Annotated in this window: 85 protein-coding genes and 1 other RNA gene (1 of these 86 only partly in view); 59 read left to right on the top strand and 27 right to left on the bottom strand. The window is 55.5% G+C overall.

All coding sequences use genetic code 11. The features are described from left to right. Window positions 1-39: 39 nt before the first annotated feature. Both Q0835_RS15015 and Q0835_RS15010 read right to left on the bottom strand, forming a co-directional pair. Entirely contained in the window at window positions 40-594 is a 555-nt protein-coding gene (locus tag Q0835_RS15015; protein ID WP_298962488.1) for an alpha-ketoglutarate-dependent dioxygenase AlkB, read from the bottom strand. 22 nt (window positions 595-616) lie between these two features. Then, window positions 617-1,435: a hypothetical protein gene (locus Q0835_RS15010; RefSeq protein ID WP_298962485.1), complete on the bottom strand. Its 819-nt coding sequence runs from the start codon at window positions 1,433-1,435 to the stop codon at window positions 617-619. 303 nt (window positions 1,436-1,738) lie between these two features. On the opposite strand from Q0835_RS15010, the gene dnaK reads away from it, so the two are divergent. From dnaK to truB, 27 genes are all read left to right on the top strand, one after another. Next, the gene (gene dnaK, locus Q0835_RS15005) at window positions 1,739-3,661 is read left to right on the top strand and encodes a molecular chaperone DnaK (RefSeq protein WP_298818665.1); all 1,923 of its coding nucleotides are present in this window, start codon (window positions 1,739-1,741) and stop codon (window positions 3,659-3,661) included. A gap of 220 nt (window positions 3,662-3,881) precedes the next feature. Then, window positions 3,882-5,009, top strand: a complete 1,128-nt coding sequence (dnaJ, locus tag Q0835_RS15000; protein ID WP_298818667.1) for a molecular chaperone DnaJ — start codon at window positions 3,882-3,884, stop codon at window positions 5,007-5,009. A 112-nt stretch (window positions 5,010-5,121) separates the two neighbouring features. Beyond that, window positions 5,122-5,784 carry a methyltransferase domain-containing protein gene (locus Q0835_RS14995; protein ID WP_298818669.1) on the top strand — a complete coding sequence of 221 codons (663 nt, stop codon included), beginning with the start codon at window positions 5,122-5,124 and terminating at the stop codon, window positions 5,782-5,784. 96 nt (window positions 5,785-5,880) lie between these two features. Next, window positions 5,881-6,456, top strand: a complete 576-nt coding sequence (locus Q0835_RS14990) for an NADPH-dependent FMN reductase (protein WP_298818671.1) — start codon at window positions 5,881-5,883, stop codon at window positions 6,454-6,456. A 102-nt stretch (window positions 6,457-6,558) separates the two neighbouring features. After that, entirely contained in the window at window positions 6,559-7,119 is a 561-nt protein-coding gene (gene hslV, locus Q0835_RS14985) for an ATP-dependent protease subunit HslV (RefSeq protein ID WP_298818673.1), read from the top strand. Between the two features lie 6 nt (window positions 7,120-7,125). Further along, window positions 7,126-7,644 (top strand): GNAT family N-acetyltransferase, encoded by a 519-nt coding sequence (locus tag Q0835_RS14980; RefSeq protein ID WP_298818675.1) that lies wholly within the window; start codon window positions 7,126-7,128, stop codon window positions 7,642-7,644. Between the two features lie 3 nt (window positions 7,645-7,647). Continuing rightward, the gene (gene hslU / locus Q0835_RS14975; RefSeq protein ID WP_298818676.1) at window positions 7,648-8,952 is read left to right on the top strand and encodes an ATP-dependent protease ATPase subunit HslU; all 1,305 of its coding nucleotides are present in this window, start codon (window positions 7,648-7,650) and stop codon (window positions 8,950-8,952) included. 81 nt (window positions 8,953-9,033) lie between these two features. Next, window positions 9,034-9,528, top strand: coding sequence for a universal stress protein (locus Q0835_RS14970; protein ID WP_298818677.1), 495 nt, complete (start codon window positions 9,034-9,036; stop codon window positions 9,526-9,528). Window positions 9,529-9,738: 210 nt separating this feature from the next. Next, entirely contained in the window at window positions 9,739-10,296 is a 558-nt protein-coding gene (locus Q0835_RS14965) for a NifU family protein (protein ID WP_298818679.1), read from the top strand. A gap of 175 nt (window positions 10,297-10,471) precedes the next feature. Further along, complete coding sequence (tsaB, locus tag Q0835_RS14960; protein WP_298818681.1) at window positions 10,472-11,149, top strand: tRNA (adenosine(37)-N6)-threonylcarbamoyltransferase complex dimerization subunit type 1 TsaB; 678 nt, start codon at window positions 10,472-10,474, stop codon at window positions 11,147-11,149. Beyond that, window positions 11,146-11,634, top strand: a complete 489-nt coding sequence (gene rimI / locus Q0835_RS14955) for a ribosomal protein S18-alanine N-acetyltransferase (protein ID WP_298818683.1) — start codon at window positions 11,146-11,148, stop codon at window positions 11,632-11,634. Before tsaB ends, rimI begins: the two co-directional genes overlap by 4 nt. A gap of 43 nt (window positions 11,635-11,677) precedes the next feature. Further along, entirely contained in the window at window positions 11,678-12,127 is a 450-nt protein-coding gene (locus Q0835_RS14950) for a Fur family transcriptional regulator (protein ID WP_298818685.1), read from the top strand. Further along, a complete protein-coding gene (locus tag Q0835_RS14945; RefSeq protein WP_298962482.1) occupies window positions 12,120-12,986 on the top strand; it encodes a lysophospholipid acyltransferase family protein in 867 nt (288 codons plus the stop codon). Before Q0835_RS14950 ends, Q0835_RS14945 begins: the two co-directional genes overlap by 8 nt. A gap of 129 nt (window positions 12,987-13,115) precedes the next feature. Beyond that, window positions 13,116-14,591: a tRNA (N6-isopentenyl adenosine(37)-C2)-methylthiotransferase MiaB gene (miaB, locus tag Q0835_RS14940; RefSeq protein ID WP_298962479.1), complete on the top strand. Its 1,476-nt coding sequence runs from the start codon at window positions 13,116-13,118 to the stop codon at window positions 14,589-14,591. An 88-nt stretch (window positions 14,592-14,679) separates the two neighbouring features. Further along, a complete protein-coding gene (locus Q0835_RS14935) occupies window positions 14,680-15,741 on the top strand; it encodes a PhoH family protein (protein WP_298962508.1) in 1,062 nt (353 codons plus the stop codon). Between the two features lie 15 nt (window positions 15,742-15,756). After that, on the top strand, window positions 15,757-16,272 hold the full coding sequence (gene ybeY / locus Q0835_RS14930) for an rRNA maturation RNase YbeY (RefSeq protein WP_298962476.1): 516 nt from the start codon (window positions 15,757-15,759) through the stop codon (window positions 16,270-16,272). A gap of 39 nt (window positions 16,273-16,311) precedes the next feature. After that, window positions 16,312-17,538, top strand: coding sequence for a hemolysin family protein (locus tag Q0835_RS14925; RefSeq protein ID WP_298962473.1), 1,227 nt, complete (start codon window positions 16,312-16,314; stop codon window positions 17,536-17,538). 95 nt (window positions 17,539-17,633) lie between these two features. Then, on the top strand, window positions 17,634-19,250 hold the full coding sequence (gene lnt / locus Q0835_RS14920) for an apolipoprotein N-acyltransferase (RefSeq protein WP_298962470.1): 1,617 nt from the start codon (window positions 17,634-17,636) through the stop codon (window positions 19,248-19,250). Window positions 19,251-19,442: 192 nt separating this feature from the next. Next, a complete protein-coding gene (locus Q0835_RS14915) occupies window positions 19,443-19,847 on the top strand; it encodes a helix-turn-helix transcriptional regulator (RefSeq protein ID WP_298818700.1) in 405 nt (134 codons plus the stop codon). Window positions 19,848-19,959: 112 nt separating this feature from the next. Continuing rightward, window positions 19,960-21,132, top strand: a complete 1,173-nt coding sequence (gene metK / locus Q0835_RS14910) for a methionine adenosyltransferase (RefSeq protein WP_298962467.1) — start codon at window positions 19,960-19,962, stop codon at window positions 21,130-21,132. 69 nt (window positions 21,133-21,201) lie between these two features. After that, window positions 21,202-21,888 (top strand): tRNA (guanine(46)-N(7))-methyltransferase TrmB, encoded by a 687-nt coding sequence (locus tag Q0835_RS14905; RefSeq protein ID WP_298962465.1) that lies wholly within the window; start codon window positions 21,202-21,204, stop codon window positions 21,886-21,888. A 283-nt stretch (window positions 21,889-22,171) separates the two neighbouring features. After that, a complete protein-coding gene (rimP, locus tag Q0835_RS14900; RefSeq protein WP_298818704.1) occupies window positions 22,172-22,765 on the top strand; it encodes a ribosome maturation factor RimP in 594 nt (197 codons plus the stop codon). A gap of 75 nt (window positions 22,766-22,840) precedes the next feature. Then, window positions 22,841-24,496: a transcription termination factor NusA gene (gene nusA, locus Q0835_RS14895; RefSeq protein WP_298818706.1), complete on the top strand. Its 1,656-nt coding sequence runs from the start codon at window positions 22,841-22,843 to the stop codon at window positions 24,494-24,496. 141 nt (window positions 24,497-24,637) lie between these two features. After that, window positions 24,638-25,273 (top strand): RNA-binding protein, encoded by a 636-nt coding sequence (locus Q0835_RS14890; protein ID WP_298818708.1) that lies wholly within the window; start codon window positions 24,638-24,640, stop codon window positions 25,271-25,273. A gap of 29 nt (window positions 25,274-25,302) precedes the next feature. After that, window positions 25,303-28,032 (top strand): translation initiation factor IF-2, encoded by a 2,730-nt coding sequence (gene infB, locus Q0835_RS14885; RefSeq protein WP_298962462.1) that lies wholly within the window; start codon window positions 25,303-25,305, stop codon window positions 28,030-28,032. Between the two features lie 192 nt (window positions 28,033-28,224). Continuing rightward, on the top strand, window positions 28,225-28,629 hold the full coding sequence (gene rbfA / locus Q0835_RS14880) for a 30S ribosome-binding factor RbfA (RefSeq protein WP_298818712.1): 405 nt from the start codon (window positions 28,225-28,227) through the stop codon (window positions 28,627-28,629). Between the two features lie 105 nt (window positions 28,630-28,734). Next, window positions 28,735-29,679, top strand: a complete 945-nt coding sequence (truB, locus tag Q0835_RS14875) for a tRNA pseudouridine(55) synthase TruB (protein WP_298962459.1) — start codon at window positions 28,735-28,737, stop codon at window positions 29,677-29,679. On the opposite strand, the gene Q0835_RS14870 is transcribed toward truB, so the two are convergent. Beyond that, window positions 29,670-30,143 carry a GNAT family N-acetyltransferase gene (locus tag Q0835_RS14870; protein ID WP_298962457.1) on the bottom strand — a complete coding sequence of 158 codons (474 nt, stop codon included), beginning with the start codon at window positions 30,141-30,143 and terminating at the stop codon, window positions 29,670-29,672. The genes truB and Q0835_RS14870 overlap by 10 nt on opposite strands. Before the next feature lie 299 nt (window positions 30,144-30,442). Between Q0835_RS14870 and rpsO the strand changes: the two genes are divergently transcribed. Next, window positions 30,443-30,712 (top strand): 30S ribosomal protein S15, encoded by a 270-nt coding sequence (gene rpsO / locus Q0835_RS14865; protein WP_298818717.1) that lies wholly within the window; start codon window positions 30,443-30,445, stop codon window positions 30,710-30,712. A 336-nt stretch (window positions 30,713-31,048) separates the two neighbouring features. Then, on the top strand, window positions 31,049-33,178 hold the full coding sequence (gene pnp / locus Q0835_RS14860) for a polyribonucleotide nucleotidyltransferase (RefSeq protein WP_298818719.1): 2,130 nt from the start codon (window positions 31,049-31,051) through the stop codon (window positions 33,176-33,178). Between the two features lie 81 nt (window positions 33,179-33,259). Here the strand turns inward: pnp and Q0835_RS14855 are convergent, their stop codons facing one another. After that, window positions 33,260-35,974 carry an EAL domain-containing protein gene (locus tag Q0835_RS14855; protein WP_298962454.1) on the bottom strand — a complete coding sequence of 905 codons (2,715 nt, stop codon included), beginning with the start codon at window positions 35,972-35,974 and terminating at the stop codon, window positions 33,260-33,262. Window positions 35,975-36,476: 502 nt separating this feature from the next. Here Q0835_RS14855 and dapB point away from each other — a divergent pair. Both dapB and Q0835_RS14845 read left to right on the top strand, forming a co-directional pair. Beyond that, window positions 36,477-37,289 (top strand): 4-hydroxy-tetrahydrodipicolinate reductase, encoded by an 813-nt coding sequence (gene dapB, locus Q0835_RS14850; RefSeq protein ID WP_298962451.1) that lies wholly within the window; start codon window positions 36,477-36,479, stop codon window positions 37,287-37,289. A 29-nt stretch (window positions 37,290-37,318) separates the two neighbouring features. Continuing rightward, window positions 37,319-37,939: a 2,3-bisphosphoglycerate-dependent phosphoglycerate mutase gene (locus Q0835_RS14845; protein ID WP_298818727.1), complete on the top strand. Its 621-nt coding sequence runs from the start codon at window positions 37,319-37,321 to the stop codon at window positions 37,937-37,939. Between the two features lie 68 nt (window positions 37,940-38,007). Here the strand turns inward: Q0835_RS14845 and Q0835_RS14840 are convergent, their stop codons facing one another. From Q0835_RS14840 to Q0835_RS14830, 3 genes are read right to left on the bottom strand one after another with little or no spacing between them, the layout of a single operon-like run. Next, window positions 38,008-39,009: an adenosine kinase gene (locus tag Q0835_RS14840; RefSeq protein WP_298962448.1), complete on the bottom strand. Its 1,002-nt coding sequence runs from the start codon at window positions 39,007-39,009 to the stop codon at window positions 38,008-38,010. Window positions 39,010-39,038: 29 nt separating this feature from the next. After that, entirely contained in the window at window positions 39,039-39,929 is an 891-nt protein-coding gene (locus Q0835_RS14835) for a prephenate dehydratase (protein WP_298962443.1), read from the bottom strand. Window positions 39,930-39,949: 20 nt separating this feature from the next. Continuing rightward, window positions 39,950-40,696, bottom strand: coding sequence for a 3-deoxy-manno-octulosonate cytidylyltransferase (locus Q0835_RS14830; protein ID WP_298962505.1), 747 nt, complete (start codon window positions 40,694-40,696; stop codon window positions 39,950-39,952). Between the two features lie 184 nt (window positions 40,697-40,880). On the opposite strand from Q0835_RS14830, the gene Q0835_RS14825 reads away from it, so the two are divergent. From Q0835_RS14825 to Q0835_RS14795, 7 genes are all read left to right on the top strand, one after another. After that, window positions 40,881-41,432 (top strand): cytochrome c family protein, encoded by a 552-nt coding sequence (locus tag Q0835_RS14825; RefSeq protein ID WP_298818733.1) that lies wholly within the window; start codon window positions 40,881-40,883, stop codon window positions 41,430-41,432. 239 nt (window positions 41,433-41,671) lie between these two features. Beyond that, entirely contained in the window at window positions 41,672-43,012 is a 1,341-nt protein-coding gene (locus Q0835_RS14820; protein WP_298962440.1) for a diguanylate cyclase, read from the top strand. A 171-nt stretch (window positions 43,013-43,183) separates the two neighbouring features. Next, on the top strand, window positions 43,184-45,004 hold the full coding sequence (locus Q0835_RS14815) for an extracellular solute-binding protein (protein ID WP_298962438.1): 1,821 nt from the start codon (window positions 43,184-43,186) through the stop codon (window positions 45,002-45,004). After that, window positions 45,004-46,887: an extracellular solute-binding protein gene (locus Q0835_RS14810; protein ID WP_298962435.1), complete on the top strand. Its 1,884-nt coding sequence runs from the start codon at window positions 45,004-45,006 to the stop codon at window positions 46,885-46,887. The genes Q0835_RS14815 and Q0835_RS14810 overlap by 1 nt, the downstream gene beginning before the upstream one ends. A gap of 66 nt (window positions 46,888-46,953) precedes the next feature. Next, the gene (locus Q0835_RS14805) at window positions 46,954-48,078 is read left to right on the top strand and encodes a microcin C ABC transporter permease YejB (RefSeq protein WP_298962433.1); all 1,125 of its coding nucleotides are present in this window, start codon (window positions 46,954-46,956) and stop codon (window positions 48,076-48,078) included. A gap of 3 nt (window positions 48,079-48,081) precedes the next feature. Beyond that, window positions 48,082-49,341, top strand: a complete 1,260-nt coding sequence (locus Q0835_RS14800) for an ABC transporter permease (protein WP_298962430.1) — start codon at window positions 48,082-48,084, stop codon at window positions 49,339-49,341. 13 nt (window positions 49,342-49,354) lie between these two features. Beyond that, entirely contained in the window at window positions 49,355-50,986 is a 1,632-nt protein-coding gene (locus Q0835_RS14795; RefSeq protein WP_298962427.1) for an ABC transporter ATP-binding protein, read from the top strand. A 23-nt stretch (window positions 50,987-51,009) separates the two neighbouring features. Here Q0835_RS14795 and Q0835_RS14790 read toward each other — a convergent pair whose 3' ends face one another. From Q0835_RS14790 to Q0835_RS14770, 5 genes are all read right to left on the bottom strand, one after another. Then, window positions 51,010-51,624: a hypothetical protein gene (locus Q0835_RS14790; RefSeq protein WP_298962424.1), complete on the bottom strand. Its 615-nt coding sequence runs from the start codon at window positions 51,622-51,624 to the stop codon at window positions 51,010-51,012. Between the two features lie 185 nt (window positions 51,625-51,809). Next, window positions 51,810-53,018 (bottom strand): lytic murein transglycosylase, encoded by a 1,209-nt coding sequence (locus Q0835_RS14785; RefSeq protein ID WP_298962502.1) that lies wholly within the window; start codon window positions 53,016-53,018, stop codon window positions 51,810-51,812. Window positions 53,019-53,088: 70 nt separating this feature from the next. Beyond that, window positions 53,089-53,667 carry a histidine phosphatase family protein gene (locus Q0835_RS14780; protein WP_298962422.1) on the bottom strand — a complete coding sequence of 193 codons (579 nt, stop codon included), beginning with the start codon at window positions 53,665-53,667 and terminating at the stop codon, window positions 53,089-53,091. Beyond that, complete coding sequence (nudC, locus tag Q0835_RS14775) at window positions 53,667-54,611, bottom strand: NAD(+) diphosphatase (protein WP_298962419.1); 945 nt, start codon at window positions 54,609-54,611, stop codon at window positions 53,667-53,669. The genes Q0835_RS14780 and nudC overlap by 1 nt, the downstream gene beginning before the upstream one ends. A 101-nt stretch (window positions 54,612-54,712) precedes the next feature. Next, entirely contained in the window at window positions 54,713-55,132 is a 420-nt protein-coding gene (locus tag Q0835_RS14770) for an HIT family protein (protein WP_298962417.1), read from the bottom strand. 159 nt (window positions 55,133-55,291) lie between these two features. On the opposite strand from Q0835_RS14770, the gene Q0835_RS14765 reads away from it, so the two are divergent. From Q0835_RS14765 to Q0835_RS14725, 9 genes are all read left to right on the top strand, one after another. Continuing rightward, entirely contained in the window at window positions 55,292-55,924 is a 633-nt protein-coding gene (locus Q0835_RS14765) for a LysE family translocator (RefSeq protein WP_298962500.1), read from the top strand. Between the two features lie 86 nt (window positions 55,925-56,010). Next, window positions 56,011-56,108: signal recognition particle sRNA small type (gene ffs / locus Q0835_RS14760), an RNA gene on the top strand. Between the two features lie 159 nt (window positions 56,109-56,267). Further along, window positions 56,268-56,528 carry a hypothetical protein gene (locus Q0835_RS14755; RefSeq protein WP_298962415.1) on the top strand — a complete coding sequence of 87 codons (261 nt, stop codon included), beginning with the start codon at window positions 56,268-56,270 and terminating at the stop codon, window positions 56,526-56,528. Continuing rightward, window positions 56,518-56,913, top strand: a complete 396-nt coding sequence (locus Q0835_RS14750; RefSeq protein ID WP_298962412.1) for a hypothetical protein — start codon at window positions 56,518-56,520, stop codon at window positions 56,911-56,913. The genes Q0835_RS14755 and Q0835_RS14750 overlap by 11 nt, the downstream gene beginning before the upstream one ends. Window positions 56,914-57,014: 101 nt before the next feature. Beyond that, entirely contained in the window at window positions 57,015-58,973 is a 1,959-nt protein-coding gene (locus Q0835_RS14745) for a DNA polymerase III subunit gamma/tau (RefSeq protein WP_298962410.1), read from the top strand. After that, on the top strand, window positions 58,957-59,205 hold the full coding sequence (locus tag Q0835_RS14740) for a hypothetical protein (protein WP_298962407.1): 249 nt from the start codon (window positions 58,957-58,959) through the stop codon (window positions 59,203-59,205). Before Q0835_RS14745 ends, Q0835_RS14740 begins: the two co-directional genes overlap by 17 nt. A 208-nt stretch (window positions 59,206-59,413) precedes the next feature. Continuing rightward, on the top strand, window positions 59,414-59,719 hold the full coding sequence (locus Q0835_RS14735) for a YbaB/EbfC family nucleoid-associated protein (protein WP_298819153.1): 306 nt from the start codon (window positions 59,414-59,416) through the stop codon (window positions 59,717-59,719). A 19-nt stretch (window positions 59,720-59,738) separates the two neighbouring features. Beyond that, the gene (gene recR / locus Q0835_RS14730) at window positions 59,739-60,347 is read left to right on the top strand and encodes a recombination mediator RecR (RefSeq protein ID WP_298962406.1); all 609 of its coding nucleotides are present in this window, start codon (window positions 59,739-59,741) and stop codon (window positions 60,345-60,347) included. 409 nt (window positions 60,348-60,756) lie between these two features. Further along, the gene (locus Q0835_RS14725) at window positions 60,757-61,917 is read left to right on the top strand and encodes a hypothetical protein (RefSeq protein WP_298962405.1); all 1,161 of its coding nucleotides are present in this window, start codon (window positions 60,757-60,759) and stop codon (window positions 61,915-61,917) included. 16 nt (window positions 61,918-61,933) lie between these two features. Here the strand turns inward: Q0835_RS14725 and Q0835_RS14720 are convergent, their stop codons facing one another. From Q0835_RS14720 to Q0835_RS14685, 8 genes are all read right to left on the bottom strand, one after another. After that, a complete protein-coding gene (locus tag Q0835_RS14720) occupies window positions 61,934-62,767 on the bottom strand; it encodes a hypothetical protein (protein ID WP_298962404.1) in 834 nt (277 codons plus the stop codon). 322 nt (window positions 62,768-63,089) lie between these two features. Continuing rightward, entirely contained in the window at window positions 63,090-63,872 is a 783-nt protein-coding gene (locus Q0835_RS14715) for a succinate dehydrogenase iron-sulfur subunit (RefSeq protein ID WP_152503975.1), read from the bottom strand. A 50-nt stretch (window positions 63,873-63,922) separates the two neighbouring features. Beyond that, window positions 63,923-64,774: an FkbM family methyltransferase gene (locus Q0835_RS14710; RefSeq protein ID WP_298962402.1), complete on the bottom strand. Its 852-nt coding sequence runs from the start codon at window positions 64,772-64,774 to the stop codon at window positions 63,923-63,925. A gap of 12 nt (window positions 64,775-64,786) precedes the next feature. Further along, a complete protein-coding gene (gene sdhA, locus Q0835_RS14705) occupies window positions 64,787-66,613 on the bottom strand; it encodes a succinate dehydrogenase flavoprotein subunit (protein WP_298962400.1) in 1,827 nt (608 codons plus the stop codon). 5 nt (window positions 66,614-66,618) lie between these two features. Then, the gene (gene sdhD / locus Q0835_RS14700) at window positions 66,619-67,002 is read right to left on the bottom strand and encodes a succinate dehydrogenase, hydrophobic membrane anchor protein (RefSeq protein WP_298818775.1); all 384 of its coding nucleotides are present in this window, start codon (window positions 67,000-67,002) and stop codon (window positions 66,619-66,621) included. Window positions 67,003-67,013: 11 nt separating this feature from the next. Continuing rightward, window positions 67,014-67,412 (bottom strand): succinate dehydrogenase, cytochrome b556 subunit, encoded by a 399-nt coding sequence (gene sdhC / locus Q0835_RS14695; RefSeq protein WP_298818777.1) that lies wholly within the window; start codon window positions 67,410-67,412, stop codon window positions 67,014-67,016. Between the two features lie 361 nt (window positions 67,413-67,773). Next, entirely contained in the window at window positions 67,774-68,694 is a 921-nt protein-coding gene (locus Q0835_RS14690) for a glutaminase (RefSeq protein ID WP_298962398.1), read from the bottom strand. A gap of 106 nt (window positions 68,695-68,800) precedes the next feature. Next, on the bottom strand, window positions 68,801-69,493 hold the full coding sequence (locus Q0835_RS14685; protein WP_298962396.1) for a sulfate transporter family protein: 693 nt from the start codon (window positions 69,491-69,493) through the stop codon (window positions 68,801-68,803). A 275-nt stretch (window positions 69,494-69,768) separates the two neighbouring features. On the opposite strand from Q0835_RS14685, the gene creD reads away from it, so the two are divergent. The 3 genes from creD (at window position 69,769) to Q0835_RS14670 (ending at window position 72,749) form a co-directional block, all read left to right on the top strand. Further along, a complete protein-coding gene (creD, locus tag Q0835_RS14680; RefSeq protein ID WP_298962394.1) occupies window positions 69,769-71,187 on the top strand; it encodes a cell envelope integrity protein CreD in 1,419 nt (472 codons plus the stop codon). 255 nt (window positions 71,188-71,442) lie between these two features. After that, a complete protein-coding gene (msrA, locus tag Q0835_RS14675; protein WP_298818786.1) occupies window positions 71,443-72,087 on the top strand; it encodes a peptide-methionine (S)-S-oxide reductase MsrA in 645 nt (214 codons plus the stop codon). Window positions 72,088-72,227: 140 nt separating this feature from the next. Next, the gene (locus tag Q0835_RS14670; RefSeq protein WP_298962392.1) at window positions 72,228-72,749 is read left to right on the top strand and encodes a hypothetical protein; all 522 of its coding nucleotides are present in this window, start codon (window positions 72,228-72,230) and stop codon (window positions 72,747-72,749) included. A gap of 22 nt (window positions 72,750-72,771) precedes the next feature. Here the strand turns inward: Q0835_RS14670 and Q0835_RS14665 are convergent, their stop codons facing one another. From Q0835_RS14665 to Q0835_RS14650, 4 genes are all read right to left on the bottom strand, one after another. Continuing rightward, window positions 72,772-73,431 (bottom strand): outer membrane beta-barrel protein, encoded by a 660-nt coding sequence (locus Q0835_RS14665; protein WP_298962390.1) that lies wholly within the window; start codon window positions 73,429-73,431, stop codon window positions 72,772-72,774. 75 nt (window positions 73,432-73,506) lie between these two features. Continuing rightward, window positions 73,507-75,396 (bottom strand): DNA helicase RecQ, encoded by a 1,890-nt coding sequence (gene recQ, locus Q0835_RS14660; RefSeq protein WP_298962388.1) that lies wholly within the window; start codon window positions 75,394-75,396, stop codon window positions 73,507-73,509. 117 nt (window positions 75,397-75,513) lie between these two features. Further along, window positions 75,514-76,407 (bottom strand): 1-acyl-sn-glycerol-3-phosphate acyltransferase, encoded by an 894-nt coding sequence (locus tag Q0835_RS14655; RefSeq protein WP_298818794.1) that lies wholly within the window; start codon window positions 76,405-76,407, stop codon window positions 75,514-75,516. Window positions 76,408-76,524: 117 nt separating this feature from the next. Continuing rightward, window positions 76,525-76,902, bottom strand: coding sequence for an MAPEG family protein (locus tag Q0835_RS14650; protein ID WP_298818796.1), 378 nt, complete (start codon window positions 76,900-76,902; stop codon window positions 76,525-76,527). A 229-nt stretch (window positions 76,903-77,131) separates the two neighbouring features. Between Q0835_RS14650 and Q0835_RS14645 the strand changes: the two genes are divergently transcribed. The 3 genes from Q0835_RS14645 to Q0835_RS14635 all read left to right on the top strand — a co-directional run bounded on the left by Q0835_RS14645 (window position 77,132) and on the right by Q0835_RS14635 (window position 79,105). After that, a complete protein-coding gene (locus tag Q0835_RS14645; RefSeq protein WP_298962386.1) occupies window positions 77,132-77,587 on the top strand; it encodes an ArsR family transcriptional regulator in 456 nt (151 codons plus the stop codon). A gap of 130 nt (window positions 77,588-77,717) precedes the next feature. Beyond that, on the top strand, window positions 77,718-78,245 hold the full coding sequence (locus Q0835_RS14640; RefSeq protein WP_298818800.1) for a protease inhibitor Inh/omp19 family protein: 528 nt from the start codon (window positions 77,718-77,720) through the stop codon (window positions 78,243-78,245). Between the two features lie 74 nt (window positions 78,246-78,319). Further along, entirely contained in the window at window positions 78,320-79,105 is a 786-nt protein-coding gene (locus Q0835_RS14635) for a hypothetical protein (protein ID WP_298818802.1), read from the top strand. Window positions 79,106-79,185: 80 nt separating this feature from the next. On the opposite strand, the gene Q0835_RS14630 is transcribed toward Q0835_RS14635, so the two are convergent. Both Q0835_RS14630 and Q0835_RS14625 read right to left on the bottom strand, forming a co-directional pair. Beyond that, on the bottom strand, window positions 79,186-79,665 hold the full coding sequence (locus tag Q0835_RS14630; protein ID WP_298962384.1) for a RidA family protein: 480 nt from the start codon (window positions 79,663-79,665) through the stop codon (window positions 79,186-79,188). Between the two features lie 22 nt (window positions 79,666-79,687). Continuing rightward, on the bottom strand, window positions 79,688-80,452 hold the full coding sequence (locus tag Q0835_RS14625; RefSeq protein WP_298962382.1) for an alpha/beta hydrolase: 765 nt from the start codon (window positions 80,450-80,452) through the stop codon (window positions 79,688-79,690). Window positions 80,453-80,645: 193 nt separating this feature from the next. Between Q0835_RS14625 and Q0835_RS14620 the strand changes: the two genes are divergently transcribed. After that, window positions 80,646-81,107 (top strand): MarR family transcriptional regulator, encoded by a 462-nt coding sequence (locus tag Q0835_RS14620; protein ID WP_298818808.1) that lies wholly within the window; start codon window positions 80,646-80,648, stop codon window positions 81,105-81,107. A 53-nt stretch (window positions 81,108-81,160) separates the two neighbouring features. Here the strand turns inward: Q0835_RS14620 and Q0835_RS14615 are convergent, their stop codons facing one another. Then, the gene (locus Q0835_RS14615; protein WP_298962380.1) at window positions 81,161-81,781 is read right to left on the bottom strand and encodes a GrpB family protein; all 621 of its coding nucleotides are present in this window, start codon (window positions 81,779-81,781) and stop codon (window positions 81,161-81,163) included. Window positions 81,782-81,868: 87 nt separating this feature from the next. Here Q0835_RS14615 and zapE point away from each other — a divergent pair, with 87 nt between their 5' ends. The 5 genes from zapE to Q0835_RS14590 form a co-directional block, all read left to right on the top strand. Then, window positions 81,869-83,050, top strand: a complete 1,182-nt coding sequence (gene zapE, locus Q0835_RS14610; RefSeq protein ID WP_298962378.1) for a cell division protein ZapE — start codon at window positions 81,869-81,871, stop codon at window positions 83,048-83,050. Between the two features lie 173 nt (window positions 83,051-83,223). Next, window positions 83,224-84,186: a malate dehydrogenase gene (gene mdh, locus Q0835_RS14605; protein ID WP_298962376.1), complete on the top strand. Its 963-nt coding sequence runs from the start codon at window positions 83,224-83,226 to the stop codon at window positions 84,184-84,186. Between the two features lie 79 nt (window positions 84,187-84,265). Further along, window positions 84,266-85,465: an ADP-forming succinate--CoA ligase subunit beta gene (gene sucC / locus Q0835_RS14600; protein ID WP_298818816.1), complete on the top strand. Its 1,200-nt coding sequence runs from the start codon at window positions 84,266-84,268 to the stop codon at window positions 85,463-85,465. Continuing rightward, window positions 85,466-86,371, top strand: coding sequence for a succinate--CoA ligase subunit alpha (gene sucD, locus Q0835_RS14595; protein ID WP_298818818.1), 906 nt, complete (start codon window positions 85,466-85,468; stop codon window positions 86,369-86,371). A gap of 205 nt (window positions 86,372-86,576) precedes the next feature. Continuing rightward, window positions 86,577-87,072, top strand: the beginning of a protein-coding gene (locus Q0835_RS14590) for a 2-oxoglutarate dehydrogenase E1 component (protein WP_298962373.1). Its footprint extends 2,492 nt past the window's final position; only the first 496 of its 2,988 coding nucleotides appear in the window; its start codon is at window positions 86,577-86,579; the stop codon falls past the right edge of the window.

Here is an 87,072-nt window from a genome sequence, read left to right as displayed (position 1 = left end):
TTTGCAAGATATGGACTTCAGAACCTGATCGTTTCAGACTTAATCCGATCCATCAAATGCCGGGACTGAACACCTAGCCTCACCGCCGAGCACAACGACATCGCCGGACTGCAGGCGAAAGGATCTGGTCGGGTCCTTGCGGGACAAACCGCCAACCCGGAAAGTTGCTGTGTCGCCAAGCGAGACCGAAATGACAGGGGCTTCGAAAGTTTGTTCGTCCCGGTCCTGGTGCAGTCCCATTCGGGCGCTCTGCTCATAAAAATTGATCAGGCAGGCCTGTGGCGGCTGAGCACTTGGCGCGAGATCCTTCCAGAGTTTTTGCAAGGCGAGCGGAATGCCGGGCCATGGAGCTCCAGTATCAGGATGTGCTTGCTGATACCGGTATCCGTTGATGTCGGAGACCCAGCCAAGCGGGCCGCAATTGCTCATCTTCACGGAAAAGGCTTTTCCGGTTCGCGGCATCACAGGCTGGAAGAGCGGTGCCTTAGCAACGCATGACCGCACTTCTTTCAGAAGAAATTCCTGGGTGGTGCGGTCAAAGTATCCGGGCAAATACTTAAAGCCCGCCGGGCCGCCAAGAGAGCTATCCTGCATTTTTTTGCTCACGGGTTCTTGTTCAGTCACCGCACCCGCCGCAACCAGAAGAACTGCATCCACTGGAGCCGCCGGCAGTACAGCCCGAACCGCATCCAGACGACTTGCTTCCCGCCGTTTTGTTGAAAAGCAAGAGGAGAACGATCCCGACTATGGCAACACAAAAAACGAAAACGACAGTATGTTCCGTAGCCCAGTGCCAGATCATGTTTCGAACCCGGTCCAGCAGTGTGTCGCCAGCCGGAGAGCCATGAGCTAAAGCAAGACTGCTTCCCAGGAGAAATGCGACAAGCGCAGCACAGGCACCAAGCACGGCGCCAGGAAGCGACGTCAGGGCCTTGAAGAAGGTCCGAACGTGATTGGGCCATTCCGGTTTGGCGATTATCCAGTGATCTTGTGTATTTATGCGACGGAAATGCGGTGCTTTCCCGAATCGCACGGAGGCCGGAGGCCATATGTCAGCAGGCGGTTTGCCGAATTCGGTTCGGTAATGCGCCAATGTTTTGGCGTAGGCATCGTTGAACAGTGCATTCTGATCTGCACCGCCCTTGGTCGGCATATGGTGCAAAGGGCCGCCGAGTGCGTCCTTGAAAGCCCCCCAATAGTGCTTCGTATAGGTCAAATGAAGGTGCCAGGCCTGGTCGACCTCGTCGCTTGGCGTAACCATGCCTGAGCCCAGCCGGCTGAGATAAGCAAAACGCTGATATTCCGTGATGACGCGCAGGGCATATTCGTGAGACCAGCCATTGTCCCGTGCCAGTCGTTTTGAAAATGGAAAATCGGCTTCGACCGCATCTGGATGACAAGCCGTAATGCGGCTCCACAAATCGGCGTCTTTCATGAATGTATTCCTCTGGAGAGATCCCGCGTCTGAATGGTGATTTTCTGAAAAATTGACTTTTACGACAATCCGAAATCCGATCTTGGTAACGATCAGGCAAGAAATATCGGTGATGACTGGCGATTGCCAGCAAACAGATGTCTTGCAGGCAAAGTTTCATCCACCTATATAGCGATCAAGCTTCGCGCCAAATCCAGAGCATGTGCTCCGGCGCGATCTCCGGGCTGGTCCCGGATTACAAGTGAGAGGAGCCGGGCCGACGCCTTCTAGGGTCTGTCTGGTTTGCTAGAAAGAGAGGCAGATATGGCAAAGGTCATTGGTATCGACCTCGGCACGACGAACTCGTGCGTCGCCGTCATGGACGGTAAAGATCCCAAAGTAATCGAAAACGCAGAAGGTGCACGCACCACACCGTCTATGGTGGCATTCTCCGACGATGGCGAGCGCCTTGTCGGTCAGCCGGCCAAGCGCCAGGCAGTCACCAATCCGACGAACACGCTCTTCGCAGTCAAGCGCCTGATCGGGCGCCGGTTTGACGACCCGACTGTCGCCAAGGACCAGAAACTGGTTCCCTTCGAAATCGTCAAAGCCGACAACGGCGACGCATGGGTTGAGGCAAACGGCGAAAAATACTCCGCGTCCCAGGTTTCCGCCTTCATCCTTCAGAAAATGAAGGAAACGGCAGAGAGCTACCTCGGCGAGAGTGTTACTCAAGCGGTCATCACTGTTCCGGCATACTTCAACGATGCTCAGCGTCAGGCAACCAAGGATGCCGGCAAGATCGCTGGCCTGGAAGTCCTGCGCATCATCAACGAGCCGACTGCCGCAGCCCTAGCCTATGGCCTGGACAAGAATGAAGGCAAGACCATTGCTGTTTACGACCTTGGTGGCGGCACGTTCGACGTGTCCATCCTGGAGATCGGCGACGGCGTATTCGAAGTGAAATCCACGAACGGCGACACGTTCCTGGGTGGTGAAGACTTCGACATGGTTCTCGTCGACTATCTGGCAGCTGAGTTCAAGAAAGATCAGGGCATTGACCTGAAGAACGACAAACTTGCCTTGCAGCGTCTGAAAGAAGCCGCGGAAAAAGCCAAGATCGAGTTGTCGTCCTCTTCGCAGACCGAAATCAACCTGCCGTTCATCACGGCTGATGCATCCGGTCCGAAGCACCTGACATTGAAGCTCACCCGCGCCAAGTTTGAATCTCTGGTTGAAGACCTGGTCAAACGCACCATCAACCCCATGAAGGCTGCTCTGAAAGACGCAGGTCTGGCAGCTGGTGAAATTGACGAAGTCGTTCTGGTCGGCGGCATGACCCGCATGCCCAAAATTCAGGAAACCGTGAACACCTTCTTTGGCAAGGAGTCACACAAGGGTGTAAATCCGGACGAAGTCGTGGCCATGGGCGCAGCGATCCAGGCCGGTGTTCTGCAGGGCGACGTCAAGGACGTGCTCCTTCTGGACGTCACTCCGCTGTCGCTCGGTATCGAGACGCTCGGCGGTGTCTTCACTCGCCTGATCGATCGCAACACGACGATCCCGACCAAGAAGAGCCAGGTGTTTTCCACGGCCGAAGACAATCAGACGGCTGTGACCATCCGTGTCTTCCAGGGCGAACGTGAGATGGCTGCCGACAACAAGGTTCTCGGCCAGTTCGACCTGGTCGGACTTCCGCCGGCACCGCGTGGCGTGCCGCAAATCGAAGTCACCTTCGACATCGATGCCAACGGTATTGTCAATGTTTCGGCAAAGGACAAAGGTACCGGCAAGGAACAGCAGATCCGCATCCAGGCCTCTGGTGGTCTTAGTGACAATGACATCGACCAGATGATCAAGGATGCTGAGTCCCATGCCGACGAGGACAAGAAGCGGAAAGAGTTGGTGGAAGCCAAGAACCAGGGCGAGTCGCTGGTACATTCCACTGACAAGTCGCTGAAAGACTACGGTGACAAGGTCTCCGAAGACGACAAGGCTGCGATCGAATCCGCTCTTGAAGAGCTCAAGTCCTCGCTCGAGGGTGAAGACCTTGAAGACATCAAGGCCAAAACCCAGGCCCTGGCCGAAGCATCCATGAAACTTGGCGAAGCCATGTATCAGGCTGCACAAGCCGATGCGGAAGCCGGTGGCGAAGGCGGCGAAGAAGCCGAAGCCAAGGCGGAAGACGATGTTGTCGATGCGGACTTCGAGGAAGTCAAAGACGAAGACGACAAGAAGTCTGCATAACTGAAAGTCGACAGCCAGCCGTGTCTCGGCTGGCTGGTCAAGTCTGGCGCCGGACGCTTGCTTGCCCGATCACAAGGGCACATGAGTCCGGCGCTTTCGCCGTAATAGTCGCGGGTGGGGCTTTGTCTGGATCAATTGAACATGCGACGAGCCCCTCTCGTTCCTGGCGCCGGGCCTGCCCAGGCTGCCGACGGTGCAACAACAAGACCGAGAGATCTTGATGTCCAAACGTGATTTCTACGAGGTTCTGGGCGTTTCACGCGATGCGGATGAAAAGGCGCTGAAAAGCGCTTACCGCAAAATGGCAATGCAATATCACCCGGACCGCAATCCGGGCGATGGTGAATCCGAGGCCATGTTCAAGGAAGTCAACGAAGCGTATGACACCTTGAAAGACGGCCAGAAACGGGCCGCCTATGACCGCTTCGGGCATGCAGCTTTCGAAAATGGCGGTTTCGGTGGCGGTGGTGGCGCAGGCGCGCATGATTTTTCCTCCACCATGTCAGATATCTTCGAAGAGTTCTTCGGTATGGGTGGCGGACGCCGTTCCGGTGGCCGGGAGCGTGGTGCCGACCTGCGCTACAATCTCGACATTACGTTGGAAGACGCTTTTGCCGGCAAGACGGTTGAGATCGAGGTCCCGACCAGTATCACCTGTGACGACTGTTCCGGTTCAGGTGCGAAACCGGGAACCAGCCCGAGTGCCTGCCGTACTTGCGGTGGCGCCGGGCGTGTACGTGCAGCTCAGGGCTTTTTCACGCTTGAGCGCACCTGTCCAACCTGTCAGGGGCGTGGGCAGGTCATCACCGATCCCTGCGAAAGCTGCAGCGGCTCAGGACGAAAGACCCAGGATCGTACGCTGTCTGTCAATATTCCAGCCGGCATCGAAGACGGCACCCGAATTCGGCTTGCCGGAGAAGGGGAAGCCGGTGTGCGCGGTGGTCCTGCGGGCGATCTTTATATCTTCCTGTCAATTCGCCCCCATGAACTGTTTCAGCGCGATGGCGCAGACCTCTACTGCCGGGTACCCATTTCCATGAGTACGGCAACCCTGGGCGGGCAATTCGATGTGCCGACTGTTGCGGGTGCGACAAGCCGGGTGAAGGTACCGGAAGGTACGCAGACAGGAAAGCAGTTCCGCCTGCGCAGCAAGGGCATGCCGATCATGCGCACCAGCCAGCACGGTGACATGTATATTCAGGTCACTGTGGAGACGCCGACGAACCTGACACGCAGGCAAAGGGAACTTCTGGCGGAATTTGAAAAAGAATCGTCCGGCGAGAACCATCCCGAATCTGCGGGGTTCTTTTCCAAAGTGAAGGATTTCATAGACAATCTCGGCGCTTGATTGGCCTGGTGCGTCTAAGCATTATCCGCGAGTTCGTGCAATTTGTACGCCCACCCGTAGCATATTCTGACAAGTCCCCTTATATTCACCTCCTGGGTGGAAGTGAGGTAAGATGTTGAAGCGTAGCGGGATTCGCGGGGAACGCCTTCGGGAAAAGATCGTCAAGGCCAATGCCGTCCGGGCAAAAGTGCTCGACGAAATGAAGTTCATACGATCCTGGGCGCAGAATCCGTTGAGGACCGGGGCTGTAACGCCATCGGGTCCCGATCTCGCTGCAAAGATGGCCTCGTTCCTGACACCGCGTCCTCATTGCCGTGTCGTCGAACTTGGACCTGGCACGGGTGCCGTGACCAAAGCCTTGATCGATCGCGGATTTGCCAACCATCATCTCAATCTTGTCGAATACAGCCCCGAATTCTGTGAAATCCTGAGCCTTAGGTATCCGGGCCTGACCGTCTTGCAAGGGGATGCATATGCTTTGCGCGAAAGTCTGGAAAGTGAAGGCGGATTTTTCGCTGACCGGTCGAACAGGTCGGGCAAGCTTGACGGCATTGTCTCATCCTTGCCGCTGCTGACGAAACCGGAGTCTGTTCGAAAGGCTCTGCTGGCCGAGGCTCTCGAAATGCTCAAGCCTGGAGCGCCTTTCATTCAGTTTTCCTATGGGCTTGTAGCGCCCGTCAAGCCGAACAGTCATGCCGTCTCGGTGTTCAGTTCGGATTGGGTTTGGAAAAACCTGCCTCCGGCGCGGGTTTGGGTTTACCGCAAAGGCCACTAAACCTCCAAAATTCGTGCACAACGCTCTAGTTACCGTGTTCGGGCAAACACCTTTGGCGGTGTTGCCCTATGGTCGACTGTGAACTGGAGATATTTGATGCGAAATCCAAAGATCCTCGTGTGTTCAGGCTCGTCCCGGAGCGCTTCGCTGAACGGCAAACTGGTGGCGCTGGTGGCAAAGAGGCTGGCCATTCTGGATGCGGAGGTCACACACCTGTCGCTGAAGGAGTATCCCTTGCCCGTCTATGACGGTGACCTGGAAGAAAGCGATGGCGTGCCTGAGAATGCCTGTAAGCTCAAACGTTTGTTCCATGGTCAGGATGGTGTGTTCCTGTCTTGTCCAGAATACAATGCCGGCATCACACCGCTTATGAAGAACACTCTGGACTGGATAAGCCGTGTCAAGGAGCCGGGTGAAGCATACAAGAACAAGGTTTTTGCGCTCGGAGCAGCTTCACCGGGCGGGTTCGGTGGCATGCGCGGCCTAATCGGTATGCGCACGATCCTCGAGGTTGGATTGGGTGCAATGGTGTTGCCGCAGATGGTCTCAATTCCCCGCGCATCTGGTGCCTTTGACGAGAAAGGTGACCTTACCGATGACCGGATCAGCGGTCAGCTTGATCGGCTGGTGGATGCCCTCTTGAGAGCAACCAGGATCGAGATGTCGCACTGAGGTTGAAACCCGCGTTATTCTAGCCTGCGCCAATGATTGCTTGGAAATGCCGTGTTAGCCGCCTACATAGGGCGGCAGACAAAAGAGACTTACGAGGACTTGATGAGCGAAACGCGCGAACCTGCCCAGTGGCACGGTACGACGATCATGATGGTGCGCAAGGGCGGCAAGGTCGTCATTGCGGGCGATGGACAGGTGTCTCTCGGCCAGACCGTGATCAAGCACACCGCCCGCAAGGTGCGGCCGCTTGCAAAGGGTGAAGTGATTGCAGGCTTTGCAGGTGCAACCGCAGACGCATTCACGTTGTTTGAGCGCCTGGAAGCAAAGTTGGAGCAATATCCCGGACAGCTCATGCGGGCTTGTGTGGAACTGGCCAAGGATTGGCGCACCGACCGTTACCTGCGCCGGCTTGAAGCGATGATGCTGGTTGCCGACAAGAATGTGTCACTGGTGCTGACCGGAACCGGTGACGTTCTTGAACCTGAAGGCGGCATTATGGGGATCGGTTCGGGTGGCAACTACGCACTGGCTGCCGGCCGTGCACTGGCAGATACGGATATTGACGCAGAAACCATTGCTCGCAAGGCCATGGCGGTCGCGGCAGAAATCTGTGTCTACACAAATGCCAGTGTAACTGTTGAATCGCTGGATACCGCCGAGTGATCGTCGATGGTCTCGTTTCGCCCCGTGACAATGGAAGATCTGCCCTTGCTGTCGGAATGGATGGCAAGGCCGCATTGGCGGGAATGGTGGGGCGATCCGGCTGAAGAGCTTGGATACATCAAGGAAATGCTGACCGGCCAGGACACAACGCGTCCCTATTTTTTCCAGATAGACGGAAAAGAGACGGGTTATATCCAGGTCTGGTTCATCAAGGATCAGAAGAACACCGAATGGGTTGAAGACTATCCCTGGCTGGAGTTGCTGCCTGAAGAAGCGGTTGGCGTGGATTTGTCCATCGCCAGCGCGGCAGATCTGTCAAAAGGCATAGGAACCCGAGTTTTGAGTGCATTTGTTGAGAAGCTGCGCGGGGAAGGGTATGAGCGGATCATCATTGATCCGGACCCTGCAAATCTGAGGGCTGTTAAAGCCTACCGAAAGGCAGGGTTCCGGGAGATCGAGGATCTTCTTGGCCGCACCGACGACAGTTTGCTCATGGAACACAATAATCAAGAAGGCGTGTCGTAAACGATGACCGATTTTTCTCCACGCGAGATCGTATCAGAACTCGACCGATACATTGTCGGTCAAAAAGACGCTAAGCGTGCAGTGGCAATTGCGCTGCGCAACCGCTGGCGCCGTCAGCAACTGGAAGGTCAGATGCGCGAGGAGGTTCTGCCAAAGAACATCCTCATGATCGGACCCACCGGCGTTGGCAAGACCGAAATCTCCCGACGGTTGGCAAAACTGGCCAAAGCTCCATTCACCAAGGTGGAGGCAACGAAGTTCACCGAAGTTGGGTATGTTGGCCGGGATGTCGAGCAGATTGTCCGCGATCTGGTTGAGGCCGGTATCACGCTGATACGCGATCAAAAGCGCGAATCGGTCAAGGCGAAAGCCCATGTACTTGCCGAAGAGCGGGTACTGGACGCACTCGTCGGTGCCAACGCAAGCCCGGCAACGCGCGACAGTTTCCGCACAAAACTGCGCGATGGCGAGATGGATGACAAGGAAATCGAAGTCGAGGTCCGTGCGCAGGCACAGATGCCGAGTTTCGATCTCCCGGGCATGCCTGGCGCAAGCGTCGGCGTCATGAACGTGTCGGATCTTTTGGGCAAGGCCTTTGGTGGTCAGACCAAGAAGAAACGGACCACGGTTCGCGAATCTTACGAGCTTCTGATCAACGAGGAGTCAGACAAGCTCCTCGATGAAGACAAGGTGGTCGAAGAGGCGATCTCGCTGGTGGAGAATTCCGGCATCGTCTTCCTGGACGAGATTGACAAGATTTGCGCACGCGAGGGCCGGGCAGGCGGAGACGTGTCCCGCGAAGGCGTTCAGCGTGATCTGCTGCCGTTGATCGAAGGCACTGTGGTGTCCACCAAACACGGCCCTGTCAAGACCGACCATATCTTGTTCATCGCATCGGGTGCGTTCCATGTGGCCAAACCGTCGGACCTCCTGCCCGAACTGCAGGGGCGTTTGCCGATCCGCGTGGAATTGCGCGCACTTAACAAGGAAGATTTCCGTGCGATTCTGACTGAACCTGAAGCAAGCCTGATCAAACAGTATGTCGCGTTGATGGAAACGGAGAACGTCAAACTCTCCTTCACCGAAGATGCAATCGAGGAAATCGCGTCGGTCGCGGTTGATCTCAATGCCTCGGTCGAAAACATTGGTGCGCGCCGATTGCAGACTGTGATGGAACGAATCCTGGACGAAATCTCCTTCACAGCCCCCGACAAGTCGGGAGAGGAAGTTGAGATCTCCGCAGAGTTCGTGAATGAAAATATCGGTGATCTCGCCAAGAACGTGGATCTGTCGAGGTTCATTCTCTAGGTAGGTCAGCAGAAAAGCCGGTTCAGGCAAGCGGCAATTTCGCCGCTTGCGATGCGTGCAGAGCAATGGCAGCATGCGCGAATGGTAGCTATTCGCAAAAGCAACGAGGAAGGCCACCGCCGGAAGTTTCTGGTCGTGGTCGACGAAACGCCCGAATGTGATCGGGCAATTGTTTATGCAGCCAAACGTGCGGCGCGCACGGGGGGCGTGGTCACTCTCGTCTTCATCATCGCACCGGGTGATTTTCAGCACTGGCTCGGCGTGGAAGACATTATGCGCGCGGAAGCTCAGGAAGAAGCGGAAGCCACCCTTGCCAAAGCCGCCGGTCGCGTCCGGTCGGTCGCACGCACCGAACCTGAAACCGTTGTTCGGGAAGGGGCCAAGGCCGAAGAAATCATGGAGCTGATTGAAGCTGACGCCGATATCGCGATCCTGGTTCTGGCTGCCAGCACCGGGTCGGAAGGTCCTGGACCGCTTGTGTCGTCGATTGCAGGAAAGTCTGCGGGAACGTTCCCCATTCCGGTTACCATCGTGCCGGGGAACCTGGACGACGATTCCATCTCTGCTCTGGCTTAAGGGTCAGGGCACCCGGCAGATTTTGCACCAAAAAACAGCGGCATCTTCAGGGCGGCTGCTTGACCACGCCGGTCGAGTACCTATCTAGTTTTTAACGGTTCCAAACTGCTGCGAGATGGTCTAAAAGGACTTATCGGTGTTTTGCGATAAGGAGAGGCGCAAGACACCCGCTTAATTCGGGCGCGTTCAAGAAACGCAAGGACGATGATCATGTTCATTCAAACGGAAGCTACCCCCAATCCGGCCACGTTGAAATTCCTGCCGGGCAAGGTCGTTTTGCCGGAGGGCACTTACGATTTCCGCTCAAGGGCGGATGCCGGCGCTTCGCCTCTGGCGGAAAAACTTTTCGATGTCCCCGGTGTTGTGGCCGTCTTCTTCGGTCATGACTTCGTCACGGTGACAAAGGACGAAACCGACTGGCAACACATGAAGCCGGCTATCCTCGGCGTGATCATGGAGCAATTCATGTCTGGCCAACCGGTCATGATAGCCGGTCAGGCAGAGGATACCGAAGAAGGCGAATTCTTCGAAGAAGGTGACACGGACACCGTCAAAACAATCAAGGAACTCCTTGAAACGCGGGTTCGTCCGGCCGTCGCGCAGGACGGTGGAGACATCACCTTCAAGGGCTTCAAGGAAGGAATTGTCTATCTTTCCATGCGCGGCGCGTGCGCCGGGTGCCCTTCTTCAACGGCAACTTTGCAGCACGGCATTCAGAATCTGCTGCGCCATTTCGTTCCCGAGGTCGAGGAAGTTCGGCCGATCTGAGCCGAATTCTCTCGATTTTTCAACGGCCTGACCTTGTTGTCGGGCCGTTTTTATTTCCGACTCGCTTTCCTTGTGGAACGCAAGCCCCCCATTGGACTTAGGTCCAAAGCTAGGCTCGACATAAGTGGGGTCACGCGGTAGTGGCATAAGCAACGAGACTTATGGTTGACCCGGTATGCGCGTTCTAGCGATAGACACAGCCCTTGCAAATTGCGCGGCCGCCGTCCTTGATGACGGTGCTGAAACCGCATGCTTTGAGGCATGCGCGGAGGAAATCGGCCGGGGCCATGCAGAAGCATTGATGGACATGATTGGTGAGGTCATGGCCGAAACGTCAACTGCATTTGCGGACCTGGACAGGGTCGTCGTCACCGTGGGTCCCGGCAGTTTTACAGGTCTTCGTGTTGGACTGTCCGTTGCTCGCGGTTTCGGTCTTGTCCTTGGAAAACCTGTTGTCGGCATCACGACACTGGCCGCGATTGCTCGGTCTGCGGCACCTCATGATGGCGGAGCGCCGATCCTGGTTGCGTTGACCGGGAAGGGTGATGAAGTTTATTGCCAGGAATTTGATGCAGATGGATTTCCTGCAAGTCAGGCCGCTGTACGCTCCTTGCAGGATCTTGCAGGTGACTTGCCGGAGCAAATAAGGTTCGCGGGTTCGGCAGCGTATAAAATTGTCGATGGATTGGGACTGCCACGTGAGCGTGTCTTGTCCATCAACGGATTTCCGGGTATCCGGGATGTTGCTGAGCTCGGGTTGACTGCGGATCCGGTTGTTTCGTCTCCTTCGCCGCTGTATCTGCGGCCCCCGGACGCAAAACCGCAGACAAGGGGAAGGATTGAACGGCAATGAGTTTTTGGTGGTTCTGGACCCAGCCGCCGGTCGTTGAAGAGGCGCTGGACGAAGATCTGCCCAAGATTGCCGAGATTCACGCCTCATCTTTCGCACACAACTGGCATGCCGACGAATTCGGCCGGATGAAAGCACAGGACGGTGTGACGATATTGGTTGCACGCAGAGCGAGCCCCTATGGAACACGGGCGCCGCTTGGTTTTGTTGTTCTGCGTACAGTTGCCGAAGAAGCGGAGGTCATCACCATCGCGGTGCAGCCCAGACAACGCGGCCGCGGCGTTGGAAAAAAGCTCATGGAAGCCTCCTTGTTCCGGCTCTATGCCGAGCGGTGCAGTCACCTGTTTCTGGAGGTGGATGCTTCCAACGAGGCCGCCCTGCTGCTCTATCGCGGGCTCGGCTTCAAGGAGGTCGGCAAGCGCAAGGGCTATTACAGCGAAAGCGGAGGTGACGGTACGGCGCTTGTCATGCGCATCGATCTTCGCTAAGCGCTGTAGCACGGAACTGCAATGGGACATTAGGCGGCTTTTGATGACGGACGACCGGCAACCAACGCTCGCAGAGTTGTGCATCGCCAAGGGCATGCGCATGACGGAACAGCGGCGCGTCATTGCCATGGTCATTCAGGAAGCCTCGGACGAACATCCCGACGTGGAAGAGCTCTACCGCAGGTCTGTTGCGATCGATCCGGGTATTTCCATCTCAACCGTTTATCGCACTGTAAAACTATTCGAAGATGCCGGCATGATCGAGCGGCATGATTTTCGTGACGGTCGGTCACGTTATGAAACGGTTCCCGATGAACATCATGACCACCTGATCGATTTGCGCTCCGGGCAGGTCATCGAATTCCGAAATGAAGAAATAGAGGCCTTGCAGGAATTCATTGCAAAAAGACTCGGCTACAAGCTGGTAGACCACAGACTGGAGCTCTACGGAGTTCCGCTGAGCGCCACCGAGGACGACAAGGGCGATGGCTGAAATCAAGGCAGGCATCATCATTTTTCTTTTGACGATCGTCTCTTTGATCCTCATTCCGTTGCAGTGGGCTGCCATCAAATTCCGGTTGCCGGTGCAAAGAAAGCTGCCCGAAATCTGGCATCGCGTCGCAACCCGGCTTGTGGGCATCAAGATCCAGCAGATAGGTGAACCTGCAACCGACCGGCCCTTGTTGATCGCGGCCAACCATGTGTCCTGGGTCGATATCGCTGTTCTCGGATCGCTGATGCCGTTGTCCTTCATTGCGAAGTCCGAAGTGTCCGGCTGGCCGATCTTCGGCCTTCTCGCCAAGCTGCAGCGAACGGTTTTCGTCAACAGAACCCGGCGCACCGAGACGGCTCAGGTGGCCGATGAGATTGCGGACCGCATGGCGCAAGGCGATGCGATGGTGCTCTTCGCCGAAGGCACATCCAACGATGGCAACTGTGTGCTGCCCTTCCGGTCTGCGCTGCTTGGTGCGGCCACCAGAGCTGTCGGGTCAGATGAAACGTCCAGGGTTTGGGTTCAGCCATTGTCGGTGGCCTACCAGGGTTTTTATGGCCTTCCGATGGGCCGGGCGCATCGGCCCCATGTTGCCTGGTATGGTGATATGGAACTGCCTGGGCATCTCTGGGGTATTTTCTCGCGCGGAGCACTGGATGTGATCGTGCGTTGGGGGGACCCGGTTCTTGTCGACAAAGACACCGACCGGAAAGCGTTGACCCGAAAGCTTGAAAGGGATGTCAGGGCAATGACCATCGCCTCGTTGCTTCAAAAGCCGCTCGAAAGTGAACAAACAGACGATCTCAAGGCTTTCGAGTTCTTCTCAAACGCGGAAAAAACCGGTAAAGCTGGCGCCTGAAATTCTGGTGCACCTCGTTTTCATAGAAAAGACGAGACTGTTCTCTAAGCGAGAGGGAAAGCAGCTCCCCCGCCAAAGGCACCGGCACTCATGACATGACGGCCTCGCAATGAAGGCCACGAGGAGCGAATGACCAGCCGCCCGGACCTAGAACCTGAAACGACCACATCTGCCGTTTCTCCGTCGGACAACACGACATCCGAAGAGTTGACCAATACCCGCAAGGTATTTGTTCGCACCTACGGCTGCCAGATGAATGTCTATGACAGTGAGCGCATGACCGACGTTCTTGCGCCGGAGGGGTTTCAGGCGACCGATGATATGGAGGACGCCGACCTCGTCATCCTGAACACCTGTCATATTCGCGAAAAAGCTGCAGAGAAGGTCTATTCAGAGCTTGGCCGGATCCGCAAAGTGAAGGAAGCAAGATCAAAGTCGGGCAAGGAAATGATGGTCGGTGTCGCGGGATGCGTGGCGCAGGCCGAAGGTGAGGAAATTTCCAGACGTGCACCGATCGTTGATCTGGTTGTCGGGCCGCAAAGCTACCATCAGCTGCCTGAACTGCTGTCGAAAGCGCGCCAGGGAGCGAAAGTCGTTGAGACCGAGTTCGACATCGACGCGAAGTTCAATCATCTTTCGGAAAGTGCAGAAAAACCTGTTCAGAAACGAGCGCCTTCTGCCTTCCTGACTGTGCAAGAAGGGTGTGACAAATTCTGCACGTTCTGTGTTGTGCCCTATACACGCGGCGCAGAAGTGTCCCGGTCCGTCACGCAGATTGTCAAGGAAGCCGAGCGCATGGCGGCGTCCGGCGTTCGTGAAATCACCTTGCTCGGGCAGAACGTGAATGCTTTTCACGGAGAAGCGCAGGACGGAACCACCTGGGGTCTGGGGCAGTTGCTGCGCCGCTTGTCGGAGATCGATGGTCTCGACCGGTTGCGTTACACCACCAGCCACCCGCGTGACATGGATGACGACCTGATTGATGCGCATCGGGACCTGAAGACCCTGATGCCTTATTTGCATCTGCCTGTGCAGTCCGGCTCGGACAAGATCCTGAAATCGATGAACAGGCGTCACACGCGCGATGATTATTTCCGTTTGATCGACAGAATTCGGGCGGCTGCGCCCGGTATTGCACTGTCCGGTGACTTTATTGTCGGGTTTCCGGGTGAGACAGACCAGGATTTTGAAGACACAATGGACCTGATACGGCGTGTCGAATATGGATCCGCGTTTTCGTTCAAATACAGTCAACGCCCCGGAACGCCTGGAGCGACCATGGACGACCAGGTGCCGGAAGATCTCAAGTCCGAGCGTCTAGCGGAATTGCAGACGCTGGTGAGCGAGCAGCAAAAGGCCTTTAACGCCTCCCGGCTTGGGATGACTTGCGATGTCCTTCTGGAAAAGAAAGGGCGAAATCCGGGTCAACTCGTCGGAAAGTCCCCATGGCTGCAGCCGGTTCAGCTGGACGCACCGGAAAGCCTGATTGGCAGTGTACAAGCGGTGGAAATCGTAGAGATCGGATCTAATTCGCTGTTCGGACGGCTGAATGCCGGGCAAGATGAACGAGACGATGCCGGCGCCATCCAGGCAAAAGCCGGTTGAGAACAGGAGACGTCATTTGACGCGCGACAGCCAATCTTCTTCCCGCAAGTCCACGGATCAATCCTCTTCCGCCGCTTCGGCATCCGATTTGACCCACATTGTCCTTGCTTTTGAAGACAACCGGCTGATCGGCGACCTGTTCGGTCAGTTTGACCAGAACCTTGCGCTGATCGAGCAGCGGCTTGGGATTGATGCCATTGCGCGCGGCAATCAGGTGACGCTGAAGGGGTCTCGCGCCGGATGTGCACAGGCACGCACTGCGCTTGAGGCGATGTACCAAAGACTGCTGCAGGGCCAGGAAATTCACCCCGGCGACGTGGACGGCGCCCTGCGCATGGCTGCGGCGGCCGAGGCACAATTGCCGCTACCGACCCTGGAGCCGAAGTCGCGCCTTGCCTTTGCGCAGATCGCAACACGCCGGAAAACAATCGTTGCTCGAACGCCGACTCAGGACGCATATATTCGCGCCATGGATCGGGCGGATCTGATTTTTGGAACAGGTCCTGCCGGCACAGGCAAGACCTTTCTGGCTGTGGCATATGCGGCAGCCCTGCTGGAACGCGGCGACGTTGCGCGCCTGATCCTCTCCCGCCCCGCCGTAGAGGCCGGTGAGCGTCTTGGCTTCTTGCCTGGCGAAATGAAAGACAAGGTCGATCCTTACCTGCGACCGATCTACGATGCTCTTTACGAGATGATGCCGGCAGAAAAAGTGGATCGCGGGTTGCAGTCCGGGATGATCGAAGTTGCGCCGCTCGCTTTCATGCGTGGCCGCACGCTGTCGAATGCTGTTGTTTTGCTTGACGAAGCACAGAACACCACGTCCATGCAGATGAAGATGTTCCTGACCCGTCTCGGGGAAGGGTCCAAAATGATCGTGACCGGCGATCCAAGTCAGATCGATTTGCCCGCAGGTCAGAAATCCGGTCTGCGTGAGGCCTTGGGCCTTCTGACGGATATCGAGGCGGTTGCGCATATCCGTTTCACGGAAACCGATGTTGTTCGTCATGAGTTGGTTGGACGCATCGTCACCGCCTATGACAACGCCTCCCGCGAGGAATCCGTGGCACGTGAGCGCCGCTTCAACGAACGCAAGCGCGACAATGGTCAGGACGGAGTTCCGCCCAGACCGCGTGAAGCTGCAGCGTCCTGAGAGCCGGGGCGAAGAATGTCGAACAGCCTGCCGGAGGGGTTTCAAATCGATCTTTCGATCGAGGCGGCCGGCTGGGCAGATGAATCTGGCTTGGAAAAAGTTGTTACCCGAGCAATCGCAGCTGCATTTGAGGCGACTGACCTAGAAGTCCGGAACGGGTCCGAAGTCTCGCTTTTATTCACTGATGATGATGCGATCCGCAACCTGAACAGAGAGTGGCGAGAAAAAGACAGGCCGACAAATGTGCTGTCTTTTCCGGGCAGTGACCCGCAAGATGATGTTTACGGGCCGCTTTTAGGAGATATCGTATTTGCTTTTGAAACCATAATGCGCGAAGCGGAAGAGCTGGGAATTGAATTTGACGATCACCTTTCCCATTTGACAATTCATGGTTTGCTGCATCTTTTCGATTATGATCATCAGGAAAATGATGAGGCTGAACTGATGGAGAGCCTTGAGAAAACCATATTGGCCACTATAGGCATTGATGACCCTTACGCTGACAGGCCACTTGTGGCGGAAGGCCGTTAGATGGCATCATGTAGCGTGGCGTTCTTGTATTGATGGATGATGGACGTAAGTGAACCTGAAAGTCCGGCAAGCGAGCCTAAGGCCGCTTCTTCCGGACAGCCCCCGGAGGGGGAAGACCCGCAAGAGATGAAGCCGCAGCGATCTGCGGCCTTTCTGGATAAGCTCAAACGCGTTTTGCGCTTGGGACGTCACTCTTCGAGCCTGCGTGAAAACCTTGAAGACGAGCTCGCGCGCGAGGGCGGTGGTGATGCTGCCTTCTCGCCGGAAGAGCGCCTGCTTCTCGGAAACATTCTTCGCTTGAGAGAATTGCGCGTCGAGGACGCCATGATCCCGCGTGCCGACATCGACGCAGTTGATTTCGATACCAGCCTCAGCCGTGTCATGGAATTGTTTCAGACAAGCGGCCATTCCCGCATGCCTGTCTATGAAGACACGCTCGATGATCCGCGTGGAATGATCCACATCAAGGACGTGATGGCCTTTATTGCGGAGCGCGGTGCGCAAAACCGGCCTGCAACTACTGTGGAAAACGGTGAGAGTGCAACCGAGATACAACCAGATGACCTCAATGGAGGTGCCCGAAATGGTCACAACAGGCCGCATCTCGATCTGTCCAGTGTCGATTTGTCGGTTTCGCTAAAGGAAACGGATCTGTTGCGGGATCTTCTGTTTGTCCCGCCTTCCATGCCGGCAACGGACTTGATGGCGAAAATGCAGGCCGGACGGATTCAGATGGCGCTGGTCATTGATGAGTATGGTGGCACCGACGGACTGGTTTCATTGGAGGATCTCGTCGAAGAGGTGGTCGGTGACATTGAGGATGAGCATGATGAGGACGAAGAATCTATGCTCGCTCTCGAGGCTGAAGGCGTTTGGACCGCTGACCCGCGCCTTCCACTGGAAGAGTTGGATGAAGCCCTCGGCACGCAGCTGACCGGCGATGAAATCTCTGAGGACGTCGATACCTTGGGTGGACTGCTTTACGTTTCGATAGGACGTGTTCCTGTGCGCGGCGAACTGCTGTTTGTACCCAAGGAAGTGCCGGGCTTTGAATTCGAGGTTATGGACGCCGACCCCCGGCGGATCAAGCGTTTGAAGATCCGGCGCCGGCGGACCGAAATACGGCCCCAGGAGCTGCGGCGGCGCAACAAGCGAAGTGATCAGCCGGCTTCGGAACAAGCCCAGGGTGAGCCATCGCAAAGCGTTTCTGAACGAGAGCCGGCAAAAGAGCCTTCGCGCAAATCTGTTTCCGGCACGAGCCGTTGATCCGTCGGCTTTTCTGATATCAGGCAATAAAACCTTGACCCTCTTGCCTGGAGCCGACAAAGCTCCACAGCACTTCAAAGGGGAATAGGTTTCTGATGCATTGGTTGTCTCAACGGCTGTCCGCCCTGCCCAATTATTTTCTGTTGGCATGGGGATGGCAGCGGTGGCTGTTATGCATCGCCTGTGGAGCCGCGTCGGCACTCGCGCTGCCCCCGTACAATCTTCCCATTGTCCTCCTGGTCACTTTCCCTTGTCTGATCTGGCTTCTGGATGGTGCCCTGGAGGCTGTATCCGGTGGAGCCTTGAAGCGTTTCCGAACCGGATTTGGCTTGGGCTGGCTCTTCGGTTTCGGCTATTTCCTCGCAGGTCTTTGGTGGATTGGCGCAGCGTTTCTCGTCGAGGCCGAACGCTTCGCCTGGCTGATGCCGTTTGCAGTTCTGGCGATGCCGGTTGGTCTTGCTATCTTTACTGGTATCGGAACTGCTTTTTCGGCGCTGTTTTGGAGTGACAGGTTTCGGCGCGTTCTTCTTCTTGCTGCGTGTCTGACGTTGGCAGATTGGTTGCGTGGCCATGTGCTGACCGGGTTTCCCTGGAATGCTTTTGGCTACGGATTTTCCGGGTCTTTGGCGCTGTCTCAAACAGCAAGCCTGATTGGAATTTATGGTCTGACATTTTTGGTTGTTGCCATCTTTTCCACCCCAGCCGTTCTTGCAGATACCAGACCGTTGCGGCAACGAATGTCGGCTGTTGGTCTTGCGGCGGCATTGCTGCTTGTTCTCGCCGGATACGGAGCTTTCAGGCTTCAGACGATTGAGACCAAGGCCTCTGACCTGGATGTGCGCATTGTGCAGCCGTCTATTGATCAGCAGGACAAATGGCGGCCCGAGTTCAGAGACCTCATTTTTCGAACATTTCTGGATATGACAGCTGCGCCGCTCGGAGGCGATGCACGCGTTGGGCAGGAGCGCATCGTGATATGGCCGGAATCGGCGGTGCCTTTTCTACTGACGCAGGAGCCGGGTGCAATGTTCCGGATCGCGCAGGTGCTCACTGACAACACCGAACTTGTCTTGGGCGCTGTCCGTGCAGAGGCCGGTCCGAATGGAACGGAATACTTCAACAGCGTTTATGTCGTCGATGGAGACGGGGCTGTAAAGGGCATATACGACAAGGTCAGGCTCGTTCCCTTCGGTGAGTTCGTTCCCTTCAAATCCATTCTGGAAAGTCTCGGGATCACCAATCTGGCCGGGCTTCCGGGAGGGTTCAGCCCTGGTTATCAACGCCGACCGCTCAGCGTTTCTCAGGGATCCCGGTTTCTACCTCTGATTTGCTATGAGGCAATCTTTCCGGGAAGTGTTTCAGGGGCTGAAGACGGTCCCGACTTTCTCTTGAATGTAACCAATGATGCCTGGTTTGGCCGCACACCAGGACCTTATCAACATCTTGCTCAGGCAAGATTTCGGGCGATCGAAACCGGTCTCCCGATGATTAGAGCCGCAAACACCGGTATTTCCGCCATTTTTGACGGCAAGGGTGAAGTCATTGGCAAGCTCGAAATCTTCGAAAAAGGCGTGATAGACGGACAGCTTCCGCAGAGGTTAGGCAAAACTCTCTATGGGGTATTTGGCGACTTGCCCATGCTGATTATTTCAATCGCATTGGTAGTATTTGCGGGGATCTCACAATACAACCGCGACTCGCGTATAAATTGATAAAAATTGTTTGAGTTGAGTGAAGGAAGTGTGATACAACCGTGAAATAGCCGATTGAAGGCTGCTTCATGCACCAGTGTAAAGTTGCGGGCAAACTTCGATCCTCTGGGACCTTGTGGGAGGACTTAAGAGGAGCTGTTGCAAACGAAAACGAGCGGACATTCACCGCGAGAAGAAGAAAGAGTGACGCATATGCCCAGTAAGAAGTCTCCAAATCCGATTGATATTCACGTAGGAAGCCGAGTTCGACTCAGGCGGATGATGCTGGGTATGAGTCAGGAAAAACTGGGTGAAGCCCTCGGCATCACCTTCCAGCAGATTCAGAAATACGAAAAAGGTACCAACCGGATTGGCGCAAGCCGGCTGCAGCATATTGCGACAATTTTGAAAGTGCCGGTGTCCTTCTTTTTCGAAGATGCTCCTGGAACACCTGAAGAGGCTGAAGGCTTTGGCGAAACACAGCCAACTTCCTATGTCGTCGACTTTCTGTCGTCCTCGGAAGGCCTGTCTTTGAACAAGGCCTTCGTAAGGATCGAAAACCCAAAAGTGCGTCGTCGAATTGTCGATCTGGTCCGTTCATTGGCCGGTGACGACTAACAAAATTCGACCGCGAGCTTGACGTGGCGAAAAACTTCTAAGATTGATGCACTCGAAGCGGCGATGTCATTCGCCGCTTCAGTCATATTCATTCCCAGAAGGACGATCGCCAATGGCACGTCAGAATTACCTGTTTACGTCTGAATCCGTGTCCGAAGGGCATCCGGACAAAGTGTGCGACCGCATCTCCGATGCCGTCGTCGATGCCTATCTCAGAGAAATGCCGGAAGCACGCGTTGCTTGCGAAACGCTTGCCACAACGAACCGGATCGTGATCGCAGGCGAAACCCGCGGCCCGGCAAACATTACGGGCGACTACCTCGCGCATCTCGCCCGCATGGCTGTCAAAGATATCGGCTATGAGCAAGATGGGTTTCATTGGGAAAACTGCGACATCGCAGTACACCTGCATGCTCAGTCCGCACATATCGCGCAAGGTGTGGATGCTGGCGGCAACAAGGATGAGGGTGCGGGCGACCAGGGCATCATGTTCGGATATGCCTGCCGTGAAACCGCCGAGCTGATGCCGGCACCGATCCTCTATGCACACAGGATCCTTCAGCTGCTCGCCGATGCACGCAAGTCCGGCAAGGAGCCGGCACTCGGGCCGGATGCGAAAAGCCAGGTCACAGTCCGCTACGAAAACGGCAAGCCTGTCGCCGCGACGTCCATCGTTCTGTCGACGCAGCATCTCGACCCGGCTCTGACGTCGGAAGACGTGAAGGCCATCGTTGAACCATACATTCTTCAGGCCCTGCCCGATGGTTGGATTTCCGGCGAGACCGTTTGGCACGTGAACCCGACCGGCGCTTTTGTTATCGGGGGTCCGGACGGAGATGCAGGTTTGACCGGCCGTAAGATTATCGTCGACACGTATGGCGGTGCTGCCCCACATGGCGGTGGCGCTTTCTCCGGCAAGGACCCCACCAAGGTTGATCGCTCTGCCGCCTATGCAGCGCGCTACCTTGCCAAGAACGTCGTCGCCGCTGATCTCGCAGACCGCTGCACCATTCAGCTGTCCTATGCGATCGGCGTATCCGACCCGCTGTCGGTCTATGTCGACCTTCACGGCACAGGTAATTGCGACGAAGCGAAACTGGAAGCGGCGCTGCGTGATGTCATGGGTTTGAGCCCGCGGGGCATTCGTGAGCACTTGAAGCTAAACAATCCGATTTACGAGCGTACCGCAGCTTATGGTCATTTTGGCCGCGAGCCGGATGCAGATGGTGGCTTCACCTGGGAAAAGACGGATCTGGTTGATCAACTTCGCCCGCTCGCGGGATAAGCTCTGACCAGCTGATAAAGCAAAGAAGGAGGTCGCCGGTGAACTGCCGGCGATCTACGTTTAAAAAGAATGACTGAACGCTACGAAGGCTCCTTTTTCGGTCGGCGCAAAGGCAAGCCGCTCAGTCCGCGCCGTGAAGACCTCATGGCACGGGAGCTGCCGCGGCTGGCCCTTGATTTGACCGGTCCAGCGCCTGAGGATCTCAAAAGCCTCTTTGGCGCCGACGTTGACACGGTCTGCCTCGAGGTTGGATTTGGCGGCGGAGAGCACTTGCTCCACCGCGCACGCTCGGAGCCGCGAACAGGCTTTATAGGCGTCGAACCGTTTGTTGGCAGTATGGCCAAGGCGGTTGCTGCCGTGGTCGACGAGAAACTGAAAAACGTGAAGCTCTATGATGATGACGCGGTCAATGTGCTCGACTGGCTGCCATCCGCTTCTCTGGATCTTGCCTACCAGCTTTATCCCGACCCTTGGCCGAAGATGCGCCACTGGAAGCGGCGGTTCATCAATGAACCGAACCTGAGCCGTTATGCCCGTGTCATCAAGCCGGGGGCTGAATTCCGATTTGCCAGTGACATCGACACATATATCGACTGGACACTGCGTCACTGTCGCGACCATCCGGAGTTTGAATGGACGGCCGGGACTTCAAGCGACTGGAAGCAGCCCTGGCGAGGCTGGCCAGGCACGCGCTATGAGGACAAGGCCCTTCGCGAAGGCCGTGTCGGAAGGTATCTGACCTTTCGCCGGATCTGAGGCCCGCGCTTGCATTGAAAGCCCGAAAGTCACTGTCACACCAACTTCTTTGATGAATTTGGCTGGGCCTCTTGCGTTCGCAATGGCTTTGGCGTTATACAGCCGGTGTTTCACCTCAAACGGCTTATCTGAGCACTTTGAGAGTGGGCCCGCCGGGGACCCGCTCTTTTTTGCTTAACTGGCGCCGGAAACCAACGAATTCGAGCAGGATTGCCCTATGTAAATCGACGATCAGGTGCATCTGATGCTCAAAAGCAGGCAACTGCTTCTTAAGGAGCCAAGTGTGAGCACACACGAACCGAGAATTGTGACGGAACAGGGCCTGGACGCTCGTGTTGCCGCAATTGTTGAGCCGGTCATTGAAGATCTCGGCTATCGTCTGGTGCGCACCAAGATCAGCGCCGCCAATGGCTGCACATTGCAGATCATGGCAGAGCGCCCCGATGGCACCATGACGGTCGAAGATTGCGAAACCATCAGTCGCGCTGTTTCGCCGGCGCTTGATGTCGAGGATCCAATCAATCGAGCTTATCACCTTGAAGTTTCCTCGCCCGGCATTGACCGACCCTTGGTGCGCGCGGAAGACTTCAACCGTTGGGCGGGACACGAACTCAAAATCGAAATGACGGTCATGCAGGAAGGCCGAAAGCGGTTTCGCGGACTGCTCCTGGGTGCGCAGGACGGTGCGGCGCAGATCCGTTTGCCTGACGCGGCCGATGGCGAAAAGGACACCGTTGACCTACCGCTTGAAGATATTGGCGAAGCGAAACTGGTGCTCACCGACGATTTGATTACAGCTGCTCTGCAGGCGGAAAAGGCGGCGTTGGCTGCCCGGAAGCCGACTGAGGAGTTGGCACAGGACAACACGCCCAACTGAGCCGAAAGCTCAGAGGCTAAGGAACAACGCGCCGGACACGAGACAAGAATTACTCTGGCGCAAGAGGAGTGAAAAATGGCAATCAGCGCGAACCGGCTGGAACTGCTGCAAATTGCTGACGCGGTCGCTCGGGAAAAATCGATCGACCGGATGATCGTCATCAACGCAATGGAAGACGCAATTCAGAAGGCGGCTCGCTCGCGCTACGGAACCGAAACGGAAGTTCGGGCTGAGATCAATCCGAAGACCGGCGAAATCCGGTTGCAGCGTCTTCTGCAGGTCGTTGAGACAGTTGAAAACGTCTCTACCGACATTGCGCTAACCGATGCACAGGCCAGGAACCCGGAAGCAAATCTCGGCGATTTCATTGCCGAGCCATTGCCGCCGCTTGATTTCGGCCGGATCGCAGCCCAGTCCGCGAAACAGGTAATCGTTCAGAAGGTTCGCGAAGCAGAACGTGATCGTCAGTTTGACGAATTCAAGGACCGCGTTGGTGAAGTTATCAACGGTGTCGTCAAACGGGCGGAATACGGCAACGTCATTGTCGATCTGGGGCGTGGCGAAGGCATTGTCCGTCGTGACGAGCTGATCCCGCGTGAAATCTTCCGCACTGGTGACCGCATTCGCGCGTTTATTTATGACGTTCGCCGCGAGCAGCGCGGACCGCAGATTTTCCTGTCGCGCACGCATCCGCAATTCATGGCAAAGCTGTTTGCCCAGGAAGTGCCGGAAATCTATGACGGGGTTATCGAAATCAAGTCCGTTGCACGCGATCCAGGATCCCGCGCCAAGATTGCCGTGATTTCCAAAGATTCGTCCATTGACCCAGTCGGCGCCTGTGTCGGCATGCGCGGCAGCCGCGTTCAGGCGGTTGTCGGTGAATTGCAAGGCGAAAAAATCGACATCATTCCGTGGAATGATGAGGCGGCCACATTCATCGTCAACGCTTTGCAGCCGGCTGAGGTTGCGAAAGTTGTTCTCGATGAAGACGCCGAACGCATTGAAGTCGTGGTTCCTGATGACCAATTATCTCTTGCGATCGGTCGCCGCGGCCAAAATGTCCGGCTTGCATCTCAACTGACCGGTTGGGCCATCGACATCATGACGGAGCAGGAAGAAAGCGACCGTCGTCAGAAAGAGTTCATGGAACGCTCGCAGCTGTTCATGGAAGCACTCAATGTTGATGAGATGGTCGGTCAGCTGCTCGCAACCGAAGGCTTCACCTCGGTAGAAGAAGTTGCCTATGTGGAAATTGAAGAAATTTCCATGATCGAAGGCTTCGACGATGACACAGCCGTTGAAATTCAGGCTCGTGCCCGTGATTATCTCGGCGAACTGGAAGCCAAGCAGGACGAGGAACGCATTGCTCTTGGTGTTTCTGACGAGTTGCGCTCGATTGATGGCCTGACAACAGCTATGCTGGTGGCTCTCGGTAAGGACGACATCAAGACCATCGAGGATTTTGCAGGCTGTGCCGCTGACGACTTGGTTGGTTGGACTGAACGCAAGGATGGTGAGACCAAGCGTTTCGAAGGTGCCCTTTCCGACTTCGACGTCTCTCGCGCCGATGCAGAAAACATGGTGATGTCCGCGCGTATCGCAGCAGGCTGGATCACCGAAGAAGAGCTTGCGGCACAGGCGGCCGAAGCAGAAGAAGACGAAGAAGAAGTTGTCGAGGCTGTTGAAGCGCCGGCAGAAGAAGCCCCAGCCGGTGCGATCCTGAACGGGTAAGGCAAAGGGACGAATGCGGACAGAGCTGGTTGTGGTCTATGGATCACAACGGCAGGGCTCTAGTTCCGATGACGAAGTGAACGGTCGGTCTGAACGGTTCTCGATGGATCGAAAAGAAAGTCGACCTGAAGGAGTGGCAAGGTGCCCAGGAAGAATGAGCCGACCGAACGGCAATGTGCCGTCACCCGGGAGGTTCAGCCGATCAGCTCGCTGATCCGGTTCGTGCTTGATCCCGATGGTCGGGTTGTGCCGGATCTGAAGCGGGTGCTTCCCGGGCGTGGTGTTTGGGTAACGGCTTCGAACGAAATGGTCGCCGTTGCCGAAAAAGACCGGAAGAAGGTTTTTGGCAGGGGGTTTAAAGGTGAAGCCCGTGTCGAACCGGGACTGGCGGATCTGGTTGATGGGCTGATGGAGCGATCTGCGTTGCAGGCATTGTCCATGGCTCGCAAGGCTGGCGAACTGGTGACCGGGTTTGCAAAGGTTGAAGCGGCTCTGCGGCGGGATCCCGTCGCCGGGCTTATCCACGCCTCGGACGCTGCAGATGACGGGGTGCGGAAGCTGGCAGCAGTGGCTGCTGGCCAAGAGGAACTCGCAAACGGATGCCAAATCGTCCGTTTGTTCGATTCGGACCAATTGGATTTGGCATTGGGCCGGTCAAATGTGATACATGCTGCACTGCTTGACGGGCAGGCGAGCGAAAACTTCCTGGCGCGGGTGCGCGAATTGGAGAGTTTTCGAGCACCAACCGCGGTTGGCAGCGAAACGAGCAACGCTTGACAGGGCAGTTGCGCAGGACTGAAGGCAATATGAGCGATACGAAGAATCCAGGCGACAAGACAATCAGCGTTGAGCGTGGCAAGACGCTTGGCCTAAAGCGCGGGGGTGGCGACCAGGGAACTGTTCGGCAGTCTTTTTCGCATGGCCGGTCCAAAGCCGTCGTCGTGGAAAAGAAAAAGCGTCGTGTTGTGATCCCAGGCCAGGAGCCCAAGCCGGAAGCACCGGTGTCGGCAACGCAGCGCCTTGAGAGAACGGCTGAAGAGCCACGCAAGCCGCAGCAGCCCGATCCTCAGGCTGCAAAGCAAGCCCGTCGCTCTGCGTCCGGGCAGCGCCAGAAAGGCAACGGCAACGTTCTCCGAACCTTGACCAAGGAAGAAGCGGCGGCACGGACCGCGGCGCTTCAGATGGCCAAGGAGCGGGAAGTTGAGGAACGCAAGCGCCGCGAAGAAGACGATAAGCGCCGTGCAGTAGAAGCGGCGAAACGTCAGGCGGAAGAAGAGGCGCGTGCCAGCGCCGAAGCTGAAGAGCGAGCCAAGCAGGAGGCGGAAGCCGCCCGGGTGGCCGCCGAGAAGGCCAAGGAAGCACCTGCAGCCGAACAAGCCCAGCCCGACGCGGATGCTGCTCCGGCAAATGAGGCGCACGCCCAGTCCGGAAAATCTTCCGGCCGCAAGCCGTCGCATGCCGACGGTGGCAGACCGCCGAGCCTTGACGACATGGGCAAGCGCAAAGAAGCCCCCGCGGCTCGTCCCAAGCCTGCCCGTGAGGCAAGCGAAGACGAGACCCGGAACAACAACAAGGGTCTTCGCGCGGTCAAGCGTCCCAAGCAGGCTCCGACACCGACAGCGCGTCCGCGCGCTGGTGAAGACCGCCGCCGGTCCAAGCTCACGATTTCTGCGGCAACGGGAGGTGACGACGGTCAGCGGGCACGTTCGCTGGCATCGATGCGCCGTCGCCAGGAAAAGGCGAAGCGTGGCCAGCAGCAGGTGGTCCGCGAGAAGATCTCGCGCGAAGTTACTCTGCCTGAAGCCATCACCATCCAGGAACTCGCCAACCGTATGGCTGAGCGAGCGGTCGATGTGATCAAGCTTCTGATGAAGCAAGGCCAGATGCTGAAGATCAATGATGTGATCGATGCTGACACGGCTGAACTGATCGCCGAGGAAATGGGCCACACGGTCAAGCGTGTTTCCGAAGCAGACGTGGAAGAAGGCCTGTTCACCCTGGAAGACGAAGCTGCGACGCTTCAGCAGCGCCCGCCGGTTGTTACCATCATGGGCCACGTTGACCACGGCAAGACGTCACTTCTTGACGCCATCCGTAAGTCCAAGGTCGTAACCGGGGAAGCCGGGGGTATCACCCAGCATATCGGCGCTTACCAGGTCGACCAGGACGGTCAGAAGATTACATTCATCGATACGCCAGGTCACGCTGCGTTCTCGCAAATGCGTGCTCGCGGAGCCAAATCGACAGATATCGTGATCCTGGTCGTAGCTGCTGATGACGGTGTCATGCCGCAGACCAAGGAAGCGATTGCGCACGCCAAGGCAGCGGATGCACCAATCATTATTGCGATCAACAAGATCGACAAGCAGGGCGCTGATCCGAACCGGGTCCGCACAGAGCTCTTGAGTGAAGAGCTGGTGACGGAATCCATGGGCGGTGATGTGATCGATGTTGAAGTTTCCGCGCTCAACGGTACCAATCTCGACAAGTTGCTCGAAATGATCCTGTTGCAGTCGGAAGTCCTGGAATTACAGGCCAATCCGGATCGTACTGCTGAAGGTATTGTCATCGAAGCGCAGCTTGATCGCGGCCGCGGTCCGGTTGCAACCGTTCTGGTTCAAAAGGGCACACTCAAACCGGGTGATATCCTCGTGGCTGGTGCCGAATGGGGCCGTGTTCGTGCGATGCTTGACGAAAACGGCAAGCAGGTGAAGGAAGCAGGGCCCGCCAAGCCGGTGGAAGTTCTGGGTTTCCAGGGTACTCCGGCTGCTGGTGACATGGTCGCCGTTGTCGAGAACGAAGCCCGCGCTCGTGAGATCACTGACTATCGTCAGCGTCAGATTCGTGAAAAGGCGTCTGTGGTTGCTTCCGCTGCCCGCGGCTCGCTCGAACAGATGATGATGAGTGCGCAGAACACCGGCAAGAAGGAATTCCCGCTGGTCCTCAAGGCCGACGTTCAGGGTTCCGCCGAGGCGATTGTGCATGCGCTCAATGAACTGGGTACTGACGAAGTCGGTGCACGGATTCTTCTGTCAGGTGTCGGTGGCATCACCGAAAGCGATATCACTCTGGCAGCAGCATCCAAGGCTCCCATCATCGGCTTCAATGTGCGTGCCAACAAGCAGGCTCGTGAAGCTGCGTCCCGCGATGGCATCGAGATCCGTTACTACAATGTGATCTATGACCTGGTCGACGATATCAAGGCAGCGATGTCCGGGCTCTTGTCGCCCGAGCGCCGCGAGACCTTCCTCGGCAATGCCGAGATCAAGGAAGTCTTCCATATCTCGAAGGTTGGCAAGGTTGCTGGCTGTCTGGTTACCGAAGGTGTGGTTGAGCGTGGCGCAAATGTCCGTCTCATCCGTGACGACGTGGTCATTCACGAAGGCGAACTGGGCACGCTCAAACGCTTCAAGGATGAAGTCAAATCGGTCGAGTCCGGTCAGGAATGCGGCATGAACTTCGTCAAGTATCAGGACATGCGTCCGGGCGACGTCATCGAGTGTTTCCGGGTTGAGCAGATCGCACGTACGCTCTGACGGCCGGAAGCATCTAAGATTTTCCGGATGACAATGGCGCTTGCCGTTTGTGGTCCGGAATTCGGATAGGAGAGCGCGCGAAAGCGCGCTCTTTTCAATTGAGCGCGTGAACCGCGCAGGATATGCGGCAGGTCCCGGACCGTCGTGCAGTTCAAGCACGGACCGGGAGAGCTGGCGGATAGGACCAGAATAATGGCAAAGCAACACAAACAGGACAGTCGAGGCCCTTCGCAGCGTCAGTTGCGCGTTGGCGAAACGGTTCGCAAGGAACTGTCGGACATTCTTACCCGTGGCGCTTTCTCCGATCCTGATCTGGATGGAGTTATCGTTACAATTCCGGAAGTGCGAATGACGCCCGATCTGCGCGTTGCAACCTGCCTCGTCATGCCGCTCGGCGGTGTGAATGCAGAGAAGGTTGAGAAAGCTCTCAATCGCAGCGCCAAATTCTTGCGCGGACAGGTCTCCCGCCGCCTGACCATGAAATACATGCCCGATCTGCGCTTTGTCCTCGACACCCGTTTTGATGACGACGACCGCATCGGGTCGCTCCTTCATTCTCCGGATGTTGCCAGGGATCTGGACGACGAAAACAACTAGATATCGACAGTCCCAGGTCGCGGCTGAAGTGTTTCAAGGCCCGGGCCTCCCGGGGCCGTCGGAGCGTTTATGGGGCTTTGACGTTCTTCTATGGCAGAGCAAAAAATGGCACGGCAAAAGCAGGTCAAAAGAAAAAAGAATGCCATAAATGGCTGGCTGGTCCTGGACAAGCCCTACGGCATTACCTCCAACGAAGCACTGGGTAAGATCAAGCGCATCTTTTCGCCTCAGAAAGTGGGTCATGCAGGCACTTTGGATCCTCGGGCCTCTGGCCTGTTGCCTGTTGCATTTGGTGAGGCCACGAAAACGGTTCCATTTGTGATGGATGGACGCAAGATCTATCGGTTTGAGGTGACCTGGGGCACTGAAACCGACACGGACGATACCGAAGGCGAGGTCATTGCCTCATCTGACGATCGGCCGACCGCGGATGCGATTACCGCTGTCCTTGGCGAATTCACCGGAACGATCATGCAGGTCCCTCCCAAGTTCTCGGCCATCAAGGTGGCTGGTGAGCGGGCCTATGATCTGGCGCGTGAAGGTGAGGTTGTCGCGTTGGAGGCGCGGCCGATTGATGTTCACCGTCTTGACCTTGTCAGCTGCCTGGATGACAATCGGGCAGTTTTCGAAGCCGAGTGCGGAAAAGGAACCTATGTGCGTGCGCTCGCAAGGGACCTTGGGCGCAGGCTGGGCACGCGCGGTCATGTCACGGAATTGCGCCGATTGCTTGTTGGTCCCTTCGGCGAAGAGGACCTGATCAAGTTCGATGAGATCCTTGAAGCTGCCGGGGAGTTGGCAGAAAGCGAAGGCATTCAGGAACTGGTCGCTGAATTTGTATTGCCGGTCCGCGACGCAATGGATGACCTGGTGGAAGTACAGGTCTCGCTCGATGATGCAGCGAAGATCCGCAAAGGAATGGCAATCATCTTGCGCGGCCGGGACGCACCGCTGAACACGGACGTTGCCTTCGCCAGCCACGCCGACGTGCCAGTCGCGATCGGCACCATCGAAAAAGGCCGATTTCAGCCGACCCGTGTGTTTCATTTGTGAGGCATGGTCACTTTAAAGCACTTGCAGACAAAGCCTGGAATCGTGCGGTAGGTCGCAAACCCCAAAGCGCCGTAATAGGCAAGGCCGCGTGCGTTGGTGTCGTCAATTGTCGCGTCGACCATCGTCACCCCGGCGGATCTGGCTGCTCTTTTCGAGACCTCGAACAACGCAGTTCCGATCCCTTGCCGAACCGCATTCAAAGCCACATAGGTTCCGATAGAACCCCAACCGGGCGGAAGGCCAAACGGGGTTCCGTCCTGAACGCGTTTTAGAGACTGAAGACCCAATACAATGCCATCGGAATCTTCTGCTACGGAACAGCAAACAGTGTCCGAGTGCTCGATGTTGTGCCGGCTAACATATGCAGCATCGCTTGACCGGTCGCTGCGCGACAGCAGGTTGAATTGAGCCAGAATAGCGCTCATTGGCTTCTTGTCGCTGTCTAGTGCGCTTCTGATGATCATCTGAATCTCAAATCGGCTGTTGTGAGGTCCGGATCCCGAAAAGAGTTTGATTGTGCGAAAGCGTGCCGGTCCACAATGACCAGCTTGTTGAATCTGGCAAGGTGCAATCTGTAAATTTTCTCTGGATTTCCTGGCTGTTTTCTGCCATATACCGCCGCCATTGAGTACTAAGGCTCAATTCGTCCGAAAGGATCCTTTGCTGAACGACATCTCGGCTCTGGAGACATTCGGATCAGGCCGGTTTCCGGCAGTTCAACGTGTCCGGTCAACGGACCACCACTCTTTGAAAGGAAAGAGCGATGTCGATTACCGCAGAGCGCAAAGCAGAGCTCATGAAGGAATTCGCGATCAAAGAAGGCGACACCGGGTCTCCGGAAGTCCAGGTTGCAATCCTCACCGAACGGATCAACAACCTGACTGGACACTTCAAGGACCATGGCAAGGACAATCATTCCCGCCGCGGCCTTCTGAAGATGGTTGCGCAGCGTCGGTCTCTTCTGGACTATACGCGCGGCAAAAGCGAAGAGCGTTACAAGTCGCTTATCGAGCGTCTTGGCATTCGCCGCTAAGAACACTGAATTCGGTAAACGCGGTGGGTTGATTTCCCGCCGCGTTTTTCTTTGGAGACACCTTCGGCAAGCACAGATGAACAAATTGCCGCCGGGAGATCCACCAATCGGCTCTTGAGCGTTTCCATTTGTTGATAAACGCTCTATAGAAGCCTCGTGACACGTCATGGGGCAGGATTGCCGGCTTCTTTCCACAAATGTGGCGAAAGCAGCTCGTTGTCTTGCCCGTGGCTTGTCCACCGGTAACCGGCCCATCCGGGGCCGACCGGGAATGTGCCCGTTTCGCCGTGCTGTACCGAAAGCAGCCGGCAGCGGGCAAACTTGTAAGGACAGATGATGTTTGACATTCATCGTGTGGAAGTCGACTGGGGCGGACGTCCGCTCATTCTCGAAACGGGCAAGGTAGCCCGTCAGGCCGATGGTGCCGTTATGGCGACCTACGGCGAAACAAAGGTTCTGGCGACAGTCGTTTCCGCCAAGGAACCGAAGGCAGGTCAGGATTTTTTCCCGCTCACTGTGAACTACCAGGAAAAGGCGTTTGCCGCCGGTAAGATCCCGGGTGGCTTCTTCAAGCGTGAAGGCCGTCCGTCTGAGCACGAAACTCTGACATCACGCCTGATTGACCGCCCGATCCGTCCGCTGTTTGCCGATGGCTACAAGAACGACACTCAGGTTGTGATCACCGTTCTTTCCCATGATCTGGAAAATGCGCCGGACATTCTGGCAATGGTTGCGTCATCCGCCGCACTGACCCTGTCCGGTGTTCCGTTCATGGGCCCGATTGGCGGTGCGCGTGTTGGTTATATCAACGGCGAATACGTCCTCAACCCGCTGGTTGACGACATGCCGGATTCGTCTTTGGATCTCATTGTCGCAGGTACCAACGATGCGGTTTTGATGGTTGAATCGGAAGCCAAGGAACTCGACGAAGACACCATGCTGGGTGCCGTGATGTTCGGTCACAAGGGTTTCCAGACCGTGATCGACGCCATCATCAAGCTGGCTGAAACCGCTGCCAAGGAACCGCGCGATCTGGTCTTGCCGGATCACTCCGAACTCTTCGGTAAAATCAAGTCTTTGGTCGCCGATGAAGTGACTGAAGCCTACAAGATCACGTCCAAGACCGAACGCAAGAATGCTGTTGATGCTGCCAAGGCCAAGGCGGTTGAGGCATTGATCACCAACGCAGCTGAAGGCGAAGCTGTCGAATCCAACGTTTTGGGCGAACAGTTCAAGAAACTGGAAGCGGAAGTTGTCCGCGGCAACATTCTCGATACGGGTTCACGTATCGATGGACGTGATCTTTCGACTGTACGTGCAATTTCGTCTGAAGTCGGAATTCTGCCACGCGCGCATGGTTCGTCTCTCTTCACCCGCGGTGAAACACAGGGTCTGGTGGTTGCCACCCTCGGTACCGGTGAAGACGAGCAGTTCATCGATTTGCTGGAAGGCACTGTGAAGTCTCACTTCATGCTGCACTACAACTTCCCGCCCTACTCTGTCGGTGAAACCGGCCGCATGGGCTCTCCGGGGCGCCGCGAAATCGGTCACGGCAAGCTGGCCTGGCGTGCGATCAACCCGATGCTGCCACAGCATCACGATTTTCCGTACACCATCCGCATTGTCTCAGAAATCACCGAATCCAACGGCTCGTCCTCGATGGCAACCGTTTGCGGTGCATCCCTTGCGATGATGGACGCAGGCGTGCCGCTCAAGTCACCGGTCGCGGGCATCGCGATGGGCCTGATCAAGGAAGGTGACCGCTTCGCGGTTCTGTCCGACATTCTCGGTGACGAAGATCACCTTGGCGACATGGACTTCAAGGTTGCCGGCTCCGAACAGGGTATCACCTCCCTGCAGATGGACATCAAGATCGACGGCATTACCGAAGAGATCATGAAAGTCGCCCTGGCACAGGCCAAGGACGGGCGTATTCATATTCTTGGCGAGATGGCCAATGCCATCACCGAAGCCCGGTCCGAGCTCGGCGAACATGCGCCGCGCATTGAAGTCATGAAAATCGCGGTCGACAAGATCCGTGAAGTGATCGGTTCCGGCGGCAAGGTCATCCGTGAAATCGTTGAAAAGACCGGTGCAAAGGTCAACATCGAAGACGATGGCACTGTCAAGATTGCTTCTTCCGATGGCAAGGCCATCAAGGCAGCCGTCAACTGGATCAACTCCATTGCCGCTGAGCCGGAAGTTGGTGTGATTTACGAAGGTACTGTCGTGAAGTGCGTTGATTTCGGCGCATTTGTAAACTTCTTCGGCGCCAAAGACGGTCTGGTTCACATTTCCCAGCTGGCTCCGAGAAAAGTCGGCAAGGTTACCGATGTTGTCAAGGAAGGCGACAAGGTCTGGGTCAAGCTGATGGGCTTCGACGAGCGTGGCAAGGTTCGCCTGTCCATGAAGGTCGTTGATCAAGAGACCGGCAAGGAAATCGAGAAGAAAGAAGAAGCTGAATAAGCCTTCTTGATAGCTTGAACAGAAACGGGGGTCGCTTGGCCCCCGTTTTTTGTTTGTCATGTGATATGTGGTTCGGCGTGATCAACCGGCTTCGGCAGAAACCTGATCGGTTCCGTTCATATTGACGAGATATCCATGAAAATCGACGCCGGCCATTGGCCGGGCGAAGTGATACCCCTGGATCAGAGAGCAACCGAACGACCGGATCAGATCACATTGTTCCAACGTTTCAGCCCCCTCGCATATCACGTTGATTCCAAGTGAGCGCGCCATCGAAACGATGGCCTGGACAAGTGCCTGATCGTCCTGGTCCTGGTCAAGGTCCATGACAAAGGCGCGGTCGACCTTCAGCGTGTCTATCGGCAGGCGTTTCAGATAACTAAGTGACGAATAACCGGTTCCGAAGTCATCAAGGGATATCCTTATGCCGAGAGAACTGATCGCGGTCAGGATCTCCACCGGGTTGGTTCGCTGATCGTCAAACATCACGCTTTCAGTGATTTCCAGACACAGATGTGTAGGGTCCATGGCGGTGTCGTGAAGTATGTCGCGAAGCTCGGTGAGAAAATCTTCATCGCGGCATTGGCGTGGTGAGATGTTGACGCTGATGCTTTCCAGCTTCATTCCGTTGCGATTACAGGATTGATAGAAAGTGCAGGCTTCCCGAAGCACCCACTCTCCGAGGGGAACAATGAGACCGCATTCTTCCGCCACCTGAATAAACTCTGTCGGAGGAACGACGCCCAGCTTGTCGTCCGTCCAACGCGCCAGCGCTTCACAGCCGACGACTTTGTTCGAGTCATAGTCGACAATGGGTTGGTAATTGAGGTGGAGCTCGCCATTTTCAATTGCACGCCGCAAGGAGGCTTCCACAAGACCCGCCCGTGCGGTCTGTTCATTCATTCGGGTGGCAAAGAACCTGTAACTCGTGCCACTTTCGGCCTTTGCCTGGTGCATACTGGTGTCGGCCTGCAAAAGCAGGACTTCGTCATCGTCACCGTCATTTGGCGCAAGCGTTATGCCGAGGCTTCCGGAGAGCACGACGCGGGTGCCATCTTCAAGTTCGATCGGGTCGCTGATATCGGTCAGGATCTCGCGCGCAATCCGCTCAATTTCCCAGCGGTCTTCAGGGTCGGACAGGATGATGGCAAATTCATCGCCGCCCATGCGAGCGACCGTTTGGTCAGGACCCATCGTCTGTGTCAGCCTGGCGGCGACGCTCTCAATCACCTGGTCGCCTGCCTTCGGTCCATAGGTCTCATTGACCATCTTGAAGCGATCGATGTCGAGGATCATCAATGCAGTCAGAACGCCGTCATGCCGGTTGCGTTGCAGGCTTTGCCGCAGCCTGTCCAGGAGCAGGCGTCGGTTGGGCAGGCCTGTCAGAATATCGAAATTGGCATTCTTGGTTGCCAGTTCTTCCTGGCGTTTGCGTTCGCTGATATCAGTGATCGTTACATAAAGGGCGTTTTCTCCGCGCCATTCCGTAAGACGAACATGCTGTTCAAACCAGACCGTGTGCCCGTCCCTGTGCTGCCCTTTGACATCATATACGCGCGGCGCGCCACCTTTCCCACGCATTTTGAGATAGCTGCGGAGACGGTCATGTTCTTCAGGGGCATAAAATGTCAGAAGGGGGGTTCCGACCAGTTGTTCGGACGTGCCCGGTTCATACCCGAGCATTTTCAAGAGAGCGTCGTTTACGTAAAGAACGCGCCGATTGGAATGTACCAGAACACCGTGCAGCGAACCGTCGATCATGTCCTTGAACTGAGCATCTCTGTTTCTGACGGTTTCAAAGGCAGTCTGGAACATGGCAGACAGTTTGTTGAATTCGGAAATGAGTCCGGCCTGCGGAGCCGAAACCAGGCGGTCCTGGCGCAGGTTCATGGCATAACGCATCAGCCGACCGAGTCCGGCACTGGTTATCCTGTTGACCAGAAGCGCTGCACACAGAGCCAATAAAACGGTATAGACGAGAAACGGTAGGAACAGCTGGCTATAAGTTGCCTTGACATTCTTAAGCGTATCAATCGGTTGCTTTATGATGGCGGACAGCATGTGTCCGTCAAGATCGGCGATAAGGGGCGCAATGACGAAAAGCTGATCATTTTCAAGCAGGTACTGAACGTTCTCTGAGCCGGTGGTCGCCCTGTGATGCAGTGTTTCGCTCATCAATTCGCCGATGCCGGCAACAATGTGATGGTCATGAGCGAACGAAATGTCATCGACCTGCAGGTTCTTGGCGAGTACGCCCGGAAGCGAAAAGGAGCTTGTAACCGACGTACCTCCAAAAACCCGGCCAAGAAGCTGTCCGGTTTCCGGATCGATTACCAGGATTGACAGCGCGGCTGTGACTTCCATGGGGTCGGTGTGATGATTGGCATAGGTGATCCAGATATCGGGAGGCATGGCCTGACGGACATTGAAAGGCAATTGATCCGTCAAGTCGATCAAGCCGAGGCTGCTTTTGACCCAACCGCTTTCATCTGGAAGATCGATTAACAACAGGTCGAGAACAGCGCTGGTCATGCTTTGCGACGCCTGTTCCACAATTGTCTTTGCGGCGGCAGCGTCCTTTTCAGCCAGCGCATTTTGAAGCGCCGGGTCGCTCGCAACGGTGCGAATGCGTCCTTCGAGTTGGTCCAGATGTTGGTTGAAAACAAGACGCGCCAGCGTCGCCTTCGATTTGGCGCTACGGGCAACTTCGTATTCGGCGATCGACAGACTTCCCATATAGGTGACCCAGAAAAGGGCGATCCCCGTGCCGACCAGCCCGACGGTAAAAAGCGCCATGACAAGCCGGCTGAACGGGAATGAAAACCGGCCTCTCAAAGTTGCTCTCCGTGGGTGCCGGGAGTGTGATCTAAAGATTGTGCAGCAAAAAGGCTCGCCTGGTTGAGCGGGGTCAGGCTGTCATGGCCAAAGGTGACTTTTCCAGATTTGGAGCGCCCCCGAAGCCCTGGCGTCAATTTGGTCGCAACTTTTTTCATTCGTTCTCAGACCATCCGAATACACCATCATGAAATCTTTGGCTTGATTTCACAATTGTTAGAATAAGCAATCGGAAGCGTCACTGTAACTGTTCAAAGTTTATCTTAGGTGAATTGAAGGAAAGTTTTTAGTCAACAAAAATACGGGAATAAACTTAACTTTGACTATGAAATCTGAAATCCATTCCTAGTAATATTTACAAGGAATTAGGTAGCGCAAGTCTGCTGCCGGACAACATATCAAGCGTTTGCCTCCCTGTGCGAAACTGCTATACCCCCTTCGAAAGTTGATTGAGAGGTTCGCAATGGCGCAGATGCGTTTGGTGGTCGTCGGAGCTGGTGGCCGAATGGGTCGAGCCTTGACGCGTGCCATAACCGAAGCACCGGGTGCAATGGTGGTCGCAGCAGTTGACCGGGAAGGCGCTGACTGTCTGGGAAAAGACGTCGGAGATCTTGCAGGTACCGAGACACTTGGAGTGCCCGTCACCGACGATCCCCTGTCCGCTTTAGCCAAGGCGGACGGGGTGGTAGATTTTACCGCACCTCCAGCCAGTCTCTATTTTGCTGAGCTGGCCGCACAAGCACGGATTGTCCACGTCATTGGCACGACCGGCTGGGCTGAGGGGCAGGACGAACCTCTTCGTGCTGCGGCGCGACATGCGCGCATAGTCAAGAGCGGCAATATGAGTCTGGGCGTTAATTTGCTCGCCAGTTTGGTGCGCAAGGCTGCTGCGGCGCTTGACACCGACTTTGATATTGAAATCCTGGAAATGCATCACAAACACAAGGTTGACGCGCCGTCGGGAACGGCCTTGCTGCTTGGTGAGGCCGCAGCCGAAGGGCGCGGGCTCGATTTGGGAACCCATTCGGTGCGCACGCGGGACGGTATCATGGACCCAAGGCAAACAGGCGATATAGGCTTTGCTACCTTGAGAGGCGGATCCGTCATTGGAGAACACTCCGTGATCTTCGCTGGTGAAGGCGAAAGGATCGAACTGTCACACAGGTCCGAAGACAGGCAATTATTTGCGCGCGGTGCCGTGAAGGCCGCGCTTTGGGGCTTTGATCAAAAGCCCGGATTTTATTCCATGGCCGACGTTCTCGGCCTGAACGACTGAAATTGAGATCGAAGCTTAAGGAGCACGGCATGGATCGCCTTCTTGTGCTTGTCCGTCATGGGCAAAGCGAATGGAATTTGAAGAACCTGTTTACCGGCTGGAAGGATCCTGGTCTGACCGAACAGGGGGTTGCCGAGGCTCACAAGGCCGGACAACAGCTAAAAGACCTGAAACTGGAATTCGACCTCGCCTTTACTTCGGTTTTGTCACGGGCACAGAAAACTCTAGATATCATTCTAAATGAGCTTGGCCAGACAGGTCTGGAAACGTTCAAGGATCAGGCGTTGAATGAACGGGATTATGGTGATCTGACGGGCATGAACAAAGACGAGGCCCGTGAGCAATTCGGCGAGGAACAGGTCCATATCTGGCGCCGATCCTACGATGTTCCGCCTCCCGGTGGCGAAAGCCTCAAAATGACGGCAGAGCGGGTCCTGCCTTACTACAAGGCGGAAATTCTGCCGCGTGTGCTGGCGGGCAACCGGACAATTGTCGCTGCCCATGGAAACTCGCTCAGATCTTTGATCATGGAGCTTGAAAACCTCAGCCCGGAAGAAATTCTGAAACGCGAACTTGGAACCGGCACGCCGATCATTTATCGGCTCGATGAAAACGGCGGCGTAGTCAGCATGCAGGATCTTGCCGACTGACATCCCGCTTTTCAGCAAATCGCCAATACAGAAAAATCAAAGGGGCGATGATCGCCCCTTTGTCGTTTCTAGACTTCAAATCCGCTCTGTGCCGCCAGGTGTTTCAAGGGGTGTTCCGGGCGTGCGCCAACGTGACTGATGACACTCGCAGCACATAGGCAGCCAAGCTCAGTCGCATCGGCGATCTTGTAGTCGCGCGCGAGCCCAAACAGAAAACCGGACGCAAACAGATCGCCGGCCCCTGTCAGGTCCACAACGTTGGCAACGTCCTTGGCGTCAACTTTCACGGTTTCTTCCCGGTCGAAGGCCATCGCGCCCTCGGAGCCCAGCGTCAGGGCCGTCAGGGCACCGTTTTCCTTGGCAGCACTGATGGCTGTGTCGAGATCGCCTGTCTGGTAAAGCGCCTTGAGTTCATGCTCGTTTGCAAACAGAAGATCAACAACGCCGTCGGCCAGAAGCGATTGAAATTCATCACGGTAACGGTCAACGCAAAAGGAATCGGACAGTGTCAGGGCGACCTTGCGATTGTTCAGGTGTGCAACCTCGGCCGCTTTGAGGAAGGCTTTTTTGGCCTCTTCCGGGTCCCAGAGATAGCCTTCCATGTAAGTGACAGCCGCAGCGGCAACGACATCTTCGTCCACATCGGACGGGCTGAATTCGGTGCAGGCCCCAAGATATGTGTTCATGGTGCGCTCACCATCCGGCGTGATCAGGATCATCGAGCGCGCGGTCGGTTTCCATTCCCGAAGGCGCGGTGTGTTGAAATAAACGCCTGTTCCGTTCATGTCGTGAGAGTAGCTGTCGCCCAGTTCGTCTTCCGCCACTTTGCCGAAATAGGCAGGACGCCCCCCCAGAGATGCAATGCCGGCGGCCGTATTGCCGGCACTGCCACCGGAGACCCTGACGGTCTGCCCCATCTTGTTGAAGAGACGCACCGCTTCTTCGGTGTCGATTAGACGCATCGATCCCTTGATCAGGTTTTCCTGGAGAAGAAAATCTTCTTCAACATGTGCAAACACGTCGCAAATGGCATTTCCGATGCAAAGGGCATCAAATCTGGTTTCGGTCATATTGTCCTCTGGTAGCGTCAGGGGTGACGTTAGGAATTGGGATTGGGTCTGAGGGCGCGGTTGGCCTCAGGCTCTTTGATTTTTTCTCGGAACGGGCTGGCGCGGTAGACCCCGAGCATGTTGAGCTCTGCGCAGAAGAAGGCAAGCTCCTCAAGGGCGAGAGCGACCGCCGGGTCTTCCGGGTGGCCTTCTACATCCGCATAGAACATGGACGCAAAGAATTGGCCTTCGAGCTGATAGGATTCCAGCTTTGTCATGTTGACCCCGTTGGTCGCAAACCCTCCGAGCGCTTTATAAAGCGCAGCCGGCACGTTTCGAACACGGAAGATGAACGTGGTGATAACCGGTTGGCCGTTATGCGCAGCCTCCATCTTGTCACGGGAGAGAATAACAAACCGTGTTGTGTTATGCGCTGCGTCTTCAACGTTTTTACGCAGGATGTCGAGATTGTAGATCTCGGCCGCCATTTCAGGTGCAAGAGCGCCGACGCTGGGATCATTCAACTCGGAAATCTGCCGCGCTGAGCCGGCCGTGTCACCGCCGACCACGGCGGTCAGGCCGAGTTCCCGAATGACATTGCGACACTGTCCAAGGGCGTGAATGTGGCTTTGAACCTTTTTCAAATCCTCCACGCGGGCACCCCTGGGCGCCATCAGTTGAAACTTGATCGGCATGAAATACTCGCCGATGATGTTCAGGTCTGACTTTGGCAGAAGATGATGGATGTCTGCGACACGGCCCGCGACGGAGTTTTCGATCGGGATCATGGCAAGGTCTGCCGAACCATCCGCCATTGCGGAAAAGCAGTCCTCGAAGGTCGCGCAGGGAATAGCCTCGTAGTCGGGATAAACGCTTCTGCAGGCCATGTGGGAGTTGGCGCCGGTTTCTCCTTGAAACACAATTCTTTTTCTATCTGACATGGGTAAAAAAGCCTGACTTTCTAGGATGTTCTGTAGGCTGCGCGTGCGCGCTCAAGATCTTCCGGTGTGTTCACGTCCATGGGTGCGCTGTCAATGACCGAAACATCGATCCGCATACCTGCTTCAAGCGCACGCAGCTGCTCCAGCTTTTCGCGAATCTCCAGAGGAGATGGCGGAAGGGCGACAAACCTTGCCAGAGCGGACCGCCGATAGGCATAAATCCCGATATGGTGATGGTGCGGACCGTCGCCGCTGGGAGCCAACGCGCGGGTGAAGTAAAGCGCCCGGTGATGCCCTTCACCATTTGGCGTCGTGACAGCCTTTACGAAGTTCGGGTCATCACGGAAGTCAGGGTTCGTAAACTCCGTCATGATGGTCCCGATCTGGACTTCAGAAACGGTCAGCGGAGCAAAGGCTGCCCGAATCGCTTCCGGTGCAATCAAAGGCACATCACCTTGAACATTGAGCACGACTTCGAATTTTCCGTCCGGATCAACCAGTCCGACGGCTTCATGAATGCGGTCCGAACCGGACGCATGATCAACCCGCGTCATCACTGCCTGCCCGCCATGGTCCTTGACGGCATCGAAAATGTTTTTGTCGTCGCAAGCGACGGCAACCGGGCCGATATCCGCATTCTGGGCTTGCTCGAGAACGCGCACAATCATTGGTTTTCCGCAAATATCGGCAAGCGGTTTGCGGGGAAGGCGTGTTGCCGCAAGACGGGCGGGTATGATCACAAGAGCGGCGGTCAATCGGGTCTCCATTCGGTCGGACGGGCAGAAAAGGTGCAAAAAAACCGGGCCGCGTCCGTTTGTCGTATCAGATGCCCTTTTAAAGCTATGGACAGCAAGGTCAAAAAATTTGTAGGTTCCGGCAAAATTCGAAAAGCTGATAGGGGTCGCAGTGTCACTGCGGGCCCGGACGCGTATGAGCTTGGAGCCGGAGAGAATGGATTCCTTCACGCTGAACAAGATCGCCGGTGCGATCCTGATGGTCCTGATTTTGACAATGGGTGTTGGTATTGTCTCCGACATCATCTTCCACCCGACAATCCCCGGCAAACCGGGCTATGAGATTGTCGTGGCATCTGCGGAAGATTCCACTTCTGAAGTTCAGCCTGAGCCGGACGTTGTGCCGATTTCAGAGCTGCTGCTCGCAGCCTCGGCATCGGAAGGTGAGAAAGTCGCCAAGAAATGCGCCGCTTGCCACACGTTTGATGACGGCGGAGCCAACAAGGTCGGTCCGGCGCTTTGGGATGTGGTCGGTCGCAAACCTGGCGGCGTCGACGGTTTCGGATATTCTGCCGCCATGAACGAATACGGTTCGGCGAATGCCGAGTGGACCTATGAAGGTCTTGAGTCCTTCCTGGCTTCCCCGAAGAAATACATCCCGGGTACGTCCATGGGTTTTGCCGGCCTTCGCAAGCCGGAAGAGCGGGCCAACATGATTGCTTACATGCGTGAGCTGTCCGCTTCGCCAAAACCGCTGCCGGCAGAGTAAAACACTCCCGCCGCAGCGCCAGTTGCTACAAATTCTCAAGGAGCCGGGTCTTGCACCCGGCTTTTTTGTGGGAACTGGGCGAAAAATTAACAAATCTGACGTCACGTTATATGCTACGCGGGCGAAGGTCGGGTGTGGGCCGCATGGGCATAAGTCTAACGAGAGATCTACTAGGCAAAACAAATGGGGCGGTTGCCGCCTCCCTTGTTGCCGTCGCGTGTTTTCTCGTCGGAATTGCAGTGACAGCGCATGTGGGCCAGCTCGTGCGCAACGAACTGGTCTCCCAACACAAGCGCGAAGTGATCGCCAACCTGTCGGAAGCTCATGCTCGGCTTGAGGGCGAACTGAGCCGCACAGTCGCGTACGGTTTCGGATTGAGATCCGTAGTCTCCCAGGTCTCAGGTGCACCATTCGACATGGAAGATTATCGCGAAATTTCGATCGATCTGATTGAGGAAAATCCGTCGATACGCTCCATCGGTCTTGCACCCAACAACATTCTGCGCGCTGTTTATCCGTTTGAACCGAACCAGGCTGCCATCGGTCTCAACTACAGAATGAACACCGCCCAGTGGCCAGCGATACGCAAAGCCATGCTCACCCGGGAGGTGGTCATTGCCGGGCCGCTGGAACTGGTTCAGGGAGGTCGGGCTCTCGTGATCCGCATTCCCGTTTTTCCGGCGACTTTCCCGGGGCAGCCCACAAAGGACCGGCCCTACTGGGGTGTTGTGACGCTTGTGCTGGACGAAGCCGGTTTGATGGAGTCTGCCGGGATCAGGGAAAGTGTCGGCGGCCTTCGTATGGCGCTTCTCAACAAGAATGCCGTAAACAGCCAATCCGCGGTCATTTTCGGATCTGCGTCAATTGAGAATCTCGATTTTGTATCTCTGCCTCTTCATTTGCCGGGTGGATTGGATTGGGAACTGATCGCCTATCCGGAGATTGGCTGGTCCAATATGGGCAACAAGGTCTGGGTCACCCAGCTGGTCGGAAGTTTCCTTTCTCTGGTCTTTGCGGCAATGGCGTTTCTCCTGATCAGTGAGGTCTACAAGGTCCGCTCAATGGCTTTGCATGATCCGTTGACGGGGCTGGCCAACAGACGGCTCCTTGAGGATCGGATGATGCAGCTGGCTGCCATGTGCGAACGCAGCGGATCCGGTTTCGAGATTTTTTACGTCGATCTGGATGCATTCAAACCGATCAATGACAGTTATGGGCACTCGGTTGGGGACCGTCTGCTCGTGGAGGTCGGGCAAAGGCTGCAGAACCAGGTTCGAAGGACAGATACGGTCGCGCGTGTTGGCGGTGACGAATTCATTGTCCTGACCCCGGGAAACATGCGCAGGCAGGAACGGAAGTCCTTTCTCACCAGACTGTCCGACCACGTATCTCGTGTCTTTGAGTATTCGGGAGCGCGGATTGACGTTAAGGCAAGTATCGGAACGGCAAGCTACCCAGGAGATGCAGCAACTGTCGAAGACCTACTAAGAGTTGCTGATGGGCGAATGTACGCCCAAAAGGCTAAAGCTAAGCAAAATTTACAAGACCCTTCCAGGAAGGGAGTGGTCCAAGCTGGTTAAATTTCTGTCATCTTGCCAACCAGCTGGTGACGTTTGGTCAGTGCGTCCCTACACTGTTTACATAAGGTCCGATGATTTGGGCCGCGAAACAGGAAAGGGACGGAAAAGCCCATGGTGCTCAATTGGTGTTCTATTAGGCGGACCGCAGCAGGAGTAGTGCTGGCGGGAGCCTTGTCTGCTACGGCATTAGGTACTGGTGCGGTAAAGGCAGAAGAACCCGAATGGCAACATGCCGCTGCTTTGAACGGCGCGCCGAAATATGGCCCTGACGCTCCCCACTTCGACTATGTCAATCCCGAAGCGCCAATAGCCGGGACTGTTCGCCTGGCCAGCCGCGGCGGGTTCGATACCTTCAACATCCTGGCGCAAAAAGGAAGCATCGGGCCTGGCATCCTGATCATATACGAGAGCCTGATGGAACCGTCTCTCGATGAAGAGGACATCAGTGCCCAATATGGTGTTCTGGCCGATGCGGTACGTTATCCAAAGGACTACTCCTGGGTCGAATACCGTCTCAACCCCGATGCCAAATGGCACGACGGCATGCCAGTGACACCGGAAGATGTGGTCTGGTCTTTTGAAAAGGCGATTGAGCTCGATCCGCAGCGCAAGTTTTATTTCCAGAATGTCACGAAAACTGAAATCGTGGATGACCGGGTTATCCGCTTCACCTTTGATGCATCCGGCAATCGCGAACTGCCGAAAATCATGGGTCAACTCACCGTTTTGCCAAAGCACTGGTGGGAGGGCACCGACAGCAAGGGTGAGCCGCGTGATATCTCAAGAGCCACGCTTGAACCCCCGCTGGGCTCTGGCCCATACCGGATCAAGGATTTCACGGCCAACCGGCAGGTGAACTACGAACGTGTCGACGATTATTGGGGCAAGGATCTGCCCATTCGGGTCGGCACCTACAATTTCGACGAAATCCGTTACATCTCTTTTCTCGATGACGCAGTTCAGTTCGAAGCCTTCAAAGGCGATCAATACGACTATCATCTTGAGCGCAGTTCCAGCCAGTGGGCGAAGCGCTACAATTTCCCGGCAGTCGAAGATGGCCGCGTCGTCAAGGAAATCTTTCCCGACAGATCATCCGGTGTCATGCAGGGTTTTTTCCTGAACCAGCGACGGGAAAAATTCCAGGACCCGGATGTACGTAGAGCGCTCAACTTCGCTTATGACTTTGAAACCACCAACGAGATCGTTTCGGCAAACCTCCTGAAACGCGTCAACTCCTATTTTGCAGGTACTGAACTCGCCTCATCGGGCCTTCCCGAAGGCAAGGAGCTGGAGATCCTGGAAGAGGTGAGGGGCGAAGTCCCGCCCGAAGTCTTCACCCAGGAATACACCAACCCTGTTGGTGGAAATCCGCAAAACGTCAGGGCCAACCTGCGCGAGGCAGTGAAACTTCTGCGCAAAGCCGGCTATGAACTCAAGGATCGTAAGATGGTCGACCCCGACACCGGCGAGCAGCTCAGCATCGAGTTTCTCTATCGGGACAAGGCCAGCGAGCGGACACTGCTGCCATACGCCAAGAACCTTGAGAGCATTGGCATCAACCCGATATTGCGGCTCGTGGATACGTCCCAGTTCATCAACAGAGTGCGGTCGCGCGATTTCGATACGGTCGTACTGGCGATCGGTCAGTCGCTCTCACCTGGAAACGAGCAGCGGGAGTATTGGGGAACGACATCCGCCGATAATCCGAGTTCGGCCAATTATGCGGGCATCAAGAACCCGGCAATCGACAAGCTGATCAACAAGGTCATCTTCGCCGAAGACCGTGAGACATTGGTGGCTGCGACCCATGCGCTCGATCGGGTGCTGTTATGGAACCACTATGTGGTGCCGCAATTCTATTCCGATGAAACGCGGACCGCGCGCTGGAACCGCTTTGCGCATCCTGAACAAATGCCTGAATTCAGTACCGGATTTCCTACGATCTGGTGGTACGATGAAGAGCTGGCGGCCAAGACGAAGGCGATCAAGTGATGAAAAAGGGCTTGTCTCCCACGCGCCGTCAGATGCTGCAACTGTCTGGAGCGGCAATAATCGCGGCCTCGACACCTCTTGCCGCTAAAATGGCACTTGCCGCACCAAAGGGCCCACGGCACGGTCTGTCGGTTTTCGGAGACCTGAAATACGGGCCGGATTTCACTCATTTCGAATACGTCAACCCGGACGCGCCAAAAGGGGGAGCTTTCTCGTTTCAAGCACCCTACTGGTACTTCAATCAGAATGTTCAGACCTACAACACCTTCAATTCCTTCATCCTGAAGGGCGACGCACCACCGCGTATGGAGCTGTGTTTCGACACGCTCATGGTGCGTGCCTATGACGAGCCGGATGCGGTCTACGGCCTGGTGGCCGAAACTGTAGAAGTCTCTGAAGACGGCAACACGTTCACGTTCAATCTTCGGCCGGAGGCTCGGTTCCATGACGGATCCAAGCTGACTGCCGAGGATGTTGCATTTTCCATCATGATGCTGAAGGCCGACGGTCATCCTCTGCTGAGCCAGCCGCTTGGCGTCCTGAAGGATGCTGAAGTGCTGGGTGAGTATCAGGTTGCGTTTCAATTTGACGGAACGCAGGCCCGGAGCTTCCCTCTCGCAGTGGCCGCCGACTATCCAATCTTCTCAAAACGCTACTACACGGCTTACGATTTCAAGCAGTCGACGCTGACCCCGCCTTTGTCATCAGGTCCCTATAAGGTTGGCAGGCATGCGGTTGGCCGATATGTCGAATATCACAAGGTTGAACACTACTGGGCAAATGATCTTGCGGTCACCAAAGGTCAGCTCAACTTCTCAACCATCCGCCTTGAGTTCTTCCGCGAGCGGCAAGTTGCCTTCGAGGCGTTCAAAAAAGGCGACGTCCTTTATCGCGAAGAGTTTTCATCCAAGAATTGGGCGACGGAATACAATTTTCCGGCTGTCGAGGATGGCCGTGTCGTGCGCCGTGATTTCCCTGATGGCCGTCCATCGGGTGCACAAGGGTGGTTCTTCAACACACGCCGGCAAAAGTTCAAGGATCCGAGAGTTCGCGAAGCTCTGGGGTTCGCCTTTGACTTCGAGTGGTCTAACGAGAACCTCTTTTACGGGCTTTACAAGCGCACAGAGTCGTTCTTTGAAAATTCGGATATGAAGGCCGAAGGCATGCCATCGGCAGCTGAATTGGAGCTGCTGGAGCCTTTCCGGGATCAATTGCCGGAAACAGTGTTCGGCGAGCCGATAATTCCGCCGGTAAGCGATGGGTCAGGTTTTGACCGAAAGCTGCTGCGCCGTGCCAGCCAGTTGCTGAAAGAAGCAGGCTATGAGCGCGATGGTCCACAGCTGATCGGGCCGGACGGCAAGCCGTTTGAAGTTGAATTCATCAACAACACGACAGCCTTCGAGAGGATCACCAATCCCTTATTGAAGAACCTGGAGCGGCTCGGTATCAAGGCCAACTTGCGCATTGTCGATCCAGCCCAGTACCAGGCCAGGCTGAACGACTATGATTTTGACATTGCAAGCCGCCGGTATTCGCTCGCGCCAACTCTTTCGGACACCATTCGCGAATTGTGGGGATCAAGGGCAGCGGCAACACCGGGGACCTACAACACGGCTGGCATCTCAAGTCCTGTTGTCGATGCCTTGATCGACAAGGCAATCGCGGCCCAGACACGCGAGGAAATGAACACTGCAGCCAGTGCTCTGGACCGTGTCTTGCGCTCGGGATTTTACTGGATTCCCCAGTGGTACAAGAATGTCCACAATGTCTCTCTATGGGATGTCTACGGCTTTCCGGAAGAAACGCCGCGTTATTTCTTCCCGGTTGAAGAACTCTGGTGGATAGATCAGGAAAAGGCGCAAAAACTCGGCAAAGGCGGGTAATCTTTCCGACAGTGACACCTCCGGCCCGCTTCAGAAGGCCAAAGATAAAGGGAATGCACGTAATCCATGGGCGCCTATATTCTTCGCCGACTGCTGCTCATGATACCGACGCTGGTCGGAATCATGGCCATAAATTTCGTGATAATCCAGTTCGCGCCGGGAGGCCCGGTTGAGCGTGTCATAGCGCAGCTTCAGGGGACCGATGTTTCGGCCACCTCACGGATTAGCGGCGGCGGCAGCGATATGCTCGGAGGGGGGAACGATTCCTCCGGTGGTAGCGGGGCTGCATCGGCTGACGCGGTCAGCTCCAAATATCGCGGCGCTCAAGGTCTTGATCCGGAATTCATTGCCGAGTTGGAAGCGCAATTCGGCTTTGACAAGCCGCCATTTGAGCGGTTCCTGACGATGCTCTGGAACTACGCACGGTTCGATTTCGGCGAGAGCTACTTCAGGGATATTCGAATTATTGACCTGATTGCCGAGAAACTGCCCGTCTCGATTTCTCTCGGTCTCTGGATGACACTGATCTCCTACCTTGTGTCGATCCCGCTCGGCATCCGCAAGGCGGTCAGTGATGGATCTCGCTTCGACGTGTGGACGTCCGGTGTCGTGGTTGTCGCCTACGCCATCCCGGGGTTTCTCTTCGCTGTTCTCCTAATCGTGCTGTTTGCCGGCGGATCCTTCTGGGACATCTTCCCGCTGCGAGGGTTGGTGTCGGACAATTGGAAATCTCTCTCCTGGCCAGCCCGGATTGCGGACTATTTCTGGCACTTGGCGTTACCACTCACGGCCATGGTGTTGTCTGCCTTCGCAACAACGACGCTTCTGACCAAGAATTCGTTTCTGGACGAAATCCGCAAGCAATATGTCATCACCGCCAAGGCGAAGGGACTGAATGAAAGTCAGGTGCTCTACGGACATGTGTTCCGGAACGCGATGCTGATCGTCGTCGCCGGTTTTCCAGGCGCATTCATCTCTTCATTCTTTGCTGGGTCGTTGCTTATTGAGACAATTTTCTCGCTCGATGGCTTGGGTCTGCTTGGATTTGAATCGGTGATCAACCGTGACTATGCCGTCGTCTTCGCAACTCTCTATATCTTCTCGCTGATGGGTCTTCTGGTGAACCTTGTTTCCGATCTCACCTACACCTGGATCGATCCCCGGATCGATTTCGAAAGCAGGGAGGTCTGAGCCATGCCATCCGATCATAGCAAGGATGCAGGCGGCAGCTTCGATATCGGCGATCCCCGAAGCGAGGCAGTAGCCTATGAGCCGGCGATAGAAGCAGCTTTTGTCGAGACGGATCATGAACCGGTCACCGAACACAACGACACTGCGGACCTCGTTCCCTATACTGCTTCACGCATTTCACCCATCAATCGCCGCCGTCTTCAGAATTTCAAGGCCAACCGAAGGGGCTTTTGGTCGCTTTGGATTTTCCTGGTGCTGTTTTCAATGGCGATGCTGGCGGAATTTCTAACCAACGAACGCCCCATTCTGGTGTCCTACAAGGGTGAACTGCTCGCGCCAGTATTCGTCGACTATCCGGAAGAAAAGTTCGGTGGTTTTTTGGCCGTAACCGACTACAGGGATCCCTTCATTCAGGAAGAAATTGCGGCGAATGGCTGGATGCTCTGGCCGCCTGTTCGCTACAATCATCGGTCCGTGAACCGCAACATTCCGATCCCTGCCCCGGCGCCGCCGTCCTGGACCATGAACAAGGAAGAGCGGTGCGCCCGTTACCCAATGGGAGCGGATGATCCGAACTGCGTCATTGGCAACTGGAACTGGCTCGGCACCGATGATCAGGGCCGTGATGTGCTCGCCCGGATGGTCTATGGCTTCCGGATTTCCGTCCTCTTCGGTCTTGCCCTGACGCTCGCTTCTTCCGTCATCGGCATCGCCGCCGGTGCAGTCCAGGGGTATTACGGCGGCTGGGTCGATCTCGGTTTCCAGCGCTTTATCGAAATCTGGACCGCAATTCCGACCCTTTACCTGATCCTGATCGTGTCTTCGTTCCTGGTTCCGGGATTCTGGACACTCTTTTTCATATTGCTCGCTTTCTCCTGGGTGGCGCTGGTCGGCGTTGTCAGGGCCGAATTCCTGCGGGGCCGAAATCTGGAATTCGTGTCCGCGGCAAGAGCGCTTGGAGTGTCCAATCCGGTCATCATGTGGCGGCACCTGCTCCCCAATGCGATGGTCGCAACGCTTACATTCATGCCGTTTATTCTCAATGGCTCGATTTCGACCCTTACGGCGCTGGATTTTCTGGGATTCGGGTTACCGCCCGGGTCGGCTTCGCTTGGTGAATTGTTGGCACAGGGTAAGAACAATCTTCAGGCCCCCTGGCTCGGCATTACCGGCTTCGTGGTGATTTCGCTGATGCTCAGCCTTCTGATCTTCATCGGCGAGGCCGTGCGCGATGCATTCGATCCGCGCAAGAGCATGGGTTAAGGAGGAAACGGCAATGACAAAAGAAATCCTCCTTTCAGTCCAAGACCTGTCCGTAGCCTTCACGCAAGGCAAACGCCAGACCCTCGCAGTCGACCGGATCTCGTTTGACCTCAAAAAGGGTGAGACTGTCGCTCTGGTTGGTGAGAGTGGGTCCGGCAAGTCCGTGTCCGCCCAATCGGTTTTGCGCCTGTTACCCTATCCGACCGCATCCCATCCTTCCGGGAAAATCATGATGAATGGTGTGGATCTGCTACAGGCAAATGAGGAAAAACTTCGCGAAGTGCGCGGCAATGGCGTCTCGATGATTTTTCAAGAGCCGATGACGTCTCTCAACCCGCTTCATCCGGTGGAAAAGCAGGTCTCCGAAATCCTGAAGATCCACCGTGGCATGAGTGACACCAAAGCGCGTGAACGTGTTCTTGAGCTGTTGAACCAGGTCGGCATCCGGGAGCCGGAAAAACGCCTGAAATCCTATCCGCATCAGCTATCGGGCGGCCAGCGCCAGCGCGTCATGATCGCCATGGCGCTCGCCAACGAGCCGGATCTCTTGATTGCCGACGAGCCGACCACGGCGCTTGATGTGACGGTTCAGGCTCAGATCCTGGAACTCCTGCAGAACCTTCAGAAGAAGCAGGGCATGGCCATGCTTTTCATCACTCATGATCTGGGGATCGTGAGAAAGTTCGCAGACCGCGTATGCGTGATGACCAATGGTAAAATCGTCGAGCAGGGGCCGGTTGCCGACATTTTCGACAAGCCACAACATGACTATACGAAACACCTCCTGGCGGCCGAGCCGAAAGGGGACCCGCCGGCAACCGACAAGGACAAGCCGATTGTGGTTCAGGCTGACAACCTGAAGGTCTGGTTTCCTGTCAAGCGCGGCCTGTTGCGAAAGACCGTCGATCACATCAAGGCCGTTGACGGTATCGACATCACCGTGCGTCAAGGACAGACACTCGGGATTGTCGGCGAAAGTGGATCCGGCAAGACGACGCTTGGGCTGGCGATCCTGCGCATGATATCTTCCACCGGCCGCATCGCGTTCAATGGCAACGAGATCCAGACCAATTCCTGGAAGGAAATGCGGCCCCTCCGGCGGGACATGCAGATCGTGTTTCAGGATCCGTTCGGTGCCCTGAGCCCGCGCATGTCCGTTGCCGACATTGTCGGCGAGGGCCTGCTTGTTCACTTCCCGGACATTTCTCCTGAAGAGCGTGACCGCAAGGTGGCCAATGCCTTGGAAGAAGTCGGCCTTGATGTGTCCACGCGCCACCGCTACCCGCACGAGTTTTCAGGTGGCCAGCGGCAACGGATATCAATCGCAAGAGCCATGGTTCTGGAACCCAAATTCGTGATGCTCGATGAACCGACATCTGCATTGGACATGAGTGTACAGGCACAGGTCGTCGATCTCCTGAGGGACCTGCAAAAGGCACACGGTCTCGCTTACCTGTTCATTTCTCACGATTTGAAGGTTGTGCGTGCGCTCGCCAACGAAGTTGTCGTAATGCGTCAGGGAAAAGTCGTGGAATCCGGCCCGTCAGAGCAGATTTTCGACGCTCCCCAAACGGACTATACAAAGGCGCTGATGGCTGCAGCCTTCCGCCTGGAAACAGCTCCGGAAGGCGTTGTCGGTGTTTGAACCAACAACGCCAGACAGCCAGATCAGCGACAGGGTTTGATCGGATCGTCCTGTTGGACACCTGGTTTGGAAGGCACATTTCTCAAGTCATAATCTGTAGCAAGGACGACGAATTGGGGAAGCTCGGACGTCTTCAGGTAGGTCGAGATCAGCATTTGTCCGTTGTCCTCCGGATCTACCTTGCAACCGGCGACGTCGATCATCAACGATCCGCTGATGGCATTCCGCCTCGTTTCAGGCAATGAAAGAAACTTTGCCTGCAGGGATCGCAATTCGTCGATCTGAACTTCGGGAATGCGGAAAATCGATACGGTCTCATCCTGGTTGTGATGAAATTGTTCTGCAGACTTGGCGGGCAGCGAAGTTCTTGTCAGAAATATCTCTTTTTGTTTCAAAACGCGTCCGGTCGATTTCTCTCGCATGACAACCTTCATGCGAGCACCATTCACCGGGACTTTCAGCCTTTGCGAATGCTGAACCGCAATCAGGAAATGCTCCGGATCGGTCTTGGCGGGGTTGAAAGCGTCAAGGTCGGCGCTGTGGGCAAGGCCGGTCTTACCCAGTAACACCAAAAAAGCAACAAACAGGGATTTCAGGCACGGCGACAGGATCGCGCGCTGGAACATTGGTCCAAACATTCGAGAAACTCCATTCTGGTAATGGAGGTAATTAATTATCGTAAAACAATAAAAAATGAAAGCGAAAAGTCATAATTCACCTTCACGACACTATGTGCGCCGAGCTTGCGATGCAAAGTCTCGTCACTTCCTGATAAGTCAGGCTTGCCGCATCAACTGATTGTTGGCGGTTGGATTTCAGGCCCTTAACCGACCCAGCACGTGGCAAAAAAACCGTTCTTTTCCTGATCCTTGCCGATCGAACGCCGTGTCTTGAAACCGATCAAACCATCCGCGCCGCCGACATCGTGGCCAAGGCCCTCCAGGCGCTGTTGCAGGTTTCGAACTGCGCCGCGTGTGGTTTCTTTCATTGGCTTCCATGATCCTGCGAAAGCTTTGTTGCTGCCATAGCGGTCGGCAAGGTGGCCAACGAACAGGGCATAGGTATCGCTCTCGTTGTATTCCTTGATCACATAGAAATTTTCGGTCGCAATGAAGGCTGGCCCATACCGGCCTGCGGGCAACAGGATGTTACCCGGCTTGTTCAATTCATGATCCGGGAATGGCCGTCCGCTGACACGTTTGACGCCTTCACGCACAAAAGCGGAAATTTTTTGCCGGTTGTCCGGACCCTCGCGCGTACAGGAGACGTTTTCCGGCAAGACAACCTCATAGCCCCAGTCCCGGCCCTTTGCCCAGCCGTGTTCTGCAAGGTAATTCGCGATCGAAGCCATCGTGTCGACCTGTGATGTCCAGATATTGCGCTTACCGTCGCCGTCGAAATCGACGGCATATTTCAGATAAGACGATGGCAGGAACTGCGGCTGCCCCATAGCTCCACCCCAGGAGCTTTTCATCGCACGCCTTGAAATGTCGCCGTTCTGCAAGATCCTGAGCGCGGCGATTACCTCCCCTTTGAAAAAATCCGGCCGCTGACCCATGAAAGCCTGCGTGGCGACAACCCGCAGGGCATCGTGAGGGATTTTAGCTCCACCATAGCCCGATTCACGTGCCCAGATTGCCAGGATGATGCGCTTGGGAACGCCATATCGCGCCTCGATCCGCTGAAGTGCGGATGCGTGTTTCTGCATGAGGCTGCGCCCGCCCGGCACAAGTGAATTGAACTGGCTGTCTCTGAAGTAACGCGAAGGCGTTCGGAACTCCGCCTGGAAATTGACTTTCGGAGGCGCGCCCTTGCCACCAGGGCCAACCAGACCCGGAAGTGACGTATCCGGAGCAAGACCGGACAACTCCCTGTCGAGTGTTGCCTGTGAAACACCCGCCTTTCGCGCGGCCGGAATAATTTCACTTTGCAGAAATTGCCGGAACTGGCTGTCGTATTTGCCCGCTGAAGCTGGCAATGATTGACTGCCGAAAATCAAGATGGCGGCAAGTAGAAAGGGCAATGGGCGGATCACAGGCAGGCTCCACAGTCTTAAATCAGCGCTGCAGCCTATCACGATCCGGGGCCAGGACCGACCGACTTTAGAGCTCTGTCCAGCCCAAATGCCGTCCTTCCTGGCTGCTCAGCCAGTCTTTTTCGAAACGGTACCAGCAACCGCCGCGTTTCTGGTCAAAGTGCCTTGAGATTGGAGTTGCCATCAAATGGCACATCAAGAGTGTCCCGACAGCTCCGTGACCGGTAAAAAGCACCGGCTGGTCGTCAGGGATGTGTCGCAACGCGCTGCGAACGCCGTTCACGATGCGATCCTGTGCATCAATCGCCCTTTCCCAACCGCGGATAGAAACCGCAGGGTTGGCAAAAAAAGCGTCCGCTGTCTCTTCAAATTCCTCGGGGGGAAGAAAGCCGGTGGCGCTGCGGTCGTTCTCGTGCAGAAACTGCAATACACGGTGAAAAACATTCAGACGGCCCGAAAACACCTGCGCGGTTTCAACAGCCTTGACCTCGGCGCTCGAAATCACCTGTTTGATCTCTTTGGCAAACGGCAAAAAGGTCGCTTTTCCCGCGCGTTCACGGCCGATGTCGGACAGGCCCCATTCGGGAACGGGGACGTCGGGATCGATTTTCACTTCAGGATGGGTCAGGTAAACGCACCAGGTCATCAGATTACTCCATCGAGCCAGCCAATGATGAGCTCATAGGCGATCGAAATAGACGGCGGTATCTTGTGCTCTTCAGGGTGAGTGCCGGCAACCATTTGACGGACTTCCTCACGACTGCACCACTTGCATGCTTCCAACTCATCGTCTTCAATTTCGATTTCGAAAGTGGTTGCGGTGCCGATACATCCAAGCATCAGGTTTGCCGGAAACGGCCAGGGTTGATTGGAGATCAGCTGAACATCGCCCACGACTATGCCGGATTCTTCGAGCGTTTCGCGTCGCACGGCCTGTTCGATTGATTCGCCAGGCTCCATGAAACCGGCAAGGGTCGTATATATCCCTTCCGGAAGCCGTGCGGGCCGACCGAGCAAGGCACGGTCCCCATCGGTGATCAGCATGATCACGCAAGGGTCAGTGCGCGGAAAATGCGGTGCGCCACAGGTTGGACAATCGCGACGGTATCCAGCTTCTGCCATGACTGATTTCTCACCACAGCTGGAACAAAAGCGGTGCGTGCGATGCCAGTGAATAAGAGCTCTTGCCTGTGCAAGGGCACCAAGGTCCTCAGGCGACAATAGGTTTTTCAGCGCGAGATTTCTCAAGTCGATCGACTGAAGGCCTGGTCGCTCCGACAGGTCATCGTCAGTATGTGGGACGGTGGTTGCAAATACGGCTTGACCGTTTTCAGGCCTTAACCCGAGGAACACCATCTCCTTGGTTTCCGCTCCCAAAGCGACGGCCTCGGAAAGGCTGTGGCCGATCGATTGGATGTCATCGCCCCTGAAGACCAGTGTCTTGTCCGTCGACAGGACAAATTGCGTGTCCGGTCTTTGCAACAGCCCGTCGATATAAGCTTTGTCACCTCGTTTCGTGGATTGCCGGTCAAGTGTGTTGCCGAGAAAACTCATCTCCATCGGTTGGAGACCGGCAGCAGGCGCGCGCATCTAGTATTCCTTGAAAAGGTGAAGGCAGGATGATCGATGCCTGACACTAAGTCGGTGGTTGGGTGCTGTCCAGCGCTAGCCCTGTTCGTGGCTTGTTCAATTCAAGCCGTGGCATCGGCCAGCGCGCGACGGAGGTCCGCAATCAGGCTGTCCGCCTTCTCAGGCTCATAAGCGATTGAAGACACAGCACCCCAGACGGGCCCTGGCCAGGCCGGATCTGCTCTAAATCGGGCAATCACGTGAATATGCAATTGCGATACCTGGTTGCCAAGCGCACCGACATTGAGCTTCTCGCAGTCTGTTGCCACCCTCAGGGCCATGCTGGTCATTGCGATTTCGCGCATCAGCTGTTGCTGGTCCTCAGCGGACAGGTCAATCAGTTCAACAAGATCGGCACCGCGGGGAACCAGCATAAGCCAGGGATAATTTGCGTCTTTCATCAGTCGAAGCTGGGACAGCGGCAAATCTTCAACGAAATAGCTGTCGCCTTCCAGGCGGGGATTGATGGCAAAAGAGGACATGATCTTGTTCCGTGAACACTGAAGCGGGGTTGCGCAATCCGCAGGTGGCGATGTCCCGGATTGCAATTCAACACCATAGAGCTAGATTGAATGCCATGTGAACCGGTCTTCCGCATTCTCAGCCTGAAAGACCTTGTCATCAGTCACTGGGCCTTTGTCATGTCATTGGAAACACTTTTAAGTTTTACGCTTGTTGCCGCATTGCTGGTCATGTCGCCGGGCCCAAATGGTGTGCTGATTGCCAAGACGGTTCCGACATCAGGTCGTGCGGCCGCCTTTTCGAATGTCGGCGGTTTCGTGTCTGCGTTTTTCTTGCATGGATCCCTCTCGATCCTGGGGATCTCCGTTATCCTGGTGCACTCAGCCGAAGCCTTTTTTGTTGTTAAGATGGTTGGTGCTGCCTACCTCTTCTGGATTGGTCTGAAAGCATTGCGCGATGCGCTTTCCCGGAAGGTGATCGCATCGAAGGTTCAACCGGCAGGCAGCAAACGAACGCTGGTTCGGGCCTTTGGTGAAGGTTTCCTAACGAACGCCCTCAACCCCAAGGTTTCGATGTTTTATCTGGCGGCCTTTCCACAGTTCATTCCAGCTGGGGAGGGTGCGATAGCTGCGTCCATGATGCTTGTCGCGACGCATTCCCTGATCAACGCTGTCTGGTTCGGGGCCATGATCATGCTGCTTGCGAAAGTGAGCCGGGCGGCTGGCAATCCCTCATTTCAGCGGTGGCTCAAGGGCGTGACCGGTTTGGTGTTCATGGGATTCGGTCTGAAGCTGGCGACACTGCGTCCCTAATCCGTGGTTTCCATGAATTGCGTTGTTGAAAAAACATCTTTCCAGCCCTTGCCAAACCCCTGGGGGCATCTGATATAAGGCGCTCGGGAGGTTGGTGGTGGACGAGCCACTCGCCAACCGGGTCAGATCCGGAAGGAAGCAGCCCTAACGAGCCTCGGCACGGGTCGCCGTGCCAGCCTCCCACCCATTTCAGCCACAAGATGGCTGCAGGTAACACCGCCCTTTGGAGCGGTGTTTTTTTGTGGCTGGTGTTCCTCGATCTCTCAATCTTTCCTGCAAGCTCACGCTCCAGAAGCGCGCGAAGTGTATTGACAAATATGGTACCAATGTACCAAAATAACAAATGAGCAAAAAGATTGAACGCGTTCAGACCGGTGTGCGTCTGGAGAAGAGGCTTCTCAAGGTTCTCAAAGGCCTTGCGGGGCATCTGGACATTTCTTTGGGCGATTTGATCGAAGGCATGGCGCTCCATTGCTTTGAAAACAAACCGCCCTTTTCGAAAGAAACAATCGGCAAGATCCAACAGCTCAAAAGCGTCTACGATCTGGCACTTTCGGCAGAGGACAGCCATAAACTCAAGGAAGAGTCGCGCGATGACAGATAGGGACTATCGCATCTTGGCCGATCGTTTTGAGGCGGAAACACTAGATGCGAGTGGCTTCAGCCATCTCGACCATATTGGCGTTGCCTGTCAGATGTTGCAGAGATACGATTTTCTGGACGCGGCGCGCACGTATTCCAGGGCATTGCGAGGCATTGCCAGCAAAGCAGGTGCGCCAGACAAGTTCAATCTGACTGTCACCCTGGCTTTCTTGAGCCTTTTGTCGGAGCGAATGGCATCGACTCCCCACCAAACCTTCGGCGAATTCATGGAGAAAAACACCGACCTGATGTCCAGGTCCTTGATGGGAAACTGGTACTCGCCAGACCGTTTGAACAGCAAGAACGCCAGGACGGTTTTCTTGATGCCAGACCGTTGCAATGCTTGAGCTCACCATTGGGTCGGCTCACTGCAAGGTGCGACCTTCACACACAGAAATCTTTTCAATAAGCCGTCCATCTTTGCGAAAAAACCGCTATTGTGCGGCTCATGGATGAAACAGGTTTTCCGGAAGAGGCGGCCGGTGAAGCTCCCGGTCTGATCAGCGATAGCAGTGTGGCGCAACCCGCCGCGCAGGATGGCGCTTACCGTGTGCTCGCACGAAAGTATCGACCCAAGACCTTTGAGGATCTGGTTGGTCAGGAACCAATGGTTCAAACGCTTGAAAACGCGTTTGACACAGGCCGGATTGCCCAAGCCTGGATGCTGACAGGTGTGCGCGGTGTCGGAAAAACGACAACAGCGCGTATTCTCGCACGAGGGCTGAATTACGAAGTGCCCGGCGTCGCCGATCGGCCAACGGTAAAGCTCGATCAGGAAGGCACCCATTGCAAGGCGATCATGGAAGGACGCCATGTCGATGTGATCGAGATGGACGCCGCGTCCCATACCGGTATCAACGACATTCGCGAGATCATTGACGCCTCCCGATATCGTCCGGCCACAGCGCGTTACAAAGTCTATATCATCGACGAAGTCCACATGCTGTCCAATGCGGCTTTCAACGGTCTGCTCAAGACCCTCGAAGAACCGCCGGAACATGTGAAGTTCATTTTCGCGACCACCGAAATTCGCAAAGTTCCAATCACCGTTCTCTCCCGATGTCAGCGCTTTGATTTGCGTCGGATAGATCAGTCGAAACTGATCGGCCTTCTGAAGCGGATTTCTGATGCGGAAGGCATTCAGATTTCGGATGAGGCCTTGATGCTGATTGCCCGGGCAGGTGAAGGCTCTGCGCGCGATTCACTGTCTCTGCTGGATCAGGCGATGGCTCATGGTGGCGGTGCGATCGAAGCTGGTGACCTGCGTGAGATGCTCGGTCTGGCGGATAGGGCAAGGGTTATTGACCTCTTCGGGCACCTGATGAGCGGCGACATTGAAAGCGCGCTTGCAGAACTTCAAGCGCAGTATGATGTCGGAGCGGATCCGGCCATCGTGCTTACGGATCTCGCGGATTTCACCCATCTGGTGACGCGCATGAAGGTGGCGCCAAAGGCTGCCGACGAAGCTTCGGTAACCGAAGCAGAGCGTGGGCGCGGCCGTGAGTTCGCTGAAAAAATTTCCGTGCGCCTGTTGTCCCGGGCGTGGCAGATCCTGCTGAAAGGCGTGCAAGAGGTGCAGGCGGCATCGAAACCGCTCGCTGCCGCGGATATGGTGCTGGTACGATTGGCCTATGCTGTCGACCTGCCGGACCCTGGCGACCTGATGGCACAGATCAAGAATGGCAATAACCCGTTCGCAGGTGCAAGCGCTCCCAGCAGCGCCCCGTCGAGTGGCGGCGGTGGCCCAGGTGGCGGCGCTGGCCCAGGTGGCGGCAGTGGAACGGCGATGGCCGTTGGAGCTTCACATGGTTCAGGACCTGCCGGCGGTGGGCCCTCCATGCAGGCAAGGCCGGCACAAATCTTGGGCCGGCCTCAACTAGCAGCAATCGAAGGCGGTTTGCCGAAAGCTGAAGTGCAGCCAATGGCCACACCCGAACCAAAGGTTTCGGCCGAACCGACCTACAGTCTGAAAAACCTGCATGACTGTGTCGCTCTGGCTTCAGAAAAGCGCGATATCCCGATGAAGGTCGCCATCCAGCGGCAGATGCGGCTTGTCAAGTTCGAACCGGGCAAGATCGAAATTCAGCCAACGGAAGATGCGCCTGCCGATATCGCGGGCGAATTCGGCCGAAAGCTGCTGGAATGGACAGGCCAGAGATGGTTCGTGGTTGTCTCGCGCAATCAGGGCCGTCCAACCATTCATGAAGAGCAGGAAGCCAACCAGCAACAACTGCTGTCGGACGCCAAGTCCCATCCGACGGTCGCTGCTCTGCTTTCAGCATTCCCTGGGGCGAAGGTTGTCGACGTGAAGGTGCAGGTATCGGAAGAGGATGAAGCTGCTCTGGCCGATCCGATGGTTTCAGACCCCCTTTTAGGCGAGGCGCTTGGCGATGACGAAGACGATTGACGGCTCCGGTGATCTGGTGGCCAAGATGGCGAGAGATCACAAGATCAAATGGAATTTCATCTTCTTCTTCGTGACGGGGTTCGTCACGTTCCTGTCCATGTTTGTTATTTCCAGAAGCGGAATTGATGACTTCACCAAGTTCCTTGTTGTGCTGGCCATTATCGGTGTCTTCTTCTTCGTTGCGCTCTATCTCATCGCGAGGATCTTCTATCTTTGTTTCAAGGAGGCGTAGAAGCTGTTTTAGGTCGCCCGGAAACAGGCATTGAATAGTATCGGAGAGCACCTCTCGGACTTGATGCCACCCCACATCCGATCGATGCTCGGGCAGTGAGTTGGGGCTGGTAATTCGCTGAACGTTCTTCTAAACGCTATCATCAAACGAAGCTCGCCGGTTCGGCACACATGCATATTCAAGGAGAGACCCCGTGGACTTCCTCAAGATGATGAAACAGGCCAAGCAGATGCAGGAGCAGATGGGTTCTCTGCAAGAGCAGATCGTCGACATAGAGGCGGTTGCTTCATCCGGCGGCGGCCTTGTCACTGTGACGCTCAACGGAAAAGGTGAGCTCAAAAGCCTGAAAATTGACCCTTCGATGCTGAAGGAAGAAGAAGCTGAAATTCTGGAAGACCTGATCATGGCAGCTCACACGGAAGCCAAGGCCAAAGTCGAGATCCTGATCCAGGAAAAGACCCAGGAGCTCATGGGTGGATTGGGTCTGCCCGCCGATATGAAGCTGCCGTTTTAAGAGACGGGGCAGGCAGCAAATGGCGCAGAAAAGTGTTGCGGGGCCGGAAATCGAGCGGTTGATCCAGCTGCTTGCAAAGTTGCCGGGCCTCGGACCGCGCTCTGCGCGCCGCGCAGCACTTCATCTCATCAAGAAAAAGGATCAGTTATTGGTCCCGCTGGCGGAGGCCATGGGCGTCGCGGTCAGCGAAATTGGCATCTGCAGCACCTGCGGAACGGTCGACACGTCGGACCCTTGCACCATCTGTGCTGATACCAAACGCGATCAGTCGGTTCTGGTCGTTGTGGAAGATGTTGCTGATCTCTGGGCCCTGGAACGCGCCGGAGCTGTCAATGCCCGCTACCATGTACTTGGCGGTACTCTCTCTCCACTTGACGGGGTCGGTCCGGACGATCTCAACCTGGCGACCCTGATAGACCGCTGCGCAAACGAGCCTTTGGACGAGATCATCCTTGCGATCAACGCAACGGTAGAGGGCCAGACGACAGCCCACTACATCATGGATCAGCTTTCGCATCTTGAGGTCAATGTCACCCGGCTGGCACATGGAGTGCCGGTTGGTGGTGAACTCGACTACCTCGATGAGGGCACACTCACGCAGGCGCTGAAGGCCCGGACGCAATTCTGAGGTATGCGGACCTTCTCCAGCTGCCATTCGTCTTGTCCGGAGGTCCGGATTTCAATTCGAATTAGCCGTCTTCAGCGCGCAATCGGAAAATGAACGAAGCACGCCTTTGCGCAGCTTGAGAATCGCTTAGAGCAATCTGCTTGTATTCACGAATTATTGTTCAACGCTGCAAGATTTACTAATACATTTCGTTTTTTTCCGGCGTCTTAGAGCTTGTATATCGGCGTGAATTCTGATCCTTTTTCAGTATTAAAGTCTGATAATCAACAGTTGTATCTTTTTGAAAGGTCACTGCTTCTGATTTAACTCCGCACACAGGGTTTAAGGGGATTTTTTCTCTACTTTTTCTTGTAAGGAGCATGCCGGAATTTTACGGCAGATTTGGTGACTATTTGTTTGAGGTTTTTCGGTGAGCAAAGACACATTCGCGGATGTTTGGGCCGGATTTACGGTCGGCGGCGCAAACGCTTCATTTATCCTCGGTGGATCGGGGACAGCATGTGCCCTGTGGAGCCTTTCAGGAAAACGGGACCGGCTGGATGCACTGATAGTCGGCGCAAGAGTGGGAGCAATGGCTCAAGCGCATCTGGAAGCTCCCTCGCTTGTGTTTGTGCGCGGTGTTCGAGACTTCGAACACTTCAAGTCACTCAGCCTCAGCGATGGCGGTTATGACTGGCAAGCGTCGCTAGGCACGGAGTGGATTTCAAAGAAGAAAGTTGAAATGGCAGCTGGCCTGACCACTTTGATGCCAAAGCTCAGGCCCATCATAAGTGCATATTTAAAGAACCAGGAAAACATTGAGCAAATAGCGGGTTCGAACGAATTCAAGACCGCGTTCAACATCCTTGTTGGCGAGTCGGAAAACCTACTCGACAAGGACTATCTGAAAAGTCGCGATCCTCAAAAGTACTACATTTTTCCGTGCCTTCCGAGTCTTGGAGCAGGTGTCGGGTTTTGGTACGAAAAGACAAAGCTGATCCCGTTTGGAACGCAAAACGCCTGGTATTACGCAAAACCGAAATGGCGCCTGACGCCATCCTCGGGCAATGAACTCATTCTGCAGATTGAAGGCATTCCAGAACCGGACGGCACCGACTTCAACGTGGCCATACGTATAGATGAATGGGGATATGATCCTCGGATCCGTTTCAAGCAGGAAGAAGTCAAATTCACCGGGTCAGACCCGAAAGATCCGCGGAATCTTACCAAGAAAGACCGGACGGGAGAGCTCTTGCCAGCGACAGTGCAACTGGGACGAATGAAAGCGTCTGCCAGAACGACAGCTGCCATGATCCCCAGCCGCAAAAGCCGGACAATCGGGTTCGGCCTTGTTTTGACAAACTCTCAAACAGCAGGTGTTTACGAGCAGGGCTATGCCATTGGTGGCGCGGTCGCCAAGCGGGATCTCGATTACAAGACGATCAAGATCGGCATTGATATCATCAAGGGCGGCTATCCGGTCTGGCAGTCCAAGGAATACGTTAAGGTCTCAACGGACACGCACGGTGAAATCGCCGGTCTGGCGATCGACAAATCCGATCCGAAAGGCAAATGGGACTGGCGAGAGTAGTTCTCGGCGTATTCAGTCAGTTTGAGCCTGCAAAAATCGGAATGGATTTGGTAATCACAACCTTGCTGGTCGTATAGGATCCCTTCGGGCGGATTTTCCAGTAGGCGCGATCCCGTTGGCTGGACTTGGGCTCCTGCACAATTTCATAAACCCGGTCAAAGTCGACACCCTTCTTTGAACTGGCCGATTGCGCCACGTAGAGGGTGCTGCCGTATTGTTCCCAGCACTCCACGATAGCGATGTGTGACTTGTTCCCGGGATTTCGACGAACCTTCGCATTACCGCCTTCAACATCGGCCCAAAGGATGGCGTTGTCATATTTGATATCATCGACGGATCTGGCAACATCGGCAATGAATTTGTACTTCGGAATATATGTCACCATCTTTTGAAATTGGCCGAGAGCGATCAGATAGCTACTGACGAAGCCAACGCAGTCCATGCCGAAATTTGCCCAGGCCCATTGCGGCAACTCGCCAATAGTTTTGTATTTGCTTTCGACAGCGAGGCAACACAGCAGGGAAATTTCCTCCGGCATGCCTTGGCCAGCAAAACAGGAGACGACGCGGGCCTGACAGGTGCGGGTCCATTCTCCTGCTTGTTGATAGTCGCTTCCTGGCTGGTCGCAGAATTTTCGGACAACCCTGAGAAGCGCGTTGCATTCGGCTTTGCGTGCACTCGTGTAGTTGGATCGGTATCCATTCACCGCCACCCGAATAACCGAGTTGCCGACGGGGACAGGCAAAGATTTGTAATGACTGCCATAATCTGCGGGGTACATATTCGAGTGGTGTTGAAAGAACGAGGTTTGCAGATAGGACAGTGCGGGATGTTTCCAAAATTCCTGCATGGGGTTCAGCCTTGAGTGGTTTGCTGGAACAATTTGGCCCACATCAAGTGTCTTCTTTGACGAGAGCTGGCGTAACTATATGAATTATAAGTATTTTGACGTTTTTCTGAGCATTAACTAACTATCGCAGCACACGATTTATTTTGCTGTGACTGCAATCACAGCTTCATCGGATAAAGGCTTGGATTTTTGCTCCGATAGGGCTGTGCGTACGCTGGAGCGGTCTACATTCACCGAAGTAGGTCGCAACGAACATCGGACGTCCGCAAACAAAAAAGGCCGTCCTCTGGACGGCCTTAAAAACTCAGATTGCCGGCTGAGATCAGACCCGCCGTTCCACCATCATCTTCTTGATCTCGGCGATTGCCTTGGCCGGGTTCAGGCCTTTCGGACAAGCCTGAGAGCAGTTCATGATAGTGTGGCAGCGATACAGCCGGAACGGGTCTTCCAGATTGTCGAGCCGCTCGCCTGTTGCCTCGTCGCGGCTATCGATCAGCCAGCGATAGGCCTGAAGCAGTATGGCCGGGCCGAGATAACGGTCACCGTTCCACCAATAGCTCGGGCACGACGTGGAGCAACAAGCACACAGAATGCACTCATATAGACCGTCCAGCTTGACGCGGTCCTCATGGGATTGGCGCCATTCCTTTTCCGGCGCCGGCGAAACGGTCTGCAGCCAGGGTTCAATAGACCGGTGCTGGGCATAGAAGCGGGTCAGGTCCGGCACGAGGTCCTTGACCACCGCCATATGCGGAAGCGGGTAGATCTTGACCACATCGCCGGCAATTTCATCTGTGCCCTTGGTGCAGGCCAGCGTGTTGGTGCCGTCGATATTCATCGCGCAGGAACCACAAATGCCTTCCCGGCAGGAGCGGCGGAACGTCAGCGTCGGGTCGATCTTGTTCTTGATATAGATAAGCCCGTCCAGAACCATCGGCCCGCAATTGTCCGCGTCGACAAAATACGTGTCGACGCGAGGGTTGCGCCCGTCATCCGGATTCCAACGATAGATGCGGTATTCACGCAGGTTGGTCGCCCCCTCCGGCTTGTCCCACACCTTGCCTTCCGTCACCTGAGAGTTCCGAGGAAGCGTCAGCTGAACCATTTGTTACTGCTCCGCGTTGGGCCCGGTTCGCGTCCTGGGCCTGAGTATCTTCAAGCTTCTTCTTTAAGCTCAAGGACCATGTTGTCATTCGTCTGGCCTGTGATCTCGTACCCTCGGTCTGCCAATTCGCTCAGGCAGTCCTCGGTCCAATAAGGCCGGCAATTTGTTTCAAGCAGGATCACACGGGGCCAGAGTGGCCTGTCCGCGTGCCTCAGGAAGGGCAGCACCACCCGGTCTTCGAAACCTTCGACATCCACTTTCAGGAGGTCGATCCGTTTAAGTCCCTGGTCGTCTGTTATGGCGGTCAAGGGCCTGACCTTGACGAAGGTCTGCGACCAGTCTCCGGCCCATTCGCCGGTGGTCAGATCCTTCACAAAGGTGGCGAAACCGCAATTGCTCGGTTCGTGCCAAAGCGGCAGCGTATCTTCGCGTGGACCGACTGCGGAATTGATCACCGTGACACTGTCCAGAGCATTCGCGAAGACATTGAAGCTGAGCTTGGAAGCCGTCTGAGGATTGGCCTCGATCGCAACAACCCTGGCCCCGCGGTGAGCGGCAAAAATCGCATAGGATCCGATATTTGCCCCAACATCCACGAAAGTCTTGCCGGGTCCGAGCAGCGGTTCGATCAGCCTGTGCTCTTCGCGCTCGGGCAGCCGCCCCTTGGCCAGTAACTTTCGGTCGTCATAGTTTTCACCCGGATAAATCCGGAATTTGAGGCCGTCCGCCTCCAGGTCGTAAGGTCCCTTGAAAACCCTTGCGACCAAGGCGCGGATACGCTTGCGCAACCCTCTGGAGAGGTCATGACGATCTGCCAGACGCCAGGCAGCACGAACCAGCCGTTCGGCCCTGTAGGTGCCGAACGGACTGCTTGTGTCCAATAGAGTTGCCGCCTCACTCAACGTGCTGCTTCCTTAGTAGACGCGCGCCTTGGGCGCGATCTTCTTCGGATCGATCCCGCCTTCGTCATGCGTGGTCAGCGGGTCCAGCACGACAGGACGGTAGTCCAGCTTGACCTCGCCTGCGTCATTGACCCATGCCAGGGTGTGCTTGCGCCATTCTTCGTCGTTCCGTCCGGAAAATGGACCGTCCTTGAAGTCCTCGCGCGCGTGCGCACCGCGGCTTTCCTTGCGGGCTTCCGCGCCGTAGACCGTGGTAATGGCGTTGGCCATCAGGTTTTCCAGTTCCAGCGTCTCCACCAGATCGGAATTCCAGATCAAAGACCGGTCGGTGACCTTCAGGTCTTTCATTTCACCCCAGATCTCACTCAGGCGATTGCATCCGGCTTCAAGGCTTTCCTGGGTGCGGAAGACGGCAGCGTCTTCCTGCATGGCGCGTTGCATCTTGTCGCGAAGATCGGCCGTTGCAACTGAGCCGTTGGCGTTCCGCAGCGTGTCGAAACGGTCCATGATCTTGTCGCAGGATGCTTCGCTCGGCGTTGGAATGGCTTCTTTCGGATCAACGACTTCACCGGCCTTGATCGCAGCCGCGCGGCCGAACACCACAAGGTCGATGAGCGAGTTGGAGCCAAGCCGGTTGGCGCCGTGAACCGACGCACAGCCTGCTTCACCAACAGCCATGAGGCCTTGCTGAATGCGGTTCGGATTGTCGCCATCCGCGTTCAGGACTTCCCCCCAATAGTTGGTCGGGATGCCGCCCATGTTGTAGTGAACAGTCGGCAAGACCGGGATCGGATCCTTGGTGACATCGACACCGGCGAAGATGCGCGCCGATTCCGAAATGCCGGGCAAACGTTCAGCCAGCAGCGCCGGGTCCAGGTGATCCAGATGCAGGAAGATGTGATCGTTGTCCTTGCCGACACCGCGGCCTTCACGGATCTCCATCGTCATGCAACGTGAAACAACGTCGCGGGACGCCAAATCCTTGGCTGAAGGCGCATAACGCTCCATAAAGCGTTCACCCTCGGAGTTGACCAGATAACCGCCTTCGCCGCGGGCACCTTCCGTGATCAGGCAACCCGATCCGTAGATTCCGGTCGGATGGAACTGCACGAACTCCATATCCTGTAGCGGCAGCCCCGCGCGTGCCACCATGCCGCCGCCATCGCCGGTGCAGGTATGGGCAGACGTTGCGGAGAAATAGGCACGTCCGTAGCCGCCGGTCGCCAGCACGACCATCTTGGCCGAGAAGCGGTGCATCGTGCCGTCGTCAAGGTTCCAAGCAATCACACCCTGGCAAACACCGTCTTCGGACATGATCAGATCGAGCGCGAAATACTCGATATAGAACTCGGCGTTGTTGCGCAGAGACTGGCCGTAAAGCGTGTGCAAGATAGCATGGCCGGTCCGGTCTGCCGCCGCACAGGTGCGCTGCACGGGCGGGCCTTCGCCGTAATTTTGCATGTGCCCGCCAAAGGGACGCTGGTAGATACGTCCATCCTCGGTTCGCGAGAACGGCACACCGTAGTGCTCGAGTTCATAAACCGCCTTGGGCGCTTCACGGGCAAGGTATTCCATGGCATCGGTGTCACCGAGCCAGTCCGATCCCTTGACCGTGTCATACATGTGCCATTCCCAGCAGTCCGGCGTCATGTTTGTCAGTGACGCGGCGATACCGCCCTGCGCGGCAACAGTGTGGGAACGCGTCGGAAAGACCTTCGTGATACAGGCAGTGCGAAGTCCCTGTTCAGCCATGCCGAGTGTCGCGCGCAGACCCGCACCACCGGCACCAACAACGACCACATCATATTTGTGGTCGACAAATTCATACGTCTTGGCCATTCGGGTCAGCCTCCAAAGCCAATTTTAAGAACCGCAAAAATGCAGCCGAAGCCGATAAAGGCGCAAAAGAAGGTGTTTGCCATAAGCGTCAGGAACTTGATGCCATCGCCATGCACATAGTCCTCGATGATGACCTGCATACCGAGTTTCATGTGATAGACGCCGGAGAGGATCACCAGGAGGAGGATAATGGAAACAAGCGGATTCTTGAGCGTTTCGATCACATCGCCATGGCTGGCGCCTTGCATCGAAATCACCAGGATCACAAAGAATGAAATCAGAAAGACGTTGGCGACGGCTGTCAGGCGCTGTTTCCAGAAGTGGTCTGTGCCTTCTTTTGCCGATCCAAGTCCGAGAACCTTGTTCAGGGGTGTGCGCATATCTGTCATGACACTCTCCTTTATCGAACGATGTAGCCGATGATCCAAAGGATCAGCGTGAGCGAGACAGAGCCGACTATGGTCGCCTTGGCGAGCCACTCCCGGGCGTCCTTGCCAAAGCCGGCGCCCATATCCCACACAAAGTGCCGAAGACCGCCGAGCATGTGATGTACCAGCGCCCAGGTGAAGCCGAACAGGATCAGGCGGCCCAGAATTGAGCCGTAAATCTCGTTGACGAAATCGAAATAAGCCGGCCCGGCTGCAGCTGCGATGAGCCACCATGCCAGAAGGATGGTGCCGAAATAGAGTGCTGCACCGGTAATACGATGCAGTATGGACATGACCATCGTCAGAATAGGCTTATAAATCTGAAGATGGGGCGATAGCGGGCGGTTGCCCCGCAGATCGGCGTTCGGCATGGAATTCCTCTCCCGTACGACGCAGAGCGACATGAGGCAAGAATGCATCATTCGCCTTTTGGAGACGCACCGCACCGGTAATGGGCGACACTGGCAAACGTGACATCCTTAGCTCATTTCGCTCAAGTTTACGTTTACGCAAACGTAAGCAAATCAAAGCGTTGTCTAGAGGGGTTCTAGCGCTAACGCCTTCAAACGTCAAAATATCCTAAAGGCCAAAACGAGCGGAGACTACTTCTGAATCGTTTTAATTCACACGGTGACAAAAAGTGACTGGCGCAAGAGGTTCGCTCGGAGCTGTATCCCTTGTGCAATGCAGGTTTGTCTCTTTCACACACTTCACGCAATTCAGCAGCAATGCTCAAGCCGGATGCGGCACGCCGAAGACGGACCAACCGGTACTGTGCGCAAAGGTTTCCATGGCCTCCGTTCCCAATTTCGAATTGCCATACCGGTTCAGCCCGGGTGACCAAACGGCGATTGCTGCACGTCCTGGAGAAATAACCAGAATGCCGCCGCCGACACCGCTCTTGCCGGGCATTCCGACCCGAAAGGCAAAGTCTCCGGACCCGTCATAGTGGCCGCAAGTCATCATGAGTGCGTTGATTCGCCGCCGCCGTTCGATGGAAACGAGTGCCGGCATGGTGGGAGAATCGACCAAGAAGCGTCCAGCGAGGGCCAGTTGTCGGCAGGTCATTTCCACGGCGCATTGATGGCAATAGGTGCCAAGAACCTTGTCGACGGAATTGCGCAAGTTGCCATGCGAGGCAAGATAATGTGCCAGCGAGAAGTTTCGGTGCCCGGTCGCAATTTCCGATTTGGCGACATCTTCGTTGATATGAATGCTGTCGTCGTCTGCAGCTGCGCGCATGAACCTCAAAAGTGCGGCCAGCGCTTCGCGCGGAGATGATCCGGAAAGGTAGGTATCCGTCGTTACCAGGGCGCCTGCATTGATAAATGGATTGCGCGGAATACCGTCCTCCCGCTCTAGCAGCAGGATCGAATCGAACGACAGGCCGGAGGGTTCGCGGCCGACCCGGTTCCACAACTGGTCGCCGACGTGTCCAAGCGCAAGGGCGAGCGCAAAGACCTTCGACACTGACTGTATTGAAAAGGGCGTGTCAGCATCGCCTGCACAAAACACGTCCCCACTCGCCAGCGCGACGCACATTCCGAATTGCTCGGGATCTATGTCGGCAAGTTCTGGAATGTAGGTTGCCACGCTGCCTTTGTCGGGGCTGGAAGCCGCTGCTGCCGCGATTTCTGTCAATAAACTCTGCATGTCTTCCTTCCGCTTGAAGAGGCAGTTCTTCAGATCGGTGGGCCGGATGCAAGGGTTTGAAGAGAGGAACCGTCAGAAATGCCGGAAACTTGGGCAATAAGAGCGGCTAGCTCCTTTGATCAATGCTTGAGTAACCGGGATGTTTGGCCGCGAGCATCTTGAACAGATGCAGCATGAAAATCGTGGCAAAAATCGGCGTTACCAGATTTAGGATTGGCACCGCCAACAGGCCAGCGATAATCAGGCCTGCAAGAAAGACGGTCCCGCTCCGTGCTTTTCTGAATGCTTTTGCCTCCGCAGCGGGCATGAAACGCATTGCAGCAAATTCGAAGAATTCTCGTCCCAACAGGTAGCCGTTCACCAGGAAAAAAGCGATCAGGTTAATGCCGGGAACCAGAAGCAGCAGGAGCGCAAAAATGTTCCCCAGAATGACAACGCCTGTGAATTTGATGGTCTGGCCAATCGATTGCGCAAATGGCAATGCACGGCCCGGTCGGTCGCCAGGATAGTCACGCGCCTCGACAATGTCGGCTATGTCATCTTGGAAAAGACCTGCAAAGAGCGCTGAGATTGGCGCAATCAGAAAGCCAAGCGCGAATATCGCACCAATGCCGGTCAGGATCGAAAGTGCTGTGTCCATCCATCCATAGGGCAACTCGACAAAGTTTACGACCAAGCCCTGGAGAGTGATCCAGACAACCAGCAGGACACCGAGTGTAAAGCCGAGCATTTTCCAGAAGATTGAACGAAACGGAGGTTCAAAAACCTGAGACATGGCTCTGGAAGCGGCTTGGAACATGAGACCTGCAAAATTAAGTGAACGACTGCTTCGACATAAGTGCGGCGAAGAACCGGCGCAAGTGCATCGGAAGGGCTCTCTCAAACCTGTTGTGAGCGTTTTGGCGTATCGGGGAGATCGTCGGGAGCTACGGGGCGTTGCACGTTTTCTGCAAAATCAATGCGAAAAACCTCATCGAACGCGTCCAACCTTTCCCCGGATTGGATGGAAACCTGTTTGCGTTGAAAAGGCATCCGATCTGGTCGGGCGCCGCCTTGCAGAGGGTTTCCGATAGTATGAATAATTCAGACACAACCAGTTCAGAACCTGCAAATAGTCCCAAGCCGCATTCAAATGGCGGTCATGGCAAATCCAAATCATTTCTGAATTCACCTGCCGTCAAATTCGTTTTGATTGGCTTTGTAACGATGGTGCTTTTGGTTCCCAGCCTTTTTGTCTGGGTACTTGTTGAAGAGCGGGCGGATCGAGCGCAAGAGGTCGCGCGTGATATCGCAAAATCCTGGGGAGGTACGCAGGAAGTGAACGGCCCGTATCTGGTGGTTCCCTACACGGAGACTTACCGGCAGGAGATCGACGACAAGAGCGTGACCAAGGTTGTACAGCGCGCGGCTGTCCTGTTTCCAGAAGTATTGGAAATTGGAGGTGACATTGCTGTCGAGGACCGCAAAAAGTCAATCTATTCACTGCCGGTTTATCACGGGAGCTTGCAATTGCGTGGTCGCTTTGCCGCGCGTCCTACCAATATGTTCCGCGCCATGCATGGGGGGACAATTACCGTTGCCTACAACCATGCCCTGCTAACCATCGGTATCGGTGATGTCCGGGCGCTGAAAAGCGAAGTCAGCCTGAAGCTGAATGGAGCGCAGTCTCTGCCATTCGAGCCGGGCCTTGGACCCCTTGAGATGAACCCGCAATACCGGGCGGGCCGTGCTCAAAGCCCTTCAGGCATTAACGTTGCCATTCCACACGCAACATGGCGAGACGGTTTCACGTTCGACATTCCGCTGCAATTGAATGGCTCCAGGGCAATTTATGTAGCGCCTGCCGGACAAACCACCAAGGTAGCTCTCAAGTCTGACTGGCCACATCCTGGATTCACGGGGGCGTTCCTGCCCGAAACCCGTGAGATCTCTGAAAGCGGATTTGATGCCAAATGGACCATCCCCTATCTGGCTCGTGGCATTCCGAAAGTTCTGGTCACCAATTCGGTGCCCCTTCAGGACAAGATGCTGGGCGTGAAATTCGTTGAACCTGTTGATTTCTATCAGACAATTTCCCGATCGCTCAAATACGCCATCGGTTTCATCAGCTTGACATTTCTCGCAGTATTTGTGCTCGAGATGCGGTCCGGATGGCACTTCCACTGGATCCAGTATGGCTTGGTTGGGCTGGCCTTGATCATCTTCTATGTCATGTTGCTCGCCTTCGCAGAACACGTTGGCTATGCGTTGGCCTATCTGATAGCCGCTCTGGCGGCGACTGTTTTGAACGCTGCGTATGTTGGCACATCGCTTCGCAGCAAGGTCGCAGGATTGGTTATGTTTCTGGTTTTGGCGAGCATTTTCAGTGTTTTGTACGCGCTCATGCGCGAGCAGGACTACGCTTTGCTGATCGGATCCGTCATTGCATTCGTTGCACTGGCAGTGACAATGTTCGTGACACAACGCATCGATTGGTCAGGCCAGCAGGCATAGACCCAATCGAGACGTCGTTGCCCCACTTAAATGCGGGTCTTTTGAAGCGATACCGGGCGGGCCTCACGGCTCGCCTGATCTCTATCGCGGCCTTTTTGTCTATTGCGCTGGCAGCAGCGGTACCTGGGGTCCATGCACCCTTATCTGGTTTTGTCACGTGACACTCACGCTCTTGTGCTGGGACGGCCATGTGAGTTGAGTTGCCACTCTCCCGCGTTACGTTACCTCTTTGTGGTAACCGATGGAGGATTACTGATGAAGCGTAAGCTGCCCCTTATTCTCGCCACCCTGATGCTTGGCGCCGCTCAATTCTCTCCCGCACAGGCTGGAACGGCCGTTTTTGCAGGTGGATGTTTTTGGTGCGTTGAGTCTGATCTCGAAAAGTTGCCCGGTGTGAGGGATGTGGTGTCCGGCTATGCCGGCGGGAAGACACAAAACCCGACATACAAGAACTATGAACGCGGTGGTCACCGTGAGGTCGTGAAAGTCGACTTCGACGAAAGCAAAATCAGTTATGCAGACCTTGTCGCGATCTTTTTGCGCACGGTCGATGTGACGGATGCCGGTGGTCAGTTCTGCGATAGGGGTTTTGGGTATTCAACAGCCATTCATCCATTGGACGATGCTCAGGCGAAACAGGCCAAACAGGAACTCGATAAAGCCAACAAGATCCTTGGCGGCAAGGTTGTGACCCCGATCGAGGGTGCAGCGGTCTTCTGGCCTGCTGAGGATTACCATCAGGCCTATTATAAAAGCGATGTCCGCACCCTGACGAGGTTCGGCTATGTCACCCGGGCGGAGGCCTACAAGGGCTATCGCAAGGCTTGCGGCCGCGATGCGCGGGTGAAGTCTGTATGGGGGGACGAAGCCTTCAAGGGCATACCGAAAGCCGGGTCTTAAAGACGGGCATACCCAGCGCCCGAAATGTGTTGCGTATCACTGTATGAATGAAAAATCAGCCGTAGGCTTTATCATGTTTGCCGTAAGGTAACTTTGCGCTACAATTTATTTCGTGGGCTCACCCTTGGGAGGGCGCTGGTATGCTAAGCTTGTTTGGAAGTCGAACTGCAGCGGAGCCGGAATTCATTTCCGAACTGAGGGCCGTAGAAACGGAAGATCGCCTGCGCGCCGGCCTTGCCGGTTTGCTGGAAGAAACCGATCTGGAAATCAGGGACACCAATACTCCGACCGAATTCACGGCCGAGGCAACTGTGGTCATCATGAAGGTCGTGTTGGCTGTCGTGGGGCGGGACTTCAATCATCTGTCTTTCGAAAACAGGTTCGTGACAGGTCTTTTCGGTTTTCTGGTCGCACACAATCTGTGCCGCCGCACTCACGCCGACCTTGGCGTGGTTCTGGGGATTGCGGGTCTCGACCTGTTCACTCGTGAGGAAATCGACCAGATCTACAAGCTCGGCTCCTCTTACCGCCGCCTGCGACAGCATCGGCAGATGCATCTTGCGTTGCGGGAAATCATCGACGAATTTCTGACGCATCCGGACGAAGAGACGCTGGGCAACCTGACAGGTGTCTATCAGCTCTGTTTGCGCCCGGAAGCGTGATCAGCCCGAAATCGCCTGAAGATCAAAAGCGGTAACCAACTCCGACCTGAAAGATGTCTGCGTTGCCTTCAGCCGTAAAACTTTGTGTCCCCGGGACACTGTATCGCTGGTCGCTGAATTCGTAGTGTTTGTAGTCGGCTCTTGCAAAGAGGCCTTCGGTGATGCGGGCCTCTAGCCCTCCACCGAGAACATACCCGACTTGGGTGTTTTCGTCGCTGGCACCATCGCTCTTTCGCTCAATTTCGTAGTTGCCGAAGCCGATACCGCCGGACAGATATGGCATGAACCGTCCGACATCGTATCCAATCCTGACGGTTGCGCTTGAGAGCCAATTGGATTTCTGCCTGAAATTGCCCGAGCTGGAGTTGCCGCGAAAATTCGTGAACGCGCCTTCGACGCCTGCGCCAAACACGATACTGTTGAACTGATGATCGTATCCAAGCGATCCTCCGAAGAGCGCAGACCTGAAAAAAGCATCCAATCCCAGACTATCGGTTCCTTGCAGAAAACCACCGCCGGCAAACAGAACGGCATTGAAGCCTGTCCAGCCCACGGGTTTCAGACGCAGATTTTCCGGCGATCCGAATTGTGCAACAGGAAGAACGTCTGTCGGAATGTCTGCTGCTTCGGAAACAGAAACCCCGACTGACATGGCGATGACAACAAGCGGCGTGAAACGCATGGATAGACCCCTGAATACAACCTTTGAGGGTTTTGTCGGGTGAAACCTATCAAGAATGCGTTAAGGTAAACGAATTCATACCCCGGCCTCGAACGCTTCAACCAGATCGAGGAACGTCTCGCCGTATTTTTCAAGTTTGGATTGTCCGACGCCGGAGACAGCAAGCAGAGCATCTTTGGTCACTGGACGCGCCGCAGCGATGCCTGCGAGCGTCGCGTCGGGAAAAACAACATAGGGCGGAACGCTCTGATCCCGGGCAATCTGGGTTCTGAGCCTGCGCAGCCGCTCAAACAAGAGTTTGTCCTCGTGATCCAATTCGTCTGCAATTGAAGCGGTCCGGGAGGTGCGTGTTCTTTTCAGGCCCGCAGCGTTGCGGTCCTTGCGCAAGGCCAGTGTTTGTTCGCCGCGCAAGACGCTGCGCGCCTTTTCGGTCAATACCAAGGCTCCGAATTGGGCGTGGTCGACATCCACATAACCGGCTGCGACCAACTGCCTGGCAATTGATTGCCAGGTTTTTTGCGGGACATCCTGACCGATCCCGAAAACGGTCAAAGCGTCATGTCCGAAACGATTGGTTTTCTCGTTCGATTTACCCATGAGAACATCAATCACATGACCGGTGCCGAAGCGCTGGCCGGTGCGGTAGATCGCAGACATGAGTTTCTGCGCAGCTTCGGTCCCATCCCAGGTTTCAACCGGTGACAGGCACGTGTCGCAGTTTCCACAAGGGTTTGCGTAGGTTTCTCCGAAATGTGCAAGAAGGGCTTGCCGTCTGCAGCCGGCCGTTTCGCAAATGCCAAGCAGCGCATTCAGTTTGGCATTCTCCGCCCGCTTCACTTCTTCGGGGGCATCTCCTTCCGCAATCATGCGTCGGCGCTGCACAAGGTCGGCCATGCCATAAGCCATAAAGGCTTCGGCTGGTGCTCCGTCGCGACCGGCACGCCCCGTTTCCTGGTAGTAGGCTTCAACGGAAGACGGCAGATCGAGATGGGCGACATAACGAACGTCGGGTTTGTCGATCCCCATACCAAAGGCGACCGTTGCCACAAGGCAAAGCCCTTCTTCAAGAAGGAAGGCATCCTGATTGGCCGCGCGCTGCCCTGTCGGCAGACCCGCATGGTAGGGAAGTGCTTTTATTCCCTTGGCACTTAGCCAGTCGGCTATATCCTCAACCTTCGCCCGTGACAGGCAATAGACGATACCGCTTTCACCTTCATGTTTTTTCAGAAAGTCCAGCAACTGTTGACGCTGGTTGGTCCGTTCCACGATTTCGTAGCGAATGTTGGGCCGGTCGAAGCTGGAAGAGAAGACTTCAGCTTCTTCCAGCTGCAGCCGGGCCAGAATGTCTTTTTGGGTGTGCGGGTCTGCGGTGGCGGTCAGAGCAACCCTTGGCACGCCCGGATAACGCTCGCGAAGGCACGAAAGAGACAGGTATTCTGGCCGGAAATCGTGGCCCCACTGACTGACGCAATGCGCTTCGTCGATCGCAAACAGGGCAATGTCAAGCGTGTCCAGGAAACGGCGGAAACTCTCATTTCCAAGACGCTCGGGTGTCACATAAAGGAGGTCGACAATCCCTCGCCGCAGGTCTTCCCGCAGCGCATCCTGCTCATCCGGCGAGAGTGCCGAGTTGAGGGCCGCTGCTTTTACTCCGGCGGCCTGCAGAGCGCCGACCTGGTCTTTCATCAACGCAATCAGGGGCGATACAACAATGCCGACGCCTCGACGGCAAAGTGCGGGGATCTGAAAGCAAAGAGACTTCCCGGCACCGGTCGGAAACAGAACGACAGCGTCATTGCCTTCACTCAAGGTCTCAATGACGGCTTGTTGTTTGCCCCGGAAGCTGCCGTAGCCGAACACCTGCTGCAAAACTGCAAGCGGCTTTGGTTCGGGAAGAACCGGCGGCGCGACGGCGGGCTGAACGGGCAGGGTATCCTGCGCGGCAATCGCGGGCGAAACTGGCATGAGCGAGAAGGTTCCCTTTCTTCATCCGCACCATGTCTTATTCGCACAGTCAGGGCAATGAAGGGGAAATCGCACCTGTGGATGACCGGTTTCGCCATTCAACAGGGCATGTGAAAATCAGAATTCGGCGTCCGGATCTGTCGCCAGGGTTTCGGCACAGTGAACGCGCATCTGCTCGGCAAGATCGCTGAGATCACCCGCAAGTCGCTCCGGGCGGATAGGTTTGCCGAAATGGACGCTGAACTTGGCATTCTTCTTATTGAGCAACTCATTGAAAACTGTCATGTCGCGCAATTCTGTCGACACCCTGGCAAGGAAATAGAAGAGGCCCGAATTGCGTCCTCCCATATGCATGGGGATGATCGGCGCTTTGTTTTTTCGAGCCAAAGCCAATGCAGACGTCATCCAGGGGCGTTCCGTCAACTTTCCTTGATGCCAATGGGCAAGACGTCCGGATGGGAAGAGCACCACAACGCGTTCTTTCGTAAATGCGGATGAGGCGAGTTTCAGGGTTTCTTTCGACTTTGTCCGGCTCTTGAAATCGGCCCGCCATTCGACGGGGACAATCATGTCCGCCAGCCGTGGGTTGATTCGGATTGCGTCCCTGTTGGCGAAAATGGACAGATCATCGCGGCAGGCCTTGATCGCATCGTAAAGAACAATGCCGTCGGCAATACCGGTCGGATGGTTTGAAACAAGAACCACGGGTCCTTGAGCGGGAACGCGCTCCAGGCCAATGGTTGTCACATCAAGCTGAAGCAGACTGCTCAAATGGGCAAAGCAGTCTACGGCTTCCATTTGAGCAATCTTGTCCGCCATATCGACCGCGGATTTGTAGCGCAGTATCTTGTATGCAAAAGGTTTGATGATGGGCCACCAGGGGCTGGCCATCACAAGTTTTCCGCGTTCGGCGATCAGGGAATCAACTATATGTTGTTCTGGAGCCTGCTTTTGGAGCGCAGCCTCACGCCGAGCCGGCAAGGCGTTTGTCGTCTGGTCTGTCGTCCGCACACTGCACCTCTGCCCATCGGTAACCTGCTACGCGTCCCTGCATCGTTAGCGAAATAGAACCTGTGGTGCAAACTCTCCTTGAAGAATTTACCGATCTAAATATCGCCTTGTTGCATTTCAACTCCACAAGGAGCTGGTGAACAGTCCCACGATCGTCAAGAAAGCCGCCGCCCATGCCAGCGACCGTGGTGTCGACCGATCCATCCAGTAGCAGAACACATAGATCAGTCTCAAAAGCACGAACAAAACAGCCAATCTGTCGATCCAATGTGGATCTGCGCCCTGGCTCATTGCGACAAAAACGGAAACCGCGAAAAACGGAAACGCTTCGAAGCCGTTGGCTTGAGCCGCCTGCGCGCGCGCCCTGAATCCTTCACGCCAATAGTCCGGATCTCGCGGCAGGGCGTTGTTGAAGTCCTTGCTCAGCTTTGCAGGAAAAGCAGACAGGATCGGCAAAATTGCGGCAATCAGGATGCACCACAGTGCAATTGACATCATTGGCTCCAATTCAAATTCATGGACCTACCGTCAGGACGGCGTGGGCGATGAAGATAAGGGTCACAGTCCCGGCACAGACGAATATTCGAATTCGTGTCTTTGTTCCAAAGATATCCTCATGAAAACAGGAGGCGAACTTCTCCTGTCATATTCTTTACCTGAAGGAGGGATAGGAGCATGTCGCTGCTGGCGCATCATTTACGTTGTTCTAAGAAGGGGTGACGTCTTGTCAAACACCACCTTGCTGTTCCTGTGCCCGGACAACGCTCTGCTCGGTCCTCTCGCGGAAGCCTATCTGAATTCGAAGGCGAATGGTCTGATACGAGCCTTTTCTGCAGCGTCTGCACCATCTGGGCGGCTGAGCAGGCATGTCGAAAGACTTCTTGCTGCCGAAGGTTTGGATGCCAGGGGTTTGACGCCAAAGCCGGTCGACATTTTCCTGCTGCCCTATGCAGTTGTTCCCGACAGGGTCATTTACCTGGCTGACCTGGCGCCGATCGATCAGCCATCACATTGGAAGGCAACCACCTCTAGCCACTGGTGGAGCATTGCTGGAAAGCCTCCGCTGGCGGAGGGCTTCACGGCAAGTGCAGGCTACTTTCTGAAGATCAGGACAGTGATCGATCGATTGCTGGTACCGCCTGGGTTACCGGCCTCGCCGGCGGTTCGGGACGTTGCCTGACCGTTGCCACTGCCATCCAAGTCAAAAATAGCGGTGCTTCATGTGCATTTTTTTCGTGATTTTGGATTTTCGACAAATTGTGGGCTAAGAGATGCACCATATGGGGACGAAGGTGAGGGATTGATTCGTCATGATGCGTGCGGGAAAGTTCGTTTTGATTGTTGGTCTGGTGGTTCTGACAGCCGCTTGCCAACGGCTATCGGGCAATCGGAACTACGCGGCTCCGCTGCCTGCGACACCGACAACTCCGGTCGGAACTGGGACACTTGATCCACTCGATCCCAACGCACCTCCACCGGGCACAACCTTGACCGATCCGAACGCTGCTCCGACGGACCTTGCGAGCAATCCAGTTGCTGCACCGTCCGGTGCGAAGGAAGTTGGCCGAACCGATCTTTTGGGCGGTTGGAAGCTGTCTTCCTCGGGTGACAGCTGCATGGCGTTTATGACGCTGACGACCTGGTCCGGCGGCTACCGGGCTAATACCAGAGGTTGTGCTACGCCTGCATTGTCAGGAATCTCGGCTTGGGATCTGAACGGCAATCAAGTCGTTTTGAAGGACGGTTCCGGTGTGATCGTCGCACAGCTTTATTCCAGCTCTCCCGGGCAGTTTAACGGTCAAACCTCCTCCGGATCACCCATCTCGTTGTTCCGTTAAAACACCTCCGTGTTTTTACTTTACAGTACGCGCTATGAGTGTATATTTGCATGGCTACCGGAAAGGCTGTGCGAATGTCCAAATACGAACCATTGCGCGAACACCTGGCTCGACTAGACGATGTTGTCTGGGCCGCCAAGCTGTATGAAGTCGAAGAAATCATCGGTTCATCATTGCCGAAAAGCGCCCGCGAACACAGAACATGGTGGGCTAATTCGGGCGGCAGTCTGGTGCATCAGAATGCCTGGCTGGACGCTGGTTGGCGTGTGGAGCGAACCGACCTCATGCGGGATGTCATCGTCTTCCGCCGCCTGCGCATCGGAGGGACAATTCTTGCCGGCAAGCCAGCACGTTCCGAACGACTGGGGCGTGACCCTCAACGTGCTGCCGAGAAGCGGCTGGCAAAGGAGATGGGTGCCCTTCGGCAACCGGCGACCGTCACACTTCGTTCGGAGTGGACGCCGCTTGGGGATGTGCAAAGAACACCGTGTTCCAACTCGACCATTCCAAAAGGCGGCGGCGTGATGCGGTTCGCGGCAATGGATGGCGATGACGTTGTAACTGTAATCGTCGCAGCGCTTGCCGTGCAGAAGACCTATCGCGGTCTGAGAATGCAGGTGAAAGGCGTTGAGGAAGCCAGTTCCGAAAAGGAAGGACTGGAACTCATCAAGAAAGCCGGGTTCGATCCGACGGACCCGATTGAGTGCGACGTGGTCAAGTCAGGAAACGCCTGGCTGTTGACCGACGGTCGTGGCCGGAAAGCGAATTTGGATGATCAATCCGAGTGTTATCTCGTAGCGCAGCTTCTTTATCTGCAAGAAATGCAAAACGGCCGCAAGACGACGCTGATTTTGCGATAGCGTACGACCAACTTGGATTTTCAAATTGGTTGGGGGCTGCGTCCGGTTGATCCGGATGCAGCCCTTTTGTCGTTTGCGAACTATTTCGCTGCAATCATTGAGACTTCAACCATCACCGGCGCACCGGGTTTAGAACCGGGAAGTGCGCCCACTTCGACGGCGGCTCGTGCAGGCGGAATGTCTCCTTCTGACCAATAGGTGCCGTAGACTTGGTTGAACGCGCCATAATTGTCCATATCGGTGATAAAGACGGTCGCCCTGACGACATTGTTGAAAGTGTATCCGGCCTCGTTCAAAACGCCGCGCAGGTTCTCCATGACAATTTTGGTTTGGGCCTTGACGTCATTTTTTGCCGCGTCGGGAATTGCACCTTCAACATAGGGGATCTGTCCGGAGACAAACAGCATTCCGTTTGAAAGCTTGATTCCCGGTGAATAGGGGGCAATTGGCTTGTTCCCCGCGACATAGACCGGCGTGCGGCTGTCTTCCGCGATGGCGGCCCCGTTCAGAGCTGCCAAAGTCACTGCGGCCGCAGCTATTGTTTTGAATTTCCGATTCATTTCGTCCTCCTTCAAATGAATATCATTTGGCTGCTTCGATGATGAGATTGGCGACAAATTCCGGCTGGGAAACCATGATGGAATGACTTGACGCTATCTCCTTGGAAACGGCACCAATCTTCTTCGCGAACTCGCGTTGGAGCCCTGTTGGTGTCATGTGGTCCTCGCCGGCGATGGCATAAAAACTGGGTTTTTCTTTCCATGCTGTGGTGCTGACCGGCTCTCCAAGTGCAGAGCTGTTCAAAAGTCCCTGACTTGCCGCGATGAAATCGGTCTGATCCTTTGGCAGATCTTGTGCGAAGTATTTCGCGGTCGCCTCTTTCGACAGAAAGAAATAACCGTGTTCATCTTTTTGCAGCGCGCCTATGCCCGGAGCAGGGAACTTTTCGAGTTCGGCAGCTTCACCAAGGGATTGTCCCTCATTTGGTGCGTAGGCGGCCACGTAGACCAGAGACTGGACCTTGTCATGTCCGCCGGCCTCGGTGATTACCATGCCGCCCCAGGAGTGGCCAACCAGAACCACGGGACCTTCTGCGCGATCAATCGCACGGTTGGTGAATGCAACGTCGCCGGCGAGCGATTCAAGCGGGTTCTGAACAGCGATCACTTCAAGACCGGCAGCTTCCAGAAAGGGCGTTACTTTGCTCCAGCTTGACCCATCGGCGAATGCACCGTGAACAAGGACAACTGAATTGGCTTTCAGATCTGAAGCGATTGCCTGACCGGACGACCAGATCATGGCGCTTGCCATTGCGGCGCTCGCAAGGAAGTTTCGGAGTGAGGTCATGATAGTTTCCTTTGAAAAAGGGTAAGCAATTAATTAGTGCACTATTTATTTGTAAGCTATTTAACATATGTGAAGTCAAGCATTTTCTGAAGGGATCGAAAATATGACTGATTTCAGTCGGTTAGAGACGGGGAGCCTTGAAACATATGCCGCATTGGTCTAAAAATTTGCGCACTATCTAATAGGACGCATCATGGAAAGCTGTACGACGGACGAGAAAGGCCTGCTCAGAATAGAGGATCAGCTGTGTTTCGCTCTTTATTCGACATCAAGGGCGATCACCAAGGAGTATGCGGTTCTGCTTGAGACGATGGGTGTCACCTATCCGCAATATCTGGCGCTAATGGTGTTGTGGCAGAACGACGGCATTCTGGTGCAGGACATTGCCAGGAGCCTCGAAGTGGACCAGGCAACTGCTACCCCTTTGGTAAAGCGGCTTGAGAAACTTGGTTTTGTAACACGTCAAAGAAGCGCGGAAGACGAGCGGCGCGTTCAGGTGTTCCTGACCGAGAGTGGCAAGGGTCTCTACAAAACGGCACTTTCGGTTCCTCAGGGCCTGGGTTGCGCCATCGGCGTGGATGGACAAAGAGCCGAGAAGCTGATTAAGGAACTCAACGACATCAAGGCATTCATCGCACAGAACAATCTGCCTTGAACCAGGGACCGGGCTGTCGGTCTCCAGGGGCCTTAAACTAAGAGCTTGCGATATCAGCGCCCTATTGGCGAAGCCAGTACTTCCTTGATAAAGGCGGTCTTACCCGCAGAGTAGTCGGACCAAAACGGGCCGGTTTTGTGGTTCGAAGCAAGTCGCTCCTTGAGAGCCTCATACTGCAGCGCAAGTGTCCGCTCGCTGATTAGCCTGTCCCGAAAGGCAACCCTGTCTGCCGCTGCAGCGCACCCGGCCTTGCACAGACAAACGCGGTGGTTCATGAGCGTTTCATTTTGATTAGGGTGATCGGAAGCAAGCCGTTTGGCCGTCTGTCGGGTCAACTGCACTTCGTCAGGCCGAAACCGGTTGCCATGGTCGGCATATCCGGCCGAGACCAGGCGACGGCGCAACTCGCCAAGATCTGCGGAGGGTTTTAAAAGAATGTCGATATGCAGTTTGGGTTTTGCCTTGATGCCTGGAATGGCGGTCGAACCGACATGTTCAAAGCCGGTTACGTTGTCCAGGAGCGCTTGTTGCAGATCGCAAATGATCTTTTCCGCTTCTTCCTTCCAGTTGGGATCGTGCTCGCACAGAACTACGGGCATATGTTGAAAACCTTTGATTTCAATCGGTTGAATGAAAATTTCGAGCCTCGGCAATGCGCCCTGGGATAATTTCATGACTTGCATCTGCGGCAATTTGACCGTATTTCGCCCAAGGGTTTTTAGCAACCTGCGCCTTGGATACTCACCGCCCCATGAATTCTCATGGATGGAGCAGCACCCTTGAATATGGAACTGCCGGTTAACCGCGCCATGAGCGCCCGCTACGATGCTCTGATCGCGTCCGGTGAGATCACTGAGGACCCTGTCCAAAGAGAAGCGGTTTATCATCTTGATCTTTTGAACACTCGCCTTGCCGAAACCCGTCTGGCCTCAAAGAAGAGTTCACTTGGCTGGCTGTTTGCCAACAAGAAGAACCAGCTTTGGGCAAAGGTCGAGGGCCTCTACATGTGGGGCGGTGTTGGCCGTGGCAAGACAATGCTGATGGATCTCTTTTATGAGGTCACCGTGATCCGCAGAAAGCGTCGGGTTCACTTCCATGAATTCATGACCGACGTGCATGAGCGCATTCATGCGCACCGGCAGGCGCACAAGCGCGGTGAGGTCAAGGGAGATGATCCGATCCCACCGGTCGCCGAAAAGATTTCCGATGAAACCCGGTTGCTGCTCTTCGATGAATTTTCGGTCACCGATATTGCAGATGCGATGATCCTTGGCCGTTTGTTTACGCAGCTTTTCGAGCGTGGTGTGGTGGTGGTCGCAACTTCCAATGTCGAGCCGTCACGGCTCTATATGGATGGTTTGAACCGACAACTGTTTGTGCCGTTTATCGAAATGCTGAAGTCGCGCGTGGAAATTCTGCATCTGGATTCACCGACTGACTATCGGCTGGAGAAACTTGCTGGAGCACCTGTGTATGTCACGCCGCTGGGCAACGACGCAAATGCCCAGATGGACGCGCTTTTCACAAAGCTTACACATGGAATGAAGCCTCATTCCGAAGAGCTGGAAAACAAGGGCCGTGTCATACCGGTGCCTTCGGTCGCATCGGGTGCTGCGAGATTTACGTTCGATGACCTTTGCATGCAGCCGCTCGGCGCGAGTGACTATCTCCGTATCGCCAATGCCTACAGCACCATCTTCCTGGACAATGTGCCGGTCTTGTCGCGTGCGCGGCGCAATGAGGCAAAGCGGTTCATCAACCTGATCGATACGCTTTACGACAACGGCATCAAGCTGGTCATTTCAGCGGAAGCAGAGCCGCAGGAGCTCTATGTCGGAGAAGATGGCACGGAAGCTTTTGAATTCGATCGCACGGCCTCACGCTTGATCGAAATGAGGTCCGAAGCGTACCTTGCGGGAGACAATCGGGCAGTACACGCTTAAGTCTGCATTCCGTATAGGAGAATTACGCAGACGGGAAGAAACGAGAAATTTTGCTTCGCCTCGCGCAATATTCTTTTGGCGAACTTGCGCAGGGGCGGCAAAGAGAGTAGTGCCATCTTCAGTCATCAGAGGATGGCATAGAGTTCCATCTTACGTAAAGGGAAACTTTCGAAATGGCGCGGAACAAGATTGCCTTGATCGGCTCTGGTCAGATCGGCGGCACGCTCGCTCATCTGGCAGGATTGAAGGAACTGGGAGACATCGTTCTCTTCGACATTGCGGAAGGCGTTCCGCAGGGCAAGGCGCTGGACCTCGCTCAGTCTTCCCCGGTCGACCGCTTCGATGCCAAACTGGCCGGTGCCAACAGCTATGAAGCCATTGAAGGCTCCGATGTTGTCATCGTCACCGCAGGGGTCCCTCGTAAGCCCGGCATGAGCCGCGACGATCTGCTTGAAATCAACCTGAAGGTTATGGAGCAGGTCGGCGCTGGTATTTCCAAATATGCTCCGAACGCATTTGTCATCTGCATCACGAACCCGCTCGACGCGATGGTCTGGGCCCTGCAAAAATTCTCCGGCCTTCCGAAAAACAAGGTCGTCGGCATGGCCGGTGTGCTGGACAGTGCCCGCTTCCGTTATTTCCTTGCGGATGAGTTCAATGTTTCCGTCGAAGACGTCACGGCATTCGTTCTGGGTGGCCATGGCGACACAATGGTGCCGCTGATCCGTTATTCCACCGTTGCGGGCATTCCGCTGCCGGATCTGGTCAAGATGGGATGGTGTACTGCTGAGCGGCTGGAGGAAATCGTTCAGCGTACCCGTGACGGCGGTGCGGAGATCGTCGGCCTTTTGAAAACAGGGTCTGCTTTCTATGCCCCGGCCTCTTCTGCCATTGCGATGGCCGAAAGCTACCTGAAAGACAAGAAGCGTGTTCTACCTTGCGCAGCAGCCCTTGATGGACAGTACGGCCTGAAAGACACCTATGTGGGTGTACCTGTTGTGATCGGTGCGGATGGCGTTGAACGCGTCATCGAAATCGACTTGCAGGGCGAGGAAAAAGCCAACTTCGATAAGTCCGTTGCTGCGGTCGATGGTCTGGTTGACGCTTGTAAGAAAATTCAGCCGGCGCTCGGCTAAGCGAGCGCCCGCTTTTTGAACTTAGCGGCCGCTTTTTCGATCATTTGAAAGAGCGGTCCTCCGAAAACGGGGGAGACACATGAATATTCATGAATACCAGGCCAAGGCAGTGCTGAAGCAATTCGGTGCGCCGGTCGCAGAAGGCGTGGCCATTTTTACAGCCGATGAGGCAGAAGCTGCCGCAAAGAAACTTCCCGGCCCGCTTTGGGTGGTCAAGACACAGATCCACGCTGGTGGCCGTGGCAAAGGCAAATTCAAGGAATTGCCGGAAGATGCCAAAGGCGGGGTTCGCCTGGCTTTCTCACTGGATGAAGTCACTGCCCATGCCAAGGAAATGCTCGGCAACACGCTGGTAACCAAGCAGACCGGCCCTGCGGGCAAGGTTGTAAATCGCCTTTACATCGAAGATGGCGCTGACATCGAGCGCGAACTTTATCTCTCCATCCTTGTCGACCGCACGGTTGGACGGCCCGCATTCGTGGTGTCCACCGAAGGCGGCATGGATATCGAGGCGGTTGCCGAAGAGACGCCTGAAAAAATCATCACGCTGCCGATCGACCCTGAAACGGGTGTCACCGCTGCTGATGCGGGCCAATTGTGTGATGCGCTTGAACTGACAGGTGCGGCACGCGACGATGGCATGACGCTGTTCCCGATCCTGCACAAGGCCTTTGTCGAAAAAGACATGAGCCTTCTGGAAGTGAACCCGCTCATCGTCATGAAGGACGGACATCTGCGTGTCCTTGACGCCAAGGTCTCCTTCGACGGAAACGCCCTGTTCCGCCACGACGACATCATGGCGCTGCGCGACGAAACGGAAGAAGACGCCAAGGAAATCGAAGCGTCCAAACATGACCTCGCTTATGTCGCGCTCGAGGGTGATATCGGCTGCATGGTCAATGGTGCCGGCCTGGCCATGGCAACCATGGACATCATCAAGCTCTACGGCGCAGAGCCCGCAAACTTCCTGGATGTCGGCGGCGGCGCGTCGAAGGAAAAAGTGACGTCCGCCTTCAAGATCATCACGTCCGATCCGAACGTGAAGGGCATTTTGGTGAACATTTTCGGTGGCATCATGCGCTGCGACGTGATCGCGGAAGGCGTTGTTGCAGCCGTCAAGGAAGTCGGCTTGCAGGTTCCGCTCGTTGTGCGTCTGGAAGGCACCAACGTGGAGCTCGGCAAGAAAATCATCAACGAAAGCGGCCTTAACGTGATCGCCGCTGATGATCTCGACGACGCCGCCCAGAAAATCGTGAAAGCCGTCAAGGGGGGCGCGTAAATGTCGATCCTCGTCAATAAAGACACGAAAATCATCGTTCAGGGCCTGACCGGCAAGACCGGTACGTTCCATACGGAACAGGCACTTGAATATTATGGCACCAAGATGGTTGCCGGTGTGCACCCGAAAAAAGGTGGCGAAACCTGGGGCAGCGTTGAAAGCGCCGCTCAATTGCCGATTTACGCTTCGGTCAGCGAAGCGAAGGACGCAACAGGTGCGGATGCATCCGTGATCTATGTCCCGCCGGCGGGTGCCGGTGCTGCGATCATCGAGGCAATCGATGCGGAAATCCCGTTCATCGTTTGCATCACCGAAGGCATTCCGGTTGCTGATATGGTCAAGGTGAAGGCAAAATTGGACAAGTCCAATTCACGTCTGCTTGGACCGAACTGCCCAGGCATTCTGACTCCGGAAGAGTGCAAGATCGGCATCATGCCCGGCTCTATCTTCAAAAAGGGCTCCGTCGGCGTTGTTTCCCGTTCCGGTACTCTGACCTATGAGGCCGTCTATCAGACCTCCGTCGCCGGACTTGGGCAGACCACTGCTGTCGGCATCGGGGGCGACCCGGTCAAGGGCACCGAGTTCATCGATGTCCTGGAGATGTTCCTGGCTGACGATGAAACTCAATCCATCATCATGATCGGCGAAATCGGCGGCTCAGCCGAGGAAGAGGCTGCTCAATTCCTGAAGGATGAGGCCAAGAAGGGTCGCTCGAAGCCTATGGCTGGCTTCATTGCAGGCCGTACCGCGCCTCCTGGCCGGACAATGGGCCATGCCGGTGCCGTGATTTCCGGTGGTAAAGGTGGTGCGGAAGACAAGATAGAGGCGATGGAAGCGGCCGGTATCAAGGTGTCTCCGTCTCCTGCAAAGCTTGGTGAGACACTTCTCGAAGTCTTGAAGAGCTAAAATCGCAGGATTATTTGCGGTTAGTGCACGGAAACGGTTTACGTTTCCTGTTGCATAGTGAAAGGATGGGTTGCGGCGCAAATTGTGTGCCGTAACACTTATTCGAGGGGCCGATGATTTCATTGGTCTTTGTAGGGAACCGGCCGCGGGTCTTATTTTCGGCCCGCCTTAACAAAAAGGGCGGAGCAAACCTCCGCTAAAGGACATGGCACGGCAGGAAGCGAACAACGTATTCGCACTGACGTCGTTGCTTTACGGCGCCAACGCAGCCTATATCGAAGACCTCTACGCACAGTACAAAACGGATCCGAATTCGGTGGACGCCGATTGGCGGGAATTCTTTGCGTCTTTCCAGGACGAAAAAGACGCCGTTTTGAAAGAGGCACGCGGGGCGACCTGGAAACGCAAGGACTGGCCGATTGAAGCAAATGGCGATCTCGTCAATGCTTTTGACGGCAATTGGGCGCCGATCGAGCAGAAAATCGGCGACAAGCTCAAAAAGAAAGCCGAAGCCAAGGGTGAACCGATTTCGGACGCTCAGGTACACCAGGCAACCCGCGATTCCGTCCGTGCCCTGATGATGATCCGCGCTTATCGCATGCGTGGTCACCTGCATGCAGATCTTGATCCGCTCGGCCTGAGCGGCAAGGGCGATCATGAGGAGCTGCATCCCTCATCCTACGGTTTCACGGAAGCCGACT

Origin of the sequence: uncultured Roseibium sp., from assembly GCF_947499295.1 — a bacterium.
GTDB lineage: Bacteria > Pseudomonadota > Alphaproteobacteria > Rhizobiales > Stappiaceae > Roseibium.
This window is presented reverse-complemented; position numbering and strand designations above follow the sequence as displayed.

Excerpts from the sequence above, each read along its gene's own strand:
- Q0835_RS14635 (WP_298818802.1), top strand. The coding sequence starts at position 78,320 with ATGTCCAAATACGAACCATTGCGCGAACACCTGGCTCGACTAGACGAT.
- sdhA (WP_298962400.1), bottom strand. The coding sequence starts at position 66,613 with ATGGCCAAGACGTATGAATTTGTCGACCACAAATATGATGTGGTCGTT.
- miaB (WP_298962479.1), top strand. The coding sequence starts at position 13,116 with ATGACCAGCCGCCCGGACCTAGAACCTGAAACGACCACATCTGCCGTT.
- Q0835_RS14750 (WP_298962412.1), top strand. The coding sequence starts at position 56,518 with ATGACAGATAGGGACTATCGCATCTTGGCCGATCGTTTTGAGGCGGAA.
- Q0835_RS14790 (WP_298962424.1), bottom strand. The coding sequence starts at position 51,624 with ATGTTTGGACCAATGTTCCAGCGCGCGATCCTGTCGCCGTGCCTGAAA.
- truB (WP_298962459.1), top strand. The coding sequence starts at position 28,735 with ATGGCACGGCAAAAGCAGGTCAAAAGAAAAAAGAATGCCATAAATGGC.
- Q0835_RS14745 (WP_298962410.1), top strand. The coding sequence starts at position 57,015 with ATGGATGAAACAGGTTTTCCGGAAGAGGCGGCCGGTGAAGCTCCCGGT.
- Q0835_RS14720 (WP_298962404.1), bottom strand. The coding sequence starts at position 62,767 with ATGCAGGAATTTTGGAAACATCCCGCACTGTCCTATCTGCAAACCTCG.
- hslU (WP_298818676.1), top strand. The coding sequence starts at position 7,648 with ATGACCGATTTTTCTCCACGCGAGATCGTATCAGAACTCGACCGATAC.
- Q0835_RS15010 (WP_298962485.1), bottom strand. The coding sequence starts at position 1,435 with ATGAAAGACGCCGATTTGTGGAGCCGCATTACGGCTTGTCATCCAGAT.
- Q0835_RS14770 (WP_298962417.1), bottom strand. The coding sequence starts at position 55,132 with ATGTCCTCTTTTGCCATCAATCCCCGCCTGGAAGGCGACAGCTATTTC.
- lnt (WP_298962470.1), top strand. The coding sequence starts at position 17,634 with ATGCATTGGTTGTCTCAACGGCTGTCCGCCCTGCCCAATTATTTTCTG.
- msrA (WP_298818786.1), top strand. The coding sequence starts at position 71,443 with ATGAAGCGTAAGCTGCCCCTTATTCTCGCCACCCTGATGCTTGGCGCC.
- recR (WP_298962406.1), top strand. The coding sequence starts at position 59,739 with ATGGCGCAGAAAAGTGTTGCGGGGCCGGAAATCGAGCGGTTGATCCAG.
- Q0835_RS14995 (WP_298818669.1), top strand. The coding sequence starts at position 5,122 with ATGTTGAAGCGTAGCGGGATTCGCGGGGAACGCCTTCGGGAAAAGATC.
- Q0835_RS14630 (WP_298962384.1), bottom strand. The coding sequence starts at position 79,665 with ATGAATCGGAAATTCAAAACAATAGCTGCGGCCGCAGTGACTTTGGCA.
- sucC (WP_298818816.1), top strand. The coding sequence starts at position 84,266 with ATGAATATTCATGAATACCAGGCCAAGGCAGTGCTGAAGCAATTCGGT.
- tsaB (WP_298818681.1), top strand. The coding sequence starts at position 10,472 with ATGCGCGTTCTAGCGATAGACACAGCCCTTGCAAATTGCGCGGCCGCC.
- Q0835_RS14805 (WP_298962433.1), top strand. The coding sequence starts at position 46,954 with ATGGGCGCCTATATTCTTCGCCGACTGCTGCTCATGATACCGACGCTG.
- Q0835_RS14945 (WP_298962482.1), top strand. The coding sequence starts at position 12,120 with ATGGCTGAAATCAAGGCAGGCATCATCATTTTTCTTTTGACGATCGTC.
- recQ (WP_298962388.1), bottom strand. The coding sequence starts at position 75,396 with ATGCCAGTTTCGCCCGCGATTGCCGCGCAGGATACCCTGCCCGTTCAG.
- Q0835_RS14840 (WP_298962448.1), bottom strand. The coding sequence starts at position 39,009 with ATGACCGAAACCAGATTTGATGCCCTTTGCATCGGAAATGCCATTTGC.
- Q0835_RS14620 (WP_298818808.1), top strand. The coding sequence starts at position 80,646 with ATGGAAAGCTGTACGACGGACGAGAAAGGCCTGCTCAGAATAGAGGAT.
- infB (WP_298962462.1), top strand. The coding sequence starts at position 25,303 with ATGAGCGATACGAAGAATCCAGGCGACAAGACAATCAGCGTTGAGCGT.
- Q0835_RS14980 (WP_298818675.1), top strand. The coding sequence starts at position 7,126 with ATGGTCTCGTTTCGCCCCGTGACAATGGAAGATCTGCCCTTGCTGTCG.
- pnp (WP_298818719.1), top strand. The coding sequence starts at position 31,049 with ATGTTTGACATTCATCGTGTGGAAGTCGACTGGGGCGGACGTCCGCTC.
- Q0835_RS14915 (WP_298818700.1), top strand. The coding sequence starts at position 19,443 with ATGCCCAGTAAGAAGTCTCCAAATCCGATTGATATTCACGTAGGAAGC.
- Q0835_RS14755 (WP_298962415.1), top strand. The coding sequence starts at position 56,268 with ATGAGCAAAAAGATTGAACGCGTTCAGACCGGTGTGCGTCTGGAGAAG.
- rbfA (WP_298818712.1), top strand. The coding sequence starts at position 28,225 with ATGGCAAAGCAACACAAACAGGACAGTCGAGGCCCTTCGCAGCGTCAG.
- Q0835_RS14690 (WP_298962398.1), bottom strand. The coding sequence starts at position 68,694 with ATGCAGAGTTTATTGACAGAAATCGCGGCAGCAGCGGCTTCCAGCCCC.
- Q0835_RS14650 (WP_298818796.1), bottom strand. The coding sequence starts at position 76,902 with ATGTCAATTGCACTGTGGTGCATCCTGATTGCCGCAATTTTGCCGATC.
- dapB (WP_298962451.1), top strand. The coding sequence starts at position 36,477 with ATGGCGCAGATGCGTTTGGTGGTCGTCGGAGCTGGTGGCCGAATGGGT.
- Q0835_RS14640 (WP_298818800.1), top strand. The coding sequence starts at position 77,718 with ATGATGCGTGCGGGAAAGTTCGTTTTGATTGTTGGTCTGGTGGTTCTG.
- Q0835_RS14795 (WP_298962427.1), top strand. The coding sequence starts at position 49,355 with ATGACAAAAGAAATCCTCCTTTCAGTCCAAGACCTGTCCGTAGCCTTC.
- Q0835_RS14685 (WP_298962396.1), bottom strand. The coding sequence starts at position 69,493 with ATGTTCCAAGCCGCTTCCAGAGCCATGTCTCAGGTTTTTGAACCTCCG.
- Q0835_RS14950 (WP_298818685.1), top strand. The coding sequence starts at position 11,678 with ATGACGGACGACCGGCAACCAACGCTCGCAGAGTTGTGCATCGCCAAG.
- Q0835_RS14835 (WP_298962443.1), bottom strand. The coding sequence starts at position 39,929 with ATGTCAGATAGAAAAAGAATTGTGTTTCAAGGAGAAACCGGCGCCAAC.
- rimI (WP_298818683.1), top strand. The coding sequence starts at position 11,146 with ATGAGTTTTTGGTGGTTCTGGACCCAGCCGCCGGTCGTTGAAGAGGCG.
- hslV (WP_298818673.1), top strand. The coding sequence starts at position 6,559 with ATGAGCGAAACGCGCGAACCTGCCCAGTGGCACGGTACGACGATCATG.
- Q0835_RS14800 (WP_298962430.1), top strand. The coding sequence starts at position 48,082 with ATGCCATCCGATCATAGCAAGGATGCAGGCGGCAGCTTCGATATCGGC.
- Q0835_RS14855 (WP_298962454.1), bottom strand. The coding sequence starts at position 35,974 with ATGGCGCTTTTTACCGTCGGGCTGGTCGGCACGGGGATCGCCCTTTTC.
- rpsO (WP_298818717.1), top strand. The coding sequence starts at position 30,443 with ATGTCGATTACCGCAGAGCGCAAAGCAGAGCTCATGAAGGAATTCGCG.
- Q0835_RS14615 (WP_298962380.1), bottom strand. The coding sequence starts at position 81,781 with ATGAAATTATCCCAGGGCGCATTGCCGAGGCTCGAAATTTTCATTCAA.
- zapE (WP_298962378.1), top strand. The coding sequence starts at position 81,869 with ATGGATGGAGCAGCACCCTTGAATATGGAACTGCCGGTTAACCGCGCC.
- nusA (WP_298818706.1), top strand. The coding sequence starts at position 22,841 with ATGGCAATCAGCGCGAACCGGCTGGAACTGCTGCAAATTGCTGACGCG.
- Q0835_RS14825 (WP_298818733.1), top strand. The coding sequence starts at position 40,881 with ATGGATTCCTTCACGCTGAACAAGATCGCCGGTGCGATCCTGATGGTC.
- dnaJ (WP_298818667.1), top strand. The coding sequence starts at position 3,882 with ATGTCCAAACGTGATTTCTACGAGGTTCTGGGCGTTTCACGCGATGCG.
- creD (WP_298962394.1), top strand. The coding sequence starts at position 69,769 with ATGAATAATTCAGACACAACCAGTTCAGAACCTGCAAATAGTCCCAAG.
- sdhD (WP_298818775.1), bottom strand. The coding sequence starts at position 67,002 with ATGACAGATATGCGCACACCCCTGAACAAGGTTCTCGGACTTGGATCG.
- Q0835_RS14990 (WP_298818671.1), top strand. The coding sequence starts at position 5,881 with ATGCGAAATCCAAAGATCCTCGTGTGTTCAGGCTCGTCCCGGAGCGCT.
- Q0835_RS14765 (WP_298962500.1), top strand. The coding sequence starts at position 55,292 with ATGTCATTGGAAACACTTTTAAGTTTTACGCTTGTTGCCGCATTGCTG.
- Q0835_RS14925 (WP_298962473.1), top strand. The coding sequence starts at position 16,312 with ATGGACGTAAGTGAACCTGAAAGTCCGGCAAGCGAGCCTAAGGCCGCT.
- Q0835_RS14870 (WP_298962457.1), bottom strand. The coding sequence starts at position 30,143 with ATGATCATCAGAAGCGCACTAGACAGCGACAAGAAGCCAATGAGCGCT.
- Q0835_RS14670 (WP_298962392.1), top strand. The coding sequence starts at position 72,228 with ATGCTAAGCTTGTTTGGAAGTCGAACTGCAGCGGAGCCGGAATTCATT.
- Q0835_RS14905 (WP_298962465.1), top strand. The coding sequence starts at position 21,202 with ATGACTGAACGCTACGAAGGCTCCTTTTTCGGTCGGCGCAAAGGCAAG.
- sdhC (WP_298818777.1), bottom strand. The coding sequence starts at position 67,412 with ATGCCGAACGCCGATCTGCGGGGCAACCGCCCGCTATCGCCCCATCTT.
- Q0835_RS14830 (WP_298962505.1), bottom strand. The coding sequence starts at position 40,696 with ATGGAGACCCGATTGACCGCCGCTCTTGTGATCATACCCGCCCGTCTT.
- Q0835_RS15015 (WP_298962488.1), bottom strand. The coding sequence starts at position 594 with ATGCAGGATAGCTCTCTTGGCGGCCCGGCGGGCTTTAAGTATTTGCCC.
- Q0835_RS14845 (WP_298818727.1), top strand. The coding sequence starts at position 37,319 with ATGGATCGCCTTCTTGTGCTTGTCCGTCATGGGCAAAGCGAATGGAAT.
- Q0835_RS14625 (WP_298962382.1), bottom strand. The coding sequence starts at position 80,452 with ATGACCTCACTCCGAAACTTCCTTGCGAGCGCCGCAATGGCAAGCGCC.
- mdh (WP_298962376.1), top strand. The coding sequence starts at position 83,224 with ATGGCGCGGAACAAGATTGCCTTGATCGGCTCTGGTCAGATCGGCGGC.
- Q0835_RS14735 (WP_298819153.1), top strand. The coding sequence starts at position 59,414 with ATGATGAAACAGGCCAAGCAGATGCAGGAGCAGATGGGTTCTCTGCAA.
- Q0835_RS14965 (WP_298818679.1), top strand. The coding sequence starts at position 9,739 with ATGTTCATTCAAACGGAAGCTACCCCCAATCCGGCCACGTTGAAATTC.
- sucD (WP_298818818.1), top strand. The coding sequence starts at position 85,466 with ATGTCGATCCTCGTCAATAAAGACACGAAAATCATCGTTCAGGGCCTG.
- metK (WP_298962467.1), top strand. The coding sequence starts at position 19,960 with ATGGCACGTCAGAATTACCTGTTTACGTCTGAATCCGTGTCCGAAGGG.
- Q0835_RS14810 (WP_298962435.1), top strand. The coding sequence starts at position 45,004 with ATGAAAAAGGGCTTGTCTCCCACGCGCCGTCAGATGCTGCAACTGTCT.
- nudC (WP_298962419.1), bottom strand. The coding sequence starts at position 54,611 with ATGCGCGCGCCTGCTGCCGGTCTCCAACCGATGGAGATGAGTTTTCTC.
- Q0835_RS14665 (WP_298962390.1), bottom strand. The coding sequence starts at position 73,431 with ATGCGTTTCACGCCGCTTGTTGTCATCGCCATGTCAGTCGGGGTTTCT.
- Q0835_RS14715 (WP_152503975.1), bottom strand. The coding sequence starts at position 63,872 with ATGGTTCAGCTGACGCTTCCTCGGAACTCTCAGGTGACGGAAGGCAAG.
- Q0835_RS14740 (WP_298962407.1), top strand. The coding sequence starts at position 58,957 with ATGACGAAGACGATTGACGGCTCCGGTGATCTGGTGGCCAAGATGGCG.
- dnaK (WP_298818665.1), top strand. The coding sequence starts at position 1,739 with ATGGCAAAGGTCATTGGTATCGACCTCGGCACGACGAACTCGTGCGTC.
- ybeY (WP_298962476.1), top strand. The coding sequence starts at position 15,757 with ATGTCGAACAGCCTGCCGGAGGGGTTTCAAATCGATCTTTCGATCGAG.
- Q0835_RS14780 (WP_298962422.1), bottom strand. The coding sequence starts at position 53,667 with ATGACCTGGTGCGTTTACCTGACCCATCCTGAAGTGAAAATCGATCCC.
- Q0835_RS14970 (WP_298818677.1), top strand. The coding sequence starts at position 9,034 with ATGGTAGCTATTCGCAAAAGCAACGAGGAAGGCCACCGCCGGAAGTTT.